The sequence below is a fragment of the Photobacterium sp. genome, assembly GCF_033720175.1.
In the GTDB taxonomy this organism is placed as follows: domain Bacteria; phylum Pseudomonadota; class Gammaproteobacteria; order Enterobacterales; family Vibrionaceae; genus Photobacterium.
Genome location: NZ_JAWWDA010000008.1, coordinates 57672 through 173014, shown reverse-complemented (window position 1 = coordinate 173014; position 115343 = coordinate 57672). Strand labels below are relative to the sequence as shown.

96 protein-coding genes, 2 pseudogenes and 1 riboswitch (2 of these 99 cut by a window edge) are annotated in these 115343 nt (G+C 45.2%); of the genes and pseudogenes, 69 read left to right on the top strand and 29 right to left on the bottom strand.

Annotated elements, in window-relative coordinates:
• From R3289_RS11410 to R3289_RS11375, 8 genes are all read left to right on the top strand, one after another.
• Positions 1-210 carry the final stretch of a sugar ABC transporter ATP-binding protein gene (locus R3289_RS11410; protein WP_318925624.1) on the top strand. 1284 nt of this gene lie to the left of the window's left edge, so the window shows 210 of its 1494 coding nt (coding positions 1285-1494); the start codon falls outside the window, past its left edge; it ends in the stop codon at positions 208-210.
• On the top strand, positions 203-1201 hold the full coding sequence (locus tag R3289_RS11405) for an ABC transporter permease (protein ID WP_318925623.1): 999 nt from the start codon (positions 203-205) through the stop codon (positions 1199-1201). Before R3289_RS11410 ends, R3289_RS11405 begins: the two co-directional genes overlap by 8 nt.
• Positions 1201-2160 carry an ABC transporter permease gene (locus R3289_RS11400; RefSeq protein WP_318925622.1) on the top strand — a complete coding sequence of 320 codons (960 nt, stop codon included), beginning with the start codon at positions 1201-1203 and terminating at the stop codon, positions 2158-2160. Before R3289_RS11405 ends, R3289_RS11400 begins: the two co-directional genes overlap by 1 nt.
• Before the next feature lie 13 nt (positions 2161-2173).
• Entirely contained in the window at positions 2174-3808 is a 1635-nt protein-coding gene (locus R3289_RS11395; RefSeq protein WP_318925621.1) for an FGGY-family carbohydrate kinase, read from the top strand.
• Positions 3809-4106: 298 nt separating this feature from the next.
• On the top strand, positions 4107-4886 hold the full coding sequence (modA, locus tag R3289_RS11390) for a molybdate ABC transporter substrate-binding protein (protein ID WP_318925620.1): 780 nt from the start codon (positions 4107-4109) through the stop codon (positions 4884-4886).
• Complete coding sequence (gene modB / locus R3289_RS11385; protein ID WP_318925619.1) at positions 4886-5572, top strand: molybdate ABC transporter permease subunit; 687 nt, start codon at positions 4886-4888, stop codon at positions 5570-5572. The genes modA and modB overlap by 1 nt, the downstream gene beginning before the upstream one ends.
• Positions 5572-6687: a molybdenum ABC transporter ATP-binding protein ModC gene (gene modC / locus R3289_RS11380; RefSeq protein ID WP_318925618.1), complete on the top strand. Its 1116-nt coding sequence runs from the start codon at positions 5572-5574 to the stop codon at positions 6685-6687. Before modB ends, modC begins: the two co-directional genes overlap by 1 nt.
• A gap of 577 nt (positions 6688-7264) precedes the next feature.
• Positions 7265-7906: a CAP domain-containing protein gene (locus R3289_RS11375; RefSeq protein WP_318925617.1), complete on the top strand. Its 642-nt coding sequence runs from the start codon at positions 7265-7267 to the stop codon at positions 7904-7906.
• Between the two features lie 66 nt (positions 7907-7972).
• Here the strand turns inward: R3289_RS11375 and R3289_RS11370 are convergent, their stop codons facing one another.
• The 3 genes from R3289_RS11370 to malT form a co-directional block, all read right to left on the bottom strand.
• Positions 7973-8242 (bottom strand): D-fructose-6-phosphate amidotransferase, encoded by a 270-nt coding sequence (locus R3289_RS11370; RefSeq protein WP_318925616.1) that lies wholly within the window; start codon positions 8240-8242, stop codon positions 7973-7975.
• Positions 8243-8454: 212 nt separating this feature from the next.
• Positions 8455-9129, bottom strand: a complete 675-nt coding sequence (locus tag R3289_RS11365) for a DUF4336 domain-containing protein (protein ID WP_318925615.1) — start codon at positions 9127-9129, stop codon at positions 8455-8457.
• Between the two features lie 51 nt (positions 9130-9180).
• On the bottom strand, positions 9181-11889 hold the full coding sequence (gene malT, locus R3289_RS11360; RefSeq protein ID WP_318925614.1) for an HTH-type transcriptional regulator MalT: 2709 nt from the start codon (positions 11887-11889) through the stop codon (positions 9181-9183).
• A gap of 481 nt (positions 11890-12370) precedes the next feature.
• On the opposite strand from malT, the gene R3289_RS11355 reads away from it, so the two are divergent.
• The 4 genes from R3289_RS11355 (at position 12371) to R3289_RS11340 (ending at position 21185) form a co-directional block, all read left to right on the top strand.
• Complete coding sequence (locus R3289_RS11355) at positions 12371-14833, top strand: glycogen/starch/alpha-glucan phosphorylase (RefSeq protein ID WP_318925613.1); 2463 nt, start codon at positions 12371-12373, stop codon at positions 14831-14833.
• A gap of 149 nt (positions 14834-14982) precedes the next feature.
• Complete coding sequence (gene malQ / locus R3289_RS11350) at positions 14983-17169, top strand: 4-alpha-glucanotransferase (protein ID WP_318925612.1); 2187 nt, start codon at positions 14983-14985, stop codon at positions 17167-17169.
• 53 nt (positions 17170-17222) lie between these two features.
• Complete coding sequence (gene glgB / locus R3289_RS11345) at positions 17223-19370, top strand: 1,4-alpha-glucan branching protein GlgB (RefSeq protein ID WP_318925678.1); 2148 nt, start codon at positions 17223-17225, stop codon at positions 19368-19370.
• 228 nt (positions 19371-19598) lie between these two features.
• Positions 19599-21185 (top strand): PAS domain-containing methyl-accepting chemotaxis protein, encoded by a 1587-nt coding sequence (locus R3289_RS11340; RefSeq protein ID WP_318925611.1) that lies wholly within the window; start codon positions 19599-19601, stop codon positions 21183-21185.
• A gap of 104 nt (positions 21186-21289) precedes the next feature.
• Here the strand turns inward: R3289_RS11340 and R3289_RS11335 are convergent, their stop codons facing one another.
• Positions 21290-22936 carry an ABC-ATPase domain-containing protein gene (locus R3289_RS11335; protein ID WP_318925610.1) on the bottom strand — a complete coding sequence of 549 codons (1647 nt, stop codon included), beginning with the start codon at positions 22934-22936 and terminating at the stop codon, positions 21290-21292.
• A 235-nt stretch (positions 22937-23171) separates the two neighbouring features.
• Between R3289_RS11335 and R3289_RS11330 the strand changes: the two genes are divergently transcribed.
• The 3 genes from R3289_RS11330 to R3289_RS11320 all read left to right on the top strand — a co-directional run bounded on the left by R3289_RS11330 (position 23172) and on the right by R3289_RS11320 (position 25014).
• The gene (locus R3289_RS11330) at positions 23172-23414 is read left to right on the top strand and encodes a hypothetical protein (RefSeq protein ID WP_318925609.1); all 243 of its coding nucleotides are present in this window, start codon (positions 23172-23174) and stop codon (positions 23412-23414) included.
• Positions 23415-23581: 167 nt separating this feature from the next.
• Entirely contained in the window at positions 23582-23863 is a 282-nt protein-coding gene (gene ppiC, locus R3289_RS11325) for a peptidylprolyl isomerase PpiC (RefSeq protein WP_107283071.1), read from the top strand.
• A gap of 434 nt (positions 23864-24297) precedes the next feature.
• Positions 24298-25014 (top strand): isoprenylcysteine carboxylmethyltransferase family protein, encoded by a 717-nt coding sequence (locus R3289_RS11320; RefSeq protein WP_318925608.1) that lies wholly within the window; start codon positions 24298-24300, stop codon positions 25012-25014.
• Positions 25015-25287: 273 nt separating this feature from the next.
• Here R3289_RS11320 and iolG read toward each other — a convergent pair whose 3' ends face one another.
• Positions 25288-26289, bottom strand: a complete 1002-nt coding sequence (gene iolG, locus R3289_RS11315) for an inositol 2-dehydrogenase (protein ID WP_318925607.1) — start codon at positions 26287-26289, stop codon at positions 25288-25290.
• Between the two features lie 237 nt (positions 26290-26526).
• Between iolG and R3289_RS11310 the strand changes: the two genes are divergently transcribed.
• On the top strand, positions 26527-27354 hold the full coding sequence (locus R3289_RS11310; protein WP_318925606.1) for a sugar phosphate isomerase/epimerase family protein: 828 nt from the start codon (positions 26527-26529) through the stop codon (positions 27352-27354).
• A 656-nt stretch (positions 27355-28010) separates the two neighbouring features.
• Here the strand turns inward: R3289_RS11310 and R3289_RS11305 are convergent.
• A complete protein-coding gene (locus R3289_RS11305) occupies positions 28011-28673 on the bottom strand; it encodes a hypothetical protein (protein ID WP_318925605.1) in 663 nt (220 codons plus the stop codon).
• A gap of 58 nt (positions 28674-28731) precedes the next feature.
• Between R3289_RS11305 and R3289_RS11300 the strand changes: the two are divergent.
• From R3289_RS11300 to R3289_RS11240, 14 genes and pseudogenes are all read left to right on the top strand, one after another.
• Positions 28732-28959, top strand: a pseudogene (locus R3289_RS11300) (DDE-type integrase/transposase/recombinase); the annotation flags it as partial.
• 238 nt (positions 28960-29197) lie between these two features.
• The gene (locus tag R3289_RS11295) at positions 29198-29419 is read left to right on the top strand and encodes a hypothetical protein (protein ID WP_318925604.1); all 222 of its coding nucleotides are present in this window, start codon (positions 29198-29200) and stop codon (positions 29417-29419) included.
• 319 nt (positions 29420-29738) lie between these two features.
• A complete protein-coding gene (locus R3289_RS11290; RefSeq protein ID WP_318925603.1) occupies positions 29739-30653 on the top strand; it encodes a D-alanine--D-alanine ligase in 915 nt (304 codons plus the stop codon).
• 249 nt (positions 30654-30902) lie between these two features.
• Entirely contained in the window at positions 30903-31295 is a 393-nt protein-coding gene (locus tag R3289_RS11285; protein WP_318925602.1) for a carboxymuconolactone decarboxylase family protein, read from the top strand.
• A gap of 369 nt (positions 31296-31664) precedes the next feature.
• Positions 31665-33824 carry an AAA family ATPase gene (locus tag R3289_RS11280; protein ID WP_318925601.1) on the top strand — a complete coding sequence of 720 codons (2160 nt, stop codon included), beginning with the start codon at positions 31665-31667 and terminating at the stop codon, positions 33822-33824.
• Positions 33825-34212: 388 nt separating this feature from the next.
• Positions 34213-36483 (top strand): restriction endonuclease, encoded by a 2271-nt coding sequence (locus R3289_RS11275; RefSeq protein ID WP_318925600.1) that lies wholly within the window; start codon positions 34213-34215, stop codon positions 36481-36483.
• Positions 36484-37331: 848 nt separating this feature from the next.
• On the top strand, positions 37332-39875 hold the full coding sequence (locus R3289_RS11270) for a molybdopterin-dependent oxidoreductase (RefSeq protein WP_318925599.1): 2544 nt from the start codon (positions 37332-37334) through the stop codon (positions 39873-39875).
• 11 nt (positions 39876-39886) lie between these two features.
• The gene (locus tag R3289_RS11265) at positions 39887-40588 is read left to right on the top strand and encodes a 4Fe-4S dicluster domain-containing protein (protein WP_318925598.1); all 702 of its coding nucleotides are present in this window, start codon (positions 39887-39889) and stop codon (positions 40586-40588) included.
• 12 nt (positions 40589-40600) lie between these two features.
• The gene (locus tag R3289_RS11260; protein ID WP_318925597.1) at positions 40601-41623 is read left to right on the top strand and encodes a hypothetical protein; all 1023 of its coding nucleotides are present in this window, start codon (positions 40601-40603) and stop codon (positions 41621-41623) included.
• A gap of 578 nt (positions 41624-42201) precedes the next feature.
• A pseudogene (locus R3289_RS20545) lies at positions 42202-42324 on the top strand (NfeD family protein); the annotation flags it as partial.
• Positions 42325-42457: 133 nt separating this feature from the next.
• Positions 42458-42976 carry a c-type cytochrome gene (locus R3289_RS11255; RefSeq protein WP_318925596.1) on the top strand — a complete coding sequence of 173 codons (519 nt, stop codon included), beginning with the start codon at positions 42458-42460 and terminating at the stop codon, positions 42974-42976.
• A 67-nt stretch (positions 42977-43043) separates the two neighbouring features.
• The gene (locus tag R3289_RS11250) at positions 43044-45305 is read left to right on the top strand and encodes a heavy metal translocating P-type ATPase (RefSeq protein ID WP_318925595.1); all 2262 of its coding nucleotides are present in this window, start codon (positions 43044-43046) and stop codon (positions 45303-45305) included.
• 14 nt (positions 45306-45319) lie between these two features.
• A complete protein-coding gene (locus R3289_RS11245; RefSeq protein WP_318925594.1) occupies positions 45320-45682 on the top strand; it encodes a cupredoxin domain-containing protein in 363 nt (120 codons plus the stop codon).
• Positions 45683-46366: 684 nt separating this feature from the next.
• Positions 46367-48196, top strand: a complete 1830-nt coding sequence (locus tag R3289_RS11240) for a methyl-accepting chemotaxis protein (RefSeq protein WP_318925677.1) — start codon at positions 46367-46369, stop codon at positions 48194-48196.
• 318 nt (positions 48197-48514) lie between these two features.
• Here the strand turns inward: R3289_RS11240 and R3289_RS11235 are convergent, their stop codons facing one another.
• A complete protein-coding gene (locus R3289_RS11235) occupies positions 48515-49594 on the bottom strand; it encodes a hypothetical protein (RefSeq protein ID WP_318925593.1) in 1080 nt (359 codons plus the stop codon).
• A 333-nt stretch (positions 49595-49927) separates the two neighbouring features.
• Here R3289_RS11235 and R3289_RS11230 point away from each other — a divergent pair, with 333 nt between their 5' ends.
• Positions 49928-50203, top strand: a complete 276-nt coding sequence (locus tag R3289_RS11230) for a hypothetical protein (protein WP_318925592.1) — start codon at positions 49928-49930, stop codon at positions 50201-50203.
• Between the two features lie 72 nt (positions 50204-50275).
• Here R3289_RS11230 and R3289_RS11225 read toward each other — a convergent pair whose 3' ends face one another.
• From R3289_RS11225 to R3289_RS11200, 6 genes are read right to left on the bottom strand one after another with little or no spacing between them, the layout of a single operon-like run.
• Positions 50276-51211, bottom strand: coding sequence for a hydroxymethylglutaryl-CoA lyase (locus R3289_RS11225; protein WP_318925591.1), 936 nt, complete (start codon positions 51209-51211; stop codon positions 50276-50278).
• The gene (locus tag R3289_RS11220) at positions 51208-53475 is read right to left on the bottom strand and encodes an acetyl/propionyl/methylcrotonyl-CoA carboxylase subunit alpha (RefSeq protein ID WP_318925590.1); all 2268 of its coding nucleotides are present in this window, start codon (positions 53473-53475) and stop codon (positions 51208-51210) included. The genes R3289_RS11225 and R3289_RS11220 overlap by 4 nt, the downstream gene beginning before the upstream one ends.
• Complete coding sequence (locus R3289_RS11215; protein ID WP_318925589.1) at positions 53468-54292, bottom strand: enoyl-CoA hydratase-related protein; 825 nt, start codon at positions 54290-54292, stop codon at positions 53468-53470. Before R3289_RS11215 ends, R3289_RS11220 begins: the two co-directional genes overlap by 8 nt.
• A 15-nt stretch (positions 54293-54307) precedes the next feature.
• Positions 54308-55912 (bottom strand): carboxyl transferase domain-containing protein, encoded by a 1605-nt coding sequence (locus R3289_RS11210; protein ID WP_318925588.1) that lies wholly within the window; start codon positions 55910-55912, stop codon positions 54308-54310.
• 39 nt (positions 55913-55951) lie between these two features.
• Complete coding sequence (locus R3289_RS11205; RefSeq protein ID WP_318925587.1) at positions 55952-57121, bottom strand: isovaleryl-CoA dehydrogenase; 1170 nt, start codon at positions 57119-57121, stop codon at positions 55952-55954.
• Between the two features lie 56 nt (positions 57122-57177).
• Entirely contained in the window at positions 57178-57555 is a 378-nt protein-coding gene (locus R3289_RS11200) for a MerR family DNA-binding transcriptional regulator (protein ID WP_318925586.1), read from the bottom strand.
• 213 nt (positions 57556-57768) lie between these two features.
• Here R3289_RS11200 and R3289_RS11195 point away from each other — a divergent pair, with 213 nt between their 5' ends.
• From R3289_RS11195 to cutA, 9 genes are all read left to right on the top strand, one after another.
• On the top strand, positions 57769-58968 hold the full coding sequence (locus tag R3289_RS11195; protein ID WP_318925585.1) for an acetyl-CoA C-acyltransferase: 1200 nt from the start codon (positions 57769-57771) through the stop codon (positions 58966-58968).
• 26 nt (positions 58969-58994) lie between these two features.
• Complete coding sequence (locus R3289_RS11190; protein ID WP_318925584.1) at positions 58995-60488, top strand: CoA-acylating methylmalonate-semialdehyde dehydrogenase; 1494 nt, start codon at positions 58995-58997, stop codon at positions 60486-60488.
• A 27-nt stretch (positions 60489-60515) separates the two neighbouring features.
• Positions 60516-61685 (top strand): acyl-CoA dehydrogenase family protein, encoded by a 1170-nt coding sequence (locus R3289_RS11185; RefSeq protein WP_318925583.1) that lies wholly within the window; start codon positions 60516-60518, stop codon positions 61683-61685.
• A gap of 24 nt (positions 61686-61709) precedes the next feature.
• Entirely contained in the window at positions 61710-62507 is a 798-nt protein-coding gene (locus R3289_RS11180) for an enoyl-CoA hydratase (protein WP_318925582.1), read from the top strand.
• Positions 62508-62688: 181 nt separating this feature from the next.
• Positions 62689-63855, top strand: coding sequence for an enoyl-CoA hydratase/isomerase family protein (locus R3289_RS11175; RefSeq protein ID WP_318925581.1), 1167 nt, complete (start codon positions 62689-62691; stop codon positions 63853-63855).
• Positions 63856-63888: 33 nt separating this feature from the next.
• On the top strand, positions 63889-64794 hold the full coding sequence (mmsB, locus tag R3289_RS11170) for a 3-hydroxyisobutyrate dehydrogenase (RefSeq protein ID WP_318925580.1): 906 nt from the start codon (positions 63889-63891) through the stop codon (positions 64792-64794).
• A gap of 20 nt (positions 64795-64814) precedes the next feature.
• Entirely contained in the window at positions 64815-65573 is a 759-nt protein-coding gene (locus R3289_RS11165) for an SDR family oxidoreductase (RefSeq protein WP_318925579.1), read from the top strand.
• Positions 65574-65869: 296 nt separating this feature from the next.
• Positions 65870-66526, top strand: a complete 657-nt coding sequence (locus R3289_RS11160) for a Qnr family pentapeptide repeat protein (RefSeq protein WP_318925578.1) — start codon at positions 65870-65872, stop codon at positions 66524-66526.
• Between the two features lie 113 nt (positions 66527-66639).
• Positions 66640-66960 carry a divalent-cation tolerance protein CutA gene (gene cutA, locus R3289_RS11155; RefSeq protein WP_318925577.1) on the top strand — a complete coding sequence of 107 codons (321 nt, stop codon included), beginning with the start codon at positions 66640-66642 and terminating at the stop codon, positions 66958-66960.
• A 9-nt stretch (positions 66961-66969) separates the two neighbouring features.
• Here cutA and R3289_RS11150 read toward each other — a convergent pair whose 3' ends face one another.
• Positions 66970-68616, bottom strand: coding sequence for an electron transfer flavoprotein-ubiquinone oxidoreductase (locus R3289_RS11150; protein ID WP_318925576.1), 1647 nt, complete (start codon positions 68614-68616; stop codon positions 66970-66972).
• Between the two features lie 151 nt (positions 68617-68767).
• Here R3289_RS11150 and R3289_RS11145 point away from each other — a divergent pair, with 151 nt between their 5' ends.
• Together R3289_RS11145 and R3289_RS11140 are read left to right on the top strand one after the other, a co-directional pair.
• A complete protein-coding gene (locus tag R3289_RS11145; RefSeq protein WP_318925575.1) occupies positions 68768-69547 on the top strand; it encodes an electron transfer flavoprotein subunit beta/FixA family protein in 780 nt (259 codons plus the stop codon).
• Positions 69547-70491: an electron transfer flavoprotein subunit alpha/FixB family protein gene (locus R3289_RS11140; RefSeq protein ID WP_318925574.1), complete on the top strand. Its 945-nt coding sequence runs from the start codon at positions 69547-69549 to the stop codon at positions 70489-70491. The genes R3289_RS11145 and R3289_RS11140 overlap by 1 nt, the downstream gene beginning before the upstream one ends.
• Positions 70492-70809: 318 nt before the next feature.
• On the opposite strand, the gene R3289_RS11135 is transcribed toward R3289_RS11140, so the two are convergent.
• Complete coding sequence (locus R3289_RS11135) at positions 70810-71100, bottom strand: hypothetical protein (RefSeq protein ID WP_318925573.1); 291 nt, start codon at positions 71098-71100, stop codon at positions 70810-70812.
• Positions 71101-71434: 334 nt separating this feature from the next.
• On the opposite strand from R3289_RS11135, the gene R3289_RS11130 reads away from it, so the two are divergent.
• The gene (locus tag R3289_RS11130; protein ID WP_318925572.1) at positions 71435-71968 is read left to right on the top strand and encodes a hypothetical protein; all 534 of its coding nucleotides are present in this window, start codon (positions 71435-71437) and stop codon (positions 71966-71968) included.
• On the opposite strand, the gene R3289_RS11125 is transcribed toward R3289_RS11130, so the two are convergent.
• The 4 genes from R3289_RS11125 to R3289_RS11110 all read right to left on the bottom strand — a co-directional run bounded on the left by R3289_RS11125 (position 71925) and on the right by R3289_RS11110 (position 76502).
• Positions 71925-73079, bottom strand: a complete 1155-nt coding sequence (locus tag R3289_RS11125) for a dihydrolipoamide acetyltransferase family protein (RefSeq protein ID WP_318925571.1) — start codon at positions 73077-73079, stop codon at positions 71925-71927. The two genes, R3289_RS11130 and R3289_RS11125, sit on opposite strands and share 44 nt — an antisense overlap.
• Positions 73076-74059, bottom strand: a complete 984-nt coding sequence (locus R3289_RS11120) for an alpha-ketoacid dehydrogenase subunit beta (protein ID WP_318925570.1) — start codon at positions 74057-74059, stop codon at positions 73076-73078. Before R3289_RS11120 ends, R3289_RS11125 begins: the two co-directional genes overlap by 4 nt.
• Entirely contained in the window at positions 74052-75140 is a 1089-nt protein-coding gene (pdhA, locus tag R3289_RS11115; RefSeq protein ID WP_318925569.1) for a pyruvate dehydrogenase (acetyl-transferring) E1 component subunit alpha, read from the bottom strand. Before pdhA ends, R3289_RS11120 begins: the two co-directional genes overlap by 8 nt.
• A gap of 474 nt (positions 75141-75614) precedes the next feature.
• A complete protein-coding gene (locus tag R3289_RS11110) occupies positions 75615-76502 on the bottom strand; it encodes a DNA ligase (protein WP_318925568.1) in 888 nt (295 codons plus the stop codon).
• 315 nt (positions 76503-76817) lie between these two features.
• On the opposite strand from R3289_RS11110, the gene R3289_RS11105 reads away from it, so the two are divergent.
• The 3 genes from R3289_RS11105 (at position 76818) to R3289_RS11095 (ending at position 82208) form a co-directional block, all read left to right on the top strand.
• The gene (locus R3289_RS11105) at positions 76818-77888 is read left to right on the top strand and encodes an efflux RND transporter periplasmic adaptor subunit (RefSeq protein WP_318925567.1); all 1071 of its coding nucleotides are present in this window, start codon (positions 76818-76820) and stop codon (positions 77886-77888) included.
• Positions 77888-80995: an efflux RND transporter permease subunit gene (locus tag R3289_RS11100; protein ID WP_318925566.1), complete on the top strand. Its 3108-nt coding sequence runs from the start codon at positions 77888-77890 to the stop codon at positions 80993-80995. Before R3289_RS11105 ends, R3289_RS11100 begins: the two co-directional genes overlap by 1 nt.
• A gap of 160 nt (positions 80996-81155) precedes the next feature.
• Entirely contained in the window at positions 81156-82208 is a 1053-nt protein-coding gene (locus R3289_RS11095) for a PTS sugar transporter subunit IIC (protein WP_318925565.1), read from the top strand.
• A gap of 77 nt (positions 82209-82285) precedes the next feature.
• Here R3289_RS11095 and R3289_RS11090 read toward each other — a convergent pair whose 3' ends face one another.
• Both R3289_RS11090 and R3289_RS11085 read right to left on the bottom strand, forming a co-directional pair.
• Positions 82286-82933, bottom strand: a complete 648-nt coding sequence (locus R3289_RS11090) for a LysE family translocator (RefSeq protein WP_318925564.1) — start codon at positions 82931-82933, stop codon at positions 82286-82288.
• 103 nt (positions 82934-83036) lie between these two features.
• Positions 83037-83525, bottom strand: a complete 489-nt coding sequence (locus tag R3289_RS11085; RefSeq protein ID WP_318925563.1) for a hypothetical protein — start codon at positions 83523-83525, stop codon at positions 83037-83039.
• Between the two features lie 312 nt (positions 83526-83837).
• Between R3289_RS11085 and R3289_RS11080 the strand changes: the two genes are divergently transcribed.
• Positions 83838-84524, top strand: coding sequence for a chromosome segregation ATPase (locus R3289_RS11080; protein WP_318925562.1), 687 nt, complete (start codon positions 83838-83840; stop codon positions 84522-84524).
• 76 nt (positions 84525-84600) lie between these two features.
• Positions 84601-84918: a cupin domain-containing protein gene (locus R3289_RS11075; RefSeq protein ID WP_318925561.1), complete on the top strand. Its 318-nt coding sequence runs from the start codon at positions 84601-84603 to the stop codon at positions 84916-84918.
• A gap of 72 nt (positions 84919-84990) precedes the next feature.
• Here the strand turns inward: R3289_RS11075 and R3289_RS11070 are convergent, their stop codons facing one another.
• Entirely contained in the window at positions 84991-86490 is a 1500-nt protein-coding gene (locus tag R3289_RS11070; RefSeq protein ID WP_318925560.1) for an FAD-dependent oxidoreductase, read from the bottom strand.
• Between the two features lie 266 nt (positions 86491-86756).
• Here R3289_RS11070 and R3289_RS11065 point away from each other — a divergent pair, with 266 nt between their 5' ends.
• From R3289_RS11065 to R3289_RS11055, 3 genes are all read left to right on the top strand, one after another.
• Positions 86757-87761, top strand: a complete 1005-nt coding sequence (locus tag R3289_RS11065; RefSeq protein ID WP_318925559.1) for a response regulator — start codon at positions 86757-86759, stop codon at positions 87759-87761.
• 3 nt (positions 87762-87764) lie between these two features.
• Positions 87765-88205: a PAS domain-containing protein gene (locus R3289_RS11060; protein ID WP_318925558.1), complete on the top strand. Its 441-nt coding sequence runs from the start codon at positions 87765-87767 to the stop codon at positions 88203-88205.
• Positions 88206-88504: 299 nt separating this feature from the next.
• The gene (locus R3289_RS11055; protein WP_318925557.1) at positions 88505-89503 is read left to right on the top strand and encodes an OmpA family protein; all 999 of its coding nucleotides are present in this window, start codon (positions 88505-88507) and stop codon (positions 89501-89503) included.
• 61 nt (positions 89504-89564) lie between these two features.
• On the opposite strand, the gene R3289_RS11050 is transcribed toward R3289_RS11055, so the two are convergent.
• The gene (locus tag R3289_RS11050; RefSeq protein ID WP_318925556.1) at positions 89565-90353 is read right to left on the bottom strand and encodes a M48 family metallopeptidase; all 789 of its coding nucleotides are present in this window, start codon (positions 90351-90353) and stop codon (positions 89565-89567) included.
• A gap of 494 nt (positions 90354-90847) precedes the next feature.
• Here R3289_RS11050 and R3289_RS11045 point away from each other — a divergent pair, with 494 nt between their 5' ends.
• From R3289_RS11045 to R3289_RS11020, 6 genes are all read left to right on the top strand, one after another.
• The gene (locus tag R3289_RS11045) at positions 90848-91282 is read left to right on the top strand and encodes a hotdog fold thioesterase (RefSeq protein WP_318925555.1); all 435 of its coding nucleotides are present in this window, start codon (positions 90848-90850) and stop codon (positions 91280-91282) included.
• Between the two features lie 2 nt (positions 91283-91284).
• Positions 91285-91521, top strand: a complete 237-nt coding sequence (locus tag R3289_RS11040; RefSeq protein ID WP_318925554.1) for a DUF3389 domain-containing protein — start codon at positions 91285-91287, stop codon at positions 91519-91521.
• Between the two features lie 454 nt (positions 91522-91975).
• Positions 91976-92869: a phosphotransferase gene (locus tag R3289_RS11035; RefSeq protein WP_318925553.1), complete on the top strand. Its 894-nt coding sequence runs from the start codon at positions 91976-91978 to the stop codon at positions 92867-92869.
• Between the two features lie 80 nt (positions 92870-92949).
• On the top strand, positions 92950-93573 hold the full coding sequence (locus R3289_RS11030) for a RimK/LysX family protein (protein WP_318925552.1): 624 nt from the start codon (positions 92950-92952) through the stop codon (positions 93571-93573).
• 250 nt (positions 93574-93823) lie between these two features.
• Positions 93824-94243 (top strand): archease, encoded by a 420-nt coding sequence (locus R3289_RS11025; RefSeq protein ID WP_318925551.1) that lies wholly within the window; start codon positions 93824-93826, stop codon positions 94241-94243.
• A gap of 23 nt (positions 94244-94266) precedes the next feature.
• A complete protein-coding gene (locus R3289_RS11020; RefSeq protein WP_318925550.1) occupies positions 94267-95697 on the top strand; it encodes an RtcB family protein in 1431 nt (476 codons plus the stop codon).
• A gap of 82 nt (positions 95698-95779) precedes the next feature.
• Here the strand turns inward: R3289_RS11020 and R3289_RS11015 are convergent, their stop codons facing one another.
• Positions 95780-96604 (bottom strand): DUF2797 domain-containing protein, encoded by an 825-nt coding sequence (locus tag R3289_RS11015; RefSeq protein WP_318925549.1) that lies wholly within the window; start codon positions 96602-96604, stop codon positions 95780-95782.
• A 159-nt stretch (positions 96605-96763) separates the two neighbouring features.
• On the opposite strand from R3289_RS11015, the gene R3289_RS11010 reads away from it, so the two are divergent.
• Positions 96764-97066, top strand: a complete 303-nt coding sequence (locus tag R3289_RS11010) for a hypothetical protein (RefSeq protein ID WP_318925548.1) — start codon at positions 96764-96766, stop codon at positions 97064-97066.
• A gap of 70 nt (positions 97067-97136) precedes the next feature.
• On the opposite strand, the gene R3289_RS11005 is transcribed toward R3289_RS11010, so the two are convergent.
• Positions 97137-97589 (bottom strand): DUF3069 domain-containing protein, encoded by a 453-nt coding sequence (locus tag R3289_RS11005; protein ID WP_318925547.1) that lies wholly within the window; start codon positions 97587-97589, stop codon positions 97137-97139.
• Positions 97590-97817: 228 nt separating this feature from the next.
• On the opposite strand from R3289_RS11005, the gene R3289_RS11000 reads away from it, so the two are divergent.
• The 4 genes from R3289_RS11000 to rlmF all read left to right on the top strand — a co-directional run bounded on the left by R3289_RS11000 (position 97818) and on the right by rlmF (position 102429).
• Positions 97818-98765, top strand: coding sequence for a diguanylate cyclase domain-containing protein (locus R3289_RS11000; RefSeq protein WP_318925546.1), 948 nt, complete (start codon positions 97818-97820; stop codon positions 98763-98765).
• 194 nt (positions 98766-98959) lie between these two features.
• Positions 98960-100411, top strand: a complete 1452-nt coding sequence (locus R3289_RS10995; protein WP_318925545.1) for a nodulation protein NfeD — start codon at positions 98960-98962, stop codon at positions 100409-100411.
• Positions 100412-100415: 4 nt separating this feature from the next.
• Positions 100416-101198, top strand: coding sequence for a slipin family protein (locus tag R3289_RS10990; protein WP_318925544.1), 783 nt, complete (start codon positions 100416-100418; stop codon positions 101196-101198).
• Positions 101199-101406: 208 nt separating this feature from the next.
• On the top strand, positions 101407-102429 hold the full coding sequence (gene rlmF, locus R3289_RS10985; RefSeq protein ID WP_318925543.1) for a 23S rRNA (adenine(1618)-N(6))-methyltransferase RlmF: 1023 nt from the start codon (positions 101407-101409) through the stop codon (positions 102427-102429).
• A 53-nt stretch (positions 102430-102482) separates the two neighbouring features.
• On the opposite strand, the gene R3289_RS10980 is transcribed toward rlmF, so the two are convergent.
• Positions 102483-104132, bottom strand: coding sequence for an ATP-dependent endonuclease (locus R3289_RS10980; RefSeq protein ID WP_318925542.1), 1650 nt, complete (start codon positions 104130-104132; stop codon positions 102483-102485).
• Between the two features lie 205 nt (positions 104133-104337).
• Between R3289_RS10980 and R3289_RS10975 the strand changes: the two genes are divergently transcribed.
• Entirely contained in the window at positions 104338-104733 is a 396-nt protein-coding gene (locus R3289_RS10975) for a VOC family protein (RefSeq protein WP_318925541.1), read from the top strand.
• Between the two features lie 82 nt (positions 104734-104815).
• Here the strand turns inward: R3289_RS10975 and R3289_RS10970 are convergent, their stop codons facing one another.
• Positions 104816-105751 (bottom strand): YeeE/YedE thiosulfate transporter family protein, encoded by a 936-nt coding sequence (locus R3289_RS10970; protein WP_318925540.1) that lies wholly within the window; start codon positions 105749-105751, stop codon positions 104816-104818.
• A 335-nt stretch (positions 105752-106086) separates the two neighbouring features.
• Here R3289_RS10970 and R3289_RS10965 point away from each other — a divergent pair, with 335 nt between their 5' ends.
• The gene (locus tag R3289_RS10965) at positions 106087-107844 is read left to right on the top strand and encodes a bifunctional metallophosphatase/5'-nucleotidase (RefSeq protein ID WP_318925539.1); all 1758 of its coding nucleotides are present in this window, start codon (positions 106087-106089) and stop codon (positions 107842-107844) included.
• 487 nt (positions 107845-108331) lie between these two features.
• Here the strand turns inward: R3289_RS10965 and ribB are convergent, their stop codons facing one another.
• Together ribB and R3289_RS10955 are read right to left on the bottom strand one after the other, a co-directional pair.
• On the bottom strand, positions 108332-109003 hold the full coding sequence (gene ribB / locus R3289_RS10960) for a 3,4-dihydroxy-2-butanone-4-phosphate synthase (protein WP_318925538.1): 672 nt from the start codon (positions 109001-109003) through the stop codon (positions 108332-108334).
• A 243-nt stretch (positions 109004-109246) separates the two neighbouring features.
• Positions 109247-109437, bottom strand: a riboswitch (FMN riboswitch).
• Between the two features lie 75 nt (positions 109438-109512).
• The gene (locus R3289_RS10955) at positions 109513-110475 is read right to left on the bottom strand and encodes a hypothetical protein (RefSeq protein WP_318925537.1); all 963 of its coding nucleotides are present in this window, start codon (positions 110473-110475) and stop codon (positions 109513-109515) included.
• A gap of 269 nt (positions 110476-110744) precedes the next feature.
• Here R3289_RS10955 and R3289_RS10950 point away from each other — a divergent pair, with 269 nt between their 5' ends.
• From R3289_RS10950 to vxrA, 5 genes are all read left to right on the top strand, one after another.
• The gene (locus R3289_RS10950; RefSeq protein WP_318925536.1) at positions 110745-110936 is read left to right on the top strand and encodes a hypothetical protein; all 192 of its coding nucleotides are present in this window, start codon (positions 110745-110747) and stop codon (positions 110934-110936) included.
• 269 nt (positions 110937-111205) lie between these two features.
• Complete coding sequence (locus R3289_RS10945) at positions 111206-111487, top strand: HlyU family transcriptional regulator (protein WP_318925535.1); 282 nt, start codon at positions 111206-111208, stop codon at positions 111485-111487.
• A 481-nt stretch (positions 111488-111968) separates the two neighbouring features.
• Positions 111969-113522, top strand: a complete 1554-nt coding sequence (pntA, locus tag R3289_RS10940) for a Re/Si-specific NAD(P)(+) transhydrogenase subunit alpha (RefSeq protein ID WP_318925534.1) — start codon at positions 111969-111971, stop codon at positions 113520-113522.
• A gap of 10 nt (positions 113523-113532) precedes the next feature.
• Positions 113533-114906 carry a Re/Si-specific NAD(P)(+) transhydrogenase subunit beta gene (gene pntB / locus R3289_RS10935; protein WP_318925533.1) on the top strand — a complete coding sequence of 458 codons (1374 nt, stop codon included), beginning with the start codon at positions 113533-113535 and terminating at the stop codon, positions 114904-114906.
• A 225-nt stretch (positions 114907-115131) separates the two neighbouring features.
• Positions 115132-115343 carry the beginning of a sensor histidine kinase VxrA gene (gene vxrA / locus R3289_RS10930; protein ID WP_318925532.1) on the top strand. 1228 nt of this gene lie beyond the right edge of the window, so only the first 212 of its 1440 coding nucleotides appear in the window; its start codon is at positions 115132-115134; its stop codon lies off the right edge, out of view.

Here is a 115343-nt window from a genome sequence, read left to right as displayed (position 1 = left end):
GGTGTTGATATTGCGAACAAAGAAAGCATTTATCAGATAGCGAAAGATCTCGCTTTAAAGGGGATGGCTATCATCATGGTGAGCGATGAAATCCCTGAAGTGTTTTATAACAGCCATCGCGTGATTGTAATGAAAGATGGAAAGTTCTCTCATGACTTCCATCCAATAACATCTTCAGAAAAAGAAATCATGGAGGCCGTCAATGCGTGATCGTATGCGTTTTCGTTGGGATGCTTTAATAAAGCGTCATGAATTTTATCTAGCGGCCCTTATTGGTTTAATGGTTATTGGGTTAGGAATAAGCTCTGAAGATTTTTTAACGCTGGGCAATATTTTCGATATGTCGGTGAGCTCTGCCATTCTAGGCATCATGGCTTGTGGACTTTATGTTGTTTTGATTGCAGGCGGTATTGATATTTCATTTCCAGCCACTGCCGCAATAGCACAGTACGTTATGGCGACCTATGTATTGTCTATTGGAGGCAACTTCTTTATTGCTTTTTTGATTGCCGCTGCTGTAGGTATGCTGCTTGGCCTTATCAATGCCGTATTGGTATATAAGCTGAAAGTACCTGCTATCATCATTACGATTTCAACACTCAATTTATTTTTTGGATTGCTGATTTACTTTAGCAATGGTGCTTGGTTATACGGTTTCCCTGATTGGTTTATGGATGGGGTTGAGTGGTTCACCTTTGTGGGTAGCGACGGATACGACTATGGCTTATCTCTTCCAATTATAACGCTTGTCGCTGTTGTTTTATTTACATCATTTTTGATGTCGAAAACACGCTTAGGTCGTCAGATATATGCGATGGGCGGTAATGCAGATGCAGCAAGCCGGATTGGTATTAATTTATTTGGTATTCACCTGTTTGTTTACGGCTACATGGGGGCATTAGCGGGAATTGCATCAGTGGTGCAAACCCAAATTACACAGTCAGTTGCACCGAATTCATTAATGGGCTTTGAACTTACGGTTTTGGCTGCTGTGGTATTAGGTGGAACGAGCATGACAGGGGGGAAAGGCACGCTTATGGGAGTTGTTCTTGGTGTGGCGCTGTTAGCCATTATGAAGAACGGATTAACATTGCTAGGTGTTCCTTCTTATTGGCATGCGGTTGTCACCGGTCTCATTATTGTATTCAGTATCAGTATGACTGCTCTGAATGAAAAAAAACAAGCGTTGCAGGGGGCGTAATGGATCAGGTATTGAATGCATTAAAGCTACCAACGGATAGAAACATCCGTTATTTATTAGTTATTTTAATCAGTATTATGGTCATCATGGCTGTCGCAAGCGGTGATACATTCTTCTCGGTGGCAAATTTACAGTCCATGTCATCACAAATGCCATTATTGGGAATGCTAGCGCTTGCGATGGCGGTATGCATGCTTACTGGAGGGATTAATCTCTCCATTATTGCAACGACCAATGCGTGCAGTTTAGTTATGGCAAGCATTATCACGATGGCACCCGATAATGGAATGGTACTGTTGTTTGCACTGGTGGCGGGTTTAGTTACTGCGGTTGTTATTGGTTTACTTAACGGTGCTTTAATTGCTTATGTCGGGGTTTCCCCAATATTAGCAACACTCGGAATGATGACATTAATTAATGGCCTAAACGTTTTGATTTCTGGTGGCAGTGTTATGTCAGGCTTTCCAGAATCATTATTAGTCATCGGTAATGGTGCAGTATTGGGTATTCCAATGCCACTTATCCTCTTCGTATTTTTCGCTATTGGTTTATGGGGGTTACTTGAGCACACCAGCCTTGGCCGTACTATCTACTTGATGGGCTCGAACGAGAAGGCTGCTCAATTCTCTGGTATCAATACACAAAAAGCCGTGCTTTATGTGTATGCGATTTCATCGATTCTTTGTTGGGTTGCCGCACTGGTTATGATGGCAAAATTCAACTCGGCCAAAGCAGGCTATGGGGAGTCCTACTTATTGATAGCCATTTTAGCATCAGTATTAGGGGGGATTAATCCAGATGGTGGTTTTGGTCGAATTATTGGTATTGGCCTGGCATTGATTGTATTACAAACGTTAGAAAGCGGTCTGAATTTATTAGGCGTCAGCAGCTATTTAACGATGGCTCTTTGGGGTGGCATTTTAATTCTATTCATTACCCTACAAAAACGTAAAGCTTAGTGGAGAGAGCAAGATGAGTATTTATTTTATTGGCGTTGACGTTGGTAGTGGCAGCGCACGAGCTGGTGTTTTCGATGCCTCAGGTCGAAAAGTCGGTGAAGCGAAGCGTGATACACAGATGTTTAAACCCCGTGCTGATTTTATCGAACAGTCGTCTGAAAACATTTGGCAAAGTGTCTGTATGGCGGTCAAAGATGCAGTTTCGCAAGCAAACATTGATCCGATTCAAGTAAAAGGTATCGGCTTTGATGCAACCTGTTCATTGGTTGTTTTAGATAAAAAAGGCCAACCATTAACGGTTAGCCCTACAGGTCGAAGTGAACAAAATATCATTATGTGGATGGATCACCGAGCCATTGCACAAGCAGAACGTATTAATACAACAGAACATCCGGTATTGGCATATGTGGGAAATCGTATCTCACCTGAAATGCAAACCCCGAAGTTACTTTGGCTGAAGCAAAATATGCCAAATACTTGGTCTCAAGCTAAATATTTTTTTGATTTACCTGACTTTTTAACATGGAAAGCAACGTTTGATGATAGCCGTTCTCTTTGCTCTACCGTGTGTAAATGGACATACTTAGGCCATGAAGATAAGTGGGATACACACTTTTTTGAACGCATTGGGTTAGATGATTTACTTGCTGATGGTGCAAAGTCTATTGGTAATGTTATTAAGCCAATGGGAGAGCCTGTTGGGCAAGGTTTAACGGCACACGCCGCTGATGATTTAGGTTTAATACGCGGTACACCTGTTGGTACGTCGATTATTGATGCTCATGCTGGTGGTATTGGTGTTCTGGGGGCCGCTGGTATGGCTGGCGAGACTGCCGATTTTAATAAGCGTTTGGCATTAATAGGCGGAACCTCATCTTGTCATATGGCTGCATCAAAGACTGCGCGTTTCATCGATGGTGTATGGGGTGCTTACTATGGGGCAATGATCCCGAATCATTGGTTAAATGAAGGTGGTCAATCTGCTACAGGCGCGTTAATTGACCATATCATTACGTCGAACCCTTTATATGGACAACTAAAAGCACAAGCAACGAAAGATGGAACAACGGTTTATCAAATACTGAATGATCATTTATTGAAACTCGCGGGCACTAAAGAAGATATTGCGTTTCTAACTAAAGACATTCATGTATTGCCATATTTTCATGGTAACCGTTCTCCACGAGCCAATCCAAATCTTACCGGTACGATTACCGGACTAAAAATGTCGAAAACACTCGATGATATGGCTCTGGCTTACCTAGCGACAATTCAGGCTATTGCGTTAGGAACAAGGCATATCATTGAAGTAATGAATCAGTCGGGATACGAGATTGATACCATTATGGGTTGTGGAGGTGGAACAAAGAATACGATTTTTGTTCAAGAGCATGCCAATGCAACAGGCTGTTTAATGTTATTACCAGAAGAAAGCGAAGCAGTATTGCTTGGCTCTGCAATGCTAGGTTCAGTCGCGTCAGGTTTTTATACTGATATTCCAGATGCAATGAATGCAATGAGTCGTATTGGAAAAGCTGTAACACCACAAACAGACAGAATTAAGCGTTTCTATGATATGAAGTATCAAATCTTCCATCAGATGTATGAAGATGAGATGAAGTACAAACAGCTGATGTCTGAGTTCTAAAACACGACTATCATCATGATGTTCGAGCCTTTGATGTGCAATACATTAAGGGCTTGAATTTAAAAAGTATTCTTTGTTGGGGCTGATGTTTTAGCTCAAAGCAAGACTGAGCTATTCGATAAACACCTCTAATCAGGTGGCCAAATTCAGTATGCCACTACAGAGGCGTTCTTCCGGCATTCGGTGTCGATTTCCGGTGTATTGCCTTTTTCTCGCTAATTTTTGCATTCGTTAATCATTTTCTTTACTCGATATATACTTTACTATATATCGATATTTCAATGGTAAGGATAAAGTGATGGGATCGAGTAAGAAGTTTGCCTCGTTAGTTGTTTCAGTCGTCTGTCTGGCGACATCGGTAGCACCAACTTATGCAAGTGAAAAAGTCACGGTGTTCGCCGCTTCTTCTCTGACTAATGCGATATCCGAGGTGGCTGGGTTGTATAAAGAAACAGCAGGGATTGATACAACGTTGTCTTTTGCTTCTTCTTCAACCCTGGCAAGACAAATTGCACAAGGAGCACCGGCAGACATCTACCTTTCTGCGAACAATAAATGGATGGATTATGTGTCTCAGCAGAAAATGATAGAGCCTGAATCACGCCAATCACTGTTAACTAACTCACTGGTATTGGTGGCGCCTAAGTTTTATTCCGAGGACAAAATTGAAGTGACTGCCGGCTGGGATCTCAGTCAGGCTCTTCAAGGTACGCGTTTAGCGGTCGGTGATCCGGCACATGTTCCTGCCGGACGTTATGCTAAAGAATCATTACAGACTTTGGGGTTGTGGCAACAAGCTGAGCCGCTGTTAGCAAGGGCGAATAATGTTCGTTCCGCATTAGTGCTGGTAGAAAGAGGGGAAGCGATGCTTGGGATGGTCTATAAAACAGATGCCTTAATCTCTAAACAGGTGAAGCTGGTTGCAAAGATACCGGCTACCAGCCATCAACCGATTGAATATCCTATTGCAATTGTCAATGGAATGTCACGCCCAGAGGTTAAAGACTTCTATCAGTTCTTACAATCAGAGCAAGCGCTAGCTGTCTTTACAAAATACGGTTTCGGGGTACACCAATAGTGCTAACCGATTATGAACTACAGGCGCTGCTGCTTAGCCTGAAAATCGCGAGTGTGGCCGTGATTTTTAGCCTGCCAGTTGGCATTTTATGCGCTTGGTTGTTGGCTCGATGTCAGTTTGTTGGCAAGTCATTTCTTGATGGTTTAGTGCACCTTCCCTTAGTGTTGCCGCCGGTTGTTATTGGCTATTTGTTGCTGCTCGCAATGGGGCGCCAGGGTTTTATGGGGAAGTGGCTATATGAATGGTTTGGGCTGACGTTCAGCTTTAGCTGGCGTGGGGCTGCACTGGCAGTCGCTCTTGTGTCATTTCCGTTAATGGTGCGATCGATTCGTTTGGCGCTGGAAGGCGTTGATCGTAAATTAGAGCAGGCAGCGCGGACACTGGGTGCTGGCCCATTGAAGGTTTTTTTCACAATAACACTGCCATTAACCCTTCCTGGTATTCTTACGGGGACGATTCTGGCCTTTGCCCGTGCATTGGGCGAATTTGGCGCGACCATTACTTTTGTGTCGAATATCCCTGGAGAAACGCAAACAATACCTCTTGCGATGTTTTCTTTTATCGAAACACCGGGGGCGGAGAGTGAAGCTGCACGATTGTGTGTGATCGCGATAGTGATAGCGCTAATGTCGCTGATGGTCTCTGAATGGCTGACACGAATTGCCCGTAAGCGTTTGGAGGCTTAATGTTGACCAAAAACGGTATGTTAACCGTAGGTAATGTGTTGAAAATCAACATAAAGCAGCAGCTTGGTGAGCTGTTGATGGATCTTGCTCTCGATTTGCCGATGAAGGGGATCACCTCGGTATTTGGTCGTTCCGGGGCTGGTAAAACTTCTCTTATTAACGTATTGAGTGGATTGAGTCAGCCTGACGAAGGATACATCGCACTTGGAGATCGAGTATTATACGACAGCGAGAAAAGGATATATTTACCGCCCGAACAGCGTCGTATTGGTTATGTTTTTCAGGATGCTCGTTTATTTCCCCATTATACCGTGCTTGGAAATCTACACTATGGTTGCCGGCATAAAGACCAGCAGCATTTTGATGATGTTGTGGCGCTATTGGGAATTGAGCATCTATTAAAGCGCTATCCGTCATCGTTGTCTGGTGGTGAAAGGCAGCGTGTTGCGATTGGCCGGGCGTTGCTGACAAAACCAGATATGCTGCTGATGGATGAGCCTTTAGCTTCGCTGGATCAGCCGCGCAAGCAAGAGTTGATGCCTTATCTGGAAAAATTGGCGAAAGAAGTGAATATTCCGATCCTCTATGTCACCCATAGTTTGGATGAGATATTGCGTCTGGCTGATCATATGGTCATGATCAATCAGGGAAAGTTGGTGGTGTCTGGACACGTTAATAGCGTATGGGGATCACCTGAAATGCGCCCTTGGTTGCCATCGAAAGAACAAAGTTCGCTTATTAGTGCCCGGGTTAGCGTCAGTCATCCGCAATATGCATTAACCCAAGTTATGCTAAGCCATAATACTTACTTGTGGGTGAGTCGATTACCACATCAAAGGGGAGAATGGATAAGGGTGCGTATTCACTCTAATGATATATCGTTAACAAAATCCAAACCACTGCAAACCAGTATCCGTAATATCTTATCGGCACGAATCGAGAAGATCCTTCATGTTCAGGAAGAGCAAAAAGTAGAAATTAAGTTGCAAGTCGGTGACACGCATTTATGGGCCAATATTACACTCTGGGCTGCTGACGAGTTAAATCTGAAGGTCGGTGATGAAGTCTACGCACAAATCAAAGGCGTAAGTGTGACTAAAGATGATTTAGTTTAGCTCATAAAAAAATAAACCCAAATGACCAACAGTTCGCGTCTTTAAGTCGTTTGGGTAGATAAGGCGAGGAATATAGAATACTTGTGAAATAACAAGGTTTTTACTTGTGTTTGTAATTGTAAACATAGACGATTAAAATGTGTTTTCTATTATTACCGTTTAATGCATTTACTCTCTGCGATTAATTTTCAGTATTATAAATCCTGTTGGTTTAATGTCATTTTTAGCTATTTATTCGATGGCTGTTTTTACTAGTTTTTATCGTTAAAAATACAGATCCATAAAATCACAAGGTGATTTCACGGGGTGTAAAGCCAATGAATTCAAGCTTATATGAGCCTTTTTATCCTGATTGTTATCTGCTTGTGTCAGACTTTTGTCAATTCTTGTTATTTTTGATTTCGGGCTGTTGAAATATGAGATCAATTACGCGTATATTAACCGTTCCTTTATATCTTTGACTGAAAATACGATTAAAAATTAATCTCGGTTCATCAAGATGATTTTTAACAGTATTTAAATTCTTAAAATGTTTATTGATATTAAATAGATAAGTCCAATTACATTGGAAGTGCTCATGCGATTATTCTCATTATTATTTGTTTCTATATTTTTTATTTCCGGATGTGGTTCTGGTGGTGGCTCCGACCGCGACTCTAATTCAGGCGGCGACATTTCAAATTCCAGTGATTTAAATGGATCCCCGTCAACCTCGGATAAGGATAATGGCAGTGTTCAAGATCAGGATGCTTCTGGCTCTGGGGATTCAGGTATGGGGTCTGATTCAACACCAATTACCGGTTTTGAGCAAGAAATGCTGACAGCGGTTAACGCAGCACGGGCTACCGGATATGACTGTGGCGGAACCTTTATGCAAGCTGTCGGGGCGTTGACTTGGGATGCTGATCTTGAGCAAGCTGCGTTTGTGCACTCTAGCAATATGGCGAACTATAACTTCTTCAGTCATACAGGCCAGGATGGCTTGATTGTAGGTGACCGTGTAATAAATCAAGGTTATAGCTGGCGTGCAGTCGGTGAAAATATTGCTGCAGGTCAGAAAGATGTTAACGCTGTAATGACGGGTTGGTTAAACAGCCCAGGCCACTGCAAAAATATTATGAGTGCTAACTTCACGCAGATGGGCGCATCATTCGTGATGAACTCGGACACTCAGTATGGCATTTACTGGACTCAGGTATTTGCTGATCCGAGAAGTTGATTTTATTGACTATTGCCAGAGCAGTACTCGAGTGTAACTGCTCTGTTTCTGACTATAGATAACAAATTACTGTTTTTTTGCTATCTGGAGATGATATTGCTCTGTTTCGCTAATCCAGCTCGGCCGATTAATAACTTTAGCCAAAACAAACGAGGGTAACACACAAAGCAGCAGTGGAATCGACTCATAAAGATAGGTTGCGGCTAAAACATCTTCATGATGGAGATTATTAAGCAGTGCCAGAAAATCAAAAATTACGCCTAGCATCGTTAACACCGAAAATATGATAAGAGTTATCCCGAGAAGATCACGAAAATAAATCTTGGCGGCATTCATTTTTTGTTACTCCCTATATCAAGCGTCTGAAATAGCAAATTTTTACGCTATTTTATTATTTAAGATAAATGAAATTGTTATGCATTTTCATCTCAGATTAAGAGATGAGCTGTAAATGTAACTTTCGTTTTAAGATTAAATATACGCTTCATTCCGAGGAGTATTTTGACTTACATCACACAAATGAGGTTGGTTGGGTATATGTCGCCTTGCTATACCCAGTCAAAAGCGTTGCAAAATATTTCTTTTCCATCTTTACGTATCACTCTGCCATGCGCCAGTATAATGCGGTCAAAAGGCCAGGTCAGAATTTCTTGCAGCGATTGACGGAGACGGGTTTTGTCTGTGAAAGACAGCCGCCAGTAATAAGGCATGGCAGGCTTTTGGTAGCAGCCGTTAAGCAATGCCAGACCAATGGTGAGTATATTATGGCTGTCAATCATCCATGCTAATGTATCACCGACGATCAGGGTATTAGATTGAGGATCGCAAAAGACAACCTCTTCCATTTTGTCGCTACCGCGTACCAATGTTTGTAATAACTGATGACGCCAGAGCACTGGTGTCTGTGCGCTGAGCGCATCATCAAATACCAGATCTGTTCGTTTGTTTTGCAATCCTGGAGGAGCAAAAAAATAGGCTTCAGGGTAGGCAAGCCACCATTCAGACAGAAATAAGTGGTGGCTCATATTGGGTGTCACAATGGCTTGTATCTGACCGAGCTTGGTTAATTCAAGCTGCAGCTGAGTCGTTAGCTCAACAGGTGAGTGGATCAGTAATTTATTGTTATCTAACCGAATAACAGTCATACGACCGCCGACAGGTATGCCACTCACCTTGAGCGGCATGTCCTGATACCAGATGCGACCTCGACTCCATTCGATCATAGGTTATCCTTAACCTGCTTTTCTTATGTAATTACCCAATGAGTTATGCCATCAAAAGCCCATTAGTTTCAATAAGTTTTCTGCAGTTTCTATTGCCTGCTGCCGATTCGCAATATTCAGTTTCTGGTACAAATTACGGATATGGGTCTTGATCGTGGTGGAAGCCACATCTAACTCCGATGCAATTTGTTCGTTACTGAAACCGGCATAAATTAGCCCCAGCACCTGCCATTCTCGTTGTGTCAGCGGACTGGTTCTGATCAATTCCGGGATATTTGGCAAGTTCAGCAATTTTTCAACAAAATCTTCATCGAAATGCACTGAGCGTGTACGCTCCTTGCTGGTCATTTCGCGCAGTAATTGTTGTGCACGATGAAGTTCCAGTTCACTCAGTTGTTTTGTATCAACCAGTTCTTGGAGCAAATCGCAGATTTCATTGGCATTACACAAGAAATTTCCGATCATGCCTGTACTGTTAGTCAGAATTAATGCTTCTTTCAGGTGGTTGAGCGCTTCTTCTCGCTGCCCCTGCATTTTACTGAGTACAGCTTCCAGTACCAAGTTTCGGTTTCTGTCTGTGACGAGGTTATGCTCTTCACTTCCTTCCTTAAGTATGGCCAACACTTCTTGTGCTTGCTCAAGATTATTGACTATCAGGCAGGCACGGGCGATGTTACGCCATTGAAGTTGCTGGAAGTGGTTACAGGTTCCCTCTGGGCGCTCGGCTTGTTTCAGCCAGTCAGCGATTTTGTCATTTTCGCCTTTGGCTTGCCAGTAAAGCAAGTTAGCGAAATCGGCATTGGCTTTCCAGTCAATGTGGTAAACCGAACGCTTCATCAAGCTGTTACAGAGCTCTAAATAACGTGCCGCTTTGTCTAATTCGCCACGGGTCACGGCAATTTTTGCCAGCATGGAGTAAGCATGTAACGACTTAGTATCATCGAAAGGCGCAAGTACTTCTAAGCTTTTATGTGCACATTCTTCAGCTTCATCCAACCGGTTCCAGCACCATAGAATTTGTGCACGCAGGCGGAGAAGAAATTCATGCAGCGGCACCTGTTGCAAGTGCTGCTCTTTTACCAATTTGTATGCCTGATCAAGTAATTCGAAGGCAGACTGCACATAACCTTGAGCAACCAGAATTTCGCTTTGCTGAAGCAGCGCCCACAGTGCCTGATGATAAACATGGTACTGACGTGCCATTTTTTCAGTTTGTTGCATCATCGGTAACGCACGGCTCAGATTGCCTAAACAGTGGTGTACTTCACCCACCACCGAAGTGGCAACAATACGGCTGCGGTAAGTCGTCGATGGTAATTGCCCTAAGGCTTGTTCTGATAAAACCAAGGCTTCTTCCGGCTTGCTTTGGTTGATCGCGACCTGAGCACGAAGCGCATTGAACTCCCCCTGAAGCGCATCATCTAATGCCAGGTCACGCTGATGCATTTCGGTTTCAGATTCTGCAATTAGTTCGCCGACATCGTTGTAGCGATGCTGACTCTGTGCAAGCCATGCGCGTAATAACGTCAGGCGAGGTACACTGAATAATTTGTCTTTACTCAATGCCGCAATCGAATCTTCCAGCAGCTTTAACTCGCCATGGTGAAACATATTCCAGCCATGATTGGTGAGGATCTCTATGGTTAGATCTTCATTTTTACTCTTCAAGGCATGGACCAATGCTTGTTGTGGGCAGTTTTGCTTCAACCAGGCCTTGGCGGCACAAGTATGTAATTCTGAATGCTGTTGAGGTATCTGCGAATAACGTTGGTGACGCAAGAATTCAGCAAAAAGGTTATGGAAACGGTACCAGTTATCAGCACCTTCTAGGGTATTGAGGAACAGACCAAAACGGTTGAGTGATTCCAGCAAGGCCAAAGCATCGCTACGCCCGGTTAGATCAGCGACGAGTTCTGCATTGAACATGTCGAGTACAGAACATTGCAGTAAGAATTGCTGTATTTCTCGATCAAGTTGATCGAAGACTTCTTCTGCCAGGTAATCCCATAGATGGCCACGGTTGAAACTGGCCATAGAAAGAGCCGATTCTGCCAGGTTATTAGGTACTTGCTGGGCGTGAAGTGCGATTAACTGTAATGCTGATGGCCAGCCTTCGACCTGCTCTCGCAAGGAATTAAGAACGGTACTTTCGACGTTTTCTGCAATACGCTTATGGAAAAATCGCTCGGTCTCTTCCTGATCGAAAGCCAGTAACGTGTTATCAACCTCGATGAGAAGATCACGAACACGAAGATTAGCGGTGCCGAGAGGGGGCTGACTTCGGCTGGTTACCACTAGGGTCAGGTTGTCGGGCATGTGCTTAACGAAGAAACGCATGCCTTCATGAATGTCGTCGTTGTTAATGACATGGTAATCATCAAGAACTAAGTAGGTCTGCTCGTGATAATCCGTCAACTCACCAAACAGTTCACTGAACAGAGTTGCCAGGCAGGCGAACTGGCGGCGCTCTGCCATTGCCTGGGTTTTTAAACACGCGCTGTTTGTTGCCTTGTTGATGGATTGCAGGAAGTAATTTGCAAACCTGAAGGTATCGTTATCGCTCTCGTCGATATTGAACCAACCAGTATGAGGATGCTCGTTCAGCCACTGAGCAGCCATCGTGGTTTTTCCGTAACCGGCAGGAGAACGAAACAGTACAAGACGATAAAAAGGTGCTTGGTCGAGGCTTTCCAGCAAACGCGGGCGAAGAATCGCATTATGAAGGCGTGCTGGTTTAGTCAGTTTCGATGGTATCCACATAGTCTTGTTATCTTTTGTAAGGTTTCAAAATCCAATTTGATTTCTGGTAAATCGTGTACCAGGAATAGGTCATCTTCATGGCGGTCATGTCGCAAAGAAATATAATGATGGACGAAATTACTTTCACATCATTTGACCTTGCCCATAACTTTACCTTTCTAAGCCGATGAAAAGGTATATCTATCGTATCTCCCCCCCAAAATTATGAGCCAGCTCACAGATATACCATCGGAAAATAAAAGTTAAGCTCGCGGTTGCACATGAGTTGTACATTCAGAAATGTGAGTTATGTTGCATGTATGATGGTCTGAACTTTTTTCTCCGCCCTGAAACTACGGGCAATGTCACAAAAAATGCGGGGTTTCATTACCTACGCCCCTCTGACTCATCCCTCATCCTCCAAGGAGCGGGAGGATGTTTTTAAAGGTAGATACAGGCAGCATAGATACCAGTTGGAATAATCCCAGAGAGAGAAAGAACCATGACTACACGTGGTCAGACACAACAATTTGATAAAGCGGCTTTTAAAGCGGCAGTACAAAAACACTTAGTTACTACCTATGCACAAACCGCAGAAACCGCAGACACACGTAGCTGGTATCTTGCTGTTGGCCGTGCATTGGCAGAAATCAGTACCGGTAGCTTGCTTGAAACAGAAAAGTTTGTCGCCGAAAGCAATGCACGTAGTGTTAACTACCTTTCACTTGAATTCTTAATCGGTCGTCTTACCGGTAACAACCTAATCAGCATGGGCCTCTATGAAGAGGTGAGCGGTGCGGTAGAAGAGCTTGGTCTGAACTTATCCGACCTGCTGGAAGAAGAGCGGGATCCTGCTTTAGGTAATGGTGGTCTAGGCCGTCTGGCTGCTTGTTTCATGGATTCACTAGCCGCTCAAGAATATCCTGCTGTAGGTTACGGCCTGCACTATGAGTACGGTTTGTTCCGTCAGTCTTTTGAAAATGGTCGTCAGGTGGAAGCACCGGATGCATGGCGTGGCATTGAAGGTTACCCTTGGGAAATTCTTCGCCCTGAATTGAACCAGAATGTTGGTCTATATGGTCGTGTTGAATCATATATCAATGAAAAAGGTGAGAGCAGCCGTCGTTGGGTGCCAGCAATGACTGTTGAAGGTGTTGCCTGGGATCTTCCTTTAATTGGTTATGATAATAAGAGCGTATATCCACTACGTTTGTGGGAATGTCGTTCACCTGCGCCATTCAATCTGGCTCGTTTTAACGATGGTGACTACGTTGGTGCTCAGTACAGTCAGTTAGAAGCGGGTAACGTGACGAAAGTGCTTTATCCGAATGATAATCATGACCAAGGTAAAGCACTACGTCTGATGCAACAGTACTTCCACTGTGCATGTTCAGTTGCAGATATTCTGCGTCGTCATTTCGCGGCAGGTCACAAAATTGAAGATTTTGCGAAGCTTGAAGCGATTCAGCTAAATGATACCCACCCGACTATCGCTATTCCTGAGCTAATGCGCATTCTTCTTGATGAGCACAATCTTGATTGGGATGCGGCATGGGCAATATGTTCTAAGACGTTTGCTTATACTAACCACACCTTGCTTCCAGAGGCCCTGGAAACGTGGAGCGAAGCGCTTATTTCAGAGATGCTTCCGCGCCACATGGAAATCATCTTCGAAATTAACCATCGCTTTATGAGCTTGGTTGAAGAGAAATGGCCTGGTAACAATGAAATCAAGCGCAAGCTTTCAATCATTGAAGAAGGCCCGCAGCGCATGGTACGCATGGCTAACCTTTGCGTAGTGAGCACCTATGCCGTCAATGGTGTAGCAGCCCTTCACTCTGAGCTGGTTAAGCGTGATCTGTTCCCTGAATTTCATGAGTTATTCCCAGGGCGTCTCCATAATGTAACCAATGGTGTTACCCCGCGTCGCTGGGTGAAATACTGTAACCCTGGCCTGTCTGCACTGATTAGCGAAAAAGTGGGTGATGACTGGCCGAAAAAGCTGGAAAAAATCGCCGGGCTGGAAAAATTCGCTGACGATAAAGCTTTCCAGAAGCGTTACATGGCAGTGAAGAAAGAAAACAAACAGCGCTTGGCTGACTGGGTTGAAGATAATATGGGTATCGAGCTAGATACTGATGCAATCTTTGATATCCAAATCAAGCGACTGCACGAATACAAGCGTCAGCACCTGAATCTGATTCATATTCTGTCGCTGTATCACCGTCTGATCAATGATCCGACATTCGATATGCACCCGCGCGTATTCTTCTTTGGCGCAAAAGCAGCACCTGGCTATGCACTTGCTAAAGATATTATCTTCGCAATCAATAAAGTGGCTGAGAAGGTGAATAATGATCCTCGTCTTGGTGGCAAGCTGAAGGTTGTGTTTATTCCTGATTATCGCGTAAGTCTTGCAGAAATCCTGTTCCCGGCTGCCGATGTTTCTGAGCAGATCTCGACTGCAGGTAAAGAAGCATCAGGTACCGGTAACATGAAGTTTGCCCTAAATGGTGCCTTAACGATCGGTACGATGGATGGTGCAAACGTTGAGATGCGTGAAGAAGTGGGGGATGACAATATCTTCATCTTCGGACTACTCGTTGATGAAGTACAAAAACTACTGGAAGAGGGTTACGACCCTTACCGTTACTATCATGCTGATAGTCTACTGCGTGCATCACTGGATCTGTTGGATACTGATGAGTTCACACCAGGCAAGCCTGGCCAGCTGGCGGCAATTCGTCATAACTTGCTGGACGGTGGGGATCCGTACCTTGTATTAGCAGACTTTGCCGATTATGCGAAGACTCACGAGAAAATTGATGCCGAATACCGAGACCAGGAAAACTGGGCGCGTAAGGCAATTCTTAACACTGCTTTGATGAGCAAATTTAGTTCAGACCGCAGTATCCGTGATTATGCAAACAATATCTGGAACTTAAAACCAGTTTCAAAGAAGTAAGCGTAGCGCGTTAATACCACTTGTTTGTTAACTCTTTTTGCTAGTTAGCAATCTAATTGAGTTAACACATAGCTGGTTATTAATATTCATTATAGATATCAGCAAAAACTAACATCGTAGCGGCCGCAAGGCCGCTATCGGAGATAACGATGAAAGAAGATAACGTATTAAAACAAGTTGCTGAAATGGTTGGGATTGCAGACCGCTATGTCAGTGCTTGGGGCGAGGAAGCTAAAGTTGAAGATGAAACGATTCTGCGTTTATTAGCGGCCCTTGGCTACGATACTAAAAATGACGAAGCCCTGTTAGAATCTGCCCGTAAAAAGAACCGCCCTGACGTACTTGCCCCTGTGCAGGTTATTCGTCGTGGTGAACAACCAATGCACATTACTTTACACCTTGGTGTCAGTGCCCGCATGAGTGACTTCAGCTGGCGTCTGCACACCGAGCAAGGCGAAGTAATGGAAGGTTGGTTGCAATCGCAATTAATTTCAGATGATCGTGAAAGTGGCGGTCCGCTTGTTTTTGCTTTGCCTGATGATCTGGAAATGGGTTATCACAAGCTTGAAGTCTTCCGTAAACGTCGTAAATCTCCGTTTGAAATGACACTGATTGTGACACCTGAATCTTGTTATAAACAACCCGCGTTGTTGGATGACAAGAAGCTTTGGGGCACCAGTGTTCAGCTGTACTCGGTTCGTACCAACCATAACTGGGGGATCGGCGATTTCGGTGATCTGAAACAACTGGTTGCCGATATTGCTGCACGTGGTGGTGATTTTGTGGGCCTGAACCCCATTCACTCACTATTCCCTGCCAACCCTGAGGGGGCAAGTCCATATAGCCCGTCTTCACGCCGTTGGCTAAACCTTATGTACATTGATGTCAGCTCGGTTCCTGAGTTTGCACAATGCGATGCTGCCCAGCAACTCGTTGGCAGTTCAGAATTCCAGCAGCGTCTGGTTGAAGCCCGAAATACTAACTGGGTGAATTACAGTGAAGTGTCATGCCTGAAAATGGCCGTACTGCCATTATTGTTTGAGACATTTGCTGAGCGTCATCTGGACAAAAAAACAGCTCGTGCTCAGAAATTCATGCAATTTGTTGAGCAGGGTGGCGATAGCCTGCTTCATCAGGCTGCCTTTGATGCCTTACATGCAAAATTGAAAAAAGAAGATGACAGTGCTTGGGGCTGGCCAGCGTTCCCGGAAGAATACCGCCACTTTGATAACGCAGCCGTAAAAGCCTTTATAAAGAATAACTTAAAGCAAGTTCATCTGTATATGTACCTGCAGTGGGTAGCTGATACTCAGTTGGCAGAAGTGAATGATCTTGCTCAAGAAAAAGGCATGGTCATGGGTCTGTATCGTGACCTTGCTGTTGGTGTATGTGATTCAGGTGCCGAAACATGGGCTGATCACGGCGCACTGTGCCAGGACGTAAGTGTTGGTGCTCCGCCAGATGTTCTTGGCCCGTTAGGTCAAAACTGGGGTTTACCTCCGTTAAATCCACAGGTACTGAAAGAAACAGCGTACGAACCGTACATCCAGTTATTGCGTGCAAACATGCGTAACTGTGGCGCACTGCGTATTGACCATGTATTAGGTCTTTTGCGTCTTTGGTGGATCCCTAAAGGTGAATCTGCGAAGAGCGGCGCATACATGTACTACCCAGTTGATGATCTGATGGCAATCCTCGCGTTGGAAAGTCACCGTTATCAGTGCACTGTGATCGGTGAAGACTTAGGCACGGTACCTGACGAGATTGTTGAAAAACTGTCAACGGCAGGTGTTCATTCTTACAAGGTGTTCTTCTTTGAAACAGCAGAAGATGGCGGTTACCTATCTCCTGGCCATTATCCGGCCCAGTCAATGGCGGCACTGTGTACACATGATATGCCAACCCTGCGTGGTTTCTGGCATTGTGATGATTTAAAAATGGGCGAAGAGTTAGGTCTTTACCCAGATAAAGAACAATTGTCCGGATTGTTTGACAGTCGTGCCGAAAGTAAGCAAAAGATCCTTGATAGTTTGAACTGGCATGGTTATCTTCCTGAAGGGGTAGGGCACGACGCGAGATATGTACCGATGGATCGCAACCTGAGTGAAGGTATGCAGCTGCATTTAGCTGCAAGTTCCAGTGCATTGCTGAGCCTGCAATTGGAAGACTGGTTGGAAATGGATAAGCCGGTCAATATTCCTGGTACGGTTGATGAGTATCCCAACTGGCGCCGTAAGCTTTCAACCACCCTGGATGACTTATTTACACGACAGGACATCATCGACTTAACTCGTCGTTTAACAGAAACACGAGCAAAGGCCAGTCAGAAAAACTAATCAGGAGTAGTGCGTTGGACACCATGACAGTGACACGCAGTGATAAGGAATATATGCAGCTCGAAAGAGCTGCGTTTTCAGACCCATTTTCGTTCTTGGGCCCTCAGTATCAGTCAAACGGTATCGCGCTTCGGGTGTGGATGCCGGGCGCTGTTTCAGTGAAGGCCGAAACTGATCATGGTGAGCTATTCTCTCTGTCAAGAGAGGCCGATAGTGGCTTCGTGTTAGAGGGAGAGCAAGATTTCACCACTGCCGTTTATAAGCTACATATCGGCTGGCCAAGCGGCGAGCAAACCATTAACGATCCATACCAATTTCATGCGTTTTTACCTTCAGGTGATGCCTTAACGACCCCTTCGCAAATGCATAGCGAAATGGGTGCACAACTGATCACTGTAAATAAAGGTAATAAGCAGGTTTCTGGCGTTCGTTTTCTGACGTTCGCTCCGAATGCGTCGGCTGTGAGTGTGATCGGGAATTTCAATTCCTGGGATGGTCGTCGTCACCCGATGCAGCGGTTGGATGATGGTCTTTGGGGACTGTTTATTCCAGGCATGGAAGACGGTACCCAGTACAAATTTGAATTAAAAGACCACGACGGGAAAAGCTTGCCCCATAAAGCCGATCCATGGGGTTATTCTTCTGAACAGTACCCGTCTTTTACTTCTATCGTTTACGACCAGTCGCGTTATCAATGGCAAGATAAAGCTTGGCAAACGCGTCCGGTTACGGCCAAACATCAAGAAGCATTGTCTTTCTACGAACTTCACGCCGGATCCTGGCGCAAGAAAGACAATGGTGACTTCCTAACATATCGTGAGCTTGCAGAAGAGCTGATTCCGTACCTGTCTGAGATGGGGTATACCCACCTTGAGTTGATGCCTGTTTCTGAGCATCCGTTCTATGGTTCATGGGGCTATCAACCAATTGGTCTGTTCTCTCCAACGAGCCGGTTCGGGACCCCTGATGATTTCAAATATTTCGTCGATCAATGCCACCAGGCAGGTATCGGTGTTGTACTTGATTGGGTTCCAGCTCACTTCCCTTCAGATGATCATGGCCTTGCAAATTTTGACGGTACTGCACTGTATAACGACCCCGATCCACGCCGCGGCTGGCATCAGGACTGGAAGAGTTATATCTATGACTACGGCCGTGAACATGTTCGTCGTTTCTTAGTCTCGAATGCCCTGTTCTGGTTTGAGCATTATCATATCGATGGTCTGCGTGTTGATGCCGTTGCATCTATGCTGTACCTCGATTATTCACGTGAGCACGATCAGTGGCTTCCTAACCATAACGGTGGCAACGAGAACTACGATGCCATTAGCCTGTTGCGCTGGATGAACGAAGAAGTCTATTCTCATTATCCCAATGCGATGACAATTGCGGAAGAATCTACCGCTTTCTCTGGCGTATCGCGCCCGACCGATCAGGGGGGGTTAGGCTTTGGGTTTAAATGGAATATGGGATGGATGCACGACAGCCTCTCTTATATTCAAGAAGAGCCAGTGCACCGTAAATACCACCACAATACGATTACCTTCCCGCTGATTTATGCATTCAGTGAGAACTACGTCCTGTCTTTGTCGCATGATGAAGTGGTTTACGGCAAAGGTTCATTACTGGACAAGATGCCGGGTGATGAGTGGCAGAAAACCGCCAACCTGCGTGCCTACATGGGTTATATGTATGGTCAGCCCGGTAAGAAACTGAACTTCATGGGCGCCGAAATTGCGCAAAGCGCAGAGTGGGCACATGACGGTCAATTACAATGGCACTGGTTACAGTATCCTCGCCATAGCGGTATGAAAGCGTTAGTGAGCGATCTGAACAAGCTATACACTTCAACCCCAGCCCTCCATGAGCAAGATTGTTCGCCGGAAGGGTTCGAATGGCGGGTTCAAGATGATGCTGAAACAAGTGTATTAGCGCATGAGCGTATGGCACTGAATGGCGACAAAGTATTAGTTATTTCTAACTTCACGCCAGTTCCTCGCGAAGGGTACACATTAGGTGTACCCACTGAGGGCGAGTACGCACTCATGTTAAACACTGATGATGGTAAATACTGGGGTAGTAATGCGCCAGTTGAGCAGGTTGTTGCAACAGAGAAAGTCGCGAGTCACGGATTAGATCATTCGATCCGTTTGAGCTTGCCGCCGCTATCAACAATGTTCATGGTATTTACCAAAAAATAAATATTACCAGAGCTAACAGAAGCCCAAAAAGCCCGTAACGTTTCGTTGCGGGCTTTTTGTTCTATCAAAAGATAGGTTATCCCCTTGTTTCTTTAAGTATTCACCTAAAAATTAACTTGCATCAACTTGTTGGCGTGTTATTAATGCTAATGATTCGTAGTTTTTTGCATGTAAAGCTTGGCCTCTGACCAAGGTGCATAACAAAATGAAACAATAATAGAGATAATAATGACACTATCTGCAAAACAATCGTTTAATCAAACGGGTGAAAAGGAAGTCGAGTACTCATCAGGGATAAACATCATATCGACCACCGACCCACAAAGCCATATTACCTATATAAACCAGCATTTCTGTGATGTTGCGGGTTTTCAACCCGGCGAGCTGGATGGCGAACCGCATAATGTGATCAGGCATGCGGATATGCCCAAAGCCGCCTTTGCGCAGCTATGGAAGTATATCAAGTCTGGCAAAAGCTGGATGGGGGTGATGAAGAACCACTGCAAAAATGGTGACTTTTATTGGGTGTCAGCCTTTGTTACACCAATCACCAATGATAAGGGACAGGTTATTGAGTATCAGTCGGTTCGTAGTAAGCCCGATCGTGATGCCGTTCAGCGTGCGACTGATTTATATCAAAAATTGAATAATGGGAAAACGTCAAACGAGATTAACCGCCCGCGGTTCAGGCAAAACAATGTGCTGTGTGGATTGATGACTTTTGCATTGATACTGCTGGCCGCTCAAATGTTCCTGAATGGGGCGACATTGTGGACGGCAGCCACAATAGGGATCCTTCTCTCTGCAATCGCTGTGAGTATACATTATCAATCCAGAGTCAGGCATCTGACGACACTGGCAAAAGAGGCCTATGACAATCCATTAATGGAGCATGTTTATACCGGTAAAAAAGATGATGTATCAATAATCGAACTAGCCTTGAAAATGCGTCAGGCAGAGGTTCGAGCAATTGTCGGACGGGCAAGCGAAACGGCCGGAGACATTTTAATGTCAGCTGAAGATGAATTTGCACAAACAAAACAGATTAAAACCAATCTGGCAAAGCAATCTGAAGCGACCGTACAGGTGGGGGTTGCTATGGCGCAGATGTCATCATCGATTCGAGAGGTCGCTGAAAGTGCTGCCCAGGCATCAACCATTACCTCTGATGCGCTGCAGATGTCGGTTGAAGGCCAGCGAAGTGTAGAGACCACCATTAATTCTGTGAACTCACTTTATAAAGAGCTGGATAATTCAAAGCATGTGATTACTGCCTTGTCGGAAAGTAGTCGTCAGATTGAAGGTATTTTAGATGTTATCGGCTCTATTGCCGATCAAACGAACCTATTGGCGCTAAATGCAGCTATCGAAGCGGCTCGTGCAGGCGAAGCTGGCCGAGGGTTTGCTGTTGTGGCCGATGAAGTGCGCTCTCTTGCGCAAAAAACACAATTATCTACGGGTGAAATTCAAAAAATGATTGCTCATTTGCAGCAGACTGCAAGTCAAGCGGTCGATTCCGTTGAACGTGGTGGTGCTTTATCCGAGCAATGTAATCAACAAGCAGCCGAAACTGGCGGCCGATTAGAACAGATTCATGAAATGCTGAACCGGGTTACCGATAGCAGCCAGCAGATAGCGTCGTCGGTTGAAGATCAAGCCGGTGTAAGTGACGAGATTTCACTAAATGTTCAGAATATTCGTCAGTTGACATCTGAGACGTCTGAAACCAGTGATTTATCTGTTGAAAGCACCAGAATGCTGGTGGAGCGGATAGAGGCGATGAAACGATTAATGGATCAGTTTCAGAGAGTTTGATGCAATAGTTATTGCCTGAAATAATGCAAAAAGCCCGCTCAGCGGGCTTTTTTGTACTCAGTATCGAAGGTACGGCTACTGATTTTTCAGTAGCCGTGTTGCGTTTACTTAAAGTCAGCTTTACGCATTCGGCTCAGCACAGCCATCACTTCGATTGCACGAGGTTTCGCTAAGTCGCCGTAGTGTGGCATCGAGCGGAACCAGTCATCATGCAGCATCTGTTCAAAAGCTTTCGATGGGTTCTTTTCCCAACCTTTACCTTGAGCAAGCTGGAACCACAACCAACCAACTGTATATAGCTGGCTTGAATCAGCGATTTGTTCTAATGCCTGTAGGTCAATTAGCTCACGTCCAAAACGCAACGATGTCTTGTCTTTAACCTGAATACGGAATTTACCGTCTTCCAGCATGGCCTTTAGCGTACTACGGTTTACCTGGCGTGTGCGAGGCAATGACAGTGTTTCAGTGCCTTCGTGAGTACGACGGGTCGGGTGGGTTGCAATGACTTCTTTTGCTTTTTCTGTGACATCAATGGCCTGATAGTTGTGCATTTGGATAACAGTATCAGCGACGTCAAGATAATCACCGGAACCACCCATCACCAGTAATACCGAAATATTCAGTTGGTCTCGTAGAAGTGAAATGCGATCAACTAATGGGGTAATCGGCTCATCACTTTTCGCAATCAGCGCCTGCATGCGCTCGTCACGGATCATAAAATTAGATGCTGAGGTATCTTCATCAATAAGCAGAGCTTGCGCACCGGCTTCCAGCGACTCCTGCAACCAAGAAGCCTGAGACGTAGAACCAGACGCATCTTGTGTACTAAATGAATGTGTATCTTTACCCATTGGCAGATTGCTGATGTACGGTGACAAATCAACATTATGGACACAGCGGCCATCTTCGGCACGGATCTTAGTCGCAGTGTCATTGGTAACAATGTACTCACGACCATCGCCGGGGATATGGTCATATACCGAGTTTTCAATCGCATTCAACAGGGTTGATTTACCGTGGAAGCCGCCGCCAACAATCATAGTGATCCCTTCAGGAACCCCCATTCCGCGTATTTTACCCTTATGTGGCGCTTCAAGTTCCAGAGCCAGTGCGTCAGGGCTAACGAACGCAATAGCGTCCGCCATTGGTAAGTCGACATTACCGGCCAGGCGAGGTAAAACGCTGCCATCAGCAACAAAGGCAAGTAAGTTGTGTTCTTTTAGCTGGCTACGCAGGGCTACCTGATCTTCAACCGCTTCACAGTGAAGCTTCATTTCTTCAATCGGTAGTTCCCGTGCGATTGTCGAGCGACGGATGATTTTAGGCATCGTAAACGTCAGCAGGTTCATTGCCTTTTTAGCGATGATCTTACGGTTGTCTGCGGGTAGGTTAACGCGAAAGCGTAGCTCGATACCGTCTTCATCAAAGACAACAGCAGTGCGATCAAGAATAACCTGACCAGGACGATCAATTTGAATCGCGTTTTCTTGCTGGGAAAGATCGGCAAACTGACGTGCAATGAAATCGCGTGCGGCACGCTGGTAATCCTGAGATTGATCTTTCAACCAAGCTAAATCTGTCAGCGCCCATTTACGACGAGCACGAACACGAGAAGCAGGTGCGTATGGGTCTGCTTGAATAGTGTCGATAAAAAAGTCGAAGTCAACGAAGTTGTATTCGCCACGCATACTAGAGTAGCTGCGGTAGTTGTGACGGTCGATTTTGTGTAATTTGGCTTCGAGTAATTGCATGTCGTCTCGATATCGTGCGTTATAATTCTGGGGGCTGGATTTTACACTAAAGTCTGACCGTTAGCATGTAAACTTTGGCTATAAAAGGAATTCCTCTGCCAGTACGACGGCGGCAAGATTGCACTAAGGTCTAATTGAGCCTACATCCTGTTAATGTATCTTATGAATGTCTTCATGATTTTATGTTCCCCCCATGCAGTGGGTGGGTCATTGATAAGAATTCCAGGATGGCGCTATGCTGCAAATAACAATGAATTACGCTGAAATATTGCTATTGGTAACCGGTTTGCTACTTATTACTAAGAGTCTGTTTCAATACGGGAAGCGCACCAGAGACTGGTCGGGGTTAGCGATGATGATCGTTAAGCGTGTTGGAATGGATACTGCAGAGTATCGCTGGTACCGATTGGGTGTCAGCTATTTTGTTGCTGGCGTTGTTATCCGTATCGCTAATATGATCTTCTGGCCACAAATGTGATTTAGGGCGAGATGCATAACATCGATTATGCCTTTCCAGCCTGAATGGTTTACCTCAAGTAATCTGAACCGAGAATGAATTCGTGCTGCTGTTTACGCTTGCTACTTTCAGTGATTTATCGCACACTTTCTTGCTAATTTCGAATAAGTTACATTGAGGTGTACATTATGGCTTCAACAGCAGCAGCGCTTCATATCCTAGTGAAGCATAAAGAACAAGCGGATGACATTCTTCAACAGCTGAAGAAAGGCGCCAAGTTTCAAACTCTCGCGAAAAAATACTCCACATGTCCATCTAAGAACCGTGGTGGGGACTTAGGTGAATTTCGTAAAGGGGCAATGGTTCCTGCTTTTGATAAAGCGGTGTTTTCCGGCAAAGTACTTGAACCAATCGGCCCGGTTAAAACTAAGTTTGGTTATCACATTATCAAGGTGCTTTACAGGACGTAGATGTCGTAAAGAGCCTTTTGAGCGCTCCTGTCTGTCGCGCTTAAGTCCAGTGTTTCTCTCAGCATCTTGCTTTTCTTGCCTGGTACTCTTTGCAGGCTTAAAGAGTACCCAGAAATGCCTTTCTATTCTCTGGTGTTGTCCGGGCCGGTTGTAGGCGCTCTTTGCGCCGACAACCTAAAAATTCGTCCTGAATTTTTTCCCTGTTTTGTACGTCATATTCAAACGCATTATTCCCCCTTATCAATTTAGAGTAATTGTCCGCGACAATGGACTTGCCTGTTAATTATCTAATCTTTCATTATGTATTTCGTTGATCAAGGCTCTAACCTATTAGTGGGCTAGTAAGCTGGATGCAGGTCAATCCCGCCTTGGCTGGTGCCGCCTGAGCGGAGCGTTAGACACACACTCAAATCCATTTTATTTTGGGGAATGACATGTCAGCAAAGAAGGTTAATGAAGAGGCAGCCCAAACATCCCCCCGCCAGTGGTTCAGATTAATTGTGGTGTATCTCATAATTTCGATGATTTTATTTATATGCGGTGGGGACCTCAGCTGGTGGCAGGCGTGGTTATTTTCCATACAGTTCGTGGCTGCTGGTATTGGTGGGCGCATGTGGGCGGAACAACGACATCCCGGATTAACAGCAGAAAGACAAAATATTGAAAACATCCAAAACGCAAAAGCCTGGGACAGAGTGCTTGCTCCATTGATGGCGGTGAGTGTCGGGTTTTCTATGGTCATTGTGGCAGGGCTGGACCATCGTTATAACTGGTCCTCCGAGTTTTCGCTATGGCTCATTGTAATTGGCTTTATTTTGATCTCACTCGGATACGCTTTCGCGGCATGGGCATTGGCTGAGAACCGCTTTTTCTCTAGTGTGGTGCGCATTCAGACGGATCGAGGACATGTGGTGTGTGACAGTGGCCCATACCGGTTTGTGCGGCATCCGGGTTATGCCGGAAATATTCTTGCACTGTTCGGTATTGTTCTTGCTCTGAGCTCGGTATGGACACTGATTCCTGCAGCGGTAGCATCAATCGTCACGGTGATTAGAACCGCACTTGAAGACCAGACGTTACAGGAAGAGTTGCCAGGATATCGATACTATGCAAGACGCGTGCGCTATCGATTGATTCCTGGGATATACTGAAAGACCTGAGTGGTGATGTCCTAGATCAGAGATGGAGGTCCAACAGAAAGAGTTGCGCGCCGCCTTACGCGGCTGAATCATTTCTGCCTCATTGTGATACCTTAAAGGCGATTGAGCATCTGGGATGCATGACCTATGTTCGTCGAAAGTTCATGGATCCCAAGAAAGTCCAGGAGAAAGATAAAACCGGCAAAGCTAGAGCCGGATATCAATGCATTGCTCCCCTGGAACGTCTCACATTAATAACCACCCCGTGGGATTATCGGGCGCATACTATTTACCTGCCAAATTTAGGTGCACAGTTTTTTGAGAGCGTGCCGACTCACCAGCAGCTTCAGCCAATTCCAAAGCGATCTGACCATCGATACCACTACAACAAGGTTCTGTTCTTCCCGCCAGAATATCAGCAAAGTGTTTCCATTCCGCAATGTAGGCGTTGTTGTAGCGCTCTAGGAAAAAGAACTCTGGATTGGTACCCGTACAGCCGTGTTCATTCCAGTGCTGGACTAGGTTTTCTGTTTGGTTATCAACCTTAAGCAGACCTGTTTCGCCATGAAGCTCCAGACGTTGGTCATAACCGTAACCTGAACGACGACTGTTGATAATGGTTGCACTTACACCCGATGGAAAACCAAGAACAATCGTTGCAGTATCCACGTCACCTGCCTCACCAATCGCTGAATCCACAACGCACGATGCATGTACAGTGATTGAATTTGGCTCTTCTCCAATCATAAATCGAGCCATGTCCAGATCATGGACACTCATGTCTCTGAACATACCACCAGATACTTTGCAATATTCTGCAGGTGGTGGCAGTGGATCGCGAGAAGTAATCACAAGAGACTCAGCTTTACCGATTTTACCTTCATTAAATTTATCTTTTACATAACGAAAGTTCGGATCAAAACGGCGATTAAAGCCAACTAATAATGGAACTTTGTAGTCATTTACGATGGCAAGACATTCCTGAATTCTTGCTAAAGACAGATCAATCGGCTTTTCACAGAAAATTGCTTTGCCTTTCTTCGCAGCACGTTCAACAAGCTCAGCATGCGTATCTGTAGCTGAAGCAATACATACTGCATGGATGTTTTCATCATTCATGGCTTCTTCAACAGACTGAATAACAGCTTGGTATTTATTGGCAATACTTTCTGCCCCAGGTAAGTATGGGTCAATCACAGAATACAGGTTTATTTCTGGGTGATTGTTAATAATTTCCGCATGAACTTTACCAATGCGGCCTGTACCAAATAGTGCAACATTAAACATAACAGCTCCTTAGTCAAATAGTAATGGCGGCAACCTCTCAGGATTATGAAAAATTTTTTTCATTCCTCTTCAAGTTTCATGTCCCATAAAACAGCAATTAAGGCTAATATACCAACAAGGTTTCTATCTTTCGTTTTGTTTTCTTGAAAATTGAGATGCAAGGTAAAAAAAATTTTTCATCGCGATGTATGCTATTTACAAACCGAAACGACATGATTGACTTGAAAGGAAACCAATATGAAATTTGCATTACACGGTATGTGCTCTCTTCACGGAAATATCATTAGTGATATTCGATTAGCAAAAGAAACAGGTTACACCGGACTAGAGATTCACACAGAAAAGCTGTGGCGTTACATTAACGCGGGTTTTAGCGCGAAAGACTTCAAAGATCATATGGATGCAGCTGGCATTGCACCTTCTGCAATTGACATTATCGGGCACTGTGAAGCTCCGGATAAGGAAATGCAAAAGCGAGTTTTTAATGAAGTCGAAATTTTGTCTAAATTTGCCAAAGAAATTGGCTGCCCAAGCATTCAGCTAAACGCATTTGAAGCGCTGAATGGTTTCTCTAAAGAAGACAATATTCGTCTAACGGCGCAAAATATTCGTCATATGGTTGATATTGGTGCTGAACATGGAATTCGTTTCCAATATGAGGGGGCAGCATGGTGCCCAATCTCTTCGCTGGATGACTACTACCGGCTGTATGATGCAGTTGGCCGCGATAATTTTGGCTTTATTCTAGATACTTGGCACTTTTGGGCATGCCGTGGTGCAACACCTGAAGATATGGCACGAATTGATAAAGATCTGATTTATAATGTACATATTGCTGATGGTTACCGTCCTGACGAGGGTCAACCTTGGGTGGATGAGAAAGAGCTACGCGGAGTGATTGTTGGTGAAGGTAATATTCCGCTGAAAGAGTGGATAGATGCGATTCGTAGCACCGGCTACGAGGGATTCTATTCTGGTGAATTCTTAAATGATCAGCTTTGGGAAGCAGATCATTACACTATCGCTGACGATATGCTCAAAGGCATGAAAGCTTTGTTTGATTGATCTTTAAGTTAACGAGATCTTGTAGGTTTAGAAGTTCTAAAGCTCATAAATAGTAAAAAGCCTCGAGTTTTCGAGGCCTTAATGTCTGAACTTTAAGCAAAAACTCGTAATGAGATCTCATTCTAGCTTACTTGTTGGAATGATGTTTGTGTTAACTGACAAAAAATCAGTCGGTGTATCGGTGTATCGGTGAGCGTGGCTAAGCTTATCTGACGGTTAGTTATCAGGCGAATATTCACCTACAAGCACCGATTGAGGCATGACTAAATGACGGGAGCAGTGGTGAAGCCCGTGAGCCTATTGACTTCTTTAGTATTTAAAGTCTGGCGTGGACTCATGTAAAAATACCGTCCCCCTGAACGAAGGAAAGGGGCATTGGAGGTGTTTACGGCCTGAGGCGTTCCTTTTTATTCGAACCTATTGCATTGATAAGCGAGAAGTTTTATAGATTTTACAGTACTATAAAACCGAGAATAATCTTGTTTTGAATTACTTAGGCTACCTGCTGTGGTGTGAGGAAATGAGCAGAAATCAGAACAGTCTCAACCATTCTGATTTAGTGTAATAGTTAGTGGTCACTTTTCTATATTTTTTCTAATCCAAGTAAGCTGAGCTAGACTAAAGTCTCTAGCTTACTTTTGTCCAAAAGAAGGGCGCTATAGTTTCACGCAGGTTGGTTTCTGATTCTGCTTGGTAACATTTTCGACATAGCCGGTATCTTGTGTACCTTCCTCATAGTTAATGCCGATGCCGCCAGCCACCTGTTTCTCAGGTGTTGAATCGAGATCGCCCAATTTCGCCAGTTTTGTAGATGTATCTTGGATTATGGACTCCATCAATGCTAATGACTTGGGATCCAAAGCATTCTTCTCTTCAGCTTCGAGCTGAAATAGCTGTAAGTTGTTTAAAAAGTTATTAACAATGTCATGGACCGTTCTCATTGTTGCCCGCAAAACATTCACTCGTTCTTTTTGCACTTCAAGTTTATGTTTATTTCGAGTTATCTCTCCATGTTCGATGATCTTCGGTAGCCACTGCCGAATACCTAAAGCTAATAATAGGAAACCCAAAAGATAACCAACGACCTTTTCCAAAAACGCCTGGGGTTCGGTATCGCCTATGATTACAAAACGGTTCAATTCTTCGAAATTATCAGTGATATCAAGCAACGTTCCAAAGAAGATCAAGACAAACCCAGCTACGATGGTTCGCCAACCACTAGCTTGGCTTAATTCTTTGGCGTGTTGTACTTTGAGAAGGGAAATAACTATCCCTCCGGTTATAATTGCTCGAAATATCTCGATGACGATATCAGCCATTGTTTTCCCTTCTTCCTTGTGGGTCTATGTAATAGTAGCTCACACAATCGTTGTTTTCATGCTTAGTCCAATTGAAATCCTTTCAATCAAGTATCTGAACAATATCGTCGAGCAAAGCCACCGCAGAGTAAAAGGTAAAATGAATCAATATATAGGGTGGAAATCAGACGAAGGGGCAAAGGCCACACTCGCTGGCGTGGAGTTTTGATCGATGATTAAAAATGGGCAACTCGACAACCCTGAATGTTTATCTGTTTGGGATGAGTTTTACGCGCTTGCAGCCTAATAGTATCTGAAAATCAGTACGCGTGTAGTTAGACTACACTTTTTGATAGAAACTCATAAGCAAATGAAAAGTATGATATATTTAGTCAGATTGGCCTCCCGTGCATGTAAGTTGGCCGCATATATTATGGCTCTGGCTGTTACAGCTAACCCACGACGTGGAGGCTAGCACCTCCTGGGAGTCATTGTGTCTATGATCTAATGGTTTTTAAAGTCGTTTTGCTTACATAGGACTCAAAATGGAAAATGTTAAAAGAGCTCGTTTACTTATAGCTTTGGCGGAAGTGGTTCAGGATATTGAGGTTGTAAATGCTATTGAATATAGCAGTGGACGGTTATCTAATGATGAATTGGATGGTTTAGAAGAAATTATTCTTAAAAAGGTAATGGCATACCGTTGTCATGAAAAATGGCCACCAAAAATCAACCCTATTACGGAAGTAATGAACTTTGATAGCTAACTTAAAGTATCGCCCTTTGGTTACACTCATAACAGATAAGGAGAGATGTCGCGAAGCCGACACCTCTCCGAAGTGTTGAACAATCCCGAGCTACCTTATATAGGGAAATATAATTTTGCGTGACAGGGCATTAATTAACCACATGAACAATGTGAGCTAGAGCCAAAGTTTAGTGGTTTCTATTTGGTTTACGTTGCGACTTAGAACCCAAAGATAAGCATTGAAAAAGAAGAAAAGCCGCATGTGTAATCGCGGCTTTGAATTAGATATTGAGAAAAAGACGGTTAAGTATGAATTCACATAATAATGGAAGTATGTAATGAGAATAGGTGTTTTGCTGGGCGGTGACTCCAGTGAAAGAGAGGTGTCTTTAAAATCGGGGAAGTGCATTGCTGATGCAATTGAATCGATGGGACACGAAGTGATGTCTATTGATCCTCGACATATTGATATAACCCTGCAAGGTTTCTTTAATCTTGATAAGGTTTTTATCGCACTACATGGTGGCATGGGGGAAGGTGGACATATTCAAGCACTACTCGACTTGCTGAAAATCCCGTATACCGGAAGCGGTATGTTAGCGTCTGCACTGTCGCTCAATAAATTAAAAACCAAAGAAATCTGGCGTTCTGCCAATCTTAAGACTGCTGATTGGCTGACAGTAAATAAAAATATATCAGAGAAAGAGCTTAAAGCGATGTTGTCGCAAGCAATATGCCCAGTGGTTGTTAAGCCATTAACACAAGGTTGTAGTATTGGTATTGCTAAAGCCGAAAATCAAGCACAGTTATTTGAAGCGGTAATCAACGCATTTGAGTACGATGATACCGTTTTGGTTGAGTCGTTCATAACTGGACGAGAATACACTTGTGCTGTTTTAGCCGGCAAGCCGTTGCCTGCGGTGCAAATAAAATCTGAAGCTTTCTTTGATTTTGATGCAAAGTTTGGTAGTCAAAGTGCCACGTATCATTGTCCAAGTGATCTCACTCTTGAACAACAAACACATATGCAATTAATAACTTTACAAGCTTATGAAGCACTAGGTTGTCGTGGTTGGGGGCGTGTCGATGTTATTTTAGATGAGAATGAGGAAGTGCATCTTATCGAGATGAATACCGTACCAGGAATGACCACACGTAGTGTGTTCCCAATGGCAGCGAAAGAGTCAGGCTTGAGCTTTAATGATGTAGTGAGCTCGATTTTAGATTCAGCATGTTTTGATGAAGTGTATTGATTTACTGGTGATTTTATAGGCAGGCCAATAGCATTAAAATAACAAAGCGCATGTAAATCAATCGATTATATTGTCATTAAAGATCGACAAGACCACGTAAAATATTGATCGTACAAGAAGTTTTATTCTTCGTATGTTTTCCCTGACCACCGACGATGTTAATCAGAGAAAATAATCAAAATGTTTTTGATGCAGAGTGGAAAGATATAAGCAAATCTGTTAAATCTTAGCTTTCGATGGATAGTAAACATGAGCAGTGAAAGATACGTTAAAGGGCTTAATAAACTGTCAGAAATTGATGGTGAAGCGAGCCATCAAATTATTGATAGCTTGCAAGATATAGCGCCTGATTTAAGTCGATATATTATTGAATTTGGTTTTGGTGATATTTACTCAAGGCCTGGTCTTGATTTAAAAAGTAGACAAATAGCAACTATTGCCGCGCTTACCGCGATGGGCCATTGCCAACCACAGCTAAAAGGCCATATTAATGCCGCTTTAAATGTTGGATGCTTGCCTGAAGAAATTGTGGAGGTCATTATACAAATGTCCAGCTATGCAGGGTTTCCTGCAGCATTGAAGGGGATGGCGGTGGCTAAAGAAGTTTTTGATGCGCGTGAAATCAAGATAGATTTACCATAACCCCCGTAATGTGTCTCACGGAATAACAAGCTTAAAAGGTCGCTTCGGCGGCCTTGTCTTAACACGGTTCTGCCCCTTTTCTTGTTAGAATGTTTACTCGATCTGTGATTGTTGCCAGCAGATTTTACATACTTTTTCTGATCTGTGGCTAAGTAACCGAAGCATTCCTATTTTCGGTATGGATGATGCGATGAGAATTTGACGATTCGCGGTAGTTTTTGAGAGGGATATTAATTCAAACGCCCCCAGAACCTCAATAAAACCTCACATGACACTTTCCACCTAGACTCATATGACCAACTTCAAAAAAACATAAAAAACAATATGTTATATTGGTGTCATATCATCTATTTAAAAGGATATTGTGCTGTGATTACAGAGATTATTTTAGATAATGTAGCAAGTTATAAATCAAAGGTTACATTAACAACTGATAAGAAAATAAATATAGTTTATGGTCTCAATGGTTCTGGGAAAAGTACGTTTTCAAACTACTTCTACGATCCAGAAAATCTTAAGTATAAAGCTTGTTCTAACACTCGTGACGGTGAAACAGTCCTTGTCTACAATCAGAAGTTTATAAATAACAACTTTTATTCTCCTGATAGCTTGAATGGAATATTTGGTCTTTCTGAAGAAAATAAGCAAGTAGAAGAAGAAATAGCCAAGAAAACTGAAGAGTTAGAGGTGTTGGAGACAGATAAAAAGAAACAAGCTACTAATATTGAAGAGCAAGCTATAATGGTAGAAAAAGCTAAATCTTCTGCTGAAAAAAAGGTCTGGGAGATCAAGCAAACATATACGGGAGGAGATAGAGTTCTTGAATACTGCTTGGAAAACTTAAAAGGTAATAAGTCGAAGTTATACGCACACATAAGCGCGTTATCTAAACCAGTGACCAAATCTCAGAAAACAATAGACGATCTTAAAGTAGAGGTAAATGCTATAGATGGTGATACTGCCGTCAAACTCAGTACATTGGACGTTATTACGTTTGATACCCTATCTGAAATTAGTGTAGATGCACTGAATGAAATTATCATTGGTAATGAAGATAGCCCTGTAGCAACGCTGATAGAAAAATTACAAAACTCAGATTGGGTTAGCTCAGGATTAAAATACCTTGATTTAATCAATGGTGACGAATGTCCATTCTGTCAATCCCAAACCATGACCGAACAGTTGATACGACAAATCAAAGACTATTTTGATGAGTCATATGAAGAGAAAATAAATGCTATTAAATTGATAGAAACAGAATATGAAACTCTGATCAAAGACTTTCCAAAGTTAGATGTTTACAAATCGTCCCAGTATGCGGTCAAGCATTTAGCGCAGCTAACAGAAGAGCATTCATTGATCGTAAAAATAATCGAAAATAATAAAAATTTAATTCAAAACAAGAAAGCGAAACCAAGTACTCAAATAAAGTTAGAAGACCCGTCCCCGCATGTTAACAGCTTTAATATACTCATAGAGTCAGTTAATGCTTCAATTATCAAACATAATAAAAAAATTGAAAACGTTAGTAGTGAAAAAGCACGTATTAAAAAAGAGTTCTGGGATATCTTAAGGTATGAGTATGACCAAACAATTTCTAATTATAACAAAATCGATAAGGATGCTCAAACGGTAATTAATGCGGCAAAGATTGTAAAAGACCAGAAGACAAAAGATATAATTACAAAAAAAGCAGAAATTGTAGAACAACAAAAAAACACGGTTAACATCGACGAAGCTGTAGAAAATATATCCAAGGGTTTAGAAGATATTGGCATTACAGATTTTTCGATTAAGAAACATGAAAGTAATTTGTATCGAGTGGTTCGCTCTGGCGCTGACGAAGACGTGTTTACATCATTAAGTGAAGGCGAAAAAATGATGATTAGTTTTCTCTATTTTAGAGAACTAATCAAAGGCAAACAGTCGGCAACTGAAATGCCACAAAAGAAGATTGCGATTATAGATGATCCCGTATCAAGTCTATCTCACATTTTTGTCTACAATATTGGCAGGTTGATAAAAAATGACTTTTTCAAATCAGATGATGTTGAACAAGTTTTTGTACTCACTCATAGTCTTTACTTTTTCTATGAACTTACCGATACGAATCATAGTCGACGCAAAAAAGAGCAGGAACTATTTCGATTATCAAAAAACTCTTCTGGCTCATCGGTCAATAAAATGAGTTACCAAGAAGTCCAAAACGACTACCAATCTTACTGGTCGGTGATTAATGATGGCCAACAACCACCCGCTTTAATAGCGAATTGCATGAGGAATATAATAGAGTACTTTTTTGGTTTTGTTCAAAAAATAGAACTGAGTAACGTTGCTGATATTGAAGAACTTCAACAAAACAAATTTGAAGCGTTTATGAGATATATCAATAGAGAATCACACTCAGTTGGTCAGAACATTATCGACTTCAAAGAGTTTGATTACGATATTTTTAAAGAAGCATTTAAATTGCTTTTTTATAAAACAGGTTATCCCGAGCACTATAATAAAATGTCTGAAATTAAATAGTTACTAAGTGTCGGGGACAGCAGGTAGTAAAGCAGCTAAGCATCACCAATATCGTGTTGCTCTGCTGCATATGCCATCTTTTGTTATGAGTTAGGTCAGATTTTGTTTTTTCTGCCTATGATTTTCCATAAATTTTGTAATCCACACCAGTTGAGCTAGACACCACCTGAAATTGAGAGTGTCATATTGCGATGTAACGTTTCTTTAATCAAAACCTAGAATGCCTCAGCATCGTTTAAGCTGCTTAATCTTCAAGTTTTCACAACAGCTTATTGAAAAAGGAGTTAACCGCTTTAACAAGGATTTAATCGAGTTTAAAATGGGTTATGCTGCACGCAAAATCTTAATTCAAATGATTATTTTCATCTTATAGTGAAAGGAAATATACATGGCGACGGTTCAAGCAACTGATGTGACATACGAACTTCACACTTTAGGTTGGAAGGCTTTTCAACAGCTATGTTCGACAGTGTTATCAAGCATATTGGGACAAACCGTTCAGAGTTTTTCTGAAGTGAATGATGGTGGTAGAGACTTGGCGTTTTATGGCATCTGGGACAACGTTGATAATAATGAGAGCTTTAATGGTTCATTTACTGTCCAGTGCAAACATACCATCAAACCAGATGCAAATTTTAGTCTTAGTCATGTTAAACATGAATTGAGCAAGGTTCAGGCATTAGTAAACAAGGGGCTATGCGATAACTATTTCATTTTTACAAATGCAAAAGTGTCAGCAGATGCTGAAACTAAAATAGTTGAGGCTTTCCAGAATATTAATGGAATTAAAGTTTGTAGAGTGTTCACAGGGCAATGGCTAAGCCAGAAAATCACAGAATCCCCAAAACTAAGAATGCTTGTTCCAAGAGTTTATGGATTGGGAGATTTGTCTCAGATAGTTGATGAAAGAGCATATGTTCAAGCAAATGAAATTTTATCTTCGATGGGGGGAGATATTGCGAAATTTGTTATTACGGATGCATATAGCCAGAGTGTAAAAGCATTAATTGAAAATGGTTTTGTTTTATTGCTAGGAGATCCAGCGTCGGGAAAGTCAACTATTGCAGCATCTCTTGTTCTTTCTTCTATTGACAGATGGGAATCAAGATCTATTAAAGTAAGTTCGCCAGAAGAATTTAAAAAACACTGGAATCCAAATGAGATAAATCAAGTTTTTTGGGTAGATGATGTTTTTGGTGCGACACAGTTAGACTTTTCTAAAGCAACTGATTGGAATTCTGCGCTCAGCCACTTAAATACGGCGATAGGGAAAGGAACGAAGATAATATTTACATCTAGAACATACATATACCGAGAAGCAAAAGAATATCTTAAAGAACATGCAGTACCCGTTTTACGAAATTCTCAAGTTACGATTTATGTAGAGAAGATATCTAGAGATGAACGAGAACAAATATTGTACAACCATATTAAATTGGGGAATCAAAATAAAAATTACAAGACCAGTCTGAAGCCATTTTTGAAGATGATAGTCGAGAGTAGTGGTTTTTCTCCGGAGGTAGCTCGGCGATTAGGAGATAAACAGTTTACAAAAAATTTAAATATCGATGGTCAAAGTGTAACTAGATTTATTAGCAATCCAATGGGTTTTTTAGCTGATACAATAAATAACCTTGATGTTCACTGTAAGGCCGCTTTGACGGTACTGTTTATGAATGGCGGTGAGATTGAAAGTCCTGTGAAGCTTGAGGTAGCAGATCCGGACTATATAAATAGGCTTGGAAGTTCATTACATAAAGTTATTAAAGCATTGACGTTTCTTGAAGGGAGCTTTACAACTGAATATCAACAAGGTGGTCAATATTTTTGGAAGTTTAAGCACCCAACTATTCAGGATGCTCTAGCTAATAAGTTTTCTTCTGATAGAGAGTTCTTAAATGAATATTTGTTAGGGGCTGATTTGATAAAAATATTTAGAGAGGTTAGTTGTGGTGTTAGTGATGTTGAAGGTGTAAAAATTGTCGTGCCTAAGTATTACTATTCAAGTTTGATAGAACGTATGATGAAGCTAGATAGAAAAAATTACATGAATAACATTCTCATGTCCTATTTTTTATCTGAGAAATGTGATTCAAACTTTTTACAAGAGTTAGTGGAAACAAATCCAGCATATGTCTCTTCTTTGGGTGTATATTCAAAATTAAAACACTGTAGTGAACTAAAAGTCATTTTAAAGCTTAACTTGGTGGGGCTTTTAAAAGAGGAACTTAGGATCTCCGCCGCAAAAAAATTGTCTTCGATTGCGATTAATCAATTTGATTCAGGTATTTTTGAACATAGCATAAACTCCTTATTGACTGATATTGAGCGAGGAGTGGTTTTTAAGAAAATTAAAAGTGAGTCAATTCTTAATATTTATAATGAGATTGATAATTATGCTCAGGATTGGGACGGTGAAGAAGCTGAGGAGTATTTTTCAGATCTTGAATCAGCAATTAAAGCATACAAAACTCATTTTGTAGACGAAGAAAGTATGCCTTTATTAGAAGAAGCTGAAGAGTTTCTTAATGAATGTAAGTCTGATATTGAAAGTAAATTTGGTTATGATTGCAGTAATTCTCATGAAACATTCACAAGAGCAGACACTAGTGCTAAAAGTTCAAACGAACGCTGTATTTTTGATGATGTAGATTGCTAGAGAGAATTATCACATTGATATATCCAATCCCGAAACCTTTCCAATCTGCTAGATATTCTGGTCTAATCGATCTGGACACCTTGATTGTGGATAATAGGACCATCAATCGATGGTGAGCATGAATACGAAAAGACAGTACCGCAGTTATACTAAAGATTTTAAAGAGAAAACTTTAGGTTTAATAACCGAACAGGGCTACAGCATTCCACAAGTCATACGATTTTAAATCGATTGAATATCTCAGCAGAAAACTGGCTTAAGGTCTCAGAAGATTTAAGAGTGTAGTAGGTTCCTTGTTGGCAGTGACAACCTATTGTGAGCATTCAGAGCGAAAACGACGAAAAAATGCGGCTAATTGCCAACTTAAAATTTACTCACCGCTAGCTTCTTCTCATCAATATGATGCTTTGCATTAGATGAGGTTATCTAACGCTCTCGAATGCTCTCGAATTAGAGTGAAAGATCTAACGTATTTCTGTCCAATTCCAATTTAGAGTGCTTGCTCATTTATATCTTGTTAACAGTGGTTTGGGTTAGATTTGGTAATGTTGGTGAGGTATGCCAAACCACTTCAATCTGAAATTCTTTAGCTCATGTCTTTACCCCCGTTTCAGAAGGTTGCCTCGTTCACGGTTATCAGTACGATTTAGCCTTATACCAATCAGCATCATTGTGTTGATGAGCGATACTAAACCAGATATTGATCCTCATCAATAAATCGCTATTCTTCAATCAATTACGGCTCTAAATCCTGCCTATAGTTATTTCAGCGCTGTGGGTAGTGACGGAAACCCGCTTGTTATACCCACTGTATCCAGGTTTTAACAAGATGAAATGGAGTTGAGTCTATGAACAAAAAGAATGGTTTGTGCCTATCGAGGCGACAGCTGTTGTTGGGGACCGGCAGTCTGGCTCTGGTTTCTTTGTTTTCCCCATCGCCGATCATGATGGCGATGGCCAAGGCTGGCATGGTATATGAACCAGGCAGTGGAAAGTGGATTGGGACCACCTGCAATGGCTGTACCTCGTTCTGTGCTAAGCAGGTTTACATTCAGGATGGCCGTGCCCTGCATATTCGTGGTAATGAACATTCTAAGGTACATGGTACTTCCAGTTGTCCGCGTCAGTACCTGGCTCTGCAAGAGCTTTATGATCCGGATCGGGTGCGTACCCCGATGCTGCGTACCAATCCAGAAAAGGGGCGGGGCATCGACCCGCAATTTAAACCCATCAGCTGGGACGAAGCGATTAAGTTGATGGCGGATCGCCTGATGGCGCTTCGTGAGCGCAACGAAACTCATCGTTACGTCACCCTTCGCGGGCGTTACTCCTACCTCAGTGATCTGCTGATCAAGAATTTTACCCAGGTTCTGGGTTCGCCTAACGCTATTACTCACAGTGCTCTTTGCGCTGAGGCGGATAAGCTGGGCAGCTTTTTTACAGAGGGTGACTGGGGATACCGTCAATATGATATCAAAGATACCCGCTATATCCTTTCGTTCGGCGTGGATCCTCTGAGTGCCAACCGGCAGGTTTCCTACTACTGCAGTCAGTGGGGCAATACGCTGGATCATGCCCAGGTTGCTATTGTAGACCCGCGCTTCTCTGCTTCCGCTGCGAAGGCTGATGAGTGGTTGCCGGTCGTGCCGGGGCAGGATGCGGCTCTCGGTTTGGCTTTAGCCCATCAGATCCTGGTCGATGGCGGCTGGCACCGCCCCTTTATCGGAGACTTCAAAGATGGCCAGAACCGTTTTGTCGCGGGGCAAGAGGTAGATCCTGAGTACTTCGATGAGCTGCATTCTCACGGGCTGGTACGTTGGTGGAACCTTGAGCTGAAAGAACATACCCCTGAGTGGGCTGCTGAGCTGAGCGGTATAGAGGCGGCACAGATCCGTCGCCTCGCGAAAAAACTGGCAGATGCGGCACCACGGGTACAGGTCTGGCGGGCACGCGGGGTTCAAATGCAGCACCGTGGTGGCTATACCGCCATGGCTTTGCATGCGCTGAATGGCCTGCTCGGCGCCATTGACCAGGAAGGTGGCGTGCTTAAGTGGGCCTCGGTACCGCTGGGAGAAATCCCCTCGTCTAAGAAATACGCGGACGAAATCGGTCAGCAAGGCCTCAAGAAAGAGAAGATCGACCGTCGTGGCCGGCTCGAGTTTCCGGCGCTCAAAAAAGGCAAAAGTGGCGGAGGTGTGGTCACCAACGCAGTTGCCGAGAGCATCCTGACGGAAGATCCTTACCTGCCGGATTTCGTACTCGGTTATTTTAATAACTTCACTTTCTCTGCTCCGGGTGGTCAGCAATGGGAAGAAGCCCTGAAGAAGGTCCCTTTTGTTGCTCATATTACGACCAATATTAGTGAGTTCAGCTGGTATGCCGATCTGATCCTGCCAGCGCCGCACTTCATGTTCGAGCGCTGGGGCATTCAGAAAACGGCAGGTAATCGCTACACCCAAGTCTCGATTAGCCAGCCGATGATCAAGCGTCTGGGGCTCTCTGTCGAGGATGAATGTGGTATTCCCTGGTTGATAGCAGAAGAACTGGCCCGGCGCGGATTCAAGGATCCGATGCGTTATTTGATAACGGAATTCAAGGATCCGGAAACCGGTAAGGAGCCAACCAATGCCGATGAATTGGCACTGTATGCCACCAAGCTATTGACCAAGAAGCTTTGGGATCCGCTCCAATATATAGAAGGGGATCACTTCAGTGGCTGGCAGGAGTTTCAGGATAAAGGAGTGTGGAACTCAAAGCCCTATTCGTTCCGCAAGCGCTGGAGCCAGATGAAAACAGCGACCAAAAAGTTTGAGTTTTACAGCGAGACCATGAAGGAGGCGCTGGAAAAGCACGCTAAGAAACATCATACCGACGTGGATCAGGTGATGGAAGCCACTGGTTACTTAGCCCGTGGTGAACAGGCTTTCGTGCCGCACTACGAGCCTCCGTTCCGGTACGGCGATGAGAAGGCGTTCCCTATGTTGTTCGTCGACCATAAGTCACGCCTGAGCCGGGAAGGCCGATCGGCCAATTCATTCTGGTACCAGCAAAATCTTGACGTTGATCCCGGGGCTCGCAAGTATGCGGACGTCGCCAAATTAAACCCGATAGATGCGAAGATGCTGAGTATTGAAGATGGCGATACCATCCGAATTACTTCGATACAAGGCAGTATTGTTTGTGAAGCGGCTCTGTTTGAGGGCGTACGCCCCGGAACAGTCGCCAAGGCGTTTGGTCAGGGACACTGGGCCTATGGCCGAATAGCTTCTCAGCAGTTCGGCAAAATACCATTCGGTGGCAACAATAATGAACTCTTGCCTCCGGTCTATGAGCAATTGTCTGGATCCTCGGCCTTCTACGGTCAGATTGGTGTCCGGGTTGAGAAAGTATAGGAGGCTAGACGATGCGTTATGGAATGGTAATCGATCAACAGAAATGCGTAGGTTGTGCGGGTTGTATCTTTGCCTGCAAGGCAGAGAATAATACCCCGCCCGAGATCAACTGGTGCGATAAGATCACCACGACCAGCGGTAAGTATCCGGACGTGAGTTTCGAATATATATCGACTATGTGCAATCATTGTGATGACGCTCCCTGCGTCAAAGGCTGTCCGAGCCAGGCGATGCATAAGGGAGAGGGGGGGCTGACCCTCCATGATCCGGACAAATGCATCGGCTGCAAGGCCTGCATGGTGAACTGCCCATATGGGGTGATCAGCTTCAACTGGGATCGCCCGCACAAGAGGTGGCAGGATAACACTGGAGTGGCCGCAGGGACTTTCACGCCAATCAGTATGTTGGAGGAAGCGGGTGGCGAAGGCAGCCCCCATAGCAATCCGGAGGGTGCCAACACTTATCCGCAGGTACGCGCGCGCGGCACCGTGGAGAAGTGTAACTTCTGTGAACACCGACTCAAGGCGGGTCAGAATCCGGCCTGTGTGGACGCTTGTCCGTCACAAGCACGCGTGATAGGCGATCTGGATGATCCAGACAGCCAGGTTTCACGGCTGATCAGGAAGTACAATGGACAGCCGCTCAGACCGGAGCTGGGGACTGGCGCTAAGGTCTATTATATCCGTCGCTACACTCCACAACATCGCTCATAGGAGAACAGCACCATGAAAACCGACAATTTCAATATGTTGTTTCTGGCACTGTCCGCCGCCGGGCTGCTGTTCGGAGGCTACTTTGCCGTTGAGGAGTGGTTCATTGGCCCCTCCTTTGCAACCAACGATGGCCTGGTATGGACCTTGCCACTGGTGACTTACATCTTTTTGGCGCTGGCCAGCACTGGGATATCTATCCTTCTGACATGTGGTGAATTGCTTGGTAACGAAGCCATCAAGGCCCACAAGTCCCTGTTGTTAATTACTGCTCTGTCGCTGTTAATCGGTGCCTTCGCGGCCTTGGCCACAGAGCTCGGCTCATTATTCCACGTATTCTGGCTGGTTTTGACTCCCAACCTCAAATCTCCCATTTGGTGGATGGGAACGCTCTACGCCATCGAGCTGCTGTTGCTTGGCATCAAGTTCTACGCTTTGCTAAGCGAACGTACCTTCAGCTTCGAACGCTGGCTTTCTGCAGGCACTCTGTGCGTCGCGGTAGCGGCTTCTCTGGTATTGGGCAGCGTATTCGGGACGGTGATCGGGCGGATCGGCTTCTATGGCGTGGATGCATCCATTCTCACCTTCCTCTGTGCCCTGGCCAGCGGACTGAGTCTGGCTCAGCTATTGCTGATTCCTGAGAAACGTGCGGTACTACTAATGCCTGGACGGTTAGTGCTTGGTACCCTTGCGCTGCTGTTGGTGGTCAACTACGTCTATCTTGCTCGCGGCAGCATCCTGGCAGAGCAGCCTTGGGTGGCACTCTGGATGCCGTTGCTGCTTTTGGTGGCGTTGATGACTTATCAAGCGAAGCCGGCAATAAGCGCAATGGTGGCCTTACCGACCCTATTATTGGTAGAACTGGCCTTTGTCACTCAAGGACAACTGCAGGTTTTGGGACCCAAGCAAACCTGGCTCGGCGCTATGCAAAGCTACCAGCCTAATCTGGCTGAGATCGGGATTTTCGTCTTCGGTTGTTCGGTAGCTTATCTCTGCTTCTTTTGGCTCAAGCAGATGACCACCCGGTTTAGAGAGTAGGTATTCTCGGCCCGTTGGGTTCTCCGTGTACATGGCCGTAACTAAGGAATGGGCCGGCCATGTAGGCTAGCCCTGCGATGGAGGCAGATATTTTTAATAAGAAAGTAATCTACATTGCCTCGATGTGCAGGGCTGAGAGAGTGCATTGCAATGAGAACGTTTGAGAACCTAACCTGCTGTAAAACTTAAGCCGCCAGCGAACAAAATTATAGTTGGTGATCAAAATAAAAACTCAGTTTTTACATGAAACAAGTTGTCGTGATCACCTTAAATAGCCTTAGTTGAAATCAAAGTCTGTGATATGGATTTCTCCAGTCCGAACAGCTAGGCTTTCTAATGTGTATCCACGAGGGCCAATGTATTATGTGCCACATTTTACTGTTTCTCCCCTTTTTGGCGTTGCCAATATTCTGGTTGGCCCCACTGTCGTTCGCCATCCCGATTTATGGTTTTATATTTATCATTTCCATTCTTATCTACTGGTTTGCGTATCGAGCCATGCGCTTACCTGTCGTAACGGGTTCTGAAGCTCTGCATCACCAAATGGGTATTGTCTTGGCAGGACAAATGGCTTTTATCAGGTTAGCCTGAAAAATGAATTTTGGAATGCCCTGTCAGATGAGGAGCTTCAGCCGGGTGAGCAGGTAGAGGTGAGCTCGGTTCATGGTGTCACGCTGAACGTCAAACGCATCTTGGGTTGAGTCGATAATGACGACAAATGGCGCAAACTGGCTGGGTTAAGACAATGACATTCGAAACCCGCGATGGCGGAATGATTTATATCGTAACGGGAATTACCGGTTATTACTTTTTACTATTCATCACGGATGGACCATGCGAATACAATTATCGCAACTGCATTGGGGATGGCTGCTTACCACGATAGTTGGGTTGGTCGGTTGTGATATGTCTGTTAACCACATGTACTCCGCAGCAGATAAGAGTCGGGCATACCCTACCAATGGCGAACAGATATATTTCACAGGAAGGAATCAAGCCGGGTATCTGATTGCCTATCAAGGCGGGAATATGCACGCACAGATGCATGTTACGGCCTGCGCCGACTGTCATGGCGTGCTGCGGGAAGGTGGTCGGCGGATGTATCCGACTTTCTGGCTGAAGGCCCCCTCGCTAACGACAGAAGCTTTGTTCGGTGATCATAGTGATGGACATGGCGATCATGCAGCTTACACCCGAGAGAGCCTCAAAAGGGTGATTACCTATGGTGTGGACCCGTCCGGAGAGCAATTGGATTCGACGATGCCTCGCTGGCTAATGAGTGAACCGGATCTGGAAGATTTAGTTGATTACTTGGCGGGGGGCACTATGGAGTCAGAGGAGCATGAACATTAGGTTCTCAGACTGCGCATTCATCCACATTCGAAATGATTCGAAACTTCAATAAGGGAAGGAGGTTGAAGTGAGTAATTCAAATGATCCTCATAACCATATGACAACACAAGAGTTAATTATTGATGGGGCGGACTGTGCCAGCTGCGTTGAAAAGATCGAGCATGCCTTGCTGGAAGTGGAGGGGGTAGACATTGTATCAATGAATTTTGCTTTGCGCACGGTGACGGTGACGGGAAATGCTCCGCTTGAGGCGTTGCTAAAAGCCATTGAACGGGCAGGGTATAACGCTAGGAGTAGTGAAGAAACGAGCGATGAAGATCTGCTTAATGAGAAAGAAATGGCGGATTGGGCTTACTACAAACGCTTAATGCTCGAAATGACAATAGCCTTGTCACTCGGTATTCCCTTAATGATCTACAGTATTGCTGTCGGTGAAATGACAGTTACAACGACCACAGAGCGAGCGGTATGGTTTGTCGTTGGTTTACTGACCCTAGGCGTTTTGTATTTTTCAGGTAAACATTTTTTTGTCGGGGCGTGGAAGTCTTTTGTAAACCACAGCGCCAATATGGATACGCTTATCGCGCTAGGAACCGGGACGGCATGGCTTTATTCAATGGTTGTGGTGTTTTTTCCGTACCTGGTGCCGGAAATGGCACGCCATGTCTATTTTGAAGCCTCGGCTATGATTATTGGCCTGATTGACCTTGGTCTAGCGTTGGAAATCAAAGCTCGAGGTCGCACATCTGAAGCCATCAAGCGATTAATTGGCTTACAGACCAAGACCGCTCGGGTGATCCGGGATGGTAACGATGTTGATATTGCTATTGAGCAAGTATTACTCGGAGATAGTGTACGGGTCCGGCCTGGAGAAAAAATCCCGGTAGATGGAGTGGTAACAGAAGGCCATACCGCAATCGATGAGTCAATGCTGACTGGTGAGCCCATGCCGGTCGAAAAGACCGGTGGTGATGAAGTAGTCGCCGGAACATTGAACAAAAGTGGTTCAATTGTGTTTAAAGCAACCAAGGTCGGCAAAGATACCGCCCTCGCTAAAATCATCAGTATGGTGAGGCGGGCACAAAACTCTAAGCCGCCGATTGGTCGCCTCGCTGATATCATTTCGGCCTACTTTGTGCCGGTGGTAGTGATCATAGCTATAGTCTGCGCCCTTATGTGGCTTAATTTCGGTCCAGCCCCGGCAGTTGCCTTTGCTATGGTATCTGCTACATCGGTGTTAATTATTGCCTGTCCTTGTGCTCTGGGGTTGGCTACACCTATGTCTGTTATGGTGGGGGTCGGTAAAGCCGCGGAAGCAGGGGTATTAATCCGAAATGGCGCAGCACTGCAGACATCGTCAAAAATAACCGCCATGATCCTTGATAAAACCGGCACGATTACTTTGGGATCACCTAAAGTTACCCGTATTTATCTGGCTGAAGCTACGGATGAGAAAGAAGTCTTGCAACTGGCTGCCAGCCTGGAGGCCGGATCTGAGCATCCATTGGCGTTGTCGGTTGTAGCGTCCGCTAAAGAGCGAGGTTTGGTTCCTGATCAGGCTGAAAAATTTCTGGCAATAGCAGGGCATGGCGTAAAGGGTACAGTTCGTGGATGCAAATTATTGTTTGGTAATGAGAAATTGATGCGCGATCAGTCTATCGAGATTGAACCGCATATCGAAACCGCTCAGTCAATGGCCAAGGAAGCTCAGACACCGATGTACCTTTCTGTTGATGGCAAACTGGCTGCAATCATTGCCGTTTCCGATCCGATCAAGGAAGACTCTATCAGTGCAATCAAGCGATTGCAGAACAATGGTATTCGCGTAGTAATGCTCACTGGTGATAACAGGGCGACAGCCGAAGCCGTTGCCGCCAAAGTGGGAATTAAGGAGTTTTTTGCAGAAGTCTTGCCAGAAGACAAATCAAATAAAGTCGCAGAGCTGCAAATGGAAGGAGAAATTGTTGGTATGACCGGTGATGGCATTAATGATGCGCCTGCTCTGGCGCTGGCCAATGTCGGTTTTGCCATCGGTACGGGAACCGATGTGGCGATTGAAAGTGCCGATATTACTTTGATGCGAGGTTCCTTACACGGTCTTGCTGATGCCATAGCAGTGAGCAAAGCAACGCTGCGTAATATAAAACAAAATCTGTTTGGTGCATTTGTTTATAACGCAGCAGGTGTTCTGTTTGCTGCCGGACTGTTTTATCCGTTCTTCGGGGTGCTGCTAAGTCCTGTGATCGCAGGGGCGGCAATGGCTTTTTCTTCGTTAACGGTAGTCAGTAATGCTAACCGCTTACGGCTGTTCAAGGCACAAGAACATTAACGGGAGGACATTATATGATAATAATTAACCTACTGGGGCTGTCGCTAATCGGTTTAATTGTTTGGTGGTTTTGGCTGTATAAACCGAAGGAGGTTACTGCCAATGAGGGAGTGATCATGATAACGGTTGAAAACGGTACCTATGAGCCATCACGGATCCGTTTACCTGCAGGCAAGCCGGCAACATTACGTTTTGTCCGCAAAGATGCATCACCGTGTGCAGCTACTGTGGTATTTGCGGATTTTGATATCAGCGAGGAACTACCTCTGGACAAAAGCAAAGACGTTATTTTGCCTGCTAAAGAGCCTGGCGAATATAGTTTTACCTGCCAGATGCAAATGTATCGTGGTAAGTTAATTGTAACGGGTGAGAAATAACCGCTGTAGGGTAAAAAATGGTTGAAACATGCTGTGCCATAAATGCATTATTATGCGTTAGGGTGGGGTTTTATATAACCAGTCCGCTTTGAAATTGAGACTTTTCAGATGTGAAATACGCCGAATAATCGCGTAATTGGTATCGGTTACCGCTTTTTAAAGTGTGCCATCGGCCTGACAGGCTGATACATGGTTGATGAAAATGATTCACGGGTACGCGAATATTACATGTCGTCACCCTAAAATCAGAATTGTGTGTTTTTAGAGCGGAATTGAAAGAATAGAGCTAAAATACTAAAAATAGGGAATGAAATATTCCTTATGGCGATGATTTTTCCTTTTGTTGGACTCTCTGTTGTGGGGAGAATCGTATCATTTTAAGCTTATCATCAGCTTATACGCTGCAGCTTCGAGTATTACTATCTTCCTGGCAGCCTTTCAAACCAAAATATTCCACTTTCGAAATTGGACACAACATCACAAATTTAATTCTTGCCATAAATATGCCTACCTCTCCGATTAGAGATCGCATAGTATCCGCGATTTTATTCACCCACCCTTAAGTCAACAGGTCTGATAATAGCGGTGGGTTTACCCTTTTTTATTCTGATATAGGCCCAGTAAAAAATGAAATCTCTAGGATTCAAAAATACGATAATCGCCTCGGTAATAGTGTTAGCTAGCGTGTGCTTGTTGACAGCTAACTGGCTTTCTTATACCGATCTAAGAGATCATACGATTCAGAACATAGATGCCCAATCAATATCCACCGTTAGGTATGAAGCGAATAATATTGAGACATGGTTTCAGAGTAAAACTCGTACAATCGACTCACTGGTTAACCACTATAAAGCGGGCCAGCCGAGTGAAAGCTATGTCGAAACAGCTAAATTTACTAAAGATGCCAGCGATCTGACAGCGGTGCTGTACGGCTTTGATGATGGCCGTTCATACTCGAATGATGGTGTTGAAGACCCTGATGAGTATGACCCCCGTACTCGCCCTTGGTATCAAAAAGGTAAGGCGGCAAACGGCTTAGATTTAACGGATGTCTATAATGATGCAACGACAGGTCTCCCGGTTGTTTCTATTGTGAAAAAATTTGAAAGTGGTGTTGTTTTGGGTGACATCGAACTGTCTATCCTTGCTGATACTGTGAAAGGTGTTAATTTTCCGGGGGCGGTTACCACCATTGTCGACGAGACGGGGAAAATGTTAGCTTCTAGTTCGTCTTCACTTGCGGTAGGAACACGATTTTCCGATATTGGTATGGGGAAAGTGCAGGAAGCGATGTTGTCTCAAGAGGAGAGCAATTTAACTTACTCACTGAATGGCGCTGAGCAGTTATCGTTTACTAAGTCAATCACATTAGTAAATGGAAAAAAATGGTACCTGGTTATTAGTGTTGATAAATCTATTGCTTATGCGGCTGTTGATGAGGCGTTGACAGATGCGATTATATCTTCACTGGTAATGCTATCCATCGCGATTATTCTTGTCGTTACAATATTAAATGTTCTGTATCGTCCAATCCTCACCCTCAAAGACGTCGTGCTCGACCTGTCAAAAGGTAACGGTGACCTCACTCGACGACTGCCGGTTACCAGCGATGATGACCTGGGGCAAATATCAGGAGGGATCAATGCCTTTATTACTAACTTACAGTCTTTGATGCTGGAAGTTTCGCAGTCTTCTGAACACATCGCTAACAGCGTTGACCAACTTAAAAACCAAACAGATACCAATAACCAAGTGCTAACCGCTCACACAACGGAAACGACACAGATTGTTGCCGCTATTGAGGAAATGAGCGCCACGGCAAATGATGTGGCGAGTAATGCAGCTGAAGCGTCCCAGTTCACTCATAATACCAACACGCAAGTTACCGATTCAAAGAGTATTGTAACCGGTGCGACAAAGACGGTATCTCAGCTCGTTGAAGAAGTTGAAAACACCGCTACCAGCATTATAGAAATTGGAAAAGACACCCTAGATATCACCAATGTACTGCAGGTAATCGGTGAAATTGCAGACCAAACAAACTTGCTTGCGTTGAATGCTGCCATTGAAGCGGCCCGAGCCGGTGAGCAAGGTCGCGGTTTTGCCGTTGTCGCCGATGAGGTCAGGGCGCTTGCTGCCAGAACGCAAACCAGTACGGCTGAGATTGAACAGACCCTCAATAAATTACGCAATGGTTCAAATACAGCCATTTCTGCCATGGGTATCACTAAATCAACATGCGAGAGAACGGTGGAAAGTACGTCTTTGGTGGCAAACGACCTCGATACGATCGCTCAATCAGTGACGCACATTAATGACCTAAATACGCAGATTGCTACCGCTGCTGAACAGCAAAGTACTGTTGCTGATGAAATTACCCGTAATATGACTGCTATTCGTGAAATTGTGGGGGAATTATCAGCAAATGGGGAAGCTACAGCCAATGAAACCATCAATCTTGCTGCTGCAAACAGTCAATTGAAATCTGTTGTGAGTAAATTCAGACTGCAATAATACCGCGTTATTCGTACGTTCATTATCCTGAACTGGCGGGTATCACTTTGAATCCGCATCCTGAGGTGACTTGGGTATGCGGGTCTTCATCTGAAATATTACCAATAACTATAAAACCTGATGATCAGCTATATGGTCGTATGCATCTTGGTATGTCGGGCGCTTTTAATCATAACTGGCACGGTTACGCAGAAGCGAGTACGTAATTGGATTGGATGATCTATCTGCATATACATTTACGATAGACGTGAGTATTGCATTAGATTAAATTATTAATAATTACCATTTAACAAGGCTTTATATTTTATTTTATCGTTCTTACTCGATCTTTTCTGGTTTGGGGATGTATTTATGTAGTCGATCTATATCGCCGTTAACAGAGAAAAATAGCTCTAATTCCATCATAATCCCAGGATTTACTTTATAATCAAAATCACTTTTGAAATTTATGTCAGGGCTTATTTTTAAATAAAGCCAGTCTTTATATAAACGCTGTTTCCATGATGTGGATAACCAAAAGTTTTTGCTTTCTTTATCACCTCCGGTATCCGCGCTGGCACCTACCGAATATTCAATAGAATTCGTTTCATTTATACGGTGATAATATTCAACCTGTTGAACTAGCTCCCAATTATTATCAGAATCAAGAAACTGGGCGCTGGTGCCGGATTTTATTATTTTCGAGTGTTCTTTGTTGACGGCATAGTAAAAATCAAGAGACGTTAATAATCCAGGTCCTTTAGAGTGATAATAGAATATCTCTTGGTGAATTCGGGTGGTCCAGTTTTCGCTTAATGTATCTATACGCCGCAGATTAGCTTTAACAAAGGGATCCAGTGGCAGTTTTATCTTTAAGCCGATACCATAGTCGGCTTTCCATTGCCCCAGCGGCTTGTCTTGTAAACTAACACCACCGATAGCACCTCCAACTCCATTCTCGCTGTTGTCCGATATGTCACGTTGCTTGTTTTCGAGGCTGTCATAATCATCGGGATCAGTTTCAAGAATCAGTTTCCAGTTTTTTTTAGTATGCGGTAGATCTAGTTTAAGGTAAACATTTGAATCAAAATCAAAATACTCTCGGTGAGTGTATCTTGGTCTAAATCGAATCCGTAAGTAGCTGCGGTTGACTAAAGCCTCTTCATTTTCTTTCTTTCCAATGAAATGGTCGACTGAAGTGCTATATTCATTGATTGTATCAGAGACGGTGCCTTGTGATTCGTCTAGCCAGCTGAGTAAAATCCCATCTTGGTATTCAGTCTGTTCAATATCCAATGAACTAGACAAAAAATGAATATTGGGCTCTAAAATAGTATTAGAATGAGCTAAGCCTGAACAGAAGAGATAAGCGGGAAACGTAAAACACATGAGCGATACTCGTTTAAAACGATTATTCAACGGTGCACTTCTAATGTACGAACACGATTCAGTTACCATCTGATAGTCTCATCAAAAATCTATATATTTCATTGTCATACTAACTTAAGTATAGAAGCGCATAGACTGTTGGTCTCAAAATAAGACAATTTGACCGCAAAAGAAGAGCTTTTTTATGTTATTTTTTGTTCTGGCCTGAAATGTCTAAAACATTTTCCTTATTATATATGAACTTAAAATTAAATTGAATCAATGATAATCATGTCATAAAAATTCTACTACAATTAAATTTAATCTAAACCTGTACATCAATGCAAAGCTTTTTTGTATTGTTAAATTATCAGTGAGGATAAGATGGTCAGTTCAGATCTTGATGGAATTAAACGTGATATCTCATTGACTGTTAATGATATCTTTGAAGATTTTGAAGAGGATAATAATAGATTACCCACAATAGAAGAATTCAGGACAATATTTTCAACTCACGCAGAGCAATATATAGGACCGCTAGATGAACTCACGGTAGAAGGTATCCGGCATGGTTTGGATAAACAAAGGGTAAGAGAGCAGGATCTCTGGCGTTCGGTAATTGAACTGGAAGCCGAGCAACGTTTTCTACGGTCTTATTAATATGCAGTTTATATGCTGGTAACGAAATGGGTTGCTTAGCTTTTGGGTGGTAGCGACTGATCCAGAGGGGAGTTACCGCCCTTTTTTATTGGTGTCTTTTCTATATTGGTTTCGCGCAAGCAAAGCGAGTGATACTTTTGATGCGGGCTGTTTGTTTAATTTGCTGCAAATCTGCCATCCTGCTTGTGCCATTCTATTTAGATCTACACCTGTTTTTATCCCTAAGCCTTCACAAAGATAAATCACGTCTTCTGTGGCGACATTTCCACTGGCTCCGCTGGCATACGGACAACCACCTAAACCTGCAACACTGGCGTCGATAACATTTACCCCCATGCTTAATGCCTGGTAAATATTGGCTAATGCCTGTCCCCAGGTGTCATGAAAGTGTACTGCTAACTGATGTATGGGAATGTGCTGGTTTACTGCCTCCAACATTCTGGCAATACGAAGCGGGGTACCTGTACCGATGGTGTCACCGAGCGAGATTTCATAGCATCCCAACTCAATCAATACTCTTGCGACAGCAGCAACCTTTGCGGGGGGCGTTGGACCGTCATAAGGGCAATCGACAACACAAGATAAATAACCACGTACCGGGATCCCATTACCTCGGGCAAGCTCCATCAGCGGCGCAAATCGTTCCAGGCTTTCTGCTATTGAGCAATGGATGTTTTTATGGCAAAAGCCTTCAGAGGAAGAGGTAAATATAGCGACTTGATCGGCCCCTGCTTCCAGCGCCTGCTCGAATCCTTGAATGTTTGGTGTCAGGGCAGAATATACAATATTTGGCTTTCTGGCGATTTGCTGTAAGACCTGATTAGAATCGGCCATCTGCGGTACCCATTTGGCAGAGACAAATGAACCCGCTTCGATATGGCTTAATCCTGTTTCTGACAATTGATTAATAAGCATGACTTTATCGTCAGTGCTGACGCGTTGTTCATTCTGAAGGCCGTCTCTGGCACCCACTTCCACTAGGGTGACATATTCAGGTAGCACGCTCATTGTGTGTTTACCGTTCGCTCAATGTTGAGCAGTTGCTGGCCATGCTCGACTTGATCACCGGTGGTGAAGCGGACAGATTCAATAACGCCGTCGTACGGCGCTTTGACGGTATATTCCATCTTCATCGCTTCAATGATGAGAAGCGGCTGATCTTTATTAACTTTCTCTCCGGCCTTACAGTAAATGGCGGATATGACCCCATTCATTGGTGCTTGTGTGAGTGGCTCTTTTTTATCCTTCTGTTCCTTTGCGATGTAACCGTTCACCACAGAGCAGTAAGTGTCATGATTGGCCTGATAGAAAATATCGATCTGGTTATGGGTCTGGATTACGGTGAATTTCTCTTGTTGTTGGATGGCATTAATGCGCTGGCAAAGCTCAACCACCATTTGATTCGGTGAATGTGTATTTCTTCGCGGAATGTGCGTAATGGTGAGCGGACTGACTCGGTGTTGCTGGCTGTTTGTTTTTACACGGATAAGTTTTAGATCTGAGGTCAGTTTTTCCGGTTGTTCGCTAAGCTCAAATGTCAGTTCAAAGAGATGCCCATCACGGTCTTGCAAGCAGACGGTTTGTGACGCGGGTTGATTCATGCGCCATCCCACTATTGCCCATGGTGATTGAACCTGACGATAGGATTGAAGCGAGCAAGGTTGAGGTGAACCGAGCGGTATTTTTTGTTGCAGTTGCAATAAGTAAACAGCAGAAAACAATAAAGATTTCGCTATCAAAACAGCGGGGACAGTATCAGGTTGAATGGTTGTTAGTTCAATCATTGCAGAATTTTGATCCAGCAGAGCATTCTGATGTTGTTCAATAAAGGCTGTACTGATCTCTTCACGTGCAAAGGCGGGGTGGCTCACTAATCGGTGGAGATACTGGATATTGGATTTCAAGCCGATCAGCCGGTACTGTGCTAAGGCCTGCTTAAGGTGATAAATCGCAGCGGTTCGGTTTTCTCCCCAGGAGATAACTTTTGCAAGCATTGGGTCATAATAACTGGTGACAGTGTCACCATTCTGAATGCCAGAATCAATCCGAAGATGTTTATTTGGCTCGGGTTCACGCAGGTACGTGATGGTGCCTACCTCGGGGAGGAAGCCGTTATCCGGATCTTCGGCATAGACTCGGACTTCCATTGCATTTCCTTTCGGTACTATCTGGTGCTGGTGAAGGGGAAGCGGGTGACCTTCTGCAACCCTGATTTGCCACTCGACTAAATCTTGCCCGGTAATGAGTTCCGTTACGGGGTGCTCGACCTGCAAGCGGGTATTCATTTCCATAAAGTAGAACTGACTGCCGTGATTGCTCCCTGATGGATCGCTTTTTGACTGTTCAAGCAGGAATTCGATGGTTCCGGCTCCGGTATAGTTAATGGCCCGAGCGGCATTAACCGCAGCTTCCCCCATTTGTCGCCGGAGTGATTCACTCAATCCAGGAGCCGGTGCTTCTTCGACGATTTTTTGGTGGCGACGTTGAATAGAGCAGTCGCGATCTAACAGGTAAACGGTGTTTCCATGCTGATCGGCAAAAATTTGAACTTCAATATGCCTTGGATTTATCAGGTATTTTTCAATCAAAAGATGATCATCCCCAAAGGCCGCCATCGCTTCACGCTTGGCGCTGGCTATCGCTTCAAGCATTTCAGCGCCGACATTAACAATGCGCATGCCTTTGCCGCCACCACCCAGTGCCGCCTTTAATAATACGGGATAACCGATTTTCTCTGCTTGCTGCAGTAATATCTCCGGCTGGTTGCTATCGCCGTGATAACCGGGGATCAGCGGAACGTTGGCTTTTTCCATGATATTTTTGGCGTCTGATTTGGAGCCCATGGTATTGATTGATTCGGCGGATGGGCCAATAAAGAGGAACCCTTGTTTGTGGCAAGCCTCGGCAAATCCCGCATTTTCTGATAAAAAACCGTAGCCGGGATGAATGGCATCAACATGGGCTGCGTTTGCTGCAGCCAATAATGCATTGATGTTCAGGTATGATCCACGGGCTGCTGATGGCCCAATACACATCGCCTGATCTGCCATGGAAACATGCTTGGCATTGCGATCGGCATCGGAATACACCGCAACTGTTTCGATATGTAAACGTCGGGCGGTGGCGATAATTCGACAGGCAATTTCGCCTCGGTTAGCAATCAGAAGACGGTTTATTTTTCTGATCACACTGAGTTTCACCGTCTCTGCTGCATTAACAGACTGTGGTGGCTGAGCACGATTGATCACTGTCGGATCTGATGGCTTACTCATTTTTGCCACTCCATGCGGGGGGGCGCTTTTCAAAGAAAGCATTGACCCCTTCTTGTCCTTGTTCAGAGCTGCGGATCTCCGCGATCAAATCGCTGGTCAGTGTTCTCAGTTCAGAGTCTATCGCGTTATGTTCACAGACATGGCATAACTGTTTGGCTCTTGTCATTGCATTGGGGCTATTGGTAAGAATCGTTTGGGTTAAGCGGGTGAGTTGTTTTTCTAACGCACCGTTGAGCGTATCCGTGACAATATGAATGATATTCAATTGCCGCGCTGTTGCTGCGTCAAAATGCTCCGCCGTCAGCATATAGCGTCGGGCCTGTCTGACCCCCATCGCCCGGCAGACATAGGGGCTAATGGTGGCCGGAATTAACCCTAGCTTAACCTCACTGAGACAAAACAGTGCGTCAGAGCTGGCGATGGCAATATCGCAACAGCAAATTAGCCCCAAAGCGCCGCCAAATGCACTGCCGTGCACCAGTGCAATGGTCGGGTGAGGAAAGGTATCTAACACATGCATGAGTTGCGCAAGTTGCTTGGCGTCTTGGCGGTTTTCTTCGACACTTTTCTTGGCCATTGATCTCATCCAGTTCAGATCGGCCCCCGTTGAAAAGTGTTTACCAATAGCGCGTAATACCAGAACGTACACGGTGGGATCATTTTTTAATCTGTCCAGATGATCGAGTAGCGCCTGAATGACAACATCATCAAAAGCATTATGTTTGCTGGTCCGGTTTAAGGTCAGGGTTGCAATGCCCTTTTCATCGACGGCGCATAATACTTCTTGGGCCTGATCGGCGGTTTCGTGCTCTTTCATTACACCTCCTCCCGTTTACATGCGGAAAATACCAAACTGGCTCTCTGGGATCGGAGCCCGCAATGCCGCTGACAGCGCGAGTCCAACCACATCTCTGGTTTGCTTGGGGTCGATAATACCGTCATCCCATAGTCGGGCACTGGCAAAGTAGGGATGCCCCTGGGCGTCATAGAGTGTGACAATCGGCTGTTTAAAGGCTGACTCTTCATCGTCACTCCATATTTCCCCGTTACGGGCTTTGACATCGCGGGTGACTTGCGCCATCACGCCGGCAGCTTGTTCACCGCCCATCACAGATATCCGGGCATTCGGCCACATCCACATCATTGTGGGATTATAGGCCCGGCCACACATACCGTAGTTGCCCGCGCCATATGAGCCTCCGACAATCACGGTGAATTTAGGTACATCAGCACAGGCGACAGCCATCACCATTTTCGCACCGTGTTTAGCGATACCTTCAGATTCGTATTTTTTCCCGACCATGAAGCCGGTAATGTTCTGGAGAAAAAGCAGCGGGATCTTTCGCTTGGTACATAATTCAATAAAGTGCGCGCCTTTCAGGGCGGACTCTGAAAACAGAATGCCGTTGTTCGCAACGATACCGATAGGGTGACCGTGCAAATGAGCAAATCCGCAGATCAGCGTGCTACCGTATAAGGCTTTGAATTCATCCAAGTCGGAATCATCGACAATACGGGCAATCACTTCCCGGATATCAAAAGGCTGGCGCAGGTTTGTCCCGACAATGCCGTAGAGTTCATCGGCAGCATACTGCGGCGGAACAATGGTTTTTTCCGGTGGCTTAAGCTTTGGTGTATTGGTGCTGGCAATCGCCTGTCGGGTAAGGGCGAGGGCATGGGGTTCGTTTTCGGCGTAGTAATCAGCCACGCCCGATGTCCTGCAGTGCACATCGGCGCCACCGAGTGCTTCGGCCGTCACAACCTCACCCGTTGCGGCTTTTACCAGCGGCGGGCCCGCCAGAAAAATTGTTCCTTGCTCTTTTACGATGATCGACACATCTGCCATTGCCGGAACATAAGCACCGCCGGCGGTACAGAGGCCAAGCACAACGGCGATTTGCGGAATACCCTTGGCTGACATCCGAGCCTGATTATAGAAAATGCGGCCGAAATGGTCCCTATCGGGAAAAACGTCGGCTTGATGAGGCAAATTTGCGCCACCGGAATCGACTAAATAGACAGTGGGCAGATGGCACCGCTCGGCGATTTCCTGCGCACGAAGGTGTTTTTTCACGGTTAGAGGATAATAGGTGCCGCCTTTGACCGATGGATCGTTGGCGATGATCATACATTCAATGCCTTCAACCTGACCGATGCCCGCGACCACACCGGCACAAGGGATCGGCTCGTCGTAAACATTCCAGGCAGCAAACTGACTGATTTCCAAAAAAGGGGAGCCGGTATCGAGTAATTTATCAATTCTCTCCCGCACCGGAAGTTTGCCTTTTTCTCTTTGGCGAGCGAGAGCCGCTTTGCCGCCGCCTTGCATAATGACATGGAGATTGGACCGTAAGTTATCGACCAGCGCGGTCATTGCCTGATGATTTTCGACAAACTGAGGATCCAGTGGCTGAACCTTACTTTGAATAATTGCCATACTCGTCCTTATGGAAAGTAGTGTTATCGTGAACCGTTATTATTGCGATTCTTTAAACAGTTCACGGCCAATCAGCATCCGTCTGATCTCAGAAGTCCCTGCGCCTATTTCGTAAAGCTTGGCATCCCGCAGTAATCGTCCTGCCGGAAACTCATTGATATAGCCATTGCCCCCCAGTAACTGAATGGTATCCAGCGCGAGTCGGGTGGCCTGTTCGGCGCTAAAGAGGATCACGCCGGCGGCATCTTTGCGGGTCGTTTCGCCCCGGTCACAGGCAGCGGCAACGGCATACACATAAGATCGGGCGGCATTCATGCGGGTATACATGTCAGCGACTTTGGCCTGGACCAGCTGAAATTCACCAATAGAACGGCCAAACTGTTTACGGTCATGGATATAAGGCACGACTAAGTCTAAGCAGGCTTGCATAATGCCAAGAGGACCGGCAGCTAGCACGACGCGCTCGTAATCAAGGCCACTCATTAAAATTTTCACGCCATGATCGACTTCGCCAAGAACATTCTCTTTGGGTACTTCGCAGTTCTTGAATACCAGTTCGCAGGTGTTTGAACCGCGCATTCCCAGCTTGTCGAGTTTTTGTGCATGGCTGAAACCTTTGAAGTCGCGCTCGATAATGAAAGCGGTAATACCGTGGGATTCGGCCTCGGGATCCGTTTTGGCGTAAACCACCAAAGTGTGGGCGTCCGGACCATTGGTGATCCACATTTTAGTGCCGTTCAGAATGTAGCGGTTACCGACCAGCTGCGCTTTGAGCTGCATGCCGATCACATCCGATCCGGCATTCGCCTCACTCATGGCCAGCGCGCCAATTTGATTGCCATCAATCAGACCTGGCAGGTACTTGGTACATTGCTCTGCAGTACCATGGCGGTAAATTTGGTTTACACACAAGTTGGAATGGGCGGCATAACTTAACCCGACAGAGGCTGAGGCTCGGCTTATCTCTTCCATCACAACTACATGTGTCAAATACCCCATGTCGGCACCGCCATACTCTTCGCTGACGGTAACACCCAGTAAACCCATCTCACCGAGCATAGGCCATAAATGGTTCGGGAATTGATTATCCCGGTCGATCTTGGCTGCCATTGGAACAATTGTATGGGCTGCAAAAGCATTCACTTGCTCGCGAAGCATATCAATCGTTTCACCAAGGCCAAAATTAAGGGGGGTATAAGCAATTTTCATAACATCTCCTGGTTGTACCAAGCTTATGATGCGGTGTTGATGTCTAAGGGAGCGCACTATTCTGGCTTTGATCTATCCAGTGCCAGCTGACAGCGCTCGCGGGCTGTACTGAGTTCGCTCATCACCACAGCAATATCGTCTAACTGGCGTTGTAAGGTCATTTGCTTGCGGTCAATAATGGTCAGCATCTGGTTCAGCTGAGTATCGCTTTGATTGGTATCGTACAGTTCGAACAGCTCTCGGATTTCAGCTAACGAGAAGCCTAATCGTTTACCGCGCAGGATCAGTTTGAGCCTGATTTTATCTCGACGCTGATAAATTCGGATATTGCCGCGCCGGGCAGGATGCAGCAGCCCCATATCCTCATAAAAACGGATGCTTCGGGTGGTGATATCGAACTCTTTTGCCAGTTCGCTTATTTTGCAAGTCTCCACCTTATGATGCCCTCGGATCTGCATGGGGATTGGAAACGCTTTGGTACGTCGCTGTGCCGATCTGGGTCATAACCATACCGGATGGCATTGCTGGTTTGTTTCTTAACGTTTACGTAAATGTTAGTGCTATGCTTACGAAAAGGTCAAGAAATCGCAGTTTGGATTAGTGACTTAAAATATTGTTTGATTGCTGTCGTCAGAGAGGGCGAAGTGATGGAAAGAACAATCTGGATTGTATCGGCGAAGAGAACCCCGCTAGGCAGTTTTCAGGGGCAGTTCAAAACCTTGTCAGCACCGCAACTCGGACAGCATGCCATCAGGAGCGTGCTGGATGCGATATCGCTCCCTCCTGAGTCTATCGAAGAAGTTTTTATGGGATGTGTGCTGCCTGCCGGGTGTGGCCAGGCACCGGCTCGTCAGGCTGCAATCCATGCCGGTTTACCCTATTCGACAGGTTGTACCACCATCAATAAAGTGTGTGGCTCCGGTATGAAATCGGTGATGCTGGCACATGATCTGATTAAGGCGGGGGGGATTCAGGCGGCGATTGCGGGGGGGATGGAAAGCATGACCAATGCGCCTTATTTGCTGAAAGAAGCGCGCAGCGGGATGCGGTTAGGGCATCGAACAACATACGATCATATGTTCTTAGATGGCCTGGAAGATGCCTATGAGGGAGAACTGATGGGTGTCTATGCCCAGCAGGTAGCAGATAAGCTGGGTTTCACCCGCTTGCAAATGGATGAGTGGGCAACGATGTCGGTTCAACGCGCATTAGATGCGCAAAAACACCATCTTTTTGCTGATGAAATTGTTCCTGTCCCTGTTTTGACCAAACATCATGAGGTGATTATTGACCGTGATGAGCACCCCGGAGAAATCAGTACCGATAAAATACCGACACTGAAACCAGCGTTTGCAAAGCATGGCACTGTGACGGCGGCGAATTCCAGTGCTATTTCTGATGGCGCAGCAGCATTAGTTCTCATGGATGCCAATATGGCCAAAGAACTGGGATTAGTTCCGCTCGCGATTATCAAAGGGCATGCCTCTCATGCCCGTCAACCCTCTGAATTTACCCTTGCCCCTGCTTTTGCCATCAGGCAGCTATTGTCGTCGCTCGATTGGTCGATTGATGAAGTCGACCTTTGGGAAATTAATGAAGCCTTTGCGGTCGTCACCCAAATAGCGGTGCAGAAACTCGGTCTGGCAGCCAGTAAAGTGAACATCAAAGGGGGGGCATGTGCGCTGGGCCATCCTATCGGTGCCAGTGGGGCCAGAATACTGGTAAGCCTGATTTATGCATTGAAGCAATTACAGTCATTATCTGCTGTTAACAGGCCAGTGCGAGGTGTTGCATCGCTGTGCATTGGTGGCGGGGAAGCAACAGCCATCGGTATTGAAATTCCGTAACAGTGTAACAATGTAAGGAAATGACCATGATTCAGCCTGTTCCTCTCTTTATTAACGGCGAGTTTCGTCAATCTGTATCAAAGCAGTGGATTCACGTTACCAATCCGGCCAGCAATGACATTATCGCCAACCTGCCTTGCGCGACAGAAGCGGAAGTGTCAGAGGCTGTTGCAAGTGCCGCCCAAGCATTTTTGCAATGGAAAGACGTTGCAGTGTCCGATCGGGCCAGGCTCATGCTCAGGTATCAGCAGCTGCTAAAAGAACATCATGATGAGCTGGCCAATATTGTGTCTCAAGAGACCGGGAAGGTTATTGCCGATGCCAAAGGGGATGTTTGGCGTGGTATTGAAGTGGTAGAGCAGGCCGCCAATATAGCCAGCCAGATGATGGGGGAAATGGTTGAAAATGTAGCCGAGGGCATTGATACCTATTCAGTCACTCAGCCCTTGGGTGTTTGCTGCGGCATCACACCGTTCAACTTTCCGGCCATGATCCCGTTATGGATGTTTCCGATAGCGATTGCCTGCGGTAATACCTTTGTGTTGAAGCCTTCTGAGCAAGTGCCATTAACTTCGGTGCGGCTGGCTGAACTGTTTGAGCAAGCGGGTGCTCCCAAAGGTATCCTGCAGATAGTCCATGGCAAGAAAGAGCAGGTCGATTATTTACTGTCACACCCTGATATCCGCACCGTGTCATTCGTCGGCTCGGTTCCCGTTGCCCGCTATATTTATCAAACCGGCACCCATAACCTAAAACGGGTTCAGGCCTTTGCTGGTGCCAAAAATCATATGGTGATCATGCCAGATGCGAACAGAGAACAAGTGATCAATAATTTGGTGGGATCATCGGTTGGTGCGGCCGGACAGCGTTGTATGGCAATCTCTGTCGCAGTGTTTGTGGGCCGGGATAAAAGCTGGATCGCTGATTTGAAAAAGGCGATGGCAAAAGTAAAACCGGGTGTGTGGAATGATGCTTGTGCCGGATTCGGCCCTTTGATCAGCCCGCTAGCGAAAGACCGAGTGCTACATCTTATCCAACAAGGCAAAGATCAAGGGGCAGTATGTGAACTTGATGGAAGCCAATGTGGCGTCGAGGGATATCCGAAAGGTAACTGGGTGGGACCAACGCTGTTTAGTGGGGTCACAACGGAAATGTCGGTTTATCAGCAGGAAATCTTTGGCCCGGTATTGATCTGTCTGGAAGTCGATAGTCTTGAAGAGGCCATCGCTTTGGTCAATGCCAATCCGTATGGTAATGGGACATCCATTTTTACGGCCAGCGGTGCGGCGGCCAGAAAATATCAGCATGAAATTGAGGTCGGCCAGGTCGGTATAAATGTCCCTATTCCTGTTCCTCTTCCTTTCTTTTCGTTTACCGGCTGGAAAGGCAGTTTTTATGGTGATTTACATGCTTACGGAAAGCAGGCTGTACGCTTTTATACCGAAACCAAAACCGTTACCGCGCGCTGGTTTGATGACGATATTTCGACCGGGCCGAATCTGACTATTCAGCTGAAGTAGTTAAGTGGTTAGGTATGGGAGACAGTTATGGACTTTGAGCTGAATCAAGATCAACGCGCCTTCGCCCAAACAGCGCGCCAGTTTGCAACTGAACGGCTTAGTCCGATGGCCGCTGAATGGGACGAGAAACAGATCTTCCCGAAGGAGGTACTGAAAGAAGCGGGTGAGCTGGGTTTTCTCAGCCTTTATACCCCGGCGATCCAAGGTGGGTTAGCCCTTAGCAGGTTAGATGCCTCAATTGTTTTCGAGCAACTCGCGATGGGCTGCACGTCAACCACCGCATTCATGACCATCCATAACATGGTGACCTGGATGATTGCCAGCTTTGCTACTGACGAGGCCTGTGCGGAGTATTGTCCGCAATTGATCGCAGGAGACTGGCTGGCTTCGTATTGCTTAACCGAGCCTGAAGCCGGTTCAGACGCCGCATCGCTGACGACCTCGGCTAAGCGTAACGGCGAAGAATACATTCTTAATGGCGCGAAAACCTTCATTTCCGGTGCGGGTGAAACGGACGTGCTGGTGGTGATGGCAAGAACGGATGATGTTAGGCCTGAAAATGCCAATGCTAAAGGCATCTCTGCTTTCATCGTGCCAGCCGATGCCAAAGGGATCCACTATGGACGGAAAGAGCCCAAACTGGGCTGGAACAGTCAGCCGACCCGGGCCATCACATTTGAAAGTGTGGCGATACCCGCCCGCAACTTGTTAGGGCAGGAAGGAGAAGGCTTCAAATTTGCCATGAAGGGGCTTGATGGCGGACGAATTAACATTGCGACCTGCTCTGTCGGTACGGCCCAGCAAGCATTAAACCAGGCAAAGCAATACATGACTGAGCGAAAACAATTTGGCAAAAGCCTGGCTCAGTTTCAGGGGCTGCAATTTAAAATCGCGGATATGGCAACTGAATTGGTCGCGGCAAGACAATTGGTACGGTATGCCGCCAGTAAGCTAGATCGCCAGGATCCGGAAGCAACGGCGTATTGCGCGATGGCTAAACGCTTTGCGACCGATGTCGGGTTCACAGTCTGTGATCAGGCGCTGCAACTGTATGGGGGCTATGGCTATATCAAGGAATATCCCCTTGAACGTTATTTTCGTGATGTCCGGGTGCATCAAATTCTTGAAGGCACCAATGAAATTATGCGCCTGATCATTGCCCGTCGGCTGCTTCGCGAAGGCTGCGAGTTGTTTTAATCGGGTATTACTTGGAGAAAGCTCATGTCAGGAAATGAAGGCTTGGTTCAGACCACGCTAGAGGTTGAAGTTAATAACCATGTGGCGGTGATCACCATGAATAACCCGCCGGCAAATACCTGGACGGCAGACAGCCTGAAAGCGCTAAAAACCGTAATACATTCTTTGAATGATATAAAAAAGGTGTATGCCTTGGTGATCACCGGTCAGGGAGACAAGTTTTTTTCGGCAGGTGCAGATCTTAAGCTGTTTGCTGACGGCGATAAAGCGATAGCGGGCGACATGGCACGTTGTTTTGGCGAAGCGTTTGAAACCTTATCAGCATTCCGGGGGGTGTCAATCGCCGCTATTAACGGTTATGCCATGGGCGGGGGGTTAGAAGTGGCACTGGCATGTGATATTCGGATCGCCGAACAACAAGCCATAATGGCATTACCAGAGGCAAAAGTCGGCTTGTTGCCCTGTGCGGGCGGAACGCAAAATCTGGCCTGGCTGGTCGGTGAAGGCTGGGCAAAGCGTATTATTTTGTGCGGCGAGCAAGTTACTGCCGAACAAGCACGTAATATTCGATTAGTCGAAGAGGTTGTGGCGCAAGGAAAAGGCTTGGAAGCCGCGATAAAGCTGGCCGAATCGGTGGCAAATCAATCTCCGTCATCGGTGGCTGCCTGCAAGGCATTAATTCAAAATTGCCGCAGCGCACCGTTGCAACATGGCCTGATGAAAGAACGGGAACTGTTTGTCCGTCTGTTCGATACCGAGGATCAAACCGAAGGGATACAGGCCTTTTTGCAAAAACGTCCGCCAAACTGGAAAAATCGGTAGAGATATTTATTAGTACTACATCACTGACGTTTTGACGAGTTCAGTAAACCAGTTTCGTCATACCATAAAGTGAGGAACAAACTTCTACGGAATCTAAACAGTAGAACATTGTCATACATTTCAATTAGACTGAAAAGAGTTTGAATTAAAAAAGACAGTATATTAAGAGGTTGGAGACGGCATGACAGGAAAGGTCAGTTTTACAGAATTGGATTGCAGCAGTGGCCATAGAATTGGCGTGGCAGAGCTCGATAATACGGCATCGCTCAATGCACTCACTCTGGATATGCTAAAGCAACTGAAAGAAAAACTAGAGCAATGGCAGGCCGATGATGACATTGTTTGTGTGTTCCTTGCCGGTGCGGGAGAAAAGGCCTTCTGTGCCGGGGGCGATGTACGCGCCATGTACCATGCCATGCAGGCTGACTCGCTAAATAAAGTCAATAATAAAGTCAATAAAAGTGAAACAGAAGTCAGCATCGCGCAGGCGTTTCTCACTGAGTATTTCGCCGTGGAATATGGCTGTGATTACTTGATCCATCGCTATCGAAAACCCCTTATCGTCTGGGGTGACGGGATTATTATGGGGGGAGGGGTCGGCTTATATATTGGCGCCAGTCACAGGGTAACAACCCCTAAAGCTCGTCTCGCGATGCCTGAAATCAGTATTGGTTTGTACCCCGATGTGGGGGGAACCTGGTTTTTGAATCAGTTACCGTCTGGAATTGGTTTGTTCCTTGCTTTAACTGGCGCACCAGTCAATGCCAGTGACGCGTTAGATCTCAAGCTTACCGATCATTTGTTATTGCCAGAACACAAACACATGGTGTTGCAGCAATTACAGACAAGTCCCTGGCATAGTGTTGAAGACAGCCACACACTGGTGACTGAGTTACTTGATAATTTGGGTAAATCAGCCGTTCGTCAGTATCCGGCCAGTCAGCTTATTCCTTACTTTGCACAAATTCAGGCGGCATGCAGCGGTGTTGATCTTAATGTGATTTGTCAGCAGATCGCAGCGATTGATGGGATGGGGCGCTGGTTGGAAACCGCTAAAGCGACATTAGCTTCAGGCAGCCCTATTACGGCTCATATATGTTTCAGGCAGTTAACTCAATATCAAAAGTTATCACTGGCCGAATGCTTCAAACTTGAACTAACAATATCCGTTCGCTGTGGATTACTCGGTGAATTTGAAGAGGGTGTCCGGGCTCGGCTCATTGATAAATGCGACGAACCGAACTGGAAGTTCAAAACGGTTGAAGAAGTCGATCCGTCTGTGATTGATACCTTATTTACACCCTTGTGGTCTGATGCAGAACATCCATTAGCTTATCTTGATACATAAGTATCACTTAACCTCAAACTGGGGAGGCGTTTCATGACTACCATTGCATTTATTGGGCTGGGTAACATGGGCAGTCCGATGGCGAAAAACCTGATTTCTGCAGGTTTTAATGTTCAAGTGTTTGATATAAATACAAAGGCTGCAAAGAAAATGGAGCCTTTTGGGGCAATGGTTGCAGCCACCTTAGAAGAAGCGGTGAAAGGCGCTGATACTGTTATTAGTATGTTGCCGACCGGCGTGCATGTACGCGCCGTTTATCTCGGCGATCATCACGGAGGCGTGGGGCTGATCAATCTTGTCAGTAAAGGTACCTTTTTGATTGATTCCTCAACGATAGATCCCGACTCTGCACGTCTTATTGCGAATGAAGCCGTGAACAAAGGGCTCGAATTTGTTGATGCGCCTGTATCCGGCGGTGTCGCCGGTGCTGAAGCCGCAACGCTGACATTTATCGTCGGCGGAACCGAAGCGAACTTTCATAAAGCACAAACAGTATTGCAGTATGTCGGTAAAAAGATCTTTCATGCAGGTAAAGCCGGTGACGGACAGATGGCAAAGATCTGTAATAACCTGATGCTTGGTATTTTAATGTCGGGCACTTGTGAGGCATTAAGTCTCGGGATAGATAATGGCCTCGATCCGAAAGTGTTATCAGACATTATGCTGCAAAGCTCGGGGCGTAATTGGGCGCTAGAACTTTATAATCCTTGCCCCGGTGTGATCGACAATGTGCCAGCCAGCAAAGAGTACCAGCCTGGCTTTATGGGTAAATTGATGCTGAAAGATCTGGGATTAGGAATGGATGCGGCAATTCAAAGCCAATCAGCGATCCCAATGGGGACCTTAGCCAGAAACCTTTATGCCTTCCACAATGCGAACGGAAACGAAGAGTTGGATTTCTCAAGTTTATTTCAGTTTTATCGCCACCAAGCTAAATAACCAGTTGGAGGGGGAAATCGATGGATATCAAAGAGAGCGTGATTGCCATAACAGGAGCTGGGCAGGGGTTAGGTCAAATGATGGCCGTGACCCTCGCAGAGGCTGGTGCCGAGTTGGCATTGATAGATGTCAATGAAGAGGGGTTGCGTAAAACTCAACAGCAATGTCATATGCTCAGCACCAAGGCCATGATTTACAAAGTGGATATCACGAGTGAGCAGGGCGTTGAGCAGACCTTTAACCAGATTGTTGACGATTTTGGCCAGCTGGATGGATTGATCAATAACGCCGGTGTACTTCGAGATGGGTTACTGGTGAAAGTTAAAGATGGCGAGATGAGCAAGATGTCGCTGGAACAATTTAATACCGTCATGAATGTGAATGTCACGGGGACTTTTTTATGCGGTCGCGAAGCAGCAGCAAAAATGATTCTTACCGCGCGAAAAGGCGTGATTATCAATATTTCCAGCGTTGCGCGGGCCGGTAATATTGGCCAGACCAACTATTCCGCATCAAAAGCGGCCGTTGCGACCATGGCGGTGTGTTGGGCAAAAGAGCTGAGTCGATATGGTATTCGGGCCGCGGCTGTCGCCCCAGGCATTGTGCGAACGGCAATGGCTGAACAGTTAAAACCCGAAGCTATGGAACGGTTGGAAAAAATGGTGCCGGTTGGACGCATCGGTGAAGCCACTGAAATCGCTCATGCAGTGAAATTTATTATTGAAAGTGATTATTTTACGGGGCGGGTACTGGAAATTGACGGAGGGATGCGGATGTAGCGCCGGCCCCCGGGGTAGTAACAGGCCTGTCTATGTTTCAACCATTAAGGGTCTGTTTGGGGCTATTTCGCTCAAGCATCATATATGCGGGCAAAAGCCCCCTTAGGCAGCGGCAAGTTATAAAGCTGTCTGGCTATCTCGATTTATTTTGTTTTCTCAGCTGCGGGCTTATTTGGTGCCTTTAAAGGGGGGATTGTAAGCTGTTAGTTTAATTCTGTTTTTATGGTATTTATTGCTGGATTTTGAGCGGGTTTTAGCGGTAATCTTCCCCTAACTTGGGCAGCCAAAAGCAGTAAATGATGATTACAAATCAAACATATTCAGGACAGGATTTTTCGAACAAAAACCTGCAGTTTTCCGTTTTTAAGCAATGTAAATTTTTCCGTTGTAACTTCACCCGGGCAGATCTTACCGAGGCTGAATTTATCGACTGTCAGTTCATTGAACGTGGCGAGCTTGAAGGCTGCCAGTTTGAATACGCTAAGTTAAAAGATGCCAGTTTCAAAGACTGCGATTTGAGCATGGCTGATTTTAAAGGCGCGCAATGTTTTGGTATCGAATTCAGAACCTGCAACCTTAAAGGTGCGAATTTCACCCTGGCAAATTTTGCCAATTACATCACGCAGAATACGTATTTTTGTTCTGCTTATATCACCGGTTGCAATCTGTCTTATGCCAATCTTGAGAATCAACGTTTAGAAAAATGTGACCTGTTCGAAAACCGCTGGAATGGGACTAACTTGATGGGTGCTTCGCTCAAAGGGTCAGATCTCACTCGGTGTGAATTTTCGGCAGATATCTGGGGGCAGTTTGTAATTGAAGAGTGTAATTTATGCCACGTCGACCTGACGGGGCTAGATCCCCGGCGCGTAAACTTAAAAGGTGTCACGATATGTGACTGGCAGCAGGAACAATTGCTGGAACCGCTAGGTGTGATTGTTACTCCGGGCTAGTCGCGAGCTCCTGTTTGCAGGAAGAAAAATGAAGGGAGCGGAATTGCTCCCTTTCTATTGTTAGATAGCCAAACCTATACTTAACAGGAAACGGATAAGTGCGGGGCAATGAAATGTTTGAACATAACTATTGTATGGTGATGACAACGTTTACTGATGAGTCGACCGGAAAAAAGATCATCGATTCACTGCTTGAAAAACGTCTGGCGGCGTGTATTCAGGTGCAGGAGGTACTCAGTTACTACCATTGGAAAGATGAGAGCTGTTGTGATCGGGAGAAACTGGTACTGATCAAAACTAAAAAGCGACTTTATCCTGAGGTGGAAGCGGATATTATTGCCAATCATGACTATGAAACCCCGGAAATTGTACAACTTCCGATCACCAACGGATCTAACGGTTATCTCAGCTGGATTGACGCTGAGTGTAAATAGAATCCGCCATCACATATTCGGATAATTTGGCCCGCCGCCGCCTTCAGGGCAAACCCAGGTAATATTCTGAGAGGGATCTTTGATATCACAGGCTTTGCAATGTATGCAGTTTGCCGCATTGATCTGGTGTATGGGTTGCCCATTTATGGTGACTATCTCATAGACTCCTGCAGGACAATAGCGCTGGCTGGGTTCGTCATAGAGTGGAAGATGGTTCCTGACTGGGAGCTGCTCATCGGCTAACAGCAGGTGGCAGGGTTGGTCCTCTTCATGGCGTGTCGCCGATAAATAAACCGATGAGGGTTTATCAAAACTTAAGATGCCATCGGGCTTAGGATAAATGAGCGGCTTGTATTGATCGATAGGTTTAAGACACAGGTGATCGGCCAGTTTGTCTTTGAACGTCCATGGCACCCGGTGATGAAGAAGATTATGTTCCAGTGTCGCCAGTGCCCCACCGACAAGCTCACCAAACAGATGAATTTGAGCGCCGAAGTTGCGGGATTCATTGAGCTCCTGATATAACCAGGAATCGTTAAACCGGCGTTGATAGTCCGGTTCGGTTTGGCTGTTCCCTTGCTGTAATTCGTCAAAAATAGCTTCAGCTGCCAACATGCCCGATTTCATGGCCGTGTGGCTGCCTTTAATTTTGGCGAAGTTTAAGGTTCCGGCATCACAGCCAATCAGTAATCCACCGGCGAATTGCTGCTTGGGTAAAGAGGATAACCCGCCTTTTGAAATCGCCCTCGCTCCGTAAGCAATGCGTTGGCCGCCCTTGAGGTAGGTGCTGAATTTAGGGTGGTGCTTCAGACGCTGGAATTCATCGAAAGGGCTCAGGTAAGGGTTGGCGTAATTGAGGTCGACGATTAACCCCACGGCAACTTGGTTATGCTCCAAATGGTAGAGAAAGCTGCCGCCGGTCGTCCCCGTTTCACTTAGCGGCCAGCCGACGCCGTGGATCACCAAACCTGGCCGGTGGTGATCTGGCGGTATTTCCCACAACTCTTTTAAGCCCAAGGCATAATGCTGCGGTTGCTTGCCCTGATCGAGCTGGAACGTGGCTATGAGCTGTTTGCCGAGATGCCCGCGGGAGCCTTCGGCAAAGACCGTGTATTTGGCTTTTAATTCGATACCCGCTTCAAAGTTTGCTTTCTGTTGCCCTTGTTTATCTAATCCCATGTCTGATGTGACAATGCCTGTTACCGCTCCATTCTCATTGTAACGGAGGCGCGATGCGGCAAAGCCGGGGTATATTTCTACACCCAGCTGCTCAGCTTGTTGTGCCAGCCAGCGGCACAGGTTCGCAAGGCTGATCACGTAATTGCCCGCGTTCTTCAGTGTATTGGGCCGCAGGGCGTGGAGAACATTAAAATGATTGAACCTGTTGGCTAAATAGCAAAACTGATCGTCTGTCACTGGAGTATCGAGCGGGGCCGCGAGATCTTCCCAGTCAGGAAAGAGTTCGTCTAACGCTCTGGTTTCGAAAACCGCCCCGGAGAGAATATGAGCCCCGACTTCAGCGCCTTTTTCGACCACGCAGATAGTGAAGTCTTGCTGATGTTGTTTAGCTAGCTGAGCCAGCCGACAGGCCGTTGCCAACCCTGCGGGTCCTGCACCCACAACGACAACATCGAATTCCATATATTCTCTATTCATGCTGTAAACCAGATCCTACATGAAGGACATAGTGCTAAATATAGTCCAGTTGACGTAAACGTAAATTAAACTAGGCTCAAAGGATATAACCTCCTCACACTTCAAGGCATTAAGGCTTACGCGAAAAGCGCCCAATAAAAAGGAAAGCGTTGTGAAAGTATTAGTTGCGATAAAGCGTGTGATTGATCCTTATGTGAAAATAAGAATCAAAAGCGATGGTTCTGGTGTTGAAACAAACCATGTCAAAATGACAATGAACCCATTTTGTGAGATAGCCGTTGAAGAGGCTATAAGACTGAAAGAAGCCGGCCATGCTGATGAAGTGATTGTCGTTTCTGCAGGTGATCTTGTCTGTCAGGAGCAACTGCGAACAGCTTTAGCATTGGGGGCTGATCGTGCGATTCATATTGATACAAGCACTATTGCTAACGGCTCTACCGATACCACGTCCAGCCTCGAACCTCTTACTGTTGCCAAATTACTTCAATCTGTCATGGCAATTGAGCAACCCGGCTTAGTATTGCTCGGAAAGCAGTCCATCGACACCGACAATAATCAGGTAGCGCAAATGCTTGCGGCCATCACTCAACGTCCGCAGGGCACATTTGCATCTAAAGTGATGATTGAAGGCAATACGGTTTCAGTCACCCGTGAAATCGATGGCGGGCTTGAAACCGTTAAATTGATCTTGCCTGCCATTATCAGTACTGATTTACGTCTGAATGAGCCGAGATATGCCTCGCTGCCCAATATTATGAAAGCCAAACGTAAGCCGATGGATGTTAAAACACCGGACGAGTTAGGTGTTGAGATTGTTCAGCATCAGGAAGTGCTCGAAATCACCTCACCACCGGTACGTAACGCCGGCGTGATGGTTGCATCGGTATCAGAGCTAGTCGATAAATTAAAAAATGAAGCCAAGGTGATCTGATGAGAAATTCAACCCTCTCGACATTAATCGTGGCTGAACATGATAACCAGTCCCTTGCTGCCGAGACATTGAAAACGGTCAGTGCCGCCAAATCGATAGGCGGCGAGATAACGATGCTGGTGGCAGGCTTTCATTGTCAGTCAGTTGCCCGAGAAGCCAGCACGCTTAATGGCGTTGATAACGTCATGCTGGCAGATGATGAGGTTTATCAACACCCGTTGGCTGAAAACTTATCCGTGTTAGCGGCCGATATTGGCGGTGATTATTCGCATATTCTGGCTGCCGCAACAACGTTTGGCAAAAACCTGATGCCACGTGTCGCAGCGATGCTGGATGTCGGGCAATTGTCGGATGTGATTGGTATTGAATCGGAAGATATTGTGATCAGACCCATTTATGCCTGCAATGCGTTGGCAAGAGTAAAATCGTTTGATCCAATCAAGGTGCTGACGATTCGTAGCGCCGCGTTTGATGCTGTTGAAGCCGGAAGCGAGTCTTCGCCGATCACCGCATTGGATCGGGTGATCCCTACTGAAATATCAGTGTTTGTGGAGCAACAGATAGCTGAAAGTGTACGACCTGAATTACCGGCAGCTCGGGTGGTCGTTTCGGGTGGCCGTGGTCTCGGTGATAAAGAGGGCTTCGCATTAATTGAAAAACTGGCAGATAAGCTGGGCGGGGCAATTGGCGCCTCGCGTGCCGCTGTCGATGCCGGGTTTGTATCAAATGATCTGCAAGTGGGTCAAACAGGTAAAATTGTCGCACCTGATCTTTATATCGCAGTGGGGATCTCCGGCGCTATTCAGCATTTGGCTGGGATGAAAGACTCTAAAGTTATTGTCGCGATTAATAGCGATCCTGACGCCCCGATTTTCCAAATTGCAGATTATGGTCTGGTGGGGGATCTGTTTGAAGTTGTGCCGGAACTAATTGAGGCGTTGTAAGTATTTGAGTTCTTCAAATCCAATCGATAATGTGGATTAGGCAATCTGTCATTTAGCTCAACATAGCTTAATAGGGTTGAAACTCATTCATAGGCTGTTAATGCTAGTTTGCGATACATTAGTTATCAGGATTAGGGCAAAGATTTTAACAAGTTCTTGTCCCATTCCTTGTTTGTGATTACCAGAAGTTGTTCCTATGATTGACCGACTGCATCATATCGTATGCCGCAGAGTGTCAGATTGAGGATGACGAAACGCTCGGTATAATCTTGAAGATTGCAATAAGCGGCCCAATCAGCCGCTTATGTATAGGCAGAACTAGCCTTTTAACTTCGCTTTTGCGTCATTAACAGCAGCCTTTAGTGAATCCATCGCGGAATCGACACCCCCTTTGATTGACTCCCACGCATCATCGCTAGCTTCTGCAACTTCAGCAAGCTTAGCCTTTCCTTGCTCTATTTTACCTTTCAGTGCATTGATCTTCTTGATTAACTCAAGTTGTGTATCGGCACTAGCTCCAGATGCCTTAGCCTTGAAGCTGTCAACCTCTGCTTCCCATTCGTCCAACTGGGCCTGCATTTTCTGTTTATACAGTTCTTTCTTGCTCATGGTTTTCTCCGTTTGATTATTTTCATCAGTCCATTTTTCTGCAGTCAACTGTCCGTGTGACTTAACTCCACAATAAAACGAGCAAACGCTGAAATTACAAAGCCAATTACACTCCAAACTAAGAACGCGTGTAATTAGCATCGCTTGATTCTCTATAAAATCACGACACCTTGTAAAAATATACTGTCACCTCTAATTTATATAATGAACTTTTGGTAAAATGAGGGATTTTACCAACTTCAATATAGTCCATGTTTTTAGGCAATATCACCTAATCGGGGGTTTTGTCGCAAAGTCACTCTATGAGTTATGATCACCGTGATGATCTGATTATGTGGAATATAAGTCAGAGTGTGAATCTATAGGCCTCACAGAAACCAATTACACAAAAGAAACATCATTCCGTGATGCTATGTTACAAGCTTCGATAGATGTAAATGGTGATGATGAAAAATATATTATCCATCCAGCACTTGATGGCTATCCAGAAGGAGAGACGGGATCATGGTCGGATCACGCTGGATTTGCTTGTGCCGGAATACCTATTGCTTATGTTGAAGCAACTAACTTTAATATTAACGGAAAGTGGGGGTACGACGGTTACTCACAAACCACTAATCCAGATATGTGGGATTGCTATGATTCTGAGACCAAGACGGCTTGTGACCGAGCAACGGAAACCAAGAGGGGTAAAATTTGGCATACAGAATATGCCAACCTCAGCGACATGCTGGCAGAGCGAGGAATTTCGGTTAATCGTTCGCCATTTATCGTTGATTGCAAAAAGCGGCCCAATCAGCCGCTTATTGTGCGGTTACCTATAATCAAGCCGTCGCTTGCTGCAAATGAAGGACGAGGGCGCGAATAAACCGTGCGGCCTCGCCGCCGGTACAGACCCGGTGGTCGAAGGTTACGGATAACGGCATGGCCTTTACAGCTACCGGCTGACAATCCCTCATGATTATTTTCTCGATAATTCGGCCGGCACCGACAATCGCGACCTGTGGCGGAGAAACAACAGGGGTTGCGTAGATCCCTGCAATCGCGCCAAAGTTAGAAAGAGTGATCGTCGCGTGCTGTAGCTGCTCCCGCCCAATTTTTCGCTCTTTAATACTGGCGACGGTTTTATCAAGCCACTGGCGAATACCATCCGGGCTAAACTCATCAGCATGACGCAATACTGGGACATAAAGGCCATGTTTGCTATCAACGGCAATACCAAGATTGACCGTATTGTGAACGCAGCGAGTCATGGCCTCCGGATCAAACCAGGTATTAAGCGCCGGCTCTTGCTGGCAGGCATCGACAATAGCTTGTACTAAACGGATTGAAATGTCTTCGTTGTCAGGCCATTCAGCCAATATCGCTTCTTCGGTAATCGTGACGGCTGCGACATTGTGGTGGGCTTCCGTCATGGTGGTCACCATGGTCCGGCGTGCCCCTTTTAATACTTCTGCCTCTTTTAGTTCTCCTTTCTCTGGTTGCGGCTTGTCACACTGGTTATAGACATCAGTATCAAGAATTAATCCGTCGGGGCCGCTGCCTTGAATATCGTTAAGATCGACGCCAAGTTGCCGGGCCAGCAAACGGGTAGAAGGCATGGCGGTGATCATATGCTCTGGCTTGTCCGCTTGATCACTACCGATCCAAAATTCATCTACATTTACATGATGTTCCTGTTGCGAGACATTGCCGACAACCGTGGCGGCATCCGCTTGTTTGTATACTGGTTTTTCGGTTTCGTTCTGTTCTTCAAATTCCAGCAATAAACTGCCAATGCTGATGACATCTCCTTCGTTACCATAACGCGCGACGACTTTTCCGCAGTAAGGTGAAGGTACTTCGACGGTGGCTTTCGCCGTTTCAACAGTGAGTATGACCTGATCAACCTCAACGCTATCGCCGATGTTAACGTGCCATTCAACAATTTCAGATTCGGCTAACCCCTCACCGAGGTCGGGTAATGTAAATGACTTCATTTCCACTTCTCCACCAGCTCGCTGGCTGCAAGAACAATGTCACTTTCCTGTATCATGAAAAAGTCTTCATTACGGTAATAAGGCATCACAGTATCCGGCCCCGTGATGCGTTTCGGCGGCGCTTTTAACAGGTACATGGCATGTTCAGCGGTACGGGCAACGATCTCCGCCCCGACACCGCAGGTCTTACAGGCTTCATGTACGACAAGCAGGCGACCGGTTTTTTCCAGTGACGTAATAATGGTTTTCATATCAATGGGTTTGATGCTGGCGAGATCGATCACTTCCACTTCAATACCTTGCTCAGCCAGCGTTGTGGCGGCTTGCAGCGATTCAATCACACAGGCCCCCCAAGTGACCAGAGTCAGATCTCGGCCTTTACGTAGGGTAAAGCAGGTATCGAGCGGTAAGGTTTCGCCATTATCAACAACATCTGACTTCACGGTACGGTAAATCCGCTTGGGTTCAAAAAACATCACCGGATCATTGCAGCGAATGGAAGCAAGCAATAAACCGTAGGCCCTTTGTGGGGAAGACGGGATAACAACTTTCAAGCCGGGAATATGGGCAAACAGGGCTTCAACGCTTTCAGAGTGGTGTTCCGGAGCATGGATACCCCCGCCAAATGGAGCACGAAAAACGGCGGGGCAGGTAAGCCGACCTCGGGTTCGGTTACGCATACGGGCTGCATGGCAGGCTAAGTGCTCCATGGCCGGAAAGACAAAGCCCTGGAATTGAAACTCGGCAACCGGACGTAATCCTTGGGTTGCCATCCCGACAGTTATGCCACCAATCAGTGCTTCCGCTAACGGGGAATCAATAACGCGCTTACAGCCAAACTTATCTTTGAGCCCGACGGTGGCGCGGAAAACACCACCGTTATCACCGACGTCTTCCCCTAAAACAACCACATTCGGGTCATTGGCCATTTCATGGTGTAAGGCAAGGTTTACTGCTTCGAGTAGAGTGATCTCAGCCATGTTTGGCTCCTTGCATCCGGGTTGCTTTATTGATTAATGCTTCGCGCTGTTCATTGAGTTCACTATCGGAAGACTCATAGAGATAATCGAAGGCCGTTTCAGGTGCCTGTACCGGCGTATTGAGATAGCGCTCGACGCTTTGTTCAACCACATCGCGGCAGTGCTCATGCCATTGTTCTTCTTCTTGTTCGGACCAGTAGTTTTGGTTTGTCAGGTATGTTTTCAGGCGCTGAATCGGGTCGAATTCCCATGCTTGACGGAGTTCCTCGTCACTGCGATAGCGGCTGGCATCATCGGCAGTGGTGTGGTCGCTGAGCCGGTAACTGACGGCTTCAATTAATGTCGCGCCTTTGCCTTTTCTGGCGCGATCCAAGCTCGATACGATGGTGTCGTACATCGCGATCACATCATTACCATCAACGGTGATACCGGGAATACCCGCCCCTTTTGCTTTGTCAGACAGAAATTCAGCGGCGCATTGCAAACGGCGAGGCACAGAAATGGCCCACTGATTGTTATTGACCACAAAGACTAGCGGGATATTCCAGCTACCGGCGCAATTGATGGATTCGAGAAAGTCACCTTTCGAGGTTGCGCCATCTCCGCAGGTTACCAGGGCCGCGTGGTGGCCGCCGGCTATTTTCAACGCAGAAGCGACCCCTACGGCATGAGTACACTGGGTTGCAATCGGCACGCAAAAAGGTAAATCGCGGCAGTGCCTGTCGTCAAAAAAGAAATCACTGCCTCTTTCGTCGCCGCCCCAGTATTGCAGGTTCTTTTCCATTGCAATACCGCGCGCCCACATGGCAGGCATATCGCGATAGTAGGGGATAAAAATATCATCCGTTTTTAGCGCCCGCCCAACGGCAATACCAATGGCTTCGGCCCCGAGGTGTGAAGGATAGGTACCTAACTTACCGGTACGTTGTAGTGCGATCGCTTTATTATCGTAAACCCGGGTTAATACCATATCGCAGTAAAACCCTTTCAATGTTGACTGATCGGCCCATGCGGGAAGTTGACCGACAGGGTTGCCATGATGATCAATGAATCGATGCATGGGTAAGGCCTGAACATTCATCTCAAGCTCCTTCTGTTGCTGTCTCCAATAGGGGAGGCGGCAAATCATGTAAACGCTGAGAGGTGATACCGAGAGCTATGTGGCCGAGTACTTCACTATCCTTTCTTGCTGTTGTGATGATCTCCAGATGAATCAATGTACGGAAGTGCTGTTCTGAAAATGGATATGGATAATGCGATACTTCATTTCACGCATGCGCCACAGTGTCCAGCGATAAGTCTTGGTATAACCCGATGATTTAAGTGTAACTAAATTGTTAGATTCTGCCTGCGGTAATAATTAAGCAATCAATATGGCGTCGAATACAGACGAAAATGTGGCTTTTGAAAAGAGTTTCGCGGTATGTTTGAAGAATAATACTGAATATATGTGGTTTTTTGCCCGATTATGACGGCGTATTTTTCGAGGTGGCGAGAGTGTCGACGCCATATTAGGGCGTCGATGCTATTTCAAGGTCATTAATAATACGGGTTGTCAGATATCCGGATTTGTTCTGGTTCTGATAAAGCGAGCAAAACGGGGGATCCCACTGTCAGTGTATCCGTTATATCGGTAGGTCACGGTTGTACCCAATTGCGGAGGGTTTTCACGATCGTATTGGTTAAATCCGGTACCAATTTTGAATTTGATCTTATCTGATGTTAAGACCCACATCGATCCCATTATTCCTTTGAATTTACCGTTACCCTCTTCGTAGCCGATAACGACGGCTTCAGCATCCTGGTACCTTTTTAGTTTCAGTAGTTGATCGGAACGTCCTGCCTGATAAAAATTACCGCGGTGATGAAGCATTAACCCTTCACCGTTCTCTTCATCAACTTGTTGTAGCCAGTCTTCCAAACGGATAAAGCTTGCGATGCGGCGTTGTTCAATGACTTGAATGTGTTTGGGTTTAATCGTGTTGATTTGATGGGTTAAGTGTTGATATCGGTGCTCAAAGTTGGCTTTACTTTCGGGCAAATCAAAGATCATATAGCGAATAGATCGCCAGGCTCTGTCATCTGGAAACTGATCCAATACCGTTTGTGCGACTTGCTGAAACTTGCCTCGCCCAACCCATAGCTCGCCATCTAACGGCATGTCAGGCAGAGGTGCGGTAAACCATTCTGGCGCGGCGATTGCCTTTCCGGTTCGAGTCAGTAGCGCTTTTCCTGTCCAGTAGGCACGAATGCCATCGAGCTTTTCGCTGATCAGGTAATCGGTGATTTCATTCTGACTCTCTGCAGTATTTTCCGTTTTCTCCGGCTCAAATTTAGTTGGGTCAAAATTCTGCGCTTGCATGACTAATGGCGATGCAGCCAGTGACTGGTTGATTGGGTAGAGGATTAGCGTGATAGCGATGGAGAGCTGCGACAATTTCAAAGGATTTCTCCGCAAAAATATTATCTACGCTACGACGCTTAAGCGGCGAAGGTAAACGATGGCGTTGATCTCGTCACCGTGCTTGCGGGGCACGTCTAACAATACTTTTTTACTTTGAACGTGATTTGGCAAAATCTGAGATCTATATCTGCTAGGTGAATTGTCAGTAGGAACCAGATTCGTTATTGCGATAGAACACTCTTTTTATTGTCCTAAACTTCAGTGGTATCAGTAATATTTCAGTGAAATACGGCAGAACTATACTTAAAAACACATTGGCGCTGACCGCACCGTAACCATGACTAAGGCAGGACAATGAAAATAACCTTGATCACAGGCATCGTTTTGCTGGCAGGTTTGGCCACCGGAGTCTGGTACAAAGAGCAGGGCCGTGATGAGGGTGCTCAGGCGAGGCGCAGCAGCACTCCCAGTGTCATTGTCAGCACGGTGGTGTTGCAAAATGTGCGCAGGGAAGTGGAGGCATTGGGAACGGTTAAGGCCCGTGAGTCTGTGGTGGTGTCTGTCAAGGTGACGGAAAAAGTTGAGCAGGTTCATTTTTCAGACGGGCAACAAGTTAACGCCGGGGATTTGCTGGTGACCTTACGTTCAGGAGAACAAAAAGCCAAAGTTCGCGCGGCAAGAGCCAACCTCAAGGAGCAACAACGGGAATATAAACGCATTGAAGGGTTGGTAAAACGCAATACGATTGCGAGTTCGGAGCTGGATAAACTGTTAACCAGCATTGACGTTGCCCGGGCCATTCTGGCCCAGAATCAGGCGGAACTGGATGCAAGGTTTATTCAGGCGCCCTTTTCCGGTTTGCTCGGCTTCCGTCAGATCAGCCCGGGTGCCTTGCTCACCCCCGGGATTGTGGTCACGACGTTAGATGCGCTGGATAAAGTAAAACTCGATTTCACCATTCCGGAGCAGTTTGTCGGTGAACTAAGGCTGGGATCCAGTATCGAAGGGGAAGCTGCGGCCTTCCCCTTGCAGCCCTTTGTCGGAATGGTTACCGCTATTGATAGCAGGGTGAATCCGCAAACCCGGGCGATAGTGGTTCGTGCTGAGATTGAAAACCCTCAGCTGAAACTGCGTCCGGGCATGCTGATGACATTAAGGCTTATCGTTGAGCAGCGCAACGGATTAGTTGTGCCCGAAGAAGCCATAGTGCCGCGGCAGCGAGACAGTTTTCTTTTTGTGGTTAACAACAATGTGGTGGAGCAGCGCAAAGTTGAAGTCGGATTTCGTACCCGGGGAGAAGCTGAAATTCTGAGCGGTGTCGTCGAAGGGGAACAGATCATTACCCGGGGTATACAAAAAGTACGTCCGGGGCAAAAGGTCGAAACACGGATGAGCGAACGTTTTAGCTATCAGGAGGCGAGCTGATGCTGCTGACGGATCTCTCTGTTAAACGGCCTGTTTTTGGTTCTGTGATCAGCCTGCTGTTGATCGCCTTTGGCTTGATCGCCTATGACAAGCTGCCGCTGCGTGAATACCCGAATATTGATCCGCCTATTGTGACCGTATCTACCAATTATCGTGGTGCGTCAGCGGCAATTGTTGAAAGCCGTATTACCCAGTTGGTTGAAGACCGGATCTCCGGTCTGGAAGGGATCCGCAATATCAGCTCGCAAAGCCGCGATGGTCGTTCATCCGTTACGTTGGAATTTGGTATCGGTCGGGATATTGATGCCGCAGCCAACGATGTCCGTGATCGGATTTCCGGGATCTTAAACAATTTACCCGATGAAGCAGAGCCGCCGGAAGTACAAAAGGCGTCAGGCAGCTCTGAAGTGATTATGTGGCTCAATCTGGTGTCGGATCGAATGGATACGCTGGCGTTGACCGATTATGCCAGCCGTTATCTGGTTGATCGGTTTTCTGTTATTGACGGTGTTGCCAACATCCGTATCGGCGGGGGGAAAACGTATGCATTGAGGATCTGGATCGACAGACAAAAACTCGCCGCAAGGGGGCTAACGGTAACCGACGTTGAAGATGCCTTGCGGGCCGATAATGTGGAGTTGCCAGCGGGATCCCTTGAATCAGAGAATCGCCAGTTTTCAATCCGTACCCAGCGCAGCTTTATCGAGCCCGAGGACTTTTCCCAGCTCGTGATCAGTGCTGGCTCGGATGGTTACCTTATCCGTCTGGGCGATGTGGCCAGGGTGGGGCTGGCGGCAGAAGAGGAGCGGATTGCGTTTCGTGGTAATACGCAGGATATGATTGGGCTGGGGGTCAACCGTCAGTCGACCGCTAATACGCTTGCAGTGGCCCGGGCCGTCAACGCACTGGTTGATAAACTCAACCCCACCTTGCCTGAGGGGATGGAGATCAAGCGTTCCTACGATTCCTCGGTCTTTATTCAGGCTTCTATCGATGAAGTGTTTAAAACACTTTTCATTGCGCTGCTGCTGGTTGTTATTGTTATCTACCTGTTCCTTGGCAGCGTCCGCGCCATGCTTATCCCGGCATTGACCGTCCCTGTCTCGCTGATCGGCACCTTTATTGTGCTCTACGCCTTGGGTTATACCATCAACTTATTAACCTTGCTGGCTCTGATCCTGGCGATTGGTATCGTGGTTGATGACGCGATTGTTATGCTGGAGAACATTCAGCGGCGAATAGAGCTGGGTGAACCACCGTTGAAAGCTGCATTTCTCGGGGCGCGTCAGGTCGGTTTTGCCATTGTTGCAACTACGGTAGTACTGGTGTCGGTGTTCTTGCCGATAGGTTTTCTTGAGGGGGATTTAGGTAAATTGTTCCGGGAATTCTCCATCACTATCAGTACTGCGGTGATTTTATCCTCCTTGGTGGCACTGACCCTGAGCCCGATGATGGGCTCAAAGGTGATGCGGCCGGTTGAGTACGAGTCTTGGCTGGTGAAAAAAATTGGCGGCATTTTAGCGTACATCACTCGATTTTATCGTTTGTCGCTGGATAACTGGCTGAAAAGACCGTATCTGGTCTTGGCTATTTTGGTTATGGCTCTGATTGGCAGCGGCTTGCTCGCAAGCAGAATACCTTCTGAGTTTGCCCCGAAAGAAGATCGCGGGGCGATGTTTATTATTATCAATGGCCCGCAGGGGGCAAGCTATGAGTTTATGCAGCCTTATATCAACGAAATTGAGTACAGGCTGATGCCATTGGTGAAAGCCGGTGAGGTGCAGCGTTTATTGATCCGGGCCCCGCGAGGCTGGGGACGGATCGAAGATTTCTCGGGCGGATTTGCTATCGTTGTATTGGAAGACTGGGAAAAACGCAGGAGTGCGTTCGCGATTATCAGCGATATCCAGAAAAAGTTATCTGATCTGGCTGGTGTCAGGGCCTTCCCGGTCATGCGTCAGCCTTTCGGGCGTGGGGTGGGTAAACCGGTACAGTTTGTGATCGGTGGTGGGAGTTATGAAGAGCTTGCCCGGTGGCGGGATATTATTGTCGATGAAGCCGGTAATAATCCCGGATTAGAAGGGATTGATCACGACTACAAGGAAACCAAACCTCAGCTCCGGGTTGTTATCGATAGAAACCGGGCCGGCGATTTAGGTGTTTCTATTCGGGATATCGGGCAAACGTTAGAATCGATGCTGGGCTCGCGATTGGTGACAACGTTTGAACAGCGTGGCGAGGAGTATGATGTTGTTATCGAGGGCCAGCGGGAGAGGCAAAATACCGCGGCAGATCTGAGCAATCTCTATGTCCGCTCTGACAGGACCAATACACTTATTCCACTTTCAAGCCTGGTAACCGTAGAGGAGTTTGCGGATGCGCCTCAGCTAAACCGTTATAACCGGGTTCGTGCTATTACCATTGAGGCGAATCTTGCTGAAAATTATACCCTGGGCCAGGGGCTCGATTACTTAAATGACTTGGTGAGAAAACTCCTCCCGGCAGATGCAGTGGTGAATTATAAAGGCGCCTCCCAGGATCATCAGGATTCAAGCCATTCCGTTCTTTTTGTCTTTAGCTTAGCTCTGGTCGTTGTGTTTCTGGTACTGGCTGCCCAGTTTGAGAGTTACATCCATCCTCTGGTGATTATGCTTACCGTGCCATTGGCGACGTTTGGTGCTTTGCTGGGGCTCTATTTTACCGATCAGAGCCTCAATATTTACTCGCAGATCGGTATCATCATGCTCGTCGGGCTGGCGGCTAAAAACGGTATTTTAATCGTTGAGTTTGCCAATCAACTTCGCGATCAGGGCGTCGAGTTCGAGCTTGCGATCATTGATGCTTCAGCAGCACGATTAAGGCCGATACTTATGACGGCCATTACCACGGCAGCGGGTGCCGTTCCGCTGATATTAGCAACCGGCGCCGGAGCCGAAAACCGCATAGTTATAGGCATTGTGGTGTTAAGCGGGATATTGGTCGCTACTTTTTTTACCTTATTGGTGATCCCAGTGGTTTACCGGTTGCTGGCACGCCATACCAACAGTCCGGAGTTTGTCGCGCGTCAACTGGCAAAACAGCTAGCAGAAGATCATACGGCGCGATGAAGAAAGTGAGTTGAGGCGTTTGGGGGATAGGGGGTTCCCATTCTCCGTGATTGCGCTAGAATCTGCAGCCTGTTTGTAACCATAAACAAACAGAGACATTATCAGAGATGAAATGCAGCAGCTATCTGCAGTATTGAATGCAGTATAACAGGTTGGAATGATGCAACTCACACACGACAGATTTTTCACTTTCTTAGACCGAAAAGGTATCGATTTTTCGGCTAAAACCTACTTTGTGCATGCTATGAGCTTTATGGCATTAGGGTTATTCTCTTCACTACTTATCGGCTCTATCTTAAATACGCTGGGGTTAAAGCTGGGGATCCCGCTGTTTTCAGATACGCTATGGCCTATCGCGAAACAAATGACGGGGCCGGCTATTGGTGTCGCTATTGCTTATGCGTTAAAGGCACCGCCACTGGTATTATTTTCTGCGACGACTGCCGGTGCGGCAGGGGCTGCGATGGGGGGGCCGGTTGGCGCATTTATTGCCACAATTGCCGCGACAGAATGTGGCAAATTGGTCGCCAATGAAACCAAAGTGGATATTCTGGTTACGCCCGCAGTTACAGTGATTGTCGGGGTCGCGGTAGGAAGCCTAGTCGGGCCACAGGTTGGTGCCTTAATGACGGCACTCGGTAATGTCATTATGTACGCAACTCAGCTACAACCTTTTATTATGGGAATGCTGGTTGCCGTTCTGATGGGAATGGCATTAACCCTGCCTATCAGCAGTGCGGCGATTGCCATTATGCTAAGTCTGAATGGGTTGGCGGCAGGTGCTGCCACTGTGGGTTGTTGTGCTCAGATGGTGGGTTTTGCGGTAATGAGTTTCCGTGAAAACCGTTGGGCAGGTGTGTTTGCCCAGGGGCTGGGCACGTCAATGCTGCAAATGCCAAATATCATTAAGAATCATAAGATTTGGTTTCCCCCTATTATTACATCGGCAATTTTAGGCCCGGTTGCGACGCTTGTTTTTTCTCTGGAAAATACACCACTTGGAGCGGGAATGGGAACATCAGGACTGGTAGGACAAATTCAGGCTTTCATTGCAATGGAAGCGGCGGGTAAAACGGGCAGTGAAATCTATCTGGTGATTTTCCTGATGCACATAGTCTTACCCGCTTTATTGACTTTCGGCATAGCGGAAATAATGCGTAAAGCGGGTTGGATCAAACCCGGCGATCTGACGCTGAACCTATCGTCCCGCTAGATCATTCGGCAAAAGGGCAGATAAAAAAAGAACACGGAAGTGTTCTTTTTTATTGAAGAACGTTGTCGAAATCCCAATTAAAGGCGGATGTTTTTGCTCAGCAGCAATTGCAAGCCGAGCGCGACCATGACAAAGCCCGTTAACGACTGCAGCCATTGATTGGTTTTCGGTTTAGCTAGCCAGTTTTTGGCTCTTTCAATTAACAGCGATAAAGAAGACTGCCACACCATTGCCAGTAAGAAATGAATTCCAGCCAGAATGAACGCCTGCGATATTGCGGATCCTTCGGGATTAATAAACTGGGGTAAAAACGCCAGGTAAAAGATAGCCGTTTTCGGATTCAAGACATTGGATAAAAAGCCTTCCGAGAACGAACGGCGCAGGTTGAACTGATTCGATGCGATCTGCGCGTTCTCAATGATCCCCAGCGCTCCTGAGCGAAAGCCACTTTTCAGGCTGCAAAAACCTAAGTAAATCAGGTAAGCGGCTCCTGCAAACTTAATGGTCTGAAACAGCCATGCTGACTGAACGAGAATAAAAGAAATTCCCACTGCTGACAGGGTTGCGTGTACAAACAAACCGCTGCAAATACCAAAACTACTGGTCACGCCATCTTTCCAGCCGCCACGGCTGGTATTTCTGATCACCAACACGGTGTCTAAGCCGGGAGTAATCGTCAGCACCGTAATCGCAATGACAAAAGTCATCCATTCAGAGACCGGCATAATATCTTTCCTTATCTGCCAAAAAATCCATAAGACGGTTTACATTATCAGCTCAGTTATTGATTGTCTTGGTGTTTATCGCACTTGGTATTGTTTGCCGTGGCTATAACGGCTGATTTACGCAATTATAGAATGCTTCTGCCTGATTACGGTCGGCAATAAATGCAAGAGGGTATTTAATGCCCTCAACTTTCAATAATGTTTTAAACCCGCCGAGCCTGAAATGTTCTGAAAAATGCTGGGTTGCCGATGCCGTTGTATCGATGGTTATTGAATAGATCCTGATATCCGGTTTTAGCTCTTTATACAGTTCATGAGAGACCGGAAATTGTGCATTATTGTAAGTTTTATCAGGGGTGAACGAGAGCTGCTCCAGCATACCTGAAGAAGGGACCGGGATAGGAATGCGGTGGTAAATCTGTACTTTTAATTCTGCTTTCGGACTCGAGGACAAAACCAACACTATATCCTTTTGGTGTCTTTCTTCGTTGATTGTAAGATGGCAGTTGTGATCGATTTGTTGATGGCTGGAATTCTCAAGTAAGGGAATTGAGAATGCAGATACAGTCAGAAATAACAGCTCGGTGATCATGCTGATACCTATATGTTCGTTGTTGCTTGATGTATTTAAAGAATGTAGTTGCTTACTGGTGAAACAAATGTCTTAGACATTGGATAAATGATTATTAAGACATACAACGTTTTTACAACGGTAGGTTCAAACAGAAATAATCAAATGATGAGCAGAATAAGCTTGGTTTACCGTGTTTTATTTCAATATTGATATAAACCTGACACAGAAGAGCTATCTTGCTGATATTCTTCACATAACAACCTTATGGCCATTTCAGCGAGTGTTGTTATGTTTCAGGGGCTGGTCATAACTTATCAATAAGGTGTAGGCATGTTAAAAAAAGCGAAATCAATGAACATGACATCGTCATGGAAAGCGTCGTTGTTTGTCGGTTTAGTGCTGGGCTTGGTGCTTGCGTCGGCTTTCTGGAACCGTGATCAGGGGCTGAGCCAAGAAGATCATGATCTGTTAACACAAGAAAATGTGCAGTTAATTGAAGATAAAAATGCGTTACAGAGCCGCTACGAAGAGTTAGAAACTCAGAAAGCGTCAGAACTCGAGCAACTGGCTGTACAGTTAGAACAGAAAACGGCGGAGTTTGACCAGCAGAAAGCTGACTACGAAGCTCAAATTGCTAAGCTGAAACGGAAACAGAAGCAACTTTCAGTGACGACGAAAGAGTTAGATACCAAAGTGGTTGAATTGAAAACCACCACCGAAAAACAGAAGGCGGTATTAACTAACTCTAAAGAATTGTACCAACAACAGCTGGAGCTGCAAAAGCAAATAGTTAACGCTGAAAGCGGCGTTAAGAAAGCGAAATCCGTAGCCAAGGAATTTAAGAAGGTATGTGATGAATTCAAATCCGGAAAAAGCTGGAATTGGGTTTCACAGGCCGATTGCGATAAATATGAAGCCAAACTTGATCTTGTTGAAAGTAAAGAAGCTGAGCTCAGTACGCTGAATAAAGAGCTGGATGCACTGAATCGTAAAATTGAGATTGATCTGCCTGAGTAGGTTGTAGTTAACAGGCAGATAATTAGGCGAGCTCAGACTCGCCTTTTTTGTAAGCTGACAGAGGTGAAAGATAATCATGGGCAATTTATTCGGTCAAATTCCGGCTTCGTTACCGGAAGAGATATGTCAGGATCTGGTCAAAACAGATTCAATCAGAATTGAGAGGATCATTTCCAAAGGGCATACCACACCGTGTGGCGATTGGTATGATCAAGCAGAGAATGAATGGGTGCTGGTGGTGCAAGGCGCTGCCGAATTATTGTTTGAAGAAAACAGGAGAGTCGTTCACCTCAACGAAGGTGATTATATTAATATCCCTGCCAATCAGCGGCATCAGGTTACCTGGACGTCACCGGAAAAAGAAACCATTTGGTTAGCGGTATTCTATTCATAACTTCCGATACAACATCAACGCTGACTCGTCCCGTATGCTGCGCGCTTTTTCTCTGTCGAATTCCAGTCTTAATCAGCTTTCAATATGGGTTGGACGTGCGAGAGCTGCCGGATAGGCACGTATTTGGGCTAACTGTTCAGCCTTTGAAATAATCTCATCAAGGCCGAGAGAGTGAGTAACCGAAAAGCGCTCTTCTAAAGAGGTGTCCCAATCAAGCTTTGCAGAGCTGATAAGTTCTTCATCGTAAAGCTGTTTTACAATGGAATCTGCAACTGACAGAGCGGATGATGCTTTTACAATTTCAGATCGTGCATAACGTTCACCGGCAAAAGAGATATCGGCAGCGCGCAAAGACGGATCAATCCCTGGTATTTGCTGGGCACCGAAAAGCGGATATCCGCCGACCTTTGCTTCAGCAAAGCTCGGAACAAATTGTGCCATATGCTCGATGGCCCGCTGAGTGCGAGACTCAACGTCATCTGTTTTCCACCCGGTAGTGAGTTTACGGATAAAACTGTTTTCCAGCTGTGGCTGAGCACTTCTGGTGGTTGAACTCACCAAACCTTGTTTAAAGAGGGTAATGTCTTCCGTCATACCGTGGAGCTGGAAAAAACCATCAGGGTAGGGGGTTAATTGCGCCATACCATTGGGGGTACCTCGCTCACCATGAAAGATAACTTCTGGCCAGACGCCTTCACACGCAGGCCAGTGTGTGACATAAGCGGCTTTGAATTCAACCATACGGTGACGTTTGAAGGTAGCTAAGTCATCAAGCGTGCCGGTTCTGTAACCACAGGCGTTAACCAGATAGTCGACGCTTGTCTCCTTAGTGACATGATCATTGATTGAGTCATCATAGCTTTGATGAGAAACAACCCAGCCTTTTTTTGAACTACTTGCCTGAATATTCGTAACTTTCGTACCGGTCTTCACCGTGCAAGAAGGGAGTTGCTGTAACGCTAAAGAGGCGGTAGCGGCAATCCTGAAAACACTGAGTCCGTATTCCTGCACGATGACTACAGGGTATTTGAATTCATCCAGATTCAGGTTTTTCGCAACAGGGATCATCCAGTCATCGAGAGATTGCGGATTGGCGGGGGCGGTCCGAGTTGCTAATTTAATCAACTCATCTTGCTGGTACAGCTTGAAGTAATCGTCTGGCTGCCCTAAAACGGCATTTCGCTTATCAACAGAAATTAATTCTTTATAGGCGTTTTGCAACAATTTCAGTCGAGCGATCAGCGCATTGGGATCGCCCGGATCGCGTTCAGGAACGGCGATGACAGTGGGACGAATATTTGCAGTATGCGGATAAACCCGAAGAGTTTCGATAGATTGATAAAGAAGAGTCAGACATTGTTGATCTGAAATCTCACGGTAGAGGTTACCGCCAGCGTGCAAATGACAAATCGGCGGGCCATTGACCAGGCTTGTTCCCTCTTCAAACAGGGTGACGTCGATACCAAGTTCTGCTAACCGCAGCGCGACCGTTGAACCGGCAACACCGCCGCCGACGATGCCGACATGAAGAGCCGAGATTTCGGGTGATGTATTGGAACCATTTACATTCATATTATGCTGGCAAGTATCTATATCAAATATCGGAAAATTAAAGTGTGCATTCTACGTTGCATGAGCGATGTTTTAAATAGTTTTGTGAAGTGGCATGGGCATAGTTCCTATTGGAATAAAAAAGAGAGGTTAATGTAAATAAATACGCTGGGAGCAAGACCGGCTTTAACTCAACTGATATTATCTCCTATTGGGCAAGGCAATTATTATGCAATCTAGCTAATATTTTTGGCGCTCCTGAATGAGTTGAAGCGTAAGGAGCAAGTATGACAATTCCAATTTTAATTTGTGATGATTCGGCATTGGCCCGAAAGCAGATGGCGAGATCTTTACCCGCATCACTCAACGCCGATGTCACATTTGCTGTTAATGGATTAGAAGCCCTTGAGCAGCTAAAACAACAGCCTTTTTCATTGCTGTTTCTTGATTTAACCATGCCAGAGATGGACGGTTATCAGACGTTGCAGGCGATTAAAGAGCATGGGCTGTCAATTCAGGTCATTGTTGTTTCTGGCGATATTCAGCCCCAGGCGCAAGCACGAGTAAAAGATCTTGGTGCGGTGGCATTTCTACAAAAACCGGTAGACAAAAACTACCTTAAAACGTTACTTAAGGATTTATTGCCATCCCCTGAGCTGTCGCTCGATGCGGTTATCCAGCGAGTGACAACCCCGGCACTCCGCCGTCGTGATGTCTATTTGGAAGTTGCCAACGTTGCTATTGGCCGAGCAGCGGATTCACTGGCTCGTCATTTTAATGTTTTTGTAAATTTGCCATTGCCTAATGTCAATGTGTTTGAAGTGAGCGAGCTTCATATGACGATGCGCGATCTGGCGAGCAATAGTACGATGTCGGGGATCTGTCAGGGATTCAGTGGTGAAGGGATCGCCGGTGAAGCTCTGGTGTTGCTCAGTGATTCCAGTGTTAATGATTTAACGTCATTGATGAAGTATCCGGTCGAAAGTGAGTGTGACGTAGAATTAGAATTACTGATGGATGTGAGCAATATTCTGGTGGGCTCTTTTCTCAAAGGATTAGGTGAGCAGGTGGAAGTGAAGTTTTTCCAAAGTCATCCGGTGTTATTAGGCAAGCATCTTTCTATCGAGTCCCTGATTGAGCATACATCCGGAAACTGGCGCAGAACCATGACATTTGAAGTCAGTTACGGCATTGAAGGAACACAGATCAAGTGTGATTTGCTCCTGATGTTTGTTGATGAATCGTTGCCGCTGCTAGATAGCAAATTGTCTTACTTAATGGATGAGGACTAAACCATGGTTGCTTTACCTGCTGAATTTGAGCAATTTCACTGGATGATCGACATGGTTCAGCATGTGGATGTGGGACTGGTTGTGTTAGACCGAGATTTTAACATCCATGTCTGGAATGGTTTTATGACCCACCATAGTGGCAAGCAAGCGCATGAAGTGATGGGCAAGACCGTCTTTGAAGTCTTTCCTGAAATCCCCCAAGAGTGGTTTAAGGCCAAAACACGACCGGTGTTTGAACTGGGATGCAGAAGTTTTTTGATCTGGCGCCAGCGTCCTTACTTATTTAAATGCCGTAATGTCCGTCCAATTACCCAGCCGGCTCCTTTCATGTACCAGAATGTGACTCTGAATCCGATGACATCACCCAAAGGACAGGTAGATTATCTGTTTATGGCGGTTGAAGACGCGACAGCGGAGGCGTTAGCAGAAGGTCATTTGCCTTAGGCTCTGGTATTCGCTTAAGGCAACAGCCAGACATAAAAAGCCCATCATGAATGGGCTTTTTTGCATTTATGCTCTTGCTCTGTTGTTTTCAGGGGACGCTCTCGATTGAAAAGATAACGATGAATACAATCGAACGATATTCAATATTGGTTTGTCAAATGTTTTGTTTTATTTTGTCAAGAGCTTGATGCAGGTATTAAAAATAAAAAAAGAATCTTGTAAAAATCGAAGATGACTTCTAAACAATTAGTGGTAAGGATAAAAAATAGCAGTGGCAAATAATAAAAAAGGATAAATCTATGTCTAAAGTACATTACATACTTCCACTTGCATTACTTATTTCAGGTGTTGCTCACGCCGTAACGGATAACCCCTGGTATGTAGGTGCACGTATTGGTGGCACACATTACAATAATTTTGATGACGCCTTGAAAGGTACATCAAGTGATTTCGATCAGGATGATTGGGGCGGAGGTGCCTTCCTAGGATATAACATCACGCCGTGGTTTGCTCTTGAAGGTGGTTACACCTATTTAGGACAAGCGGACTACAAGCCAGCAGGTGGTGATTTTGACGTGCAGGGCATTGATCTGTTAGGTAAGTTTACCTGGGCTTTGACTGATTCGTATGATCTGTACGCCAAAGCGGGGGGGTACGTTTATAACGCAGATAACAGTATTGAGGTGATCAACGCTGATGAAGATGGCATGGCCGCAACAGTGGGTGTGGGGGTGGAGTATTTTTACAGTGATACCCTGTCTACTCGTTTAGAATATCAATATTATAATCAGGTTGGCGACAGCAAGCCTGGCACCGCTGATATTCATTTCTATGGCCTGAGCTTTGTTTATCACTGGGGTGCACCGGCACCTGTAGTTATTATTGAGCCGGAGCCAGAACCTGTACCAGAGCCCGCACCAGTACCAGCGATGGTGAAAGTCGATCCCATAACGGTGGCTCTGCCATTTGGTTTTGACAGCAATGCTTTGTTACAGGAAGATATCGACAAATTAGAGCCAATTGCACAACGCTTGGTTAATTTCCCTGAAACAGAACTTTTTGTTATCGGCCATACGGATAGCCGTGGTTCACAAGAGTACAATCAGAAATTATCTGAAGAGCGTGCAGACGTTGTCGCCGGTTATCTTGCATCTCATTTCGGTATCGATAAGAGCCGGGTTAAAGTCGAAGGCAAAGGGGAAACGCAGCCTGTCGCGAATAACGATACTGAAGCCGGTCGTGCACAAAATCGTCGGGTAGAAGTGTTTACACCAGGATTTGAAGTACAGGGTGAATAATCTTCTTTAGTGATTAACACCATCAATAAAAAGCGCCCGCGGGCGCTTTTTTATTAACAGGCTATAAATGACAGTTTTGTCGAGGTGGGTTATAGGCCGTCAAACGGCTAATTTCTTTTTTCAAATCATCAATACGTGTTGAATGCGAAGGGTGAGTGGACAGTAGTTCAGGGGGTTGTCCGTTCGATGCCTTAGCCATATTTTTCCATAGTTCGACACTCTGGTTTGGATCGAATCCGGCCTCAGCCATCAAGCGTAAACCAATGATGTCAGATTCTGACTCTTGCGCTCGTCCGTAGGGCATTAAGACGCCGTACTGAACACCTAAACCGAGACCGGCCATTGCGACATCATGATATTCAGTACCGCGGATCGCCATGCTCGAAACCTGCAAACCTATGTCAGCTATCTGGCTGCGAGATAATCGCTCATTACTGTGCTGCGCGATAACATGGCCGATTTCATGACCGATAACAGTGGCGAGCTGATCCTGGTTTTTAGCGACCTTAAGCAGACCGGTATAGACACCGATTTTGCCACCGGGCAAGGCAAATGCGTTGACTTGATCACTGTCAAATACCACTACTTCCCATTGACCGAAACCAGATTGGGGATCTAGACGAGCGGTTATTGCGCTGGTAATACATTGCACATACTGGTTTGTTTTGACGTCGGTATTAATCTTTTCTTGTTTTTTTAGTTCTTCAAAAGATTGCGCGCCTAACTGTGACATATCGTTGGTCGAAAATAGCAGTACTTGCTGCCGGCCAGTCGGAGAACTCGAGCATGCCGAAATTGAGAGGACGGCCGCCATCAGTCCTGTTAATAGTAAAAGGCGAGTAGGTTTCATAAGAATGACTCCTTCCATTCCATTCCTGATAATACTGATGGCCATTATGACCTGCGAGTAGAGCAATATGCTAGTGTAAAATTCTGTCTTTAGGCATTGTTGATGCAGGAGACCCGAATAAGCGCAAGATACGAGGGTGCTGTTCATTGAGGGCTCAGCGATTGGAAGGCTAGATGAAAAAGTGATTGCGATGTTATGCTATACCCAAATCACCTCAAGATGCAGAGTTCAGCGAGAATTCATTGGCTTTTAGTCAAGGCAGCCATTTGAGTGAATAGTAGTTCTATTTTTAGGATGGCTAACACCGAATAAAAGCCAATGAAACTCGCCCTTTGGGAGCTCCTCTGGAAAATCACTTCTTCACAAAATGTGTTTGAAATGGCTTGCTATTCCTACACACATTTCATTTGAATTGAGTATCCAGAGGAAGCTCTGAATCTCGTATCTTGAGGTGGTTTGGGTATATACCCGTTAACAGAGGATTAGGTGAAACTATGTCAATTTGGAAGAAACCGTTCACACTCGATAGTTTAAATTTAACGTCTAAAAATACTCTGGTAGAGCATTTAGGTATTGAGTATTGTGCATTTGATGATGAGAGCTTAACGGCAACGATGCCTGTTGAGGCCCGTACTCACCAGCCTTTAGGCATGCTTCACGGTGGTGCCTCGGTAGTATTAGCCGAAACACTGGGTTCACTCGCCGGTAATCTGTGTGTTGATGAAAACAAGTATTGTGTTGGTCTGGACATTAATGCCAACCATATACGACCAATGCGCAGCGGCATCGTGAAAGGTCGAACAATCCCGATCCATTTAGGAGCGACTACACAAGTCTGGCAGATTGAAATAACAGATGAACGCGATCGATTAGTCTGTACCAGCCGCCTCACAATGGCAGTAATGAAACATAAAAAGATAGATGCATAGTTATGGTGATCACATTTTCAGAAGGCAGAATTATTGCCAATCAACATGAATTGGTTGTTCGTTTAGACGGGGTTTCACGAGTGACTTTGCAAGCCCATGTCGATGAAGTTACGTTGATTGGTGGTGCTAATGTTGTGACTGCAACGGGCAGTGGTATTAATTGGTCCATTCGTTTAGATAATGAAGCGCAACTGGCCGAGCTGTCGCAAGAGATTGGAATTGCTATCAAGATCTCATAGTCACTGGGGAATAGAAAAACAAGGTGCAGTTAGAGCGCCTTGTGTTTTTGCTTAATTCTGCAACTGTCGTCCAGCGTTATTGTTTTTTTCATTATTACCCTGTCAGTGACACGTTGACTTATTAGAATACAACTATTCCCTGCGGGCAATATCCCTCTTTTTTATCACTGAAAGGCATGCAAGGAAGGCATCGAATATTAAATTAACTTCATGTGATTCACATGGAAATAACCGTTTAGATGGTGTCTTCAGATATCTGAGTAATTATTGTGAGAGCGCAGGCCCACAATTCACCTTTTTGACCCAAATTACTGGCTTTGATCTGCATTCTGTTGCATTCTTTGATTTAGAGGGAGCAGCAAAAATATTGATATTTTAGATGCGAATTCTCATATGGAATATATGTTATTTGCACGCGGTATTTATTATCAGTATTAAATGAAAAAGGATTTTTATGAATAAACCTCAGCTCAAGTTCATCGCTGAAAAGGCTTATAAAGCGATGTTTAGTCAGCAACCTGAACTGTGTAATATTCAAGAAACATTTTATGGCTGGGTTGTTTTTATTTTTTCTCCAAAAGGTAAAGTTGTTGTTAAGTTTTCCCGGGAATGCGGAAGAATAATTAAAGAAATTGAAGGATTAAAACGATTAAAAAAAAACTTAGACTGTCCGGTACCTGAAGTCTACTTATTTGGTCGAGAAGAAGGCCATGATTACTTGATGATGGAGTGGATTGAAGGAGTATCAGCCTATGAACTTCCAAACGATCCCAAAGCACTGGAGATATTCAGAGAGGACTACACCGACATCTTAGTTGCTTTACACGATTGTCAGAATAAAAAAGGATTTGAAATTGGCCGTGACCATTTCGACCCATGTTTAATTAAAGCCTTTGATGCGTGGATGTATCCCGTTCTGCGTTATGTCTTGAGTTGCGAGTCGCCATTTTCAAGTCAGTTGAAATCGGCTTACACCGAGTTATGGGAGAAAAGAGTAGAAATTTTATCGCCTATCAATACATCATCTTCATTAGTACACGATGATTGCCATATTGCCAATGTCTTGTTTGATCCAAAAACATTTAAAGTCGCGGCAATATTAGATCCTTGTGATGTTGGCTATAAGCACAGAGAGTTTGATATTTTCCATTTGTTCGATGTCAGGGAAGATCTTAAGTTATATGAACGCTATCAAGAAAAAGCCCCACTCACCGAAGGTTTTGAAACTAGGCGCTTGTTCCTCAGTTTTTGGGATGATGCTAAGCACAGCCGTAATATGGACTGGTATGATGAATCTTGGCTAGTGAATAAACTTGATCTGTTTAACATTGCATATAAGCAAGGATAATTCTTTCTGGCTAATGATTTCACAACATATTATTGTTAAAACATTAGACGCTAAATGCAGATGCCTAAAGGTAAGTCAGAATGAAAAGAAATGCTGCTGTTTTTTGTGCATTACTGCTATTTGGTTGTGCACAGCAACAAGGCCCTCAAGAACCGGAAGCAAAACCCGACGTTGGTCAGGAAGTTGAAATCAAGCCTGTCGAGCCGACAGTTCCGGAGACGACCGTACCGGAAGTCGAGACTGAATCGAAACCGGAAGCAAAGCCGAAAGTAGAACCGGAACCTGAGATTACACCAAAGCCCCTCCTACCGGTTGTGAGTAAGACGAGTGATGGTAAATTGATCCTCGGTACCGAAGAGTGGGTCTGGTTAGATCCGGTTAAAAAGCATGTCAAAGTGAAAATTGATCCTGGCAGTAAGCTGTCGACAATCGGCGTTTCAGATCTTCAGGAGTTTGAACGTGATGGAAACGATTGGGTTAAGTTTATAGCAAGTGGTAAATCGCTCGAGATGCCTGTTGAATATTGGATTAAAAATAACGGTAGTGAGCGTGAAGCTGTCATAAAACTTCGTATTAAACTGGTTGAGCTAAACGAGCTAACGGAATTTGTGCTGAAAAAAGGTACGGGTATTGTGCTTGGTGAAAATTTTATCCGTGACGTAGCCGTATTTGATGGTGAACGTAAATATGTACAGCCGAAGTGAACGAATAACCTCTTATTTAAGTTAGAGTAAACAAGACGGTATATAAAAACGGGGGAAGACCTCTGGCACGAGAGTACTCAATGCTCTGTGTATAGAAAACAATACTGATTGTTCAATCTCGAATGGCTGAATGCGTCGAGTTCGTTTCGAAAACCGATTTTTTGCCGTTTTAATTAGTAAATCAGTGCTTGGTTCTTAAGATCCTGTCTATGATGTCATTATAAAGGTAATTAAAATACCGGGCACGTTTATGGCTGCGGCACGTTGGGAACATTTCGAACACGAAGCTGATATTGGTGTGCGCGGTACAGGCAACACACTAGCCAGTGCATTCGAGCAAGCGGCGCTGGCCATGAGTGCTATTATCACTGATTTATCACTGATCAGACCCATAGATGAAGTGACTATTACTTGTGATGATGCGGATCAGGAATTATTACTTGCCGACTGGTTAAATGCCCTGATCTTCACAATGTCCACACACAAAATGTTATTTAGCCAGTTTGACGTTTACATACATCACGGACATCTCGAAGCCACTGCGCGGGGCGAGCCGATAAATGTAAAACGGCATCAACCAGCGGTTGAGATTAAAGGCGCAACTTATACCGAGCTGGCTGTACACCAGTCACAAGATCTATGGATAGCGCAATGTGTTATTGATGTTTAAACAAAACCACCAGGGTGGCAGTGATGGACATAAACAAACTACATCGCATATCTGATTACCAGTGGCGCATTGACCCCGTTAATGGAATGCATGTGCCGGGAATCATCTTTGCCAGTAAAGATCTGATTCTGGACATGGATGAAAAAGTTTATGAGCAGATCACTAATGTCGCCAGATTACCCGGTATAGTCAATGCTTCCTATGCCATGCCCGATGCGCATTGGGGGTATGGTTTTCCAATCGGTGGTGTTGCCGCGTTTGATCCAGAGCAGGGCGGTGTTATTTCAGCTGGCGGTGTCGGCTTTGATATTTCCTGTGGTGTACGTACATTACACACTGGCTTAACCGTGCAACAAGTCATGTCGAAACAAAAAGAACTGGCTGATGTTCTATTCAAAACCATACCCGCCGGACTAGGCAGTACTGGCATTTTTCACCTTAATAAAAAAGAAATGAATGCCATGCTTAATGGCGGTGCGCGCTGGGCGGTAGAAAGAGGGCTTGGAGATCAGGCAGATCTGGAGCGCATAGAAGAATACGGTTGTATGCAGGGCGCAGATCCGGATCAAATATCCCATCATGCCAAGGAGCGACAAAAAAATGAAATGGGTACATTAGGTTCGGGCAACCACTATCTGGAAGTTCAAAAAGTGGTTGAAATCTATGATGAGAGTATTGCTAAAGCATTCGGTATTGAATTGAATGACATAAAAATAAGTATTCACTGCGGGTCTCGTGGCCTTGGCCATCAGATCGGTACGGAATTTCTTAAAAGTATGGTTGTTAGTGCTAAAGACTATGGCATTATTCTGCCCGATCGTGAGCTGGCCTGCGCCCCTATTAATTCAAAGGTCGGTCAACGTTATTTAGCTGCCATGCGAGGGGCGATTAACTGTGCTTTGGCCAACAGGGAAATAATCACCCATTTAACACGCCAGGCAGTAAAACAAATCTTTGCGGATATTCATCTTGATCTGCTCTACGATGTTTCGCATAACACCTGCAAACTGGAGCAGCATGAGGTTAATGGCGAAATAAAAAATCTTTTCGTGCATCGAAAGGGCGCAACTCGCGCTTTTGGTCCTGGCCATCCCGCTCTGCCTGCTACTCTCCGTGAAGTCGGCCAACCGGTGCTGATCGGCGGCACCATGGGGACGGCATCCTATATTCTGGCCGGTACCAAAAAAAGCATGCAATTAGCTTATGGCTCAGCCTGCCACGGAGCAGGACGAAGTATGAGTCGCCATCAAGCAACCAAACTGTGGCGCGGCAGCAATGTTATACAGCAACTTGCGGATCAGGGTGTTTTGATCCGCAGCCCATCTCGTCGTGGTGTGGCAGAAGAAGCGCCCAATGCCTACAAAGATGTCAACAATGTGGTGAAATCGGCGGATCAGGCGGGACTTTCACGAATGGTAGCAAAGCTCGAACCCTTGATTTGCATTAAAGGTTAAGGGAATGACACGGATGGTATTGGTGTATGGGGTAGGTTTGAAATGAGGCGGTAGATGTCACACCACCTCAATCTAACCTAGATTAGGCCTCAACGGTTATTTCATAGCTGGTGAACTTGCGAATATTAATCACACCGGTGTCGAAGAACAGGTACTGGCCCTTGATACCTAACAGCGTTCCTTCTACAACCGGCTCTTTATCAAAGTTATGAGAGCTGATTTTGGATGGATACTCGGTAACCGGATAGTTGATATCTACGATTTCCTCATCCAGTTTTTCAATGGCGCCTTCACCGTATAAGTCAACTAGCTCCTTGATGCGTGCGTCGATTTCAGGGATTAAACGTGAAGCCTCAGCCTTTAAATCGATAGGCTGATTGTCACCTTTCAGCATGGTACGCCAATTGGTTTTATCTGCGACCATTTCAGCTAATGCGATTTCGACTAAACCAGAGATTTGACGCGTTTTTACCTTCAATATAGGTAATGCCTGAGTTGCCCCCTGATCAATCCAACGTGTCGGAAGCTGAGTATGGCGGGTAATACCGACCTTTAAGCCTGATGTGTTTGACAGGTAGACATAATGTGGCACCATGCAGTTAGCAATACCCCATTCAGGTTCACGACAAGTTCCTTTCGCATAATGACAGGTTTCTGGCTTCATGATGCACATGTCACAGCGCGCTAGTTTCTTCATACATGGAAAGCAATGGCCTTGAGAATAGCTCTTCTTGGTTTTCTTACCACACGCATCGCAAAAAATGCTGCCGGTATGGGTCAGCGTCAGTTTTTTTCCGATCAGCGGATTCAGCGGCAAAAGGTGATCACCAACGGGTAATTGGTATTCAACTACGTCGCCTAATGTTGACTTTAGTTTACTCAGTGTTCCTTGCATGACTTTACTCATTTTCATTGCTTTTATAATGGGGCTATTTTAACAGTTACCGGTTCGTAAAATGGAGAAAATTTATATCTGTTTTTTACGTCAATGCCGGCTTCCCAAAAATGATACAATAACAGCAATACTAATCACGTAAAATCAAACGAATAGAGTGAGAGTTCGAATATGTTTGGATTAAGAACATCGGGCCGTGATGGCGCCTCTTCTGGTATTTTTCTCATCGGTTTTGGTCTGTTGTATTTGACAGGCTGGTGGTGGCCGGGCTTATTGATACTGCTTGCTGTGACCGGTTTGGCTGACATAATAATGAGTGGTAATTGGAAAGATGCAGCTAAAACCGCAGTGGTCTTTGTTATTGCCGGCGCTGCGTTGTGGGCACTGGTTTGGACCGGGATGATGTGGAGTATTCTGATCCCCGGCACTTTAATTGTTGCGGGTATCTTTCTGGTTTATCGCGGGCTGAAATAAATCGATTTACGAGGCGATTGCGATCATTGAGATAATAAAGGGAAGCATCGGCTTCCCTTTATAAACAGGATTATTTTTTGAATATTTCCAGAAATTCGCGTTTCATCGGAGGATTACGGCGCGCTTGCTTCAGTTGCTTACACAAATCTTTTACGCAATTGTTCAGTACTTTATCAAGAAGAACGGCTTTATACTGCTCCTGTTCATCTGCACTCATGTGGTCCGGAAGTTCTGTTTCTTGAAGCTCACCAAGAAAATCAACACCTGAATAGCTTTGGCTAAGTGCAACAAGGGCGTGAAACTGTTCGAAGTTATCTAAAACGTTTTGCGCGCTTGCTGGCATGGCATCCCATGCTTCACGAGAAGAGGTTTCGGAAACTTTATAAACACTAATCAGCATGTCCAAAAGCTCTTCTGGAACTTCTTCAAAAGCAACAACCTGACGAAGTTCTGGTGAGCATTCTTCAAGCGAAAGTTTCATATCTTCTATGAGTTGCTCGTCTATTTTTTCGTTCTCAGACATAGCCATTTCCTACAGCATTAATGATTAAGGATGGGAATCCTATAGTTCTAAAGACAAATGTCAACATATCATGTCTAAGGTCTGGTGAAATCTGAATATTACCGATCTGTAATCGGGGTCACACTGGCCTGCCTGTGATGTCGAATAATTATATCACCTGTCTTTAAGCAATATGTATGCTATATATTATAAATAACACAAGTGTATCTATATCAATAGGATGCTTTCATGGAAGCGATGCGTATCTTACTTGTTGATGACGTTCATTTAGAGCGTATGCAGCTTGCTATGAGATTACAAAGGTTAGGGCATATCGTTGAGGCCGTTGGCTCAGGGCGTGAAGCGATTGAAAAGTATCCATTGTTTGATCCTGATCTTTTGCTCCTCGATATCAGCATGCCAGTTATGAGTGGTACTGAAGTTGCTGAACAAATACGGATTAAGCACCCTGAATGGATTCCGATTATTTTTCTTAGTGGCCATGATGAACCTGAAATGATTGCAAAGGCGATAGATATTGGGGGCGATGACTATTTGGTTAAACCCGTCAATAAGATAGTGCTTGCTTCTAAGCTCAAAGCTATGCAACGTATTTCCAGTATGCGCCATCAGTTGAAAGAGGCAACGGTTAAGCTGGAACAAGCCAATGATCTCTTGTCACAGCTGGTTAATGAAGACGGTCTGACTAAGCTGGCCAATAGGCGCTATTTAGATGAAAAACTTGCTGAATATATTTCCTGGCATGGACGTAATAGCTTATCGATGACCATTATCATGATCGATGTCGATCACTTTAAGGCTTATAACGATCACTATGGTCATCTGGAAGGTGACCGGTGTTTACAGTTGGTATCAGCAGAATTAAAGGAAAACTACAGTCGTGCCGGAGAGTTGGCAGCCCGTTATGGCGGTGAAGAATTTGTTATTCTGATCAGTAACTGTGATAAAACCCGTGCCGTTAAAGAATGTCAAAGACTGAAAAGCTGCATTCAGCAGCTCGAAATTCCTCATTTATATTCGAACACCTCACACATTGTTACCATCAGCCAAGGCATGGTCACATGGATACCAACCGGGCTGGAAACGGCAGAAAACATGTACGAGATCGTTGATAAAGTTCTTTATAAAGCCAAAGAGCAGGGGAGGAATCGATTTGTCGTTGCCGAGTTTACCTGAGCCAGGCAAATGTTCACCTTTTTCATTAAGTTCGATTTGTCGCCATTCATAAGACGATTATCTTTAACGGCCGCTAAAAATATCATTATTATTCAATGGTGAGCTATGCTTATAGCAATTAGTGTTAACAAACTGAAATCAATAATCAGTTGATTAATACGCTGTACTCATAAATTTGAGGTGGGGAAAGCAGTATGAAACTTTTTTCTCTCTGTGTCGCTATAGTTACCTTATTAATGACAGCTCCAGTTTTTGCTGACGATGTTTGGATCATCGATATTAAAGGTGGCATCGGGCCTGCCACCAGCGATTTTGTTACTCGTGAGATAGAACAGGCCCAGACTGACAAAGCATCATTCATCATTCTTAAAGTGGATACTCCTGGCGGTCTTGATACGTCTATGCGCGAAATAATTCGTGGTATCACGACTTCTTCGATCCCTGTTGCGACATGGGTTGGACCCGCCGGCGCCCGTGCCGCGAGTGCCGGAACCTATATTCTGCTGGCGAGCCACATAGCCTCGATGGCACCGGGCACCAATTTAGGCGCAGCCACTCCGGTGTCATTAACGTCTCCTGGTGGAAATAAAGATCCCGACGAATCTGATAATCCATTCCTACCAAAAGAAAGTAAGGATAAAAAGAAAGACCAAGAAAAAGAAGAGCCCGCCGCTTCAGGTGACGAAAGCAAAACGTCACAGCAACCTGATTCCGGCGATGAACGTGTCAAAGCAAACACGGCTATGGAAAAAAAGGTCATAAATGATGCCGCGGCTTATATTCAAAGCCTGGCTAAATTACATGGACGAAACGATGTCTGGGCTGCTAAAGCGGTCAGAGAGGCGGCCAGCTTAGATTCTGAGAGTGCATTAAGGGAAAATGTGATTGATTTTCTTGCGGCAAATATAGAACAGCTAATCGCGAAATCAAATGGGCGAACGGTGAGCGTTAATGGTCTGGATAAGAAAATTGAGCTATCCAATGTCGTTTATGTTGAACGTGAACAAGATTGGCGGTTCAAGCTGCTGTCAGTGATCACCAATCCGAATGTGGCTTATATTCTGATGCTTATTGGCATATATGGGCTATTGCTAGAGTTCTATAATCCAGGTATTGGATTGCCGGGCGTATTAGGCGGTATTTGTCTGTTATTGGCCATGTATTCTCTACAGATGCTACCCGTCAGCTATGCCGGTTTAGGATTGTTGCTGCTTGGCATTGCGTTGATGATTGCAGAAGCGTTCAGCCCCAGCTTTGGTATTCTCGGGCTTGGGGGGGTAGTCGCCTTTGTTCTAGGATCCATTATGCTGATGGATACTGAAACTCCCGGCTATCAGATTGCATTGCCACTCATTGTTGGTCTGACCGTTGTATCGGCGATGTTTACCTTCGTGATCCTTACTCTCTTACTTAAAACCAGGCGAAAACCGGTTACCACAGGAACGCAAGTGATGCTGGGCCATAGTGCCCAGGTACTGAGTGGTTTTCCTGGTGAAGGGAGGGTGTTGGTTGAAGGGGAAGTTTGGCAGGCGCGGTGTTCAAGTTCATTGCAAGCCGGACAGCAGGTTATTGTTAAGAATATATCTGGCTTGTGGCTAGATGTAGAAAGTAACAGTAGCAATGTAGAAAATAATAAGAAGGAATAGCGGTATGATTACGTATTCTCTTACGACGATTGTGGTGCTGGTGGTTGTGCTAATCATGAGCATGTTTAAAGTTTTGCGTGAGTATGAACGTGCAGTGGTATTTTTTCTCGGACGCTTCTATCAGATCAAAGGTCCTGGTTTGATTATCATTGTACCGATCATTCAACAAATGGTGCGGGTTGATTTACGTACCATTGTTTTGGATGTGCCGACTCAGGATTTGATCACCCGTGACAACGTATCGGTACGTGTCAATGCCGTGGTGTATTACCGTGTGGTCGACCCGAAAATGGCAATTAATAATGTAGAAAACTACAATGAAGCGACCAGTCAGTTATCACAAACTACGCTGCGTTCTGTATTGGGCCAGCATGAGCTTGATGAGTTGCTAGCAGAGCGGGAAACACTGAATAAAGACTTACAATCAATATTGGATCAACGCACTGACAATTGGGGAATTAAAATCGCCAATGTTGAAATCAAGCATGTAGATCTTGATGAAAGTATGGTTCGGGCACTGGCCAAGCAGGCAGAAGCTGAGCGTTCTCGTCGAGCGAAGGTCATTCACGCGATGGGTGAGCTCGAGGCATCGGCTAAATTAGGTGAAGCGGCGGCAGTGCTGAATAAAGCGCCGAATGCGGTTCAATTGAGGTATATGCAAACCTTAAATGAAATATCGAATGACAGAACGACTACCATTGTTTTCCCTATGCCGATAGATCTTGTTGATAAAGCGACTCAACTATTTGAAAAAGCTTCTGGCCGAGCATCAGAGAAAAAGGAATAACCATACCAAATCGATCATTTACTTGAGCACCACCGCCATATTGGCGGCGGTGCTTTTTGCTATTAATAGAGCCGTTACCTGTTAGATTGGATGATTTCTCGGTAATTAATCCGTTGTCAGGATAATTGTCCAGATAGGTATCTAAAGGTACAATGCGCTCCCATTAACGGGGTATAGGTATCCTGGCAAGCTTGATTGGTAATGTAGAATGACTCAACAGAAAAAGATACAAACGCAGAAGAAGGGGTTACACCCGCGTAATCCGCATCGTCAGCGCTACGATTTTGGTGTATTAATTGCGTCCTGTTCAGAACTTGCCCCATTTGTAGCGGAGAACCCGTTTGGTGACTTGTCGATTGATTTTGCCAATCCCGATGCAGTGAAAATGCTTAATAAATCCTTATTGCGTCATTTCTACCAAGTTGATAACTGGGACATTCCTTCTGGTTACTTATGCCCGCCGATCCCCGGCCGGGCAGATTATATTCACCATATTGCCGATTTACTGGCTGATTCTAATGGCGGAGAGATCCCGAGAGGGAAAGGGATCTCCGGGCTGGATATTGGTATCGGCGCAAACTGTGTGTACCCGATCATCGGACACCGTGTGTATGGCTGGCGATTTGTCGGTGCCGATATAGATCCAATATCGATTAAGTCAGCAAAATTTATGGTTGAGTCGAACCGCAGTCTGGCAGGTAACATAAAATGCCGGCTACAGAAGTCTCCGGATAACATTTTCACAGGTATGATCAATACCGATGATATATTTGATTTTACTCTGTGTAATCCCCCCTTCCATGGCTCTTTAGAAGAAGCAATGGCCGGTTCGGAGCGCAAGCAACGTAACCTAAGTGCCAATGCCAATAAGAAAAGCGGCAAAAAAGGAGTAAACCCCATCGCATCAGTACGCCCTGACAAAGGCAAACCAGTACTGAACTTTGGCGGGCAGAAAGCCGAATTGTGGTGTCCGGGAGGCGAAATTGCGTTTGTTAAGCGGATGATTAAGCAGAGTGGCGAAATGCCAGAGAGCTGTTTCTGGTATACAACCTTAGTCTCTAAGAAAGATAATTTACCTGCTATTTATAAGGCACTGAAATATGCCAATGCTGTTGATGTGCGTACGATTGATATGGCGCAGGGACAGAAAACCAGCAGAATGATTGCCTGGACTTTTCTGACCAGAGAACAGCAAGTAGAGTGGCGTGAACATCGTTGGAACAAACGATAATAACAGCGGCCAATTTATAACAAGGCGACCATATCGGTCGCTTTGACTCGGGCCTAACCTATCCCGCGTGACATCGCGACTACCCGCTTTAATACCCAGCGAATAAGAAGCGGTATTTGTTCTATATCTGACTCATCAGAATATTCAACGATGGCTAAAGCAACATCTGGCTTCGCGTAGCGTTTCAGTGCTTTTCGTATGATTTTTTTGGGAGGCATAGGATTTTCTTCTGACACATTCGCCAATTTTCTGAATAAAGGCCCATAACCGTGATTGAAAAGGAAATGCTCGATGTCTAGATCTGGTAATACCGTTAAACGGTGCCTTTCAGCCTCTGTTCCGAGTATGTTTTTTACTGTTTGGGCATATTTTTTACCCGCGGTATCGCCGTCTGAAATCAGATGCCATTCAATACCAAAATGTCGCGCCACTTTAATCAGCGGCTTTAAGCCACTTTGGGCAAACTCAATGATTTGTACGCCTTCGGCGGCCAAATTATAGCCGCAAATTCGTGCCAATTCATTGAATAACCAGACTTCCGTTTCACCTTCAACCAACAACCATGCCCGTGCAAACAGAGCGCTGGGGCGATGTAACCGAAGATGGAAGGTGACGCGCCGTTCCTCATTACGGCTCAAATCCTTAGACCCAATAGAACAGACCTTGGTTCTATCGGGTTGACGGATCAGCTTCTTAATGGCGTGCAGGGGAACGACAGAAGCTAAATCCGGGCTATTCGTCGTGAGTATTTTTTGCATCGGCATATTAGCAATAAATGTCCATGCCTGATGCAATATGGTGGGGTGAAGCCGGCCTTCCGGATCTTCGAGGATCATTATCGGCCGTGAGATCCGTCTGAGTTCAACCGGACCGCGGGCTCGAATGTAGGCATTCAGCAGTCCCATCAAAATTAAGCGATTTTGCTTGCTCATCTCAGGCTCGGTCAGGTGCTCTAAGGGGTTCTCTCCATGCTGACTGCGGCTCGGGAAATGGGTCCGGTCGAATTGACTGGTTCGGTTATGTGGAGTGAAGGCAAAATAGTGGTCAACTAACGTGCGTAGAGCATTCACGCTGCTTTTTAGCTCTCCTGGGCTGACGTGGCCGGGGTTGGTCATCAAACGGCGGCAAGTATTGTCTAAGCGTTTTTCGATACGGGCATTCTTTGATTGCCCGTTATGGGATGGCGCCGATGAGATATCGAGAGAGTCATCACGCAGCCTTCGAGCATCGCGAATACGTACAATAGGGTGTAAGCCCATTAATTGCTTTACGAGTTTGTCTGTATCGGGGCATTCGATGACTTGGCCGTTACTATCAAGGAACTGGCGTTGGGTGAAAATTTTATCATTGTCGATCACACTGCTTATTTGATAATAAAGATGCTGCAGACCATCTTGTGTTACCCATACAGGAGTGAAAGCTTTATATTTCCGGGCTTTATGTTCGCCTTGATAATCTTCATTCCAGTGCAATATGATTTGTAGTTGAGACATTTTTTGGTGGCCGAGCGCATAGTCAATATGAAAATCTGAAAATCTGAAATTATAAAAATGGGCATCAGGTGGCAAGGCGATACTCAGCGCATCCAGTAAGGATGATTTACCCCAGGCGTTTTCACCAATCAATACGGTTAGTTCATCAAAAGTGAGGGATAACCGTTTTATTCCTCTGAATCCCGAAATCTCAATACGTTCTAAATGCATAAGCCACCTCTTATTATTAGATTACAGCACCTTAATGTGGCTTTTGCCCGTTTTGGTCACAGATTAGTGATAACTTATTGGATCGTTATGAAAAACGGCATGGTTCTCGGCTTAATACTTGAGGCAGATTAAGTGCGTTGTTATAGTCCGTAGCTGTTATGAACTCGGGATAGATCAGATTTCTTAAATTGAGAGGAGGTGTTGGGTGGCAAAGATCATTCATACTATGATCCGCGTTGTGGACTTAGATAAATCAATAAAATTCTACAAAGATGCGCTTGAACTGGATATTGCGGAACGGTTAGATTTTGATGGTTTTAGTCTTGTTTATCTGCGTAATGAAGAAAACGATATGGAGCTTGAGCTGACCTGGAACGAAGGGACGGAAGAAGCGTACAGTCACGGAACGGGTTATGGTCATATTGCGGTTGCTGTCGATGAGTTAGAAGCAGAACACCAAAAGCTCTCAGATCTCGGTTATGGACCTGCTGATGTCAAAGAATTCTTCCGTGACGGGCAGTTATTAGCGAAGTTTTTCTTCGTTCAGGATCCCGATGGCTATAAGATTGAATTCTTACAGCGTCACGGTCGTTACCTGTAAATATGAGTGTGAAAAAGGTAGCGATTAAAGCTGCCTTTTTATTCCAACGTATCTGATTTCGATTGGTTTATCGGCACAGGCGCTAGCTATTTCGAAGGTAATCCGTTAAATAATATTTTAATTTTTTTCTGATAAATATTCCTGCCATTGTACCCACAAGCATACTGATTACGGTCAGAGCGGCAGCGGGAGAAAAGGCAGGTAACGCGACGAATAGTTGGGAATCATTGCCACCTAAAGCCAGCGACGCACCAATCCCCATAATGATCCCTGCGCAGAGGTGTAATACAAGCTGTAAGGGCCTCAGTTGAAACTCCCTGAAGTTAAGCCTCTTTCTTGCGCTTATCGCCATCCCAATGATCAGACTGACAATCACCAGATAGCGCTGTATCGACGGCCATTTATCCGGTTCACCATGAATGGATGCGGCAGCGATGTCTTTGAATAACTCGCTTGGAGACCAGTTAGGAAGCAAGCTTGTTAATAGGCTGGCAATAATGCCAAACAAGACAACCCCCAATAAAATAGGGCGCTTAGAACTGGGAACTCTAAAAAATATGAGAGCGATCAGAAGGAATAACATTACTGTCACGGTGATAGAGGGGCTGGTTATTGGGGCTAAGGTGGTATAGGACATATTGAGGGTGACCGGTGCGAATAAGATCCAGCCGATTAACCAGCCAAGCAGGGTCGCGATCATCTGGTAATGGCCTTTAGCCAGCTTTGATATGGTTGAGATGGCGCAGCCTTTGTTCATTGCGGAGCCCAGACCAAATAACAGGCCACCAATAAAAAAGGGAAAACTGATGCTATGCCTGAACAGCGCCGAGTCGGTAAAGAGTTGATCCGAAATTGGGCTTACCAGCCATAGCCAGAATCCGCAACATAAGGTGGTTAGCAGAAATCCCGGGCGCTTAGCCTGAAACTCCTGTACACCGCGGACCATACACAAGCCGGTTTTTTGAGCGAGAATACCAACGAAACATGCGAGTAGCAGTGTGAATGCATAAGGGATCATGCTCTTACCCAATCGTATCTAATAGCCTTATATAAATATAAAGGGCATTGGCAAGAAACGCATGGACTGAGTGCAGATAGACGTGACACGGTCACTGATAAAATTCAGTATAAAGCTATATAGCCAGGTGAAATGATGAGAAAATCTATTGTCTTCAGTTTGATAGCAGAGATTGTTATTATCTGTGATACAATTCGTCTCATGTCACGTTTTCTCTGAAATTTTCAAAATATCAGCAGTACAGATGCGAGCGAAACCAAATTACTTTGTGATATTCCTCTCGTCCTACAAAATACTTTCTTATTCAGCCTTTTAATGGAGAGCAACGATCCTCTATGACTCAACACCGCTCAGCAAATATAACCTTTGCACATATTAATGACACCCACTCACACTTCGAGCCTTCTTCAATTTCATTGTCACTGCCTGCTGACGTGCTTGAAACGGAAACGGATGTTTATGCCAGTTGTGGTGGTTTTTCTCGCGTGTCAACGGCGGTTAAAGAGGTAAAAAAGCAAGCTTATAGGCAAGGTCGTGAATTCATGTTCCTGCATGCCGGTGATTGCTTTCAGGGAACCTTGTATTTCTCTCTGTACAAAGGCATCGCCAATGCCAAGCTTCTGAATGCCATTGGTGTAGAGGCGATGGCATTGGGTAATCATGAGTTAGATATGGGAAACGGCATCGTTGCCGACTTTCTCGATCTTGCTGATTTTCCAATGCTGGCGGCCAACTGGGATCTTTCACAAGAAGATCAAGCAAAAGCGAATCCGTTACGCCATAAGACCAATATCTGCGCTTTTGATAAAGAAAATGGGTATGGGCGATATATTGTCAAAGATGTTGCGGGGGAGCCTGTTGCTATCTTTGGTCTTGCAATAGAAAACATGGCCGGAATTGCAAACCCGGATCCTGATACTGAGTTTTTAAATGTTGTCGATGTGGCCCAAAAAACAATCTCGGCTATACGACAGCAGGGTATTAATAAAGTTGTAGTGCTCAGCCATTTAGGCTATGACCGTGACTTAAAACTGGCTGCTGAAATCGACGGGTTAGGGGCGATAATTGGAGGCCACAGCCATACCATGCAAGGTGACTTCACTAACTTGGGTTATGGTGCCACCGATGAGTATGCACGGATGGTTAACAATACTTGCGTGGTGCAGGCTGGATGTAATGCGTTAGCATTAGGTCAACTTGAGTTAGACTTTAATCCTGACGGGACAGTTGCTAAGGCTTCTGGTATCAATCAGCTTCTGCTTGGGCGACAGTTTACCGTTGATGCTTCTAGAACTGAGCATCTGGACTCAGATACTCATGCCGAGGTTAAAGCCTTCCTTAGCGAACAGTCGAATATTCGCTTTTGCCCGAAAGATCCGAACATCGAACATATATTAAATACCGAGTACCGGCCTGAAGTCCGTAAGCGACAGACACAACAGATTGCCGAGGTTACTGTGCCGCTGCGACATGTACGCATACCTGATCACAAAGGCTGCAGTCAGATTGCTCCGTTGGTGGTCGAAAGCTTTGTATGGCAAGGACGTCAGCTTGGTTTTGATATTGACTTTGGTATTCACAATGCTGGTGGTGTTCGTTCATCGCTAAATCCTGGCCCCTTGACCTCCGCTGACATTGCCGGAAAATTACTGCCTTTTGCAATTGGTCTCATGGTATACCGTATTAAGGGCCTGCGGGTAAGAGAAGCATTAGAAGGAGCGATCAATAACGCGATTGATAATGGTGTGACTGGCACGGGAAGCGGCAGTTTTCCCTATATCTCTGATCTGAACTTTACTTACCGATGTTGCGCAGAGATAGGAATGCGAATTGAAAGATTGCAGATCAATAAAAATGGCCAATGGGTTGATGTTGAAGACGACGAAATTTATTCATCGGTTTCTTCTGGTTATACCGCGACAGGTAAAGAAGGTTATCATGCCTTGTTACATTATGAATCAGAGCCCCAAGCATTAAATATCACCATGGCAGAAGCCTTTGAAGAGTACGCCCGTACAAAGGGTACGCTGTCAGCACCGAGTGAATCATTAATTTCCTATATTCCGTGTGAATGTCAGGAAGGTGTTGCTTGAACTAAATTGTTTTAGCGCGTTGTGTTTCGTAGCAAGCGAGTTTAACCCCGCAAAAATCATATTTTTAAGTATAAGGTGCCATAGATTTGGCGCTTATTTATTTAAACGTCATAACTTTGTTATTTGGTTTTATAATTAAAAATTTAAAAAACAGGTTAAAGAAAAGACTAATATTGTCGATAAATATTATTGTAAATATATAAACCTTTGGGAGGGGATATGAGTCGTGATTGGTTTGATATAGCCATGGTAACTGGTTGGGTTTCAGCTTGGAGCATCATTATTTATATGATCCCTGCGGCAGGTGTATAAAAAATTATCTATTTTTACTGGCCATTCAGGTCACATTGACTAGGACTGCTTATTTTCCAATATAAATACAATGTTGAATGGTAAATAAGCTCTGATCTGATATAGATGAAAGCCGAGCATTTACTCGGCCTTTAGTATTTTAAAGAATAGTTTCAAATAATCGTTTTAAAAGCAACTAAGCAATAACGGCTTCTTCTGTTTTGTTCATTTCTTTTGCCAGGCGGTAAGCGGCTAAATCTTCGATGGTCAGCACCGGCATATCGAATTTTTGACCAAACTCGATCACTTCCGGTAGGCGAGCCATAGTACCATCGACATTGGTAAGCTCACAAAGTACACCGTAAGGCTTAAGGCCAGACAGACGCATCAGATCAATAGTTGCTTCAGTATGGCCGCGACGGCCAAGAACGCCTTCAGGATTCGCCTTTAATGGAAACACATGGCCAGGACGGCTCAAGTCTGCAGGAGTGGCATTGTCAGCAATGGCTGTTTTAATCGTCGTTACACGGTCAGCAGCCGATACGCCCGTTGTCACACCTTTTGCCGCTTCTATTGTAACGGTAAAACCTGTCTGATTTGCACTGGTATTGTTTTCTACCATCATTGGCAGCTCAAGTTGGGCAACACGCTCTTCTGTCAGGCATAAACAGACGATGCCTGAACACTCGCGGATCATAAGTGCCATTTGTGCTGGGGTCAGCGTTTCTGCGGCAAAAATGAGATCGCCTTCGTTTTCACGATCTTCATCATCAACAACTAAAACACCACGTCCTTGACGGATCGCAGCAAGACCTGCTTCAACACGCTCAAAAGCCGTGCCAAAAGGGGAAAGTAGTGACTGATTCATGGTAATAACTCCGTATAAAAAATTAACCAGAATCAGGGCATAGAAAGGCAGCGTCCCGGCTTTGGCCGGAATAACTCTAACAGTGTAGTGTCAATCATTACGTATCAATCTGGTGTATAAGCAGATGCAAATAGTCACCGACGCACGACTAACCATTCATTGGCTTAACAAGTTTACCGGAGTAAACCCATTAAGAGCAAAAAACGTTTCGAACACATAAGTAAGAGACAAAGGATTGTCTCCACTGATCCTCTTTCATCCGGACTATAACCGTCGGCTCTGGACTCATACTCGATTGAGAGCATTACACCAGATCTGCTGACCTTATCAACGTATACGCTGATAAGCGCTCGCGGGCTTTTCAGTCAGTTCATCAAGTGAATATTGACTGAATTACCGCCGGTGGGGAATTGCGCCCCGCCCTGAGAATTCTTAAACATGTTAGAAAAAACCTCACCATGAGGCAAGGAAAAGCCTCTCAATAGACAAATAACTTTGAACTGAAAGGGTTATTGATGATTTTGTAAGCTCTTTTTCTTGGTTTGCAAGCCATTTTTCGTGTAGGGGGAGCAGTACTTTGATAATGCTTTAACCAATATCGGTAAAGAGTAAGTGGGTAGCTGAATCGCGCCCATTAATGCCATATATTCAGGTCCCAAATACGCGCCAGCGACAGTATAGGTCAGAAGTACATTTCGATTAGCTGCAGTAATGGCTGCTAGCAAAGCAGGGTCTAGCCCCTGGCGGCGGTAAAATAGAAAGCCGGTAAGAAAAAACAGAATGCAGAGCGCAATACCAATTAATAAAAAGCTAAGGCCATGAGTGAATGACTGATCGAACATCTTTCTGAATTCACCCACTAGTCCAAAAGGAAAAGTGAATACCAGCAGAATAGTCACCTGAGAAAGCTTTGCGTGGGTACGGTGTAATAAATGGTGTGGGATAAGCCGATAGCAAAGCGCAGAGATACCCATCGGGCCGAGAATAAAGATCATTAAACGCTGAATATAGCTTTGCATGTCCAGTGAGAAGTTACTGTCTTGAAATAATAGAAAATTGATGTAAAGAACGGCGGGCATCATTAGTGTTGAAGCGATCGTCATTGCCATCGCTTTAAGCGCATCTAATCCGACAGAACGGGCGATAGCAGGTGTTGCAAACAGAGATCCGGTGGCCGTTACGGCTGAGATCGCTAACAGCATCGATGACGATGCGCCGAGAAGTCCCGAGATTGAACAGGCGATAATCGATAATGCAATGGCGTGGAAACAGGCGTAGCACCAAATGTTTAGTTGACCCAAAAGGTTAATCAATTCACGTTGCTTCATGCCCAGTAGGGTAAACAGCATCAGAAAGAAGAGAATATAAGGTAAGAATGGAAAAACAATCGCTGATGCCGTTGGAAATATAAATCCAAAAATAGCGGAAAGCATCAATAGGATCGGTGAGTGTCTTGATAAAAAAACGAGCATATTTATTTTCTTACTTAAAATGTTGCCTTATTGTTACTACAAAGTGGGGTAAAATACAAACCAGGAAATTTTAAGCAAAAAACAAAGCTAAAAACGAGTAGTTAGTTGCTATTCATGAAACTTTATTCTCGCACCGAAAGTGCCATTTAAACCTTTGTTAACACATTATAAAAACTAATGTTGACATGGAGATTTTGTCATTTTTTAGGTGCAGTAAAAGCGGCTACCATGAGCTCAATTCAATAAGAAACCAAATATGAGAGGCAATCATGGCACAGGTAATGAATTTCGACACCATCGCAACGCCTACCGCAATGGATAAGAAAGCCTATGCGGTTAATATCAAAGGATTGATTGCACACGTACTAGATATATTGTTTGGTGGTTCAAAAACACCAAACCAATATAATGTATCCGATTTACCGTCTCATCTTCAAAAAGATATCGGTCTTTATCGCTAATCGGAACATATCAAAAAATTAAGTATAAGACGCCAGCATTTGCTGGCGTTTTTGTATCTGCACTTAGGCCTGTCTACTTTCAAAAGTTGCAATTATGTTGATAATACACTGAGTTCAGTATTTTTATCTGGGTTGTTAAATGATTGTTATTTGATGTCGGTATTTTAATAGAATTTTTTTGTCATAATTTTATCTTGGTATAATTATTTTCAGTAAGATTATGGCATGATGTTGACGAATGTGTTGGCAGCCTCAAGGAGAGCGAATCAGTGGGCTTTTTCTCAAAACTGTTTGGTTTAGACAAAAAAAAGAAAACAGTTGAAGTTGAACCAGTGGAATACGAAGGTTATTTGATCTATCCCGAGCCAATCGCAGAGGGTGGTCAATTTCGTATTGCGGGACGCATTTGCAAGCAGATAGATGGCGAAGTGAAGACACATACTTTTGTTCGCTCCGATCTGTTGAGTTCTCGCCAGGATGCCGAAACATTCATGTTGAACAAAGCAAAAATGTTCATTGATCAAAATGGCGACATGATGTTCAGCAACTGAAGTCAGATCGTAATATTTTGACAGCCTGTGATCATCGTTACTCGTTAGCGTTTTTCCCGGCTAGTGATTTTGCTTTTAAATGGTTAGTTGTAATACACAGCAAGACTTTCATTGCCCTATAGGGCAGCTTCATCAAGAATTGATGTCCCTTAATATTTAAGTGGTTCTTTAGTGTCTATTCTTGAGGTGTTTTAAACAGACATATTTTATGTGAAGTGTGTATTTTTTGGGCTATATGGTGCTTTACTGCGTTTTAGATGGCATTTTTACAGCGTTTAAGGCGTATATTGTTATTTTTTAACGTGGTTTGACCTCTGTCCAGGTGTTAAAAACGTTCTTTTCTTTCTGTTAGAAGGTAACATTCGTTGTTAATTACAGCGATTTGTTAAGGTTTTTCGTATTTTTCTTACAAAGCACTTGATATTGCTTTGCTGGTTGGATACAAAACCAATACTTCTATGCCAATGTTCAGGGAATAAAAATGCAGATTGGTGTGCCTAAAGAGATACTCGTAAATGAAACACGAGTTGCTGCGACACCGAAAACGGTTGAGCAGCTGTTAAAAATGGGGTTCAGTGTTGCTGTAGAGCATAACGCTGGTATTCACGCAAGTTTCGACAATGCCGCTTTTGAAGCAGCAGGTGCGACAGTCGTATCAACTGAAGAAGTATGGCAATCAGATCTTATTCTGAAAGTAAATGCTCCTCAGGTGAACGAAGAAACAGGTGTTGATGAATTTGATCTGATCAAAGAAGGTGCAAGTATTGCGAGCTTCATTTGGCCGGCTCAAAACAAAGAGTTGCTAGAAAAACTAGCGACCAAAAAAATCAATGTCATGGCGATGGACTCAGTGCCGCGTATTTCTCGTGCTCAGGCGCTTGATGCACTTAGTTCAATGGCTAACATCGCAGGTTATCGTGCTGTTGTTGAAGCGGCTCATGAATTTGGTCGTTTCTTTACCGGTCAAATTACCGCTGCGGGTAAAGTGCCCCCTGCGAAAGTGTTAGTGGCAGGAGCGGGTGTTGCCGGTCTTGCTGCTATCGGTGCTGCAGGTAGCCTTGGTGCTATTGTTCGTTCTTTCGATGTGCGTCCTGAAGTTAAGGAGCAAGTTGAAAGTATGGGAGCACAATTCCTTGAAGTTGATTTTAAGGAAGACACCAGCACTGGCGATGGTTACGCAAAAGAAATGTCTGATGAGTTCAACAAAGCGGCTGAGCGTTTATACGCTGAGCAGGCTAAAGATGTTGATATCATCATTACCACGGCGCTTATTCCGGGTCGTCCTGCTCCGAAATTGATCACCAAAGAAATGGTTGATTCAATGAAGGCGGGTAGCGTGATTGTTGACCTTGCGGCGGCGAATGGCGGTAACTGTGCCTATACCGAAGCCAATAAAGTTATCACTACCGCTAATGGTGTCAAAGTGATTGGTTATACCGATATGGTTGGTCGCCTGCCGACACAATCATCTCAGCTTTATGGTACAAACCTGGTTAATCTTATTAAGCTTCTGTGTAAAGAGAAAGACGGTAACATTAACATCGACTTTGACGATGAAGTGTTACGTGGTCTGACCGTTATTAAAGAAGGTGAAGTTACCTGGCCTGCGCCACCAATAAAAGTTTCCGCAGCACCGCAAGCGCCTGCCGCGAAAGTTAAACCAGCGGTTGAAGTTAAAGAACCTGCTTCTCCGGTTAAAAAATACGGAATAATGGCCGCGGGTATTGCCGCATTTGGTTGGATTGCGAGTTACGCACCTGCAGAGTTCCTTGCACACTTTACGGTCTTCGTACTGGCTTGTGTGGTGGGTTATTACGTTGTCTGGAATGTTACTCACGCACTTCACACGCCGTTAATGTCGGTGACTAACGCAATCTCGGGCATCATCATTGTTGGTGCACTGTTGCAGGTTGGTCAGGGGATTGGTTTCGTTACCTTCCTGGCATTTATCGCCGTTCTAATTGCAAGTATCAACATATTTGGTGGCTTTTTTGTTACCAAGCGGATGCTTGAAATGTTCCGTAAAGATAAATAAGGAGTAACACATGTCTGCAGGAATCGTACAGGCGGCATACATTGTTGCTGCGGTGCTATTTATTATGTCTCTTGCGGGTCTTTCTAAGCAGGAAACCGCACGGGCTGGTAACTATTACGGCATGGCCGGTATGGCTATCGCGCTTGTGGCGACGATATTTGGCCCTGATGCTCAGGGTACTGGCTGGATCATCCTTGCGATGATCATCGGTGGTGTGATTGGTCTCTATCTGGCGAAGAAAGTTGAAATGACCGAGATGCCAGAACTGGTTGCCATTTTGCATAGTTTCGTCGGTCTGGCGGCTGTTCTGGTTGGTTTCAACACGTTCTTCGATCATGGCGAGCTAACTGGCGCTTTATTGAATATTCACCTTGTTGAAATCTTCCTGGGTGTATTCATCGGTGCTGTGACTTTCACCGGCTCGATTGTGGCTTTCGGTAAGTTACGTGGCATTATCTCTTCCAAGTCATTGATGCTTCCTCACCGTCATAAGCTTAACTTGGCGGCAGTAGTCGTTTCATTACTACTGATGGTGTACTTTGTAAATGTAGAAGGTTCTACCTCCGCACTTATTATTGTCACTCTTATCGCATTTGTTTTCGGCTATCATTTGGTTGCATCAATCGGTGGCGCAGATATGCCAGTGGTTGTGTCGATGCTCAACTCATACTCAGGTTGGGCCGCGGCGGCAGCTGGCTTCATGCTGGCAAATGATCTGTTAATCGTAACGGGCGCGTTGGTCGGCTCTTCTGGTGCAATTCTGTCTTACATTATGTGTAAAGCGATGAACCGTTCTTTTGTTAGTGTAATTGCAGGCGGTTTTGGTACTGTTGCTGTTGCCTCTTCAGATGAAGAACAAGGTGAACACCATGAAGCATCGGCTGAAGAAGTGGCTGAAATGCTCAAAGATGCACGATCTGTCGTTATTACTCCAGGGTATGGTATGGCAGTTGCGCAGGCTCAGTATCCTGTTCATGAAATCACAGATAAATTGCGTGCTAAAGGCGTGAATGTCCGTTTTGGTATTCACCCGGTAGCCGGTCGTCTTCCTGGTCACATGAACGTATTGCTTGCCGAAGCAAAAGTACCTTATGACATTGTTCTGGAAATGGACGAGATTAACGATGATCTTAGCGAAACAGATGTTGTACTGGTCATCGGCGCGAATGATACAGTCAACCCCGCCGCAATGGACGATCCAACCAGTCCAATCGCGGGTATGCCAGTATTAGAAGTGTGGAATGCTAAACACGTTATTGTGTTCAAGCGTTCAATGAATACCGGTTATGCCGGGGTTCAGAACCCACTGTTCTTCAAAGAAAATACGCAAATGTTATTTGGTGACGCCAAAGATAGTTGCTTGAAGATTATTGAGCACCTGTAATCATTTCGATAACTCGTTAAAATGAAAGGGGAGCCAGTCGGCTCCTCTTTTTTGTTTGTCGTGAACAGGTGTAAAATAGGAGTTGGTACTGTTATACCAAATCAAAAATGTTGCTTATTGGGCTGTATTATTCTTCTGCGAAACTTGGATCAATCAATGCGTAAGCGTTTTATACTACTGACAATTTTATGACATTGTGTTGTGATTGAATGATAAACTGATTGGATGAAAAAGTATGCGCTGTTAATTTTACTCATTGTTTCAGGGGCCTGTTCTGCTGCAGATCTAAGCTTGCCTGATCGTTTAAGTGCGGTACGCTCTGACTTGTTCAAGAGTGAGCCGTTAGCGACATACGATTTTCGTCAGTTACAAAGTTTATATCCTACACCGTTACTCTTACCATCTAGCCTGCTTCCGCAATCAGCTAGCTATCCTCT

What these genes read in the sequence shown, in the direction of transcription:
- R3289_RS11405 (WP_318925623.1), top strand. Translation starts at nt 203, where the DNA reads ATGCGTGATCGTATGCGTTTTCGTTGGGATGCTTTAATAAAGCGTCAT.
- R3289_RS11400 (WP_318925622.1), top strand. Translation starts at nt 1,201, where the DNA reads ATGGATCAGGTATTGAATGCATTAAAGCTACCAACGGATAGAAACATC.
- R3289_RS11395 (WP_318925621.1), top strand. Translation starts at nt 2,174, where the DNA reads ATGAGTATTTATTTTATTGGCGTTGACGTTGGTAGTGGCAGCGCACGA.
- modA (WP_318925620.1), top strand. Translation starts at nt 4,107, where the DNA reads ATGGGATCGAGTAAGAAGTTTGCCTCGTTAGTTGTTTCAGTCGTCTGT.
- modC (WP_318925618.1), top strand. Translation starts at nt 5,572, where the DNA reads ATGTTGACCAAAAACGGTATGTTAACCGTAGGTAATGTGTTGAAAATC.
- R3289_RS11375 (WP_318925617.1), top strand. Translation starts at nt 7,265, where the DNA reads ATGCGATTATTCTCATTATTATTTGTTTCTATATTTTTTATTTCCGGA.
- R3289_RS11370 (WP_318925616.1), bottom strand. Translation starts at nt 8,242, where the DNA reads ATGAATGCCGCCAAGATTTATTTTCGTGATCTTCTCGGGATAACTCTT.
- R3289_RS11365 (WP_318925615.1), bottom strand. Translation starts at nt 9,129, where the DNA reads ATGATCGAATGGAGTCGAGGTCGCATCTGGTATCAGGACATGCCGCTC.
- malT (WP_318925614.1), bottom strand. Translation starts at nt 11,889, where the DNA reads ATGTGGATACCATCGAAACTGACTAAACCAGCACGCCTTCATAATGCG.
- R3289_RS11355 (WP_318925613.1), top strand. Translation starts at nt 12,371, where the DNA reads ATGACTACACGTGGTCAGACACAACAATTTGATAAAGCGGCTTTTAAA.
- malQ (WP_318925612.1), top strand. Translation starts at nt 14,983, where the DNA reads ATGAAAGAAGATAACGTATTAAAACAAGTTGCTGAAATGGTTGGGATT.
- glgB (WP_318925678.1), top strand. Translation starts at nt 17,223, where the DNA reads ATGCAGCTCGAAAGAGCTGCGTTTTCAGACCCATTTTCGTTCTTGGGC.
- R3289_RS11340 (WP_318925611.1), top strand. Translation starts at nt 19,599, where the DNA reads ATGACACTATCTGCAAAACAATCGTTTAATCAAACGGGTGAAAAGGAA.
- R3289_RS11335 (WP_318925610.1), bottom strand. Translation starts at nt 22,936, where the DNA reads ATGCAATTACTCGAAGCCAAATTACACAAAATCGACCGTCACAACTAC.
- R3289_RS11330 (WP_318925609.1), top strand. Translation starts at nt 23,172, where the DNA reads ATGCTGCAAATAACAATGAATTACGCTGAAATATTGCTATTGGTAACC.
- ppiC (WP_107283071.1), top strand. Translation starts at nt 23,582, where the DNA reads ATGGCTTCAACAGCAGCAGCGCTTCATATCCTAGTGAAGCATAAAGAA.
- R3289_RS11320 (WP_318925608.1), top strand. Translation starts at nt 24,298, where the DNA reads ATGTCAGCAAAGAAGGTTAATGAAGAGGCAGCCCAAACATCCCCCCGC.
- iolG (WP_318925607.1), bottom strand. Translation starts at nt 26,289, where the DNA reads ATGTTTAATGTTGCACTATTTGGTACAGGCCGCATTGGTAAAGTTCAT.
- R3289_RS11310 (WP_318925606.1), top strand. Translation starts at nt 26,527, where the DNA reads ATGAAATTTGCATTACACGGTATGTGCTCTCTTCACGGAAATATCATT.
- R3289_RS11305 (WP_318925605.1), bottom strand. Translation starts at nt 28,673, where the DNA reads ATGGCTGATATCGTCATCGAGATATTTCGAGCAATTATAACCGGAGGG.
- R3289_RS11295 (WP_318925604.1), top strand. Translation starts at nt 29,198, where the DNA reads ATGGAAAATGTTAAAAGAGCTCGTTTACTTATAGCTTTGGCGGAAGTG.
- R3289_RS11290 (WP_318925603.1), top strand. Translation starts at nt 29,739, where the DNA reads ATGAGAATAGGTGTTTTGCTGGGCGGTGACTCCAGTGAAAGAGAGGTG.
- R3289_RS11285 (WP_318925602.1), top strand. Translation starts at nt 30,903, where the DNA reads ATGAGCAGTGAAAGATACGTTAAAGGGCTTAATAAACTGTCAGAAATT.
- R3289_RS11275 (WP_318925600.1), top strand. Translation starts at nt 34,213, where the DNA reads ATGGCGACGGTTCAAGCAACTGATGTGACATACGAACTTCACACTTTA.
- R3289_RS11270 (WP_318925599.1), top strand. Translation starts at nt 37,332, where the DNA reads ATGAACAAAAAGAATGGTTTGTGCCTATCGAGGCGACAGCTGTTGTTG.
- R3289_RS11265 (WP_318925598.1), top strand. Translation starts at nt 39,887, where the DNA reads ATGCGTTATGGAATGGTAATCGATCAACAGAAATGCGTAGGTTGTGCG.
- R3289_RS11260 (WP_318925597.1), top strand. Translation starts at nt 40,601, where the DNA reads ATGAAAACCGACAATTTCAATATGTTGTTTCTGGCACTGTCCGCCGCC.
- R3289_RS11255 (WP_318925596.1), top strand. Translation starts at nt 42,458, where the DNA reads ATGCGAATACAATTATCGCAACTGCATTGGGGATGGCTGCTTACCACG.
- R3289_RS11245 (WP_318925594.1), top strand. Translation starts at nt 45,320, where the DNA reads ATGATAATAATTAACCTACTGGGGCTGTCGCTAATCGGTTTAATTGTT.
- R3289_RS11230 (WP_318925592.1), top strand. Translation starts at nt 49,928, where the DNA reads ATGGTCAGTTCAGATCTTGATGGAATTAAACGTGATATCTCATTGACT.
- R3289_RS11225 (WP_318925591.1), bottom strand. Translation starts at nt 51,211, where the DNA reads ATGAGCGTGCTACCTGAATATGTCACCCTAGTGGAAGTGGGTGCCAGA.
- R3289_RS11220 (WP_318925590.1), bottom strand. Translation starts at nt 53,475, where the DNA reads ATGAGTAAGCCATCAGATCCGACAGTGATCAATCGTGCTCAGCCACCA.
- R3289_RS11215 (WP_318925589.1), bottom strand. Translation starts at nt 54,292, where the DNA reads ATGAAAGAGCACGAAACCGCCGATCAGGCCCAAGAAGTATTATGCGCC.
- R3289_RS11210 (WP_318925588.1), bottom strand. Translation starts at nt 55,912, where the DNA reads ATGGCAATTATTCAAAGTAAGGTTCAGCCACTGGATCCTCAGTTTGTC.
- R3289_RS11205 (WP_318925587.1), bottom strand. Translation starts at nt 57,121, where the DNA reads ATGAAAATTGCTTATACCCCCCTTAATTTTGGCCTTGGTGAAACGATT.
- R3289_RS11195 (WP_318925585.1), top strand. Translation starts at nt 57,769, where the DNA reads ATGGAAAGAACAATCTGGATTGTATCGGCGAAGAGAACCCCGCTAGGC.
- R3289_RS11190 (WP_318925584.1), top strand. Translation starts at nt 58,995, where the DNA reads ATGATTCAGCCTGTTCCTCTCTTTATTAACGGCGAGTTTCGTCAATCT.
- R3289_RS11185 (WP_318925583.1), top strand. Translation starts at nt 60,516, where the DNA reads ATGGACTTTGAGCTGAATCAAGATCAACGCGCCTTCGCCCAAACAGCG.
- R3289_RS11180 (WP_318925582.1), top strand. Translation starts at nt 61,710, where the DNA reads ATGTCAGGAAATGAAGGCTTGGTTCAGACCACGCTAGAGGTTGAAGTT.
- R3289_RS11175 (WP_318925581.1), top strand. Translation starts at nt 62,689, where the DNA reads ATGACAGGAAAGGTCAGTTTTACAGAATTGGATTGCAGCAGTGGCCAT.
- mmsB (WP_318925580.1), top strand. Translation starts at nt 63,889, where the DNA reads ATGACTACCATTGCATTTATTGGGCTGGGTAACATGGGCAGTCCGATG.
- R3289_RS11165 (WP_318925579.1), top strand. Translation starts at nt 64,815, where the DNA reads ATGGATATCAAAGAGAGCGTGATTGCCATAACAGGAGCTGGGCAGGGG.
- R3289_RS11160 (WP_318925578.1), top strand. Translation starts at nt 65,870, where the DNA reads ATGATGATTACAAATCAAACATATTCAGGACAGGATTTTTCGAACAAA.
- cutA (WP_318925577.1), top strand. Translation starts at nt 66,640, where the DNA reads ATGTTTGAACATAACTATTGTATGGTGATGACAACGTTTACTGATGAG.
- R3289_RS11150 (WP_318925576.1), bottom strand. Translation starts at nt 68,616, where the DNA reads ATGAATAGAGAATATATGGAATTCGATGTTGTCGTTGTGGGTGCAGGA.
- R3289_RS11140 (WP_318925574.1), top strand. Translation starts at nt 69,547, where the DNA reads ATGAGAAATTCAACCCTCTCGACATTAATCGTGGCTGAACATGATAAC.
- R3289_RS11135 (WP_318925573.1), bottom strand. Translation starts at nt 71,100, where the DNA reads ATGAGCAAGAAAGAACTGTATAAACAGAAAATGCAGGCCCAGTTGGAC.
- R3289_RS11125 (WP_318925571.1), bottom strand. Translation starts at nt 73,079, where the DNA reads ATGAAGTCATTTACATTACCCGACCTCGGTGAGGGGTTAGCCGAATCT.
- R3289_RS11120 (WP_318925570.1), bottom strand. Translation starts at nt 74,059, where the DNA reads ATGGCTGAGATCACTCTACTCGAAGCAGTAAACCTTGCCTTACACCAT.
- pdhA (WP_318925569.1), bottom strand. Translation starts at nt 75,140, where the DNA reads ATGAATGTTCAGGCCTTACCCATGCATCGATTCATTGATCATCATGGC.
- R3289_RS11105 (WP_318925567.1), top strand. Translation starts at nt 76,818, where the DNA reads ATGAAAATAACCTTGATCACAGGCATCGTTTTGCTGGCAGGTTTGGCC.
- R3289_RS11100 (WP_318925566.1), top strand. Translation starts at nt 77,888, where the DNA reads ATGCTGCTGACGGATCTCTCTGTTAAACGGCCTGTTTTTGGTTCTGTG.
- R3289_RS11095 (WP_318925565.1), top strand. Translation starts at nt 81,156, where the DNA reads ATGCAACTCACACACGACAGATTTTTCACTTTCTTAGACCGAAAAGGT.
- R3289_RS11090 (WP_318925564.1), bottom strand. Translation starts at nt 82,933, where the DNA reads ATGCCGGTCTCTGAATGGATGACTTTTGTCATTGCGATTACGGTGCTG.
- R3289_RS11085 (WP_318925563.1), bottom strand. Translation starts at nt 83,525, where the DNA reads ATGATCACCGAGCTGTTATTTCTGACTGTATCTGCATTCTCAATTCCC.
- R3289_RS11080 (WP_318925562.1), top strand. Translation starts at nt 83,838, where the DNA reads ATGTTAAAAAAAGCGAAATCAATGAACATGACATCGTCATGGAAAGCG.
- R3289_RS11075 (WP_318925561.1), top strand. Translation starts at nt 84,601, where the DNA reads ATGGGCAATTTATTCGGTCAAATTCCGGCTTCGTTACCGGAAGAGATA.
- R3289_RS11070 (WP_318925560.1), bottom strand. Translation starts at nt 86,490, where the DNA reads ATGAATGTAAATGGTTCCAATACATCACCCGAAATCTCGGCTCTTCAT.
- R3289_RS11065 (WP_318925559.1), top strand. Translation starts at nt 86,757, where the DNA reads ATGACAATTCCAATTTTAATTTGTGATGATTCGGCATTGGCCCGAAAG.
- R3289_RS11060 (WP_318925558.1), top strand. Translation starts at nt 87,765, where the DNA reads ATGGTTGCTTTACCTGCTGAATTTGAGCAATTTCACTGGATGATCGAC.
- R3289_RS11055 (WP_318925557.1), top strand. Translation starts at nt 88,505, where the DNA reads ATGTCTAAAGTACATTACATACTTCCACTTGCATTACTTATTTCAGGT.
- R3289_RS11050 (WP_318925556.1), bottom strand. Translation starts at nt 90,353, where the DNA reads ATGAAACCTACTCGCCTTTTACTATTAACAGGACTGATGGCGGCCGTC.
- R3289_RS11045 (WP_318925555.1), top strand. Translation starts at nt 90,848, where the DNA reads ATGTCAATTTGGAAGAAACCGTTCACACTCGATAGTTTAAATTTAACG.
- R3289_RS11040 (WP_318925554.1), top strand. Translation starts at nt 91,285, where the DNA reads ATGGTGATCACATTTTCAGAAGGCAGAATTATTGCCAATCAACATGAA.
- R3289_RS11035 (WP_318925553.1), top strand. Translation starts at nt 91,976, where the DNA reads ATGAATAAACCTCAGCTCAAGTTCATCGCTGAAAAGGCTTATAAAGCG.
- R3289_RS11030 (WP_318925552.1), top strand. Translation starts at nt 92,950, where the DNA reads ATGAAAAGAAATGCTGCTGTTTTTTGTGCATTACTGCTATTTGGTTGT.
- R3289_RS11025 (WP_318925551.1), top strand. Translation starts at nt 93,824, where the DNA reads ATGGCTGCGGCACGTTGGGAACATTTCGAACACGAAGCTGATATTGGT.
- R3289_RS11020 (WP_318925550.1), top strand. Translation starts at nt 94,267, where the DNA reads ATGGACATAAACAAACTACATCGCATATCTGATTACCAGTGGCGCATT.
- R3289_RS11015 (WP_318925549.1), bottom strand. Translation starts at nt 96,604, where the DNA reads ATGAGTAAAGTCATGCAAGGAACACTGAGTAAACTAAAGTCAACATTA.
- R3289_RS11010 (WP_318925548.1), top strand. Translation starts at nt 96,764, where the DNA reads ATGTTTGGATTAAGAACATCGGGCCGTGATGGCGCCTCTTCTGGTATT.
- R3289_RS11005 (WP_318925547.1), bottom strand. Translation starts at nt 97,589, where the DNA reads ATGTCTGAGAACGAAAAAATAGACGAGCAACTCATAGAAGATATGAAA.
- R3289_RS11000 (WP_318925546.1), top strand. Translation starts at nt 97,818, where the DNA reads ATGGAAGCGATGCGTATCTTACTTGTTGATGACGTTCATTTAGAGCGT.
- R3289_RS10995 (WP_318925545.1), top strand. Translation starts at nt 98,960, where the DNA reads ATGAAACTTTTTTCTCTCTGTGTCGCTATAGTTACCTTATTAATGACA.
- R3289_RS10990 (WP_318925544.1), top strand. Translation starts at nt 100,416, where the DNA reads ATGATTACGTATTCTCTTACGACGATTGTGGTGCTGGTGGTTGTGCTA.
- rlmF (WP_318925543.1), top strand. Translation starts at nt 101,407, where the DNA reads ATGACTCAACAGAAAAAGATACAAACGCAGAAGAAGGGGTTACACCCG.
- R3289_RS10980 (WP_318925542.1), bottom strand. Translation starts at nt 104,132, where the DNA reads ATGCATTTAGAACGTATTGAGATTTCGGGATTCAGAGGAATAAAACGG.
- R3289_RS10970 (WP_318925540.1), bottom strand. Translation starts at nt 105,751, where the DNA reads ATGATCCCTTATGCATTCACACTGCTACTCGCATGTTTCGTTGGTATT.
- R3289_RS10965 (WP_318925539.1), top strand. Translation starts at nt 106,087, where the DNA reads ATGACTCAACACCGCTCAGCAAATATAACCTTTGCACATATTAATGAC.
- ribB (WP_318925538.1), bottom strand. Translation starts at nt 109,003, where the DNA reads ATGAATCAGTCACTACTTTCCCCTTTTGGCACGGCTTTTGAGCGTGTT.
- R3289_RS10955 (WP_318925537.1), bottom strand. Translation starts at nt 110,475, where the DNA reads ATGCTCGTTTTTTTATCAAGACACTCACCGATCCTATTGATGCTTTCC.
- R3289_RS10950 (WP_318925536.1), top strand. Translation starts at nt 110,745, where the DNA reads ATGGCACAGGTAATGAATTTCGACACCATCGCAACGCCTACCGCAATG.
- pntA (WP_318925534.1), top strand. Translation starts at nt 111,969, where the DNA reads ATGCAGATTGGTGTGCCTAAAGAGATACTCGTAAATGAAACACGAGTT.
- pntB (WP_318925533.1), top strand. Translation starts at nt 113,533, where the DNA reads ATGTCTGCAGGAATCGTACAGGCGGCATACATTGTTGCTGCGGTGCTA.